A 98,789-nucleotide genomic window follows, 5' to 3' on the forward strand; every position below is an offset into this window, starting at 1 on the left:
CCTGGCTGACGTCCTGGCCGCCCGCCGCACGGCCGTCAGCCCCGAGGCAATCTCGGCGCTGATTCTCGAACTCGTTCGCCGCGGTGGCTGCAGTGCCATCTTCCACTCCTTCGACGAAGGCGACGTGGAGCGGCTGCTGGCTTCGCCGTACGGCATGATCGGGTCCGACGGGGCACTGGTGGCCTTCGGGGTCTCGAGTCCCCACCCACGCGCCTACGGGACCTACCCGCGAGTGCTGGGGCGCTACGTGCGGGAGCGGCGCGTGATCAGCCTCGAGGAAGCCGTGCGTCGCATGACCTCGGCGCCGGCCTCGATGCTCGGGCTGGCGGACCGCGGGCGCCTCCAACCGGGGGCGGTGGCGGATCTGGTGGTCTTCGACCCGGCCACCGTGGCCGACCGGGCCACCTTCGAAGCGCCCCACCAGTATCCAGTGGGGATTCCCCACGTGTTCGTCAGCGGCGTGGCCGTCGTGCGGAATGGGGAGGTGACCGGCGCGCGTCCCGGCGTGGTGCTGCGGGGACGCGGCCGGGCTGCGCCCTAGACAGCGCGGAGCGCCCGGGGAATGTTCCGGGGCATGGACGGACTCGTCGCCTACTTCACCACCATTCCCAGCAGCCACCGCTCACTGATCCTCGCGGGGGGCATTGCGTTCTTCTGGCTCTGGGAACTGGCGGCCCCGCTCGACCGGCGGCCCTACGCCAAGGGGGGTCACGCGCTGGTGAACGTCTTCTTCACCGGCACGACGATCATCGTCAACTTCGCGCTCGCGTTTCTGCTGCTGCGCACGTCGGCATGGGCGGACGCGGCCGGTGTGGGGCTGCTGCCGTGGCTCGCCGCCCTGCCACTCGCCATGCAGGCTCTCATCGGGCTCCTCGTCCTCGATCTCGTGGGGGCGTGGCTGCCGCACTTCGTCGAGCACAAGACGCCGCTGCTCTGGCGTCTCCATCTCGTCCACCACTCGGACCGCCACGTTGACACGACGACCGCCAACCGCCACCACCCCGGCGAGAGCGTCGTCCGCTTCGTGTTCACGCTGCTCGCCGTGGCCGTCACCGGCGCCCCCATGTGGCTCGTGTTCCTCTACCAGAGCCTGAGCGTGGTGCTCAGCCAGTTCAACCACGCGAACATCGCCCTCCCCGCGGCGCTCGACCGGGCCCTGTCGTGGGTCGTCGTCTCGCCCGACATGCACAAGGTTCACCACCACTACGTGCTGCCGCACACGGACGCCAACTACGGCAACGTCTTCGCGGTGTGGGACCGGCTCTTCGGCACGTTCATGACGATCGACCGGTCGCGCCTCGTCTACGGCATCGATACCCATTTTGACGAGCGCGAGCACACCACCGCCGGGGCCTTGCTCACGATGCCGCTGCGCAAAGGCACCCGGCGCCTCGTGGACATGCCCCCGCGCGTCTCTCGCGAAGCCCCGTAGCCGCGCACCGCTCGCGGCTCGGGGCATCGTGGCGGTGGGTTCCGGCCGCCCCCCCTGGTTTCCCGGCGCCCCACGGCACCATGACCACCCCGGCGGTGTCGTAACAGACGGGGCTGACGAGCGTAGACTGCAGGTGACCATGATGACGCCGCATCGATCGGGGAACGACCGCCGTGACTGATTTTCTGGAGCGCCTCCAGCGCGCCTTGGACCCCGGGTTTCACATCGACCGGGAACTCGGTGGCGCCGGCATGTCGCGGGTATTCGTGGCGACCGAACGGGCCCTCAACCGGACGGTGGTCGTGAAGGTGCTGCCGCCGGAGCTCGCGGCGGGCATGAATGTGGAACGCTTCCGCCGCGAGATCCAGCTGGCAGCGCAGTTGCAGCACCCGCATATCGTGCCGCTCATTGCCGCGGGCGATGACCACGGGTTGCTCTGGTTTTCCATGCCCTACATCGAGGGGGAGTCGCTTCGTGGCACCCTCACCCGTCACGGGCGGCTCTCGCCCCGCGACGTGGTGCGCATCCTGCACGATGTGGTCGACGCCCTCGCCTATGCCCATGGACGTGGCGTGGTGCACCGGGACATCAAGCCCGACAACATCCTCACGTCGGGTATGCACGCACTGGTCACCGATTTCGGGGTCGCCAAGGCGCTGAGCGCCTCGGTGCCGGTGCACAGCGGCACGAGCACCGGCATGGCGATCGGCACGCCGGCCTACATGGCGCCTGAGCAGCTGGCGGCGGACCCGGCCGCCGACCATCGCGTGGACCTGTACGCCGTGGGGCTGCTGGCCTACGAGCTGCTCACCGGCAAGAGCCCGTTCAGCGGGGCCTCACCACAGGCCACCTTGGCGGCCCAACTGACGGTCATGCCGGAGCCACCGCATCGTACGGTGAGCGACATCCCCGAGCCGCTGTCTGAGCTCATCATGCACTGTCTCGCCAAGGATGCGGCCAAGCGCCCCCAGACGGCGCAGGCGCTCCTCGCCACCCTCGAGGCGCTTCCGCCCATGTCGGGACATTCACTCGGCGTGCGCGGGCCCTCCAGTGTCTTTGCCGGGCCCCGACGTGCCCGCGCGCTTGGCGCGGCGGGCGCCGTGGCCGTGCTTGGCGCACTGCTCTGGGCCGTCGTGCCCGACCGCCCGCCTCCACGTGGCGTGGCGGACTCGCTGGAGGCACGTGACGCCGGTCCGGGTGGCCGCACCGGGACGCCCCTCACCGCACCGGCCGAGCCGACGGCCGGTGCGCAGACCGACTCCAGCGCGGCGCCTCGCCTCGCCGATGAAGCCCCCATGGAGGCGGTGACGCCGTTCGTGATCACACGGGCCGAATCGCTGGCGATTGCCGCGGCGGTAACCCGGCGCCAGCGCAGCGCGGAGACCCGCGGCGCGACGCCAACGGCACCGGCCGCCGACAGCACCCGGATCGATCGCACGCTGCTGCTCGCCGAGGTGGGTCGCATCTTCGCCGACTCCATGACCCGTGCGATCAGGGCGATGGAGGTCACGCTGGCCAACGCGCCGCGCTTCGTGCGGCCGGAGATGTCGCCGGCCGACGCGGGGAGTGGCGTACCGTCGTTGGCGTTCGACGCCCGCAGCGCCTCGCGGCCGAACATGCCCGTCGCGCCACTCATGGCGCCACCTGCCGACGGCCGCCTGCGCATCGTGGTGGCCGCCTTTACCAATGCCACGGGCAGGCGTGACGTGAGCGCGCTGGCACGGAGCGCGGCCAGCGAACTGCGCGAGGCCATCCCGGCGGATCGGTTCGAGGTGGTACCGGCTGACGTGACCGAACGGGCCACCCGCACGCTCCCCGACAAGATGTCGGTGGGCTGGGCGCTGCGCGCCGATTATGTCGTGAGCGGATGGGTCATCGCCCGCGGCGATTCGGTGGCGATGGTGACGATGCTGACCGATGTCCGCACGGGACGCTTCACGCGGGCGACCGAAGGCGTGACCACGGCCGAAGCCGGTACCGCGAAACCGGTGGATGCGGCGAAGAAGCAGATGAGTGCGTGGCTGGACACGGCCGCCACCCTCGCCGCCCGTCGGCGCGCGCCGGAGACGGTGAGGCGTGAGCACTGAGCGGGAGAATGGAGTGGCCCGAGGCTGAGAATCGAGCCGGGATCGCGGTGAGAGTTGAGAGAGCCTACGGGTGGTCCGGCTTGGCGAGCACGTGTTTGCGGAAGCCGAAGGTCATGCGACGGACTTCGATGACTTCGTCGATCAGGGGTTCGTCATGGGCCGCGATGATGTCGAGGGCGCGAGCGAGTCGAAGTTGCAGCTCGACCTCATTGCAGGAGCCGATGGCGGTGTTGCAGAGGGCGGCGACCTTGGCGGGCGACGGATGGCCGGTGCCTTCGGCGAGGTTGAGCGCAATCGAGTTCACGGCACGCAGCAGCTGATTGCGCATACCGGGCGACAACCGCGCCATGGCGTCCTGTGCCTGATCGGCCATGCGATGCACGTCGACCGAGAGAGCGAACGCGCGCTGCACGACCTTGAGCGAGAGTGGGTTGTGGGTCATCCGCCAGGATAGGCGCACGCGGCCAACGAGGTGTCACCCGAATCCCTCGCGTTGTATCACGCCAACGCACCCGCGTCGTCCCCCTCGACGCTCACCGCGAGCCCGCTCAATTCTCACCGCGATCCGGGCTCGACTCTCGGGCTCACCATCTCAACTCGCATTCTCACTTCTCGGATCTCACGTCTCATGGGGCAGGAACGACACAGGGGGCGGACCTTTCGGCCCGCCCCCTGTGTCATTCCTGCTCTCACTCGTCCGGCATGGTGAATGCCGACGGTTCGAAGCTCGGCAGCAGCGCATCGAAGTTGGGTTCGATCGCTTCCGGCAGCGGCTCCGGCTCGGGGAGGGCATCGCTCTCGACGTCCACTTCCTGGTAGCGGTACATGCCCGTACCGGCCGGGATGAGGTGACCGATGATGATGTTCTCCTTGAGCCCCAGCAGGTCATCGCGCGAGCCACGAATGGCCGCGTCGGTGAGGACGCGCGTGGTCTCCTGGAAGGAGGCCGCGGACACGAACGACTGCGTGGTGAGCGAGGCCTTCGTGATGCCAAGCAGCAGGGGCTCCGCCGTGGCCGGCGTGATCTTCCGCTTCTTGGCGTCCTCGTTCGTCTCCCGGAAGACCGCGCGATCGACATGCTCGCCCTCGAGCATCTCGGTGTCGCCCGAATCCACGATGCGCACCTTCTGCAGCATCTGCTTGACGATCACGCCGATGTGCTTGTCGTTGATCTTCACGCCCTGCAGGCGGTAGACCTCCTGGACTTCGTTCAGGAGGTACTCCTGCACCGCGCGCGGCCCCTTGATGCGCAGAATGTCGTGCGGGTTGACCGGGCCCTCGCTGATGCGGTCACCGGCGCGCACACGGTCGCCCTCGTGCACGCGCAGGTGCTTGCCGGACGGCACTTCGTACACCTGCTCCGCCTGGCTTTCGTCCACCTGCCACACGCCGCGGTCGATGACGGCCGGGCGCACGAACACCTCGCGCTTGCCGCGCTTGATCTCGCCGAACCGCACGAACCCGTCCACCTCGGAGATCGTCGCCGGGTCCTTCGGCCGGCGCGCCTCGAACAGCTCGGCCACGCGCGGCAGACCACCGGTGATGTCGCGGGTCTTGTATGCCTCGCGGCTGATCTTGGCCAGAATGGTGCCGGCCTTGATCTCCTCGCCATCCTCGATCGTGATCACGGCGCCCACGGGCAGGATGAAGTCGCGCACGCGCTTCTCCTTGCCGCCCTTGTTCTGCCAGATCTCGATGTGCGGGTGCAGCTTCTTCTCGCGGTCTTCGATCACGACGCGCTGACGGAGACCCGTGAGTTCGTCGAGTTCCTCGGCCAGCGATTCGTCTTCCACGAGGTCCACGAAGCGCACCGTTCCCTCGACATCCGCGATGATCGGATTCGAGTACGGGTCCCACGTGAACACCGTGTCTTCCTTCTTCACGGCCTGGCCGTCCTCGACCATGAGGTACGCGCCGAGCGGTACCTGGAGGCGCGCCTCGATGGCCGCGTTCTTGTCGGCCGACGCCTTGATGATGAGCTCGCCTTCGTACGACGTCACGACCTTCTGGCCGTCCGGGTTCACGACGGTCACGAGACGGTCGCCGAACTCGATGACACCGGCCTTCTTGGTCTTGCGCGCCGTCTGTTCGGCGATACGCGCGGCGGTGCCACCGACGTGGAAGGTCCGCAGCGTGAGCTGCGTGCCCGGCTCACCGATGGACTGCGCGGCGATGATGCCCACCGCCTCGCCCAGATCCACCATCTGCATGGTGGCCAGGTTTCGGCCGTAGCACATGCGGCAGAGGCCGCGCTTGGCTTCGCAGGTGAGCACGGAACGGATCTTCACCGTTTCGATGCCCGCGTCTTCGATGCCCTGCGCCGTTTCCTCCGAAATGAGCGAGCCCGCCTCGACCAGCAGACGCGGACGGCCGGCCTCATCGCGCTCCATCGGATCGTACACATCCTCGGCCGCCACGTTGCCGACGAGACGCTCGGCGAGCGGCTCGATCACGTCTTCGCCTTCCTTCAGCGCCGCCGTGTCGATGCCCAGGATGGTGCCGCAATCCTCTTCGGCAATCGTCATGTCCTGCGCGACGTCCACCAGACGACGCGTGAGGTACCCGGCGTCGGCCGTCTTGAGCGCCGTGTCCGCGAGCCCCTTGCGCGCCCCGTGCGTGGACGAGAAGTACTCGAGCACCGACAGCCCTTCACGGAAGTTCGACTTGATCGGATTTTCGATGATTTCGCCGATACCACCCGTGAGCTTCTTCTGCGGCTTCGCCATGAGGCCGCGCATACCGGCCAGCTGGCGGATCTGGTCGCGGCTACCGCGGGAGCCGGAGTCGAACATCATGAACACCGGATTGAAGCCGCCCTGCGACTCGCGCATGGTCTTCACCATGGCGTCGGCAATGTCGGTGTTCGCGTGCGTCCACGTGTCGATGACCTTGTTGTAGCGTTCACCGTTCGTGATGTTGCCCGTCGCGTAGGCGCGCTGGAAGCGCTCCACGCGCTCCGACGCCTCGGTGAGCAGGACCTGCTTCTCCTTGGGGATGTGCAGGTCTTCGATGCCGATGGAGACGCCGCCGCGCGTCGCGTTGCGGAAGCCGAACTCCTTGAGACGGTCGAGCATGGCCACCGTCTCCGCGAGCCCCGCCGAGCGGTAGCTCTCGAACACCAGTTCGCCGAGCGCCTTCTTCTTCATGTCCTTGTTCAGGAACGGCAGTGCCTTCGGGACGATGCCGTTGAACATGACACGTCCGGCGGTGGTGCCGATCCATTCCGAGCCCGACTCGGTTTCCAGGCGCCAGCGGATGGGCGTCTGGTAGTTGGCACGGCCGTTGGCGATCGCCATTTCCACTTCCGACGCGCTCGCGTAGGCCGGCAGCGTCTTCACGAAATTGGGATCTTCCTTCTTCTTGTCGAAATCGGCCGAGGGCGCCTTGGTGGCCACGTAGCAGCCCAGCACGATGTCCTGCGACGGCTCGGCCACCGGACGACCGTCCGACGGCTTGAGGATGTTGTTCGAGGAGAGCATGAGCACGCGCGCCTCGATCTGCGCCTCGAACGAGAGCGGCACGTGCACGGCCATCTGGTCACCGTCGAAGTCGGCGTTGAACGCCGTCGTCACGAGCGGGTGAATGCGAATGGCCTTGCCTTCCACCAGCACCGGCTCGAACGCCTGGATGCCCAGACGGTGGAGCGTGGGCGCGCGGTTGAGCAGCACGGGGTGGTCCTTGATGATGCCTTCCAGCACCTCGTACACCATCGCGTTCTCGCGCTCCACGATCTTCTTGGCGCGCTTCACCGTCTCCGCTTCGCCACTCTCCACCAGCTTGTGGATGATGAACGGCTTGAAGAGCTCGAGCGCCATGGCCTTCGGCAGGCCGCACTGGTGCAGCTTGAGCTCCGGCCCCACGACGATGACCGAACGGCCCGAGTAGTCCACGCGCTTGCCGAGCAGGTTCTGACGGAACCGGCCCTGCTTGCCCTTGAGCATGTCGGAGAGCGACTTGAGCGGGCGCTTGCCGCGGCCACGGATGGCCTTCGAGCGGCGCCCGTTGTCGAACAGGGCGTCGACGGCTTCCTGCAGCATGCGCTTCTCGTTGCGCAGAATGACTTCCGGCGCGCGGTGCGAGATGAGCTTCTGCAGGCGGTTGTTGCGATTGATGACGCGGCGGTACAGGTCGTTCAGGTCCGACGTCGCGAAGCGGCCGCCATCGAGCGGCACGAGCGGACGGAGGTCGGGCGGGATGACCGGGATGACGTCGAGGATCATCCACTCCGGACGATTGCGGATTTCGCCGCCCTCGCCCGACGTGCGGAAGGCATCGACGATCTTGAGACGCTTGAGCATCTGCTTCTTGCGATGCTGGCTCGTCTCGCCCACCACGGAGCCCCGCAGCTCCTCGGCCGTCTTGTCGACGTCGAGGCGCTTGAGCAGTTCCCGCACGGCCGGCGCGCCGATATCGCACTGGAATACCGTGTCGCCCTCGGCCTTGGCCTTCTGGCGCAGCGTGAGGTACTCGTCCTCGTCGAGCAGCTGGCGCTCACGCACCTCCTGATTGCCCGGCTCGATGACGATGTAGTTGCTGTAGTAGATCACCTTCTCGAGGTCACGCAGCGTGACGTCGAGCAGGTTGCCCATGGGGCTCGGCAGGGTCTTGAAGAACCAGATGTGCGCAACCGGCACGGCCAGTTCGATGTGGCCCATGCGCTCGCGCCGCACCTTGCTGAGCGTGACTTCCACGCCGCAGCGGTCGCAGATCACGCCGCGGTAGCGGATGCGCTTGTACTTGCCGCAATGGCATTCCCAGTCCTTCACGGGACCGAAGATGCGCTCGCAGAACAGGCCGTCCTTCTCGGGCTTGAAGGAGCGGTAGTTGATGGTTTCGGGCTTGGTGACTTCGCCCCACGACCACCAGGTGCGCAAGCCGGCCATCTCCAGCCGCTCGCGCTCCTTGGGGTCCTTCGGGCCGCGGATCTCTTCCGGAGAAGCGATGCGGACCGACATGTAGTCGAACGCCGACGCGCGGGCCTCGCGCGAGCTGCGGAAATCGATCATGCGTTACTCCTCCCCGCCGTTACTGTTGCCGCCGGCATCGATCAGCTCCACGCCGGTGCCATCGCTGGCCCCGAGCGTCACCTTGATGCCAAGCGCCTGGAGTTCCTTCACGAGCACGTTGAACGACTCCGGGATGCCCGGTTCGGGCAGGTTCTGCCCCTTCACGATCGCCTCGTAGACCCGGCTGCGGCCGTTCACGTCGTCGGACTTGACCGTGAGGATTTCCTGCAGCGTGTGCGCCGCGCCGTACGCCTCCAGCGCCCACACTTCCATTTCGCCGAAACGCTGACCACCGAACTGCGCCTTGCCCGCGAGCGGCTGCTGCGTGACGAGGGAGTACGGTCCGATGGAGCGGGCATGAATCTTGTCGTCCACGAGGTGCGACAGCTTCAGCATGTAGATCTCCCCCACCGTGACCGGCGAGGTGAAGAACTCCCCGGTGCGTCCGTCGCGCAGCTTGGCCTTGCCCGTGGGCGTGAGGCCGGCCAGACGGATGAGCTCCGCCGCGGCCGCGTCCACATCGCTGTCTCCGGCCAGCAGCGCCGCCAGCGCGGGCTGCCCGATGCGGCGCAGCGTGTCGGCCGGCGACAGCGCGGCCTCGGCCTCCAGGCTGGCAATGGCCGCCGCGGCCGACGCCGCCGTGGCATCGCCCGGCAGCTCGTCACCGGCCCGGTGCACGGCGATCGCCGCCTGCACCGCCGCCGTTTCGCGCTCCGCCAGCGTGCGCGCCGCCGCCGTCACGAAGCCCTTCACCTTGCTGAACAGCGCCTTCGTCTCGGGGCTCATCCCCTTGGCGTTGAGGTCGTTCAGGTTGGCGTCGGCCAGCAGCTCCACCTTGTCCGGCAGACGGCGGTCCGGCTTGATGTCGGCCAGCAGCGCCTTCACTTCGGCCGGCGTGGCGTCGCTCGCCGCCGCGCCCAGCACCAGCGTTTCACGCGCCCACCGCAGCCCGGCCAGCTTCAGCAGCAGGCCGATTTCGCGCTCGTTCGCGCCTTCGAACACCGGCGTCTTCGCGTAGAAGTTGAGCAGCTTCGCGGCCCACCCCAGTGGGTCTCCAGGATCTGCCCCACGTTCATGCGCGACGGCACGCCCAGCGGGTTGAGCACGATGTCCACCGGACGACCGTTCGGCAGGAACGGCATGTCTTCCTCGGGGACGATGCGGGCCACGATACCCTTGTTGCCGTGACGGCCAGCCATCTTGTCACCCACCGAGATCTTGCGCTTCTCGGCCAGGTAGACCTTCACCAGCTGGATCACGCCCGGCGGCAGTTCGTCGGGCTGCAGGATGCGGTCGATGCGCTCCTCCGCCCGCTCCTCGATGCGGCTCTTCTCCTCGTTCGCGGCGTCGATGATCTCGCGCACGCGCTCGTTGGCCGCCTTCTTCTCCACCCGGAACGTCTTGAGGTCGAGCGTCGCGAAGCGGAGGCCGGCCAGCATCTCCGCGGTGAGCACGGTCCCGGCCGGGATCGCCTCTTCCACGGTGCCCGCCTTCAGCGCCAGCTGGATCGTTTCGCCCGTCAGGAGCGTGGCCAACTCGGCGTCGCGCACCTCGTTGACGCGGATCTTCTCCTCGCCCTCGAGGCGGCGCACTTCACCGATGCGCTCACCGCGGTCCTTCTCCACCACCTGATCTTCGACACGCGAGAAGATCTTGACGTCGATCACGGTGCCTTCCATGCCGGGCGGCACCTTGAGCGAGCTGTCCTTCACGTCCTTCGCCTTCTCACCGAAGATGGCCGTGAGCAGCTTCTCTTCCGGCGACAGCTCGGTCTCGCCCTTCGGCGTGATCTTGCCGACGAGGATGTCGCCGGGCTTCACCTGCGCGCCGATCCGCACGATGCCGCGCTCGTCGAGGTCGACCAGCGACTCCTCGGCGACGTTCGGAATTTCGCGCGTGATCTCTTCCTGCCCGCGCTTCGTGTCGCGCACGTGCAGTTCGAGCTCCTGGATATGGATCGACGAGAACACGTCGAACTTGACCAGGCGCTCGGAGAGCACGATGGCGTCTTCGAAGTTGTGGCCGTACCAGGGCATGAAGGCCACGGTGACGTTGCGGCCGAGCGCCAGCTGCCCCATTTCGGTGGCGGCGCCATCGGCGAGCACCTCGCCCTTCGCGACCTGCTGCCCCATCGTGACCAGCGGGCGCTGGTTGATGGCGGTGTCCTGGTTGGTACGCCAGTACTTCTTGAGCTTGTAGCGATCGAGCTGGCCCAGCCGCGCCAGCGGCCGGTCGGTGTCGACGGCGCCGGCGATGAGCCCCGCGTCGACGATGATCTCATCGGCGGTGACGCTCGTGACGATGCCCGCCCGGCGCGCGATGATCACCGCGCCCGAGTCCACCGCCACCGTGGCCTCGAGCCCCGTGCCCACCAGCGGCGTGGCCGGATTGAGCAGCGGGACGGCCTGGCGCTGCATGTTCGAGCCCATGAGCGCGCGGTTGGCGTCGTCGTGCTCGAGGAACGGGATGAGCGCCGCGGCAATGGACACCAGCTGCTCCGGCGCCACGTCCATGTAGTCGATGTCCGTGGGCGGCACGAGCGGCAGGTCGCCGCGCTTGCGCGACAGCACCAGCCCGTCGACGAAGGTGCCGTCGGGATTGAGCTTCGAGTTGGCCTGCGCGATGATCGCGTCTTCCTCGCGGTTCGCGTCGAGCCACACGATCTCGCCCGTCACGCGCCCATCCTTCACGATGCGGTACGGGGTCTCGATGAAGCCGAGATCGTTCACGCGGGCGAAGCAGGCGAGCGACGTGATGAGGCCGATGTTCGGGCCTTCCGGCGTCTCGATGGGGCACATGCGCCCGTACTGCGAATAGTGCACGTCACGGACTTCGAAGCCGGCGCGCTCGCGCGTGAGGCCGCCCGGTCCGAGCGCCGACAGACGCCGCTTGTGCGTCAGTTCGGCGAGCGGGTTGGTCTGGTCCATGAACTGCGACAGCTGCGACGACCCGAAGAACGCCTGGATGACCGCCGACACCGTGCGGGCGTTGACGAGGTCATCGAGCGAGATCTTCTCGGGGTCGGTGTTGATCGACATGCGCTCCTTGACCAGGCGCGCCATGCGCGAGAGGCCCACGGAGAACTGGTTCGCGATCAGCTCACCCACCGAGCGGATGCGGCGGTTGCCCAGCTGGTCGATGTCGTCCACATCACCGCGGCCCTCGTGCAGCTCGACGAGCTGGCGCATGATCTCCACGAAGTCGTCCTTGGTGAGGACCGTGGTGCTCATGGGCGTGTTCAGGCGCAGGCGCTGGTTGATCTTGTAGCGGCCCACGCGCCCGAGGTCGTAGCGCTTGGGCGAGAAGAACAGGCGCTCGAGCGCCTGCTTGGCCGTTTCGCGGTTGGGCGCGTCACCCGGGCGGAGCAGCGCGTAGATCTGCTTGAGCGCCTCCTCCTCGTGCTTGGTCGGATCCTTCGCCAGCGTGTTCTTGATGAGCGTCGACTCGGCGCGACCGGAGGCGACGAACACGAACACCTTCACGATGTCCGCCTTGCGGATCTTCTTGATGACGGCGTCGGTGAGGGCCGTGTCCTTGTCGGCCACGACCTCGCCGGTGTCGGCGTCGATCACGTCGCGGGCCAGGGTGCGGCGCACGTCGCGCTCGCCCCGGTCGATCGCGTCCTGTTCGTCGCGCAGGTCGATCTGGGTGTACGAGGCGAACACCTTGATCTTCTTCACGCCCTGACGCACGAGCCGATTGAGCACCTCTTCGGTGAGCTCATCGCCTTCGCGCACGAGCAGCGCCGCCTCGTTGCGCTCACGTTCGGCCTTGGCCTTCTTGGTCTTCGGCTTCGGCGCATCCTCGGCCGTGACCTCGCCCTCGAGCGTGATGTCCTCGGCAATGATGGCACCGAGCACCTCACGAATGTCGTTGCGCGTTTCGCGCTTCTTGGTGAGGTCGAGCTCGCGCTCGGCGAAGAAGAGCCGCAGGATGTCGCGGTTCTCCCCGTAGCCGAAGGCCCGGAGCAACGCCGTGGCGGGGAACTTCTTCTTCTTGTCGATGTGGACGTAGATCACGTCGTGGATGTCCACGGTGAACTCGACCCACGAACCGCGGAACGGAATGATCCGCGACGACAGCAGCCGCTGGCCGTTGGGGTGCGTGCTCTCCTCGAACACCACGCCCGGCGAGCGATGGAGCTGCGAGACGATGACGCGCTCCGCGCCATTGATGACGAAGGTGCCGAGCTCGGTGAGGAGCGGCAGTTCGCCAAGATAGACTTCCTTTTCGATGATGTTCCGGGGACGCTTGCCGTCGCCGGTATCCTCGAAAATGACGAGCTGGAGGGTGGCCTTGAGTGGGGCCGAGTACGTCATGTCGCGCTCAATGCATTCGGCGACCGTGTACTTGGGCTCACCCAGCGAGTACCGCACGAATTCCAGCGAGAAGTTCTCGTGGACATCCGTGATCGGGAACAGGTCCTTGAAGACGCGCTCGAGGCCGACGTCCTCGCGCTCCTGCTGCGCGGCATCCAGTTGCAGCAGCGACTCGAAGGCGCGCGTCTGGATGTCCAGCAGGTGGGGCATGTCCATGCCCGTCTCGAGCTTCGCGAACGAGATCTGGTTCATCATATCCTTAAGGGGCTCACCCTCTGGCGGGGCACGCGATCCCGGGGAGGCCGGTCGGCCGCCCGGGGGCGCAAAGCGCTCCGTCCCCGACGGCTCCGGTCACTTTTTCGTGACCGGAGCCCCCGGGGCGGAGCGTTACAACGGCGGAACTACAGGGTGTCGACGTAAACCGGTGGCTGGAGGGCCGACGGATTACTTGACTTCGACGCCAGCGCCTTCGGCCTCGAGCTTGGCCTTGATCTGCGCGGCTTCGTCCTTCGACACATTCTCCTTCAGCGTCTTGGGCGCACCGTCGACCAGGTCCTTCGCTTCCTTCAGGCCCAGGCCGGTGAGCTCGCGCACCACCTTGATGACCTGGATCTTCTTCGCGCCGGCTTCCTTGAGGATGACGGTGAACTCGGTCTGCTCTTCTGCCGCCGGAGCCGCCGCCGCCGCGCCGCCGCCGCCGCCCGCCGCCACCGCGGCGATGGTGACGTTGAACTTCGTCTTGAACGCTTCGATGAGTTCGGAGAGCTCGATGACGCTCATCGCGCCGATCGCGTCGAGAATCTCGTCCTTGCTCAGGGTCGTGTTAGCCATGGTAAAACGTTCTCCGTGAATGTCCCCCAGGGGTCCTGGGGCGTGTAATCAGGCGTACGCCTGGGGAACTCAGTTGGAGCCTTCGAGCTGCGCCTTACGGGCGTCGAGGGCGAGGGCGAACATCATCGGGATGCTGTTGAGGTAGCCGGCGAAGATCGAGAGCGCCTCCTCGCGGTTCGGCAGCGAGGCCAGCTTCTTGACCATCGCCTCGTCGACCGCGTTGCCCTCGTAGATGCCACCCTTCACGGCGGGCTTCTGGTCGTTCTCCTTCGCAAAGTCGGAGAGAACCTTGGCTGCCGTGATGGCATCCTTTGCCACCACCACCCCCGTCGGGCCCTTCAGGCGCTGCGCCACCAGTCCGCTTTCGTTCACGGCCCGGAGCGCCAGCGTGTTCTTGATCACGACGTAATCCACCCCGGCCTTGCGCAGCCGGCGACGGAGTTCCGTCATGCGCTTCACGTTCAGCCCCGTGAAGTCGGTGTAGTAGAGCGCCTGCGCGCCTTCCATCGACGCCTTCAGGCTGTCCACCAGGATCTGCTTCTCGGCCTTCTTGGCCTTCGGCTTGGCTTTCATGGTCGCGTCTCCCTCTTACCGGAACGGCGTGGTGTCGACGGTGACGCCAGGACCCATGGAGCTCGAGATCGCGACGTTGCGGATGTACACACCCTTCGCCGCCGCCGGCTTGGCGCGCACGATGGTGTCCAGCAGCGCGGAGAAGTTGGACTCGAGCTGCTCAGGGGTGAACGACACCTTGCCGATCGGGGCGTGCACGTTCCCCCCCTTGTCGACGCGGAACTCGATCTTGCCACCCTTCGACTCGCGCACCGCCTTCGCCACGTCGAACGTGACCGTGCCGGCCTTCGGATTCGGCATCAGGCCACGCGGCCCGAGCACGCGACCCAGCTGGCCCAGCTGGCCCATCTGGTCAGGCGTCGCGATCAGGACGTCGAAGTCGAGCCAGCCGTCCTTGATCTTCTGCAGAAACTCGGTGCCCACGTAGTCGGCCCCCGCGTCCTGCGCTTCCTGCACCTTGGCCCCGGCGGCAATGACGAGCACGCGCATCGTCTTGCCCGTACCGGCCGGCAACACGACGGTGCCACGCACCACCTGATCGGCGTGACGCGGATCGACGCCGAGACGGATCGCCACTTCGACGGTCTCGTCGAACTTGGCGAACGCCATGTCCTTCACCAGCGCGATCGCCTGCTTCGAATCGTACGCCTTGGCCTGATCGCGACGCTCACTCGCGGCGCGGAACTTCTTGCCATGCATCTTCATGCGCTCAATCCTTCACCGTGATGCCCATGGACCGCGCCGCCCCGGCGATCATCGCCACGGCGCTCTCCATGCTCTCACAGTTCAGGTCGGGCATCTTCGTGGTCGCAATCTTCTCGAGCTGCGCCCGCGTGATCGTGCCCACCTTGACCTTGTTCGGCTGACCCGAGCCCTTGTCCACGCCGAGCTCCTTCTTGATGAGCTCCGCCGCCGGCGGAGTCTTCAGAATGAAGGTGAACGACTTGTCCGCGTAGATCGTGACCTCGACGGGGATGATCATGTCCCCGCCCTGCGTGCGAGCGTTGAACTCCTTGCAGAACCCCATGATGTTGATACCCTGGGGACCGAGGGCCGTACCTACCGGGGGCGCCGGGTTCGCTTTGCCTGCAGGAATCTGCAGCTTGACGAATCCAGTGACCTTCTTGGCCATGCGACTTCCTCATCGCGAGTTCCGCCGCGGGACCATCCCGCAACGGTCTAGCTGCCACGTTGTTTGGCGCCGAGTGGTGGCGGCGTCCTGCCGGAAGCTCAGTACCCGCGCAACTGCAGGTAATCCAGCTCCACGCTCGTCGGCCGACCGAACAGGCTCACCGACACCCGCACCTTGCCCTTGTCCGGCAGGATTTCCTCGACCGTCCCGTTGAAGTCCGCGAACGGCCCCTCCGTGATGGCCACCGCCTGCCCCACGAGGAACGGAATCTCCTCGCGCACCGGGCTCTCGTCGGCCGGATCCGCCTGCCCCAGCAGCCGACGCACTTCGTCGTCGCGCAACGGCATGGGATCGCGATCCTTGCCCACGAACTTGATGACGCCCTGGATGGCGTTGATCTCGTGCAGCGTATCCTGCGACGCCACCATCTCCACGAGCACGTACCCCGGGAAGATCTTCCGCTCCACCGCCACCTTCTTGCCGTTCTTGATTTCCACGACTTCCTGCGTCGGCACGAGCGCCTGACGAATCAGGCGATCCTCGGGCTGCGCCGGATCCATGTCGATCTTGCGCTGGATCAGGCGCTGCACCTTGTTCTCGTGGCCGGACGTCGTCTGAATGGCGTACCAGCGGTGCTCGAGCATCGACACGGACATGGGCATCACGTCAGCGACCGAACAGCATGGACGGCAGGCGCACGAGCGCAAACTGCAGCGCCACGTCCACCAAACCGATGAGCGCTCCGAGAATCAGCACGAAAACGATGATCTGGACGGTGGCCGACTGCAGCTGCGGGCGGTCCGGCCACGTCACCTTCTTCATCTCGGCGATCACGTCATGATAGAACGTGACCAGCCGCGTGCCGAGTCCCGGACGGGAAACCTCGACGGGTGCCGTCATGGCTTACTTGGTTTCCTTGTGGAGCTGATGCTTGTTGCAGCGCGGGCAGTACTTCTTCCACTCCACGCGTTCCGGATGAAGACGCTTGTTCTTCATCGTGAAGTAGTTGCGGTTCTTACACTCGGTGCACCCGAGGATGATCTTCTCGCGCGGCATATCCCGGCTCCGTCACAGCTCTTCGAAAATTCCCGATAGTTCGGACCCACCTCCGGCTTTCACCGAAGTGGGGTGAGCCTTGCAACGTAGTAGCGCAAGACGCCCCCCGCAAGTCACGCGCCCAAGCTCTCCACACCACTGGCCCCGACTCCGCAAGTGCCCGTGGATTCGCGCCTTACCAGCCCGTCCGCACCCCCAAACGGGGCCCGAACTGCCGGTCAAGTGCCAGCCGGGCGCACCCCGCACCCGCGCACCACGCTGCCCCCAAACGCCACCGCCCCCCTCGTGCGCGGCACGAGGGGGGCGGTGACGTGGTCCAACGAGAGCTCACGACCGGGATCGAACCGGTGACCTCATCCTTACCAAGGATGTGCTCTGCCGACTGAGCTACGTGAGCGTCCTGCACCGGCAACCACAGAGCGGGAGACGGGGCTCGAACCCGCGACATCAAGCTTGGAAGGCTTGCGCTCTACCAGCTGAGCTACTCCCGCGTGCACACACTGCTACCCGCCACTGCGCCGGCGGTCCTGCCATGGTGGGGGAAGGATTCGAACCTTCGAAGGCTTGCGCCGTCAGATTTACAGTCTGATCTCGTTGGCCACTTGAGTACCCCACCCAAGTTCCGCCGGCCGCCGCGCGAGTGCCGCGAAAGCTGACGAGGGGGCTCGAACCCCTGACCTGCTGATTACAAATCAGCTGCTCTACCAACTGAGCTACGTCAGCAGAAAGGACCCGAACTCCCGGAGACCCCAATGCTAATGGGGCACGGTGCCGCGCGGTAGCTCCCCTGCCCCACTCGCCACAACCTCAGCCGCGTCGCCAGCGTGTCCCGCCCGGCCCGTCCTCAATGAGGATGCCCCGCGCCGTGAGCTCGGCGCGCACCTGGTCGGCAGCGGCAAAATCACGGCGCTCCCGGGCCGCGCGCCGGGCGGCAAGGCGCTCCTCCACCCACGCCGCCAGCTCGCTCTCCGTATCCTGCTCCGGGACAAGATCGAGGACCGAATCCATGAGACGGAACGCCGCCCGTGCCCGTTCCAGCGCCGCCCCGTCGGTGCCCCCGGCATCGAGCTCCCGGTTGGCCTCGGTGATGAAGGTGAACAGCGCCGCCATGGCCTCGGGGGCGTTGAGGTCGTCGAACAGGGCGTCGAGAAACGCCTTCTCCGCCCGCGTGGCCGCCGCGGCGAGCGCCGGCGTGGCGCCGGTCGCCTCGGCCAGACGCCTGGCAAAGGCCCCAATGCGGTTCACCGCCGCCCGCGACTGCTCGAGCGAGTCCTCGCCCAGATTGAGCTGCTTGCGGTAGTGTGCGCTGAACACGAAGTGCCGGTAGGCGGTGCCGCTGATCCCCTGCTCCCGCAACTCCACCACGTTGGCCACGTTGCCGACCCGCTTGGCCATCTTGGCGCCATCGGTGAGCAGGAACTCCCCGTGGCACCAGCAGCGCGCGAACGGCTTGCCGGTGGCCGCCTCGCTCTGCGCGATTTCGTCCTCGTGATGCGGGAAGATGAGGTCGATCCCCCCGGCGTGGAGATCGAATGTCTCGCCGAGGTACTTCATGGCCATCGCCGAGCACTCGAGGTGCCAGCCGGGACGGCCGCGCCCCCAGGGCGAGTCCCAGGCGGCCCCGGTGGCCTCATCCTCGGGCTTGGCCGCCTTCCAGAGCGCGAAGTCCTGGGCGTTTTCCTTGGCGTATTCGTCCTGCGCCACCCGTGCGCCGCTCTTCACCTCGCGCTTGTCAAGCTGCGAAAGCTTCCCGTAATCGGGGAACTGGTCGATGGCGAAATACACCGACCCGTCGTCGGCCACGTAGGCCACGCCGTTGGCCACCAACCGCTCGACCAGCGCGATCATTTCCGGGAGGTGCTCCGTGGCCTTGGGATACCGCTCGGCATCCTCGATCCGCAGGTATCGGCGGTCGGTGTGGAAGAGCTCGGTATAGGGTTCAGTGACCTCGAGAATGTGCTGGCCATTCGCCTGCGCCTTGCGGATGATCTTGTCATCCACGTCGGTGAGGTTCATGACCTGCTCCACGTGCCAGCCGGCCAACCGGAACACCCGCCGCAGCAGGTCTTCGAAGAGAAACGTGCGAAAATTGCCGAGGTGGGCCGCGTTGTAGACCGTGGGTCCGCACGTGTACATGCGCACCGTCTGTCCATCGGCGGGCGCGAACGGCTCGACGCGGCGCGTGAGCGTGTTGTACAGGCGGAACTCGGGCATTGGCGCAGGTGGCGGAGGCAGGAACCTTGAAACGCGCGGGATCTCCACGCAAAGTAACGCGTTGAATGTAGGGGGCCTGTCACCCCCTCGGCTCCCCACCCTCGTCCGGTACCGACCATGCGTGCAGCGTCGTCCTCGTCACCGCGTTCATTCCGCGTCCGCTACGCCGCCGTCCTCGCGGCCCTGATCGCCGTGGGCGTTTCGGCGCGCAGCAGCCGGGCCGCCCAGGTCCTGGTCGTGCAGCCCCCCTCCCAGCCGGCGGTACCCGCCGCACCGGCCACCGACTCGTCGGCCGGGCAGACTTCCGCCCCGGACAGCGCCGCGGCCGACGCGCTGGTGGTGTCGGATTCACTGGCGCCCGCGATGACCGATGCCAGTCAGCCCGTAGCCCTGAAGGCCGCGGCTCCGGCGCCAGCCGCGCCCGCCGCCTGGCCGGTGGACCCCGTGACGGGGCAGACGCTCATCAACGGGCGCCCGGTCGTGGGCCGCGTCTTCATCATGAAGAAGACCGACGGCACGGTGAAGTATCCCAACGTGGCGGACGTGATCGCGCACGAAGCGCTCGCGCCGCTGCCGCCCGTGGTGGGCTCCAGCTACACGCCGGCTCCCATCACCAACCAGCGCCGCATGCGTGGCATCATGATTCAGAGCACGCTGTGGGACATCGACGCCAAGCGCAGCGCCGTGCGCCACCGCTACTACCCGGCCAGCACCCCGGCCAATCAGCTGGGGCAGTAAGGCCAGCCGGCCGCACCACACGCCACTCGACCGGCGCGCCCGGGGCTGCGGCCTCGGGCGCGTTGCCGTGATGCGGCCTCCACTGATCCATCATTCCCACCGTGGCAGGTCGAACAGGCGCCCGTGGTGCAGCCGCATCACCCGGCTCCCCTCCCCGGGCAAGCGGTACCCGTGCGGCGTTGGTTCATGCAGGGCCCCGCGAGGCCGTTCAACGGCAGGATCGTCGCCGTGTGGTACGTGCCAGGGCACCAGCACCAGGGCGTCTCCGGCCGCGCGTGCGCGCTGCGCCCACTCCCGCCACTGCTGACGCGTACCGTCGACTTCGGGTTGCCGCCGTGTGGCGCGCAGCAGGTACACAACGGGGCGGCCCGGCGATGCCGCCGCCTCCCGCGGCGCACTGCGCCATCCCTCCTGCACCGCCTGCATCGTGTCGAGACTGATGCGGCAGCGCCGAATGCGCACGCCCGCGCCGACATGACGTTCACCCGTGAGGTGCGCGCCCGCGGCCAGTGCGCCGTGTCCCCGCAGCGCCGCCAGCAGCACGGTGGCGCTGGACGGGTCGCGATGGTGCACCACGATGCAGTCGCCCTGCCGCACGCTGACGTGCACCCGATCGAGTAGCCGCACGCTGGCGCGGCACCGCGGGGGAAGCCCCGCCTGCCATTCGGCGGAGGCGTTGACCAACGACAGCAACGGGCGCGATGAAGAGCTCATGCGTCACGATGCACCATGCACGCGCGGGCTGTGTCATCGGAATCGTGCACACCGGACCGTGGCGACGCAGCGCCACCCACGGGTACCATGGCACCGCGGCGTCCCCGTGCCTACGGAGACGCCGCGGTGCCACCCGGTGACACGATCACCCGACCGATTCAGCGTCCCGGGTTCGTCTGTCCGAGCCGCTCGATTTCGGCGATCAGATCGGCCTCGGCGGTCCTCGCGTCGGATGCCGCCGCGGGAGATGTGGAGGCAGGGAGCTGCGCCGGCGGCGCGGCCGGCGCGGCCGCTTCCGTGGGCCCCGCCCCAAGCTGACGCGACGGTGCCGGGGCACCGGCGCTCAGCATGCCCATGCGCTGCTTCAGCGCCGACAGCTGCAAGTCGGCCGACACGCCGCCGGACGCGCGCTCGAGCTGCTTGAACTCGCCGGCGAGGCGATCACCGCTGAACTCCTCGTCGATTTCCTGCGCGGCCTGCAGCTGACGCTCGTTGGCCGTGATCTTCTCCTCCATGCGCGCAAACGCTTCGAACGCGGAGTTCTCCGACAGCCCCGACATCGTTTGCGAGATGCGCGCCTGGGCCTCGGCACGCCGCTGGCGCGCGAGCAGCAGGTTCTTCTTGCGCTTCGCTTCCTCGATCTTGTCGTTGAGATCGCGCAGCGACTGCTTGAGCTTCTCGGTCTCCTGCTTGTGCGCCTCCCAGGTGGCCGCCAGCTGCTGCCCGTGCTCCAGGTGCTCCTGACCGCGCATGAGCGCCTGCTTGGCCAGGTCGTCGCGCCCTTCCTGCACCGCGAGCATGGCGCGCTTCTCCCAGTCGTCGGCCAACTTGAACTCGGCTTCCGCCTGATCCTTGAGGCGCTTCTCGTCGGCGATGGCGGCGGCGACCTGCTGCTTGGCCTTCGCCAACTGATTGCGCATGTCGACGATGATCTGGTTCAGCATCTTCTCGGGGTTTTCCGCCGAGGAGATGAGGTCGTTCAGGTTCGACTTGATCAGCGTCGAAAGACGATCGAAGATACCCATGGATCAGCGAGCCTCGCGGAAGGCGGCCAGCTCACGCAAATGTCCGGTGAGCGAAAGTGTCATGCTTTCGAACGACGCCAGAAACTCCTCGAAATCGAGGTGCGCGAGCTCGAGCGCCTCGGTGAGCACCACGGCATCGCCATCGATGCCGTACGCGCCATGCAACAGGTCGGTGGCGTTCAGCTCCAGGAGGCGACGGTTGAGCGCGGCCGATTCGGCGGCGTCTGCCGGCAGGGGCATCACCTTCACGCGCAGCAGCACCACCGGCGGATTGTGGGTGACAACGACATCGAAATCGAGCGCACCGCCCGGCTTCACCACCCAGAGTCCCGGTTCGACTTCCTGATACGTGGCGCCGTCGGCATTGAGCCGGTCGAGGAACGCCTCGATGTCCTCACGCGTGACCATGATCGATTCCCTTGAGGTTCGGTTGCTGAGCCGTACGGGAGCAGGCGCGGTTTCGTTTCGACACGATCCGCGCCGTCAGCGGAAGATACGCCGAAGACGGGTCAGGGACAGCGGCCGACATAGATCGCGCCCTGCCGCCCCTCGGTGACGACCAGCAGGCGGCCGTCGGCGAGCCAGGTGAGCCCCTCGGCCGTGTCCTCGCGAATGGGAAGGGCACATCGGGCCACCAGGGCGCCGGGACGTCCGGTAGCCGGATCGGCGTCGAACACATGCACCGCGCCATACGAGAGCAGGGCCAGGCGTCTCCGGCCGTCGACCAGCGGCGCCGACAGGCTGGCGTCCGTCACCCAGTCGTGCGCGGTGCCACGTTCGGGGATGAGCGGCAGCGAGTCCACCACCGCCGCCGTATACACGCCCCCCTGCTCCCACGCCGCCCGCGGCACATGGTACACACGCACCGGGCGCCACGCGCCGCCGGCGCCTCGTGCGGGGCGCTTGGTGACCAGCCACAGGCCGCCGTCCGCTCCGGCGTACATCGCCTCCACGTCGTACGAACCATCGGCATAGCGCACATCGAGTGATCGCCGCACGCGCACCGTACTCGCGGTGGTCCGTGGCTCCGCGAGCTGGTACAGCGTCAGCGTTCCACGAATGGCCGCGTTGTCGCCGACGTCGCCAATGGTGACGCACTGTCCCTCACTGCATGGTCCGGTGGCCAGCGCTTCCCAGTCCCGGTTCCTGACGCCCTTCACATCCACCCGCCCGAGGGCGCGCCCCGTGCTGTCGAAGGCGAACAACGTTTCGTCGTTCCCGCTGTCGTTCTGGCTCCAGAAAACGCCGGGCTCACCCACCGATACCACCGCGCCAGACGCCTCTTCCAGCGCGTCGTCAGCGAAGCGTCCACTGCGGTGGGTCTCGCGCAGCACCACATCACCCTGGCGCACCCAGCGCAGCTGACCGCCTCCCACGGGATCGCACCCCGCCATGAGAAGGCCGGTCAGCAGCAGACTGGCGCGCCCTGCAACGGCGGCAGCAACGGCCGCCGCAGCGGTGGCCCCGCCCAGCGGGCGCGACCGCTCACCCACCGCTGCGCTTCAGCTCGTACAGGCGCTCACGCGCCAGCCGGCGTCCGGTCGGGGTGGCCGCCAGCCCGCCACCGGCGGTCTCGCGGTACCGCACGTCCATGCTCGCGCCGATCTCCCCCATCGTGTCGATCACTTCGTCGGCCGGGATCGCGAATTCGATGCCCGCCATGGCCATTTCAATGGCCGCGAGGGCAATGGCCGCGCCGGTGGCGTTCCGGAAGACGCAGGGCAATTCCACCAGACCGCCGAGCGGATCACAGACCAGCCCGAGGGTGCCCTGCTGCGCCAGGGCCGTCGCGTGCCCCACCTGCCGCGGCGTGCCGCCCAGCATTTCCACGGCCGCGCCGGCGGCCATACCGGCCGCGGCCCCGGTCTCGGCCTGACAACCGCCTTCCGCCCCCGACAGCGAGGCCCGTTCCGCCACCACGGCGCCAATGAGACCGGCAGTGGCCAGGGCATCGACCACGCGTTCCTCATCGATCCCCTGGGCAACTGCCAGTCCCGTGAGCACGGCGGGAAGCACCCCGGCCCCGCCCGCGGTGGGCGCCGCCACGATCACCCCCATGGCCGCGTTCACCTCCTGCACCGCCAGCGCCCGCGCCAGCACATCGCGGAAGGCCGTGCCCGCCAGTGGCCCGGCCGGCCCCGTCCGCAGCTTGGCGGCATCGCCACCCACGAGTTCCGACGCACTGCGCAGATCCCCCACCAGACCGCGGTCCACGGCGCCACGCATCACCTGCAGCGCGCGCCGCAGCGCATCCCGGATCTCCGCCACGGGGCGCCCCTGATCCTGCGCTTCGGCCTCGAGCGCGACGGCAGCCAGGGTGGTCTGCCGCGCTTCCGCTTCGCGGATCGCGTCCGCCAGACTCTTGAACATCAGCGTGCTCCGGCACGCAGCGGCGCGGTCATGCGCTCACCTTGTCGAGGCGGAAGGCCCACGTCACCCACGGCAGCGCCCGAATGGCATCGCGCACGGCCTCGCGAGGTTGGTCATCCACCTCGATGACCATGAACGCGTCACCTCCCCGCTGTTTCCGCGACAGCTTGAGCGTGGCGATGTTCACATCGGCCTCGGCGAGAATGCCGGCGATGCGAGCCACCGAGCCCTTCACGTCGTGCGCCACCAGGACGATCGTGTGCAGGTTGCCCGAGACCTCCACCGGGTACCCGTCAATTTCCGTGACCAGCACCCGGCCCGCGCCGAGGGAGGCGCCGACCATGACCGACCGGCGCCCCCCGCGCGCCAGCGCAATGCGCACGGTGTTGGGGTGCGCATCGTCACCGAGCGACGTCTTTTCAAAACGATACTGCAGGCCCTCGCGCTCCATGATTTCGAGTGCCGTGCGCAGCCGCTCGTCGTCGGGGCGAAAGCCCATCAGTCCCCCCACCAGCGCCTTGTCGGTGCCGTGTCCCTCGCCGGTGCGGGCAAAGCTGCCGTGCAACTCGATGTGCGCCGTATCGGGCGTGCCGCCCACGAGGCAGCGCGCGAGCAGCCCCAGGCGACAGGCGCCGGCGGTGTGACTGGAGCTTGGCCCGACCATGACGGGGCCGATGATGTCGAGAAGGGATACCATGAATGGGCAATGTAGCGACCGTGAGCGATGTCGCGACGCCGCCGCGGCCTCTGCCTCAGACGCGCAGCATGGGGGCAAGGTAGCGGCCGGTGTGACTGTGCGGCACGCGCGCGACCTCCTCCGGCGTGCCCTGCGCCACGATGGTTCCCCCCCGCACGCCACCTTCGGGTCCCAGGTCCACCAGCCAATCGGCGGTCTTGATGACATCGAGGTTGTGTTCGATCACCAGCACCGTGTTGCCGCGGTCCACCAGCTTGTGCAGCACGTCGAGCAGGACCCGCACGTCCTCGAAGTGCAACCCGGTGGTGGGCTCGTCGAGGATGTACAGGGTGCGGCCCGTGTCCCGCTTCGACAGTTCCGTGGCGAGCTTCACGCGCTGCGCTTCGCCGCCGGAGAGCGTCGTGGCGCTTTGCCCGAGATGGATGTACCCGAGTCCCACGTCGCGCAGCGTTTCGAGCTTCTGCACGATGCGCGGCTGGTTCTCGAACACGCCGCATGCCTCCTCCACGGTGAGGTCGAGCACCTCGGCAATGCTCAACCCGCGGAAGCGCACCTCGAGCGTTTCGCGATTGAAGCGCTTCCCCTTGCACACGTCGCACGGCACGAACACATCGGGGAGGAAGTGCATCTCGATCTTCACGAGTCCGTCACCCTGACACGCCTCGCAACGCCCACCCTTCACGTTGAAGGAGAATCGGCCCGGGCCGTAGCCGCGGATCTTGGCTTCGGGCAACTCGGCGAACAACTCACGCACCGGCGTGAAGACGCCCGTGTAGGTGGCCGGATTCGAGCGCGGCGTGCGGCCGATGGGGCTCTGGTCGATGTCGATGATCTTGTCGAGATGATCGAGTCCCGTGATGCGCGTATGGAGCCCCGGCAGCACCCGGGCCCGGAAGAAGTGGCGGGAGAGCGCCTTCTGCAGAATGTCGGTCACCAGCGTGGACTTCCCCGACCCGGACACGCCGGTGACGGCCACGAAGCAACCGAGGGGGAACTCCGCCGTGACATCCTTGAGATTGTTCTCCCGTGCGCCGTGCACCGTGAGCGTGCGCGCGGCATCACGCGGCCGACGGGCCACCGGCACCTCAATGCGGCGGGTTCCACGCAGATAGGCGCCCGTGATCGACGCCGGCGTGTTCAGCACATCCTGCACCGAACCGGCGGCAATGACCTCGCCCCCGTGCTTGCCCGCACCGGGGCCGAGGTCGATGAGGTAGTCGGCCTCGCGAATGGTCTCCTCGTCGTGCTCGACCACGATGACCGTGTTGCCGAGGTCCCGCAGCTGCTTGAGTGTGCCCAGCAGCCGCCCGTTGTCGCGCTGGTGCAGCCCGATACTCGGCTCGTCGAGGATGTACAGCACGCCCACCAGCCGGGACCCGATCTGCGTGGCCAGGCGAATGCGCTGCGCTTCGCCGCCGGACAGGGACTCGGCACTGCGGTTGAGCGTGAGGTAGTCGAGTCCCACGTCCACGAGAAAGCGCAGCCGTTCGCGGACCTCCTTGAGAATGGGACCGGCAATGCCGGGATCGAGGCCGGGATGTCCGGCGCTGCGCACCGGCACGCGGTCGAAGAACGCCAGGGCATCGGCCACGCTGAGCTGCACCACATCACCCAGGTTGCTGCCGTGCACCGTCACCGCGAGGGACTCCGGGCGCAGCCGCTTGCCGGCGCACGCGGGGCACGGTGCCGCCACCATGTAGGCATCGAGCTCGAGACGCACGCCATCCGAGCTGCTTTCGTCGTAGCGCCGCTGCACGTGGGTAACGATCCCTTCCCACGAGGTTTCCGGCGCCTTGGCTGCCGTCTTTGCCGCCGTGCCCTTCACCGCCTTCTTGACCGCCTTGCGCGCGCGCACCGGGGCGTCGCCCATCCCGTACAGCAGTTGCGTGCGCACCGACGCCGGAATCTTCCCCCACGGGGCGTTGAGGTCGAACCCGAGCAGCTTGGCCAGCCCCGGCAGGATGACCTTGCGCAAGTAGCCGTCGGGTTCGCCCCACGGGAGAATGACCCCTTCGAGCATGGAAATGCTCGGATCACCGAGAATGAGCTCCTCGCTCACGCTGCGGGTAGTCCCGAGGCCGCTGCAGGTTTCGCAGGCGCCGAAGGGCGAGTTGAAGGAGAAATGGCGAGGCTCCAGCTCGGGCATGGAGATGCCGCAGGTGGGGCATCCGTAGCGCTCGGAGAACATCTCCGTGTGGGGAGCCCCGCCGTCGTAGCGCACCACCTCCACCAGTCCTTCCGCCAGACGCAGCGCGGTTTCCACCGAATCGGTGATGCGCCCCCGGTCTTCGGTGCGCACGACCAGCCGATCGACGACCACGGCGATCGAGTGATTGAGCCGGCGGTTGAGCTTGGGCGGATCGGCGAGCTCGATGAGTTCCCCGTCCACGACGGCGCGAACGAACCCCTGCTTGCGTGCCCCTTCGAACAGCTCGCGGAATTCGCCCTTGCGCTCCTGCACGAGGGGCGCGCGAATCTCGAGTCGCGTCCCGTCCGGCCACGCGAGCACCTGCTCGGCAATCTGCGTGGGACTCTGTCGCTGCACGGCCCGGCCGCAGCTGGGGCAGTGCGGTGTCCCGGTGCGTGCGTACAGCAGGCGCAGGTAGTCGTAGATCTCGGTGACCGTCCCCACCGTGGAGCGCGGATTGTGTCCGGCCGACTTCTGCTCGATGGAGATGGCCGGCGACAACCCCTCGATGGCGTCCACGTCGGGCTTCTCCATGAGCCCGAGGAACTGCCGCGCGTAGGCCGACAGCGACTCCACGTACCGCCGCTGCCCTTCGGCGTAGATCGTGTCGAAGGCGAGCGAGGACTTTCCGGAGCCGGACAATCCGGTGACGACCGTCAGCTGGTCGCGCGGGATCGTGACGCTGATGTTGCGCAGATTGTGCTCGCGCGCCCCACGAACCACGAGGGCGTCGGTTACGGGCGCCACGGGCGGATTCGCAGAGGGGATCGTCGGGTCAGGCATCGCCGTGGAAGCTGCGAGAAGCCCGCGGGGGACACAACCCCGCCGGGTTGGTGCCCCCTGGCGGCCCTCGATCGTCTATTTCGCATGATCGAGATCTCCTCACTCTCCAAGCAGTACGGCACCTTCACCGCCGTACGCTCCCTGGACCTCGTGGTCCCCGCCGGCGAGCTGTTCGGCTTTCTGGGACCAAACGGCGCCGGCAAGACGACCACGATGCGCATGATCGCCGGCATCCTGCAGCCCAGCGCCGGTGCCATCCGGATTGCCGGACACGATCTGCTGGCCACCCCCATGCAGGCCAAACGCGCCCTGGGGTTCATTCCGGACCGGCCGTTCATCTACGAGAAGCTCACCGGCATCGAGTTCCTGCGGTTCAGCGCCGGACTCTACGGCGAAGCGGGCCCCGACGTGGATCGTCGCGGCCACGAGCTGCTCGCCCTGTTCGACCTGGAGCCGTGGCGGGACGAGTTGGTGGAAAGCTACAGCCACGGCATGCGGCAGAAGCTCATCATCGCCAGTGCCTTCGTGCACCGCCCGGCCGTGATCGTCGTGGACGAACCGATGGTCGGGCTCGACCCGAAGTCGTCGAAGATCCTCAAGGACCTGTTCCGTGAGTACACCCGCCGCGGCCACACGGTGATGATGAGCACCCACACCCTCGAGATTGCGGAGGGCATGTGCGATCGCATCGGCATCATGCAGCGGGGTGAGCTGGTGGCGTGCGGGACCATGGAGGAGCTGCGCGCCTCGTCGGGACATGACGATGCCCTCGAGGATATTTTCCTGCGACTCACGGGCGACCGTGTGGCCCGGGAACTGGTGGAGGTGCTGGATGCCTGAGGCGGGGATGCCCCCCGTGGCCGGCACCATGGATGGGGGCGCGTGGTCGCTGCTGCGTCCCAAGTGGCAGATGGCGCGCAATCGGACGCGCCACCACCAGCAGGGTGACCTGCGGCGCATCGTCGTGGTGGGGTCCGTTGCGCTGCTCTTCTGGAGCGCGACCTTCGCGCTCGCACTGCGCCTGCTCCGCTATTTCCGCAGCGCCGAAGACATTGGTGCGCTGCTGGCGGCCAAGCTCCTGGCCATGATCCTGCTCTCCTTCGGCTCCATCCTGTTGCTCTCGAACACGATCGCGGCGCTCTCGAACTTCTTTCTGGCCCGCGACCTCGACCAACTGGCGGCGGCGCCGGTGCGCAGTGGATCGTTGTACCGGGCGCGCCTGGCCGAGACGGCATTGCACTCGAGCTGGATGGTGGCCCTGCTGCTGGTCCCGCTGGTGGGTGCATACGGGGTGGCCTATCGCGGGGGGCTCGACTTCGTGCTCTTCGCCCTCGCGGTGTTCGTCCCGTTCCTGCTCATTCCCGCCGCGCTCGGCTCGGCGGTGACGTTGCTGCTGGTGAATGTCTTTCCGGCCCGCCGCACACGGGACCTGCTCAGCGTGATCGCGGCCATGGCCGTGGCGGGACTCGTCCTGCTCTTCCGCGCGGCGCGCCCCGAGCAGCTCGCGCGTCCCGAAGGCTTCGCCAACTTCATGCAGTTCGTGGCCGCCCTCGACACCCCGTCGTCGCCGTGGCTTCCCAGCGAGTGGGTGAGCGAGGCGGTGGTGAAGTACCTCGAAGGGAAGGCGGCGTGGCAACCGCTGCTGCGCCTCTGGGCGACGGCCGCCGTGCTGGTGGGGGTGGGGCATGTGCTGTATGCGCGCGGCTGGCGCCGCGCGTACAGCATGGCGCAGGAAGGGGCGACCAAGCGCGGCACGGCACGCAGTGCCCGTCCGTGGCTCGATCGTGCGCTCACCTTCCTCGGCCCACTGCGTCGTGAGCTGGTCCTCAAGGAATTGCGGGTCTTCGCCCGCGACAGCACCCAATGGTCGCAGCTCGTGCTGCTGGCGGTGCTGCTGGTGGTCTACGTGGCCAACGTGCGCTACCTGCCGCTCAACGGCGAAGGCGTGACGGTGCTGCTGCGCAACCTCATCCCCTTCCTCAACCTGGCGCTGGCCGGTTTCGTCCTGGCGTCGATCGCCGCGCGCTTCGTGTTCCCGAGCGTCTCGCTCGAAGGGCGCGCCCTGTGGTTGCTGCGCTCGAGTCCGCTCCCCGTGGGCGAACTGTTGTGGGCCAAGTTCTGGGTGGGAGCCGTGCCGCTGCTGGTGTTGGCGCTGGTACTGGTGGGTGCCACCAATGTCATGCTGCGCGTCACGCCGTTCGTGCATCTGGTGTCGCTGGTGTCCATCACGGCGCTGGTGTTCCCGCTCACCGCACTGGCGCTGGGGTACGGCACGTTCTATCCGCGCTTCGACAGCGAAAACGCCGCCCAGATTCCCACCTCTTTCGGCGGTCTGCTGTTCATGATCACCGCCATCGGCCTCATTGGTGTGGTGGCGTTCCTCGCCGGACGTCCGGCGGCCCGCTGGGTCGTCGCCGAGCATTTCGGCCGCCTGCGCGATCCGCTCGATCTGGTGGTCCCATTTGCCATGGGCGTGCTGGTGTGTGCGGCGGCAACCGCGTTGCCGTTGCTGCTGGCACGGCAGCGCCTCGAGGCGCTCGAACGGGGATGACCGGCGGCACCCGTGGGGGTGAAGGGGCGCTGGCGATCCTTTAGCTTTGCGCCTCATGACTCCGCGCGCCGCCGGCCCATCGTTCGTTCCCCCGCCCCCTGAAACGGCCACCGCCTTTCGGCGGCGGTTGCATGCCTGGTTCCGCACCCACGCGCGCGACTTGCCCTGGCGGCAGACCCGCGACCCGTACCGCATCCTGATTTCGGAGCTCATGCTCCAACAGACGCAGGTATCACGGGTGCTGGACTTCTACCGGCGGTTCCTCGGGCGCTTTCCCGACCTGCCCACGCTCGCGCGGGCCCGTTCGCACTCGGTCATGGAGTACTGGGCAGGACTCGGGTACTACGCCCGGGCGCGCCATCTCCACCTGCTCGCGCGCCACGTCACGGCCACGCGCGATGGCGTCATTCCCAGTGAGCCTGAGCAACTGCGCGCGTTGCCCGGCGTGGGCGCATACACGGCGGGGGCCGTGGCGTCGTTCGCGTACGAGAAGCGTGCGGCGCTCGTGGATACGAACGTCGCCCGGGTCCTGCACCGGGTCTTCGCGCCGGAGCTCAACCCCAAGAGCGGGGCCGGGCTCAAACGACTCTGGCACCTCGCTGAACAGCTGCTCCCGCGCACGGGGAAGCAGTGCTGGACACACAATCAGGCGCTCATGGAGCTGGGGGCCCTCGTCTGTTCGGCGCGTGCCCCCAAGTGCGGGGTGTGCCCGGTGCGTGGCCTGTGTGCCAGCGTCGATCGCCTGCCACGATCAGGGCCGAAGCGCGCCTCCAGCACGTCATGCCGCAACACGCCCGCAGCCCGCGGCCCCGCGCGTACTCGGGCGGCGATCGGCAGATGATCCACTGCGAGGTCGACGGGGTGCGGGCACGCACGGCGCCGCTGCACGATCGCGCTGCACACGCGAGCGCCGAAGCGCTGGGCCAGGCGTGGTTCGGCCCCAACTTCAGCGAGTCGTGCTTCGACGCCTGGGCTGCGCAGTGCGCCAACATCCTGTTCGTCGCCGAGTTTCTGACAACCGGCGAATTCCTCGGCTACGCCGATCAGCTGTTCCTCGCGCCGGGCACGGCCGCCGCCCTGCGCGCCGGCCACATGGACGAAACCCACTTTACCACGCACGATGTGCTGGGCGATGAGGCCGTGGCGCAACTCCCGGCGGGCAGTGCGGTGACCCTGTACCTGGCGGGCATGTGCGTAACGCACCCCGGCACACGGCACGGTCGTGCCGCCGCGAAGGCGCTGCGCGGCTGCCGGCGCGCGCTGCTGGCCCACTGGCGCTCCCGCGGGTTGACCATTCACCTGCTGCTCGCCGCAGCCACCGAGGCGGGGCGCAAGATTGCCACGCGCGCCGGCGGTGTGCTCATTGGCACCGGCGACGCGCGCGCGGATGGCTACGACTTGTACGAACTGCCCGATCTGCCCGACTGGTAACCGGTCGCCGTCAGGCAGCCGTGAGGCAACTGTCAGGCCGCGGCGAGCTGCGTGCCGCAACCGCTGCAGAAGCGCGAGCCAACCAGATCGATTGTCGTGCCGCACGCGCCACACTTTTCCGGCAGATAGCGCCCGCAGCTGGAACAGTACGTGGCATCCGGCTCCGGCCGCGGTCCGCACACGCCACAGCGGCGCACACCGGCGCGGGCGCGGGCAATGGCCGCTTCCACCGGATCGGGCGCGCCGTCGAGGACGGCCAGCGCCGGCGCCGGCGTAGTCACGTTGCCCCCACCCGCCGCCGCCTCCGCCGCTCGCAACTCCGCCAGCGCTTCGCGGGTGTAGCGCTGTTTCATGTCCGCGTAATCGCTCTCGCTCAGCTTCCCCGTTTCGCGATCGAATTCGATTTCGCGCAGCGCGTCCACGGCGGTGTTGACCGGTTCGTCGTCGTCTCGGCGCCGCTTGGGCGCCGGCTTCGCGGTGTCCGTCGCATCCATGGCCCCCAGCAGTGGTGACAGCACGAGGGTGAGGGCGGCGAGCGCCAGTCCGGTGCCCACCACCAACGGCAGGGCGCCTTCGGGCAGGGCCATTACCGCTCCTCCCGCAAGGCCGCCTGCAGCCTGGCCAGCTCCTCGGGAGTGGCATCGAGATTTTCGCCGCCGGTCGCTGCCGGCGTGTGCGCGGGACGTGCCGACTCGGCCCGCTTCGCATTCATGCGCCAGCTGCGCAGCAGCACACCAATGCCCACGCCCCCTATGGCCACCGCCGCAAACGGGGCAAACCACGCGACGAGGCTGAACCCTTCCTTGCGCGGCGCGTTCAGGATGAAGTCACCGTAGGTGCCGGTGAGCGCCTCCATGATCTCGGCGCCGCTGTAGCCACCGTCCACCAGACGCTGGATGTCCCCATGCACCGCCGGCGAAATGCCGCAGGAGAAGTCGGTGGTGCGGCAGGTGTAGATGTCGAGGGTGCACGGACACGGGCAGGCCAGTTCACGCTCGAAGGCTTCGACCTGCTTTGCATCCATGGTGGGCTTCGCGCCGGGCTTGGGAGGACGCGACACCGGCTTGTAGCTGTCCGACGTCATCTCCTCGCCGCCCGGGGCCGCGGCGGCGGGCTGCTGCGCCGACGCGCGACGGGATACGAGCGCCGTTCCGGCGGCTACCGCGCCCGCCCGCAGGAGGAACGCCCGGCGTGACTGCCCGCGGCGGGAGGTGAGCGGATTGCGGGACTCCATCACGCCCCCGCACCCACCGGCTCGAGCTCGCGCCCCATGGGGATCTGCGCCACGTACCCGCCTTCGCGTTCCGCCTTCTGCGCCTGCGGCCACATCACGATGAGCCCACCGAAGGCCATGACGATGCCGCCGAACCACACCCACCACACGAGCGGGTTGAAGTTGATGTGCACCGCGGCAGTGTCCCGATCCACGGCACCCGTGAACACCAGGTACACGTCCTGCTTGGGCGACTCGAGAATCCCCACCTCGGTGGACGGCTCGAAGGTGGGCTCCCCGCGCGAATTCACATGCTGACGCTTCTCGCTGGAGAGCAACCCCATGCGCTTGCCATCACGGGTGACATCGAACGTCACGGCCGTCACACGCCGATTGAGTTGCTCGAAGAACGAGATGCCCTGACTCGTGAACACCCAGTCGTGACCATAGGCGTCGGTCATCTTCACCGACTCGCCGGTCTTGAGCGTGGCCGTGATGTCCTTCTTGAACATGAGGCCGGCGAAGGCGCAGAAGAGCACCACCACGCCGAAGTGCACGATGTAGCCGCCGTAGCGGCGGCGATTGCGACCAATGAGTCGGAAGAACGCCGCGAAGAAGCCCTCGCTGTACATGCGGCGCCGCGCCCCCACCCCCTTCACGAATTCCTGGATGATGGTGCCGAACACGAACCCGGCCAGCAGGTAGGACACCAGCGCATACGGGTCGCGCATCCCCAGCGCGAGCAGGGCCACGCAGACCACCACGCCCGCGATCAGGGGCGCCGTGAACTGCCGCTGCAGATTGGCCACGGAGGCCCGGCGCCAGGCAATGAGGGGACCGATGCCGGTCAGCGCGAGCAGCAGCAAGCCGAGGGGACCGTTGACTGCGTTGAAGAACGGCGGCCCCACCGTGATCTTGTCGCCCTTCACCCACTCGGAAAGAATGGGGAAGAGCGTGCCCCAGAGCGTGGCGAAGCAGATGCCCACCAACACCAGGTTGTTGTACAGGAAGGCGGCCTCGCGGCTCACCATGCTCTCCAGCTCGGCCTTGGCCTGCAGATCGTTGAGGCGGGTGCTCACCAGGTACACCGTGACCGCCGTGGCCGCGATGAGGAAGCCCAGGAACCAGTTGCCAATCGGGGAGCGCGCAAAGGCGTGCACGCTTTCAATGACCCCCGACCGGGTGATGAACGTGCCCAGAATGGTGAGCAGGAAGCTCAGCACCACCAACGTCACGTTCCACTTGCGCAGCATGCCGCGTTTTTCCTGGATCATGATGCTGTGCAGGAACGCCGTCACGGTGAGCCACGGCAGGAACGACGAGTTCTCCACCGCGTCCCACGCCCAATACCCGGCCCAGCCCAGCTCCACGTAGGCCCACCACATGCCCAGCACGATGCCGATGGTGAGGAAGAACCAGGACACCAGGGCCCAGCGACGCACGGCGCCCAGCCACTGCGCATCGAGCTGCCGCGTGACGAGCGCTCCAATGGCGAAGGCAAAGGGCACCGCCGTGCCGACGTAGCCGAGGTAGAGCATGGGCGGGTGTGCCGCCATGCCGGGGTTCTGCAGCTGCGGATTCATGCCGCGGCCGTCGGCCGGCACCCAGTCCAGGCGCTCGAACGGATTCTCCGCGAACGCCATGGTCATGAGGAAGAAGAGCGACACGACACCCAAGGTCCCGGTCACGTACGGCATCATCGCCCGGTTCCTGTCGCGGTTGGTGAACACCGCGATGGCCGCGTACATCGTCATGATGAGCGTCCAGAACAGCAGCGACCCCTCCTGTCCGGCCCAGAAGGCCGTGAACAGGTACACCTTGGGCAGATTCGCGCTGGTGAACGACGCGACGAACTTGAGCGAGAAATCGTGCGTGAAGAGCGCGGTCCACAGGCCGACCGAGGCCAGGACGACGAAGCCGAACGTGGCGTACATGGCCCGTTCGCCACTCTTGATCAGATCGGGGCGCGCCTGCATGCCGCCCGCAAAGGAGACCGTGGTCGTCCAGGTCGCCATCAGCAGGGCGATCCAGAGCGACAGCTCACCAACAAGAATCATGACGCCTCGCGCGGTGCGCGGAGGCCGGGCGCCGACTCGCGCCCGGCGCGTGAGTTGCCACTACGGTGTGACGGGGCGCGGCACGGACGGCCGCGCACGACGAACGCCGTGTTACGCCTTGGGGACGTTGTCGGGGTGTTTGGCGCCCGGCGGATACTGCCCCGGCTGCCCCGGCGCGTTCTCGTAGCGCGACGCGCACTTGGCCAGCAGCGTCGTGGCCTGGAACACCCCGTTGGCGTCAAGACGCCCCTCCACCACGATATCCACGCCGTCGGTGAAGGTGTCGGGGGCCACGCCGCGATAGTGCACCGGGTACGTCTTCGTGCCGTCGGTCATGATGAACGTCAGCTCGCGGCCACCCGGATCACGCTTGATGGTACCGTCCACCACGCGGGCGCCGATCTTCACGCCGTTCTTGGAGAAGCGCGGGTTGACGGCCACCTTCGCCGCCAGTTCACCCGGCGTGAGGTAATACGTGGCCGTCTCGTCGATCGAGCTGGCCATGAGATAGGAGGCAGTGCCAAGCACCAGCACGCCGCCGAGCAGGAACTTGTTGCGAGCTTTCACGGGGTCGCCGTCCTGTAAGGTCGGGAGGGTAGGGCTGGAAGATACTACGTCGGCCGAGAAAGGGCACTCTTCCCGACAGGATTTATCGGCATGCTACCGGGGGTCACGGGCCCACCCCAGCGCAGCCCGGACGGCGCGGCGCCACCCTTCATACGCGGCAGCGGCCGCGGCCGTTCCGCCCGTCGAGGGCGAAAAGCGGGTGAACTGCCGGCTGGCGAGGAATTCGCTCCCGTTGGCCCAGACGCCGGCCGCCAGGCCGGCCAGACCAGCCGCTCCCAGGGCCGTCGTTTCGACCATGTCCGGGCGGTCGACCGGCACCCCCAGCACGTCGGCCTGGAATTGCATGAGCCAATCGTTGGTGGTCGCGCCGCCGTCCACCCGCAGCTTGTCGAACGGCACCTGCCCGTGGGTGCGCATGTCCCCCAGCACGTCGCGGGTGGCGAAGGCCATGGCCTCGAGCGCCGCGCGCGCGAAATGCGCCACGCCGGTTCCGCGGGTAATGCCCACGATGGTGCCGCGGGCGTTGGGCTCCCAGTCCGGTGCGCCGAGTCCCACGAGCGCGGGCACGAAGTACACCCCCTCGTTGGACGCCAGCGATCGGGCGAGCGCCTCCGTCTCCCGGCTCGTGGCGATGATCCCCAGCCCGTCGCGCAACCACTGCACGGCGGCGCCGGCAATGAAGATCGAGGCCTCGAGGGCATACACCGGCTGCCCGCGCTCGTCACAGGCGATGGTCGTGAGCAGGCCGGAGCCCGCCACCGGTTGGTGCGTGCCGGTGTTCAGCAGCAAGAAGGCGCCCGTGCCGTAGGTGTTCTTGCCGTCGCCCGCCCCCCAGCCGCCCTGTCCGAAGAGCGCGGCCTGCTGATCGCCGGCGATGCCGGTAATGGGCAGCGACACGCCAAGCGTGGCCACCGTGGTGCGCCCCACCTCCCCGCTCGACGGCACCACCGTGGGCAGCAGGGCGGGTGCCACGCCGAACAGTGCACACAGTTCCCCGCTCCACGCACGCCGGTGGATGTCGTACAGCATGGTGCGCGACGCATTCGTGTGGTCGGTGGCATGGACCGCCCCGCCGGTCAGGTGCCACACCAGCCAGCTGTCGATCGTCCCCGCACACAGCTCGCCGCGATCGGCACGGGCGCGGTGATCGCCCTGCGCCAGCAACCACTCCAGCTTCGTCCCGCTGAAATAGGGATCGGTCACCAGCCCCGTGAGTGCGCCGATGCGCGCCTGATGCGGCTCGAGCTCGGCGCACCGCGCAGCGGTGCGACGGTCCTGCCACACGATGGCGCGGTGCACGGCACGACCCGTGGCCCGTTCCCAGAGCACGATGGTTTCGCGCTGGTTGGTGATCCCCACGCACACCGGCGCCTCGGCGCCCGCCTGCCGCGCCGCCGCCATGGCGTCGCGGGCCGCATCGAGCGTGCGCTCGAGGATTTCGTGCGCGTCGTGCTCCACCCATCCCGGGGCCGGGTAGTGCTGCGTGATTTCGCGGTAGGCGCGGCCCACGACACGCCCATCGCGGGCGATGACGAGACAGGTGGTGCCGGTGGTACCCTGATCGATGGCGAGGACGGACATGGGTCGCTCAGACGAAGGGAGGGGTGATGAGACCGCGGTCGGTGAGATAGCCGGTGACAAGGTGGCGCGGCGTGACGTCGAAGGCGGGGTTCCACGCCGGTACGCCGGGCGGCAGCTCGCCCAGTTCATCGCGGCTGCGGTGTTCGATGACGATGTCGGGTCCCGTTGCCGTGGCCGGATCGATCGTACTCCACGGCGCCGCCACGTAGAACGGCACCGCATGGGCGCGCGCCGCGAGCGCCACCCCGTACGTGCCCACCTTGTTCGCCACATCCCCGTTGGCCGTGATGCGATCGGCGCCGACGATCACCACATCCACCTGCCGTTGCGCCAGCAGCGAGGCGGCCGCGCCATCCGGCAACACCGTGACGTGAATGCCGGCACGGGACAGCTCCCAGGCGGTGAGCCGCGCGCCCTGGCGGAGGGGACGGGTTTCGTTGGCATACACCGTTACCAGGCGACCGGCCGCATGGGCCGCGTAGATCGGCGCGAGGGCCGTACCGGTTCCCGCGGTGGCCAGCGCCCCCGCATTGCAATGGGTGAGGATGCGCGCACCATCCGGCACCAGCGGCAGCCCGTGCCGCCCGATGGCGGCGCACATCTGCACATCCTCCTGGCGGATCACCTCGGCCTCCACGCGCAGCGTCTCCAGCAGCTGCTCGTCGCCCGTCTCGGCCGCCAACCGCAGCAACCGGTGCACGGCCCAGGCCAGATTGACCGCCGTGGGCCGGGCCTCGACGAGACGCGACGCGTATTCCGGCAACAGGGCACGGGCGGTACTTCCCCGCCCCTCGCTGTCGGCGGCCAGCGCAACCGCCAGACCAATGGCGGCCGCCACGCCAATGGCGGGGGCCCCACGCACTGCCAAGGTGCGGATGGCGTCGATGATGTCGGGCAGTGCCACGAGGTCGCGGATCACCTCGCGGGCGGGAAGGTAGCGCTGGTCGAGGATGCGGAGCGCGCCGGTATCGGGGGACCAGCCCACGGAGGGGATATGCATTGGAGAGTAAGGTAATGCCGGCGGCAGCCGGCGGGTCGCTAGCTTTATCCTGCTCCCACGTCCCTGCCCCGAGCCCGCGCGCCCATGTACGAGTACCTCATCTTCGACGTTGCCGACCGCATTGCCACCATCACGGTGAACCGGCCGGACAAGCTGAACGCACTCAACGACGCCACCATTGCCGAACTCGGTCGCGCGATCGACGAGGCGAATGCCCGCGCCGACGTGGCGGCGGTGCTGCTCACCGGGGCGGGCCGGTCTTTCATTGCCGGCGCCGACATTTCGGAGCTGGAGAGTCAGTCGCCGCTCGAGGCGCAGCGACGCGCCCGTGCCGGGCAGGCGATCTTCCGCCGCTTCGAAACCAGTCCCAAGCCCACGGTGGCGGCCATCAACGGGTTCGCGCTGGGCGGGGGCTGCGAACTCGCCATGGCGTGTCACGTGCGCCTCGCCAGCGACAAGGCCAAGCTGGGCCAGCCGGAGGTCAAGCTCGGGATCGTGCCCGGCTACGGTGGCACGCAGCGGCTGCCGCGCCTTGTGGGGCGTGGCGCCGCGCACCGGTTGCTGCTCACGGGTGACATGATCGATGCCGCCGAGGCGCTGCGCCTCGGCCTCGTGGATCAGGTGGTCGCGCCGGAGGCGTTGCTGGACACCGCGCGCGCGCTGCTCACCACCATGGCCGCCAATGCCCCACTCGCGCTGGCCGGGTGCATCGAAGCGGTGGACCGCGGCCTCGGAGTCACGCTCGAGGAGGGGTGCACCATCGAGAGCGACTTCTTCGGGCTGCTCTCGGCGACTGCCGACATGAAGGAAGGAATGCGGGCGTTTCTCGAAAAGCGCGCGGCCACCTTCACTGGCCGCTGAACACCCGCCGCGCGCCGGCCCTCCCCCCGTGCTTCAGCACCTGACCGCGCGCGACTATCGCAACTTCGCGCGCCTCGACGTGGCGGTTCCCCCCGCCGGCTTCGTGATCGTGGGGGAAAACGGGCACGGCAAGTCCAACCTGCTGGAAGCCGCGGCGTATCTGGGGCTGCTCCGCTCCTTTCGTGGCGCGCGGGATGCCGATGTGGTGCGCTTTGGCGCGGCGGCTTTTCACGTACGGGCCACGCTGGCGGCACCGGCGGCGTGGACCACCGTGAGCGTGGGCTACGAACGCGCCACCAAGCGGAAGCGCGCCACCCTCGACGGCGTGGAGCAGCCGCGGCTCACCAACGCGCTGGGGGCGTTGCCGGCGGTGGCCTTCTCGCCCGATGACGTGACGCTGGTGACCGGCGCCCCGGGTGACCGCCGGCGCTACCTCGACGTGATGCTCGCCCTCTCGTCACCGGCGTACCTGCAGGCGCTGCAGCAGTACCGGGCCGCGCTGCTGCGACGCAATGCCACGCTGCGCGCGGCGCAGCGGGATGGCGGGCGAGGCGATTACGCGGCCCAGGTGCAGCTCTGGGAGCCAGCGCTCGCGGAATACGGGGGATTCATTGCGGCGGCGCGTCACCGGTTCGTGCAGGAGCAGGGGGCGCGCTATGCACAGCTGTGCACCGCCATTGGTGAGCGGGAGCCGGCGCTGTTGCGCTGCGTCGCGGCAGGCGGCGACAACACCGACGCGCTCTGCACCAGCAGCCAGGCGCAGTCGGTCGCCCTCACGCGCGCCTTGGCACAGCAGCGCGCCAGCGAACTGCGGCGTGGCATGACGCTGGCGGGTCCGCACCGCGACGAGCTGCTGCTGCAGCTGGGGGCGCGCGACCTGCGCACCTTCGGATCGGCCGGGCAACAGCGGAGCGCGGCCATTGCGCTGCGCCTGCTGGAGCTCGCCACGCTGCGCGCGGCGCTGGGCCATGCCCCGCTGTTGCTGCTCGACGATCCCTTCGCCGAGCTCGATCTGCGCCGTGCGGGGCGCGTGCTGGAGTTGCTGGAAGACGCCGGGGCGGCGCAGGTGCTGCTGGCCGTGCCGCGGGCCGAGGACATTCCGGCGGCCTACACCCGGCTTGAACAGCGCACGATGCGCGACGGCGTGCTCACATGACGCCCCTCCGGCGCAACGCATGAGCGAACACAAGCGATCGCCGTCGAAGCTTGGCGACGTGGTGGCGTCGGTGCTCAAGCATGCCGGGCTGACCGATCGCGTGGCGCAGGCGGCGGTGATTCCCGAGTGGCCCGCCCTGGTGGGCGCGCAGATCGCCGGCGTGACCGAGCCGCTGCTGCTGCAGCAGGACGGCACGCTGGTGGTGATGGTGAAGACCCACGCGTGGATGCAGGAACTCACGCTGCTCGAGCCGCAGCTGTTGACGCGGCTCAATGCCGACCCGTCGCGTCCGCCGATCGTGAAGTTGCGCTGGATGCTGCGCCGGTAAGGCCGGGTTCCTGTGCCGAGCCCCCGGCGTCCCGCCCCCTTCCGGCAGGGATGGGGCGCGGGGAGCGGGAGGCGGGGAGCGGGAGGCGGACCGCCCGTCCGCAAGTCTTTATTTGACAACAACTTAGAAACCCATCGGGCAGTTGCTTCCACCCCCCGGTGTGGGTATATTCAAAGGTTGTGTTTCCGGGCCAGTCTTCGCCCTTCAAACCCTCCGGTAGCTTCCCGCATCATGGCCAACACCAGCGCAGAGTCCGAGAAGGAATACGGCGCAGAATCCATCACCGTACTCAAGGGACTCGAAGCGGTCCGCAAGCGCCCCGGCATGTACATCGGCTCGACGTCGGCGCGCGGTCTGCACCATCTCGTGTACGAGGTCGTGGACAACTCGATCGACGAAGCGATGGCGGGCCATGCCAAGCGCATCTTCGTCACGATCCACGAGGACAATTCCATTACCGTCGAGGACGACGGCCGCGGCATTCCCGTGGACGTGCATCCTGTCGAGAAGATGCCGGGCGTGGAAATCGCCCTGACCGTGCTGCACGCCGGCGGCAAGTTCGAGAAGGATGCCTACGCCGTATCGGGCGGTCTCCACGGCGTGGGCGTGTCGGTGGTGAACGCGCTCTCCGACAACCTCAAGGTGTGGGTGAAGCGGGAGGGGAAGGAGCACTACATGGACTTCGCGCGCGGCACGACCACCACGAAGCTCAAGGTGCTGCGCACGGTGCCGGCGAAGGAAACGGGCACCAAGGTCTGGTTCAAGCCCGACGCGACGATCTTCCAGGAAACCACGCGCTACGACTGGACCACGCTGGCCAGCCGCCTCCGGGAGCTGTCGTATCTCAACAAGGGCATCCAGATCACGCTGCGCGACGAGCGCCCCGACGAGAGCCGTGACGGGCAGGCGCGCGAGGAGCTGTTCTGGGCCAATGGCGGCCTCCGGGATATGGTCACGTTCCTCAACGGCAACAAGAAGCCGCTGCACCAGGATGTCGTGTACCTCGACACCATGCGCGACGGCATCGCCATCGAGGTCGCGCTGCAGTACAACGACAGCTACGCCGACACCACCTTCTCCTTCGTCAACAACATCAACACGCACGAAGGCGGCACGCACCTCACCGGCTTCAAGAGCGCGCTCACCTCGGTCATCAACAAGTACATCGAGCGGTCGAGCAACCTCAACAAGAAGGACAAGGAAATCCGCCTGTCCGGCGACGACGTGCGCGAGGGCATCACCGCGGTGCTCTCGGTGAAGGTGCGCGAGCCGCAGTTCGAGGGGCAGACCAAGACCAAGCTGGGCAACTCGGAGGCCGAGGGCGCCGTGCGCAGCGTGGTCAACGAGCTGCTCTCGCAGTATCTCGACGAGCATCCCAAGACGGCCAACGCCATCATCGACAAGGCCATCTCGGCCGCCCGGGCCCGCGAGGCGGCGCGCAAGGCGCGCGACCTCACGCGCAAGAAGTCGGCACTCGATGTGGCCGCGCTTCCCGGCAAGCTGGCCGACTGCTCGCTCTCGGACCCGGCGCTCTGCGAGATGTATCTGGTGGAGGGCGACTCGGCCGGCGGGTCGGCCAAGCAGGGGCGCAAGCGGGATTTCCAGGCGATCCTGCCGCTGCGGGGCAAGATCATCAACGTGGAGAAGGCGCGCTTCGACAAGGTGCTCTCCAACGAGGAAATCCGCACCATCATCACGGCGATCGGCACCGGCATCAAGGAAGAGTTCGACATCGCGAAGTGCCGGTACCACAAGATCATCATCATGACCGACGCCGACGTGGACGGCGCGCACATCCGCACGCTGCTGCTCACGTTCTTCTTCCGGCAGATGCCCGAGCTCATCGACGCCGGGTTCATGTACATCGCGCAACCGCCGCTGTATCGCGTGGCCAAGGGCAAGGAAGAGTTCTACGCCTATTCCGAGAAGGAGCGCGACGCGTATGCCGAGCGCCTCGGCGGTCCGGAAGGGCGCGGCAACATCATGATTCAGCGCTACAAGGGGTTGGGCGAAATGAACCCCGAGCAGCTCTGGAAGACGACCATGGACCCGGAAACGCGCACCATGCTGCAGGTCACCATGGAAGACGCCGTCCTGGCCGACCAGACGTTCCAGACGCTCATGGGCGACGAAGTCGAGCCGCGCCGTCTGTTCATCGAAACCAACGCGCGGTTCGTGAGCAATCTCGACATCTGACCCCTCGGTCCCGATGCGCTTCGAACGGCCCGCGCCCCTCGCGCGGGCCGTTCGCGTTTCCCCTCATCGCACGAAGGGATCGCTGAAGCGCGGGTCGGTGAGAAAGGTCCGGTCGGTCAGCGTCTTGAGGAACGCCACCAGCGCGTCGCGTTCCGTCACGGTGAGGTTGAGCCGCTGCGGCTGTCCGCCGGGCGTCCGCAGCCGCGGGTCGAGTGCGGGATTGGCCCGTACCCCCCGATCGTAGAAGTCCACCACCTGCTCGAGCGTCTGGAACCGCCCGTCGTGCATGTAGGGCGGTCGCACTTCCACGTTGCGCAGCGACGGCGCCTTGAAGCGGCCATTGCCGGCGCCGGCGTCGGTGATCGTGGCGTCGAGCCCGGTGTTGTGCACGGCGTCGCTGATGTGCGCCGTGGTCCCGTGACAGCGCGCGCACCCCGCCCGCCCGATGTACAGCTGCTGCCCCAGCAACTCCTGCGCGGTGAGGAGGTCAGCGCCGTTGGGCCCCCCGTTGGCGCCCACGGCGCGGTCGAACCTGGCGTTCGTGCTCACCAAGGCGCGCACGAACTGGGCGAGCGCGCGCGCCACCCGGTCGGTCGTGATCTCCCGCGTCCCGAACGCCGCCTCGAACAGCGCCGGATAGTACGCGGCGCGCGCCAGCTTGGCCGGAAGCTCATCGAGCCGTTCGCCCATCTCCGTGGGGTCCGCGATGGGCTGCAACACCTGCGCCTCCAGCGTGGCCGCACGCTCATCCCAGAAGAAGCGTCCGCTGGTGTAGAAGCGCGCATTGCTGAGCCCCATGCTGTGCCGGGTCGTGAGCCCACCGTCGAAGCCGCGGCTCAACCGCGCCGTGTCGGAGAAGGCGAACTCCTGCCGGTGGCAGGAGGCGCAGGACACGCGACTGTTCACCGACAGGCGGCGATCGTAGAACAGCACGCGACCCAGGGTGGCGCCGGCATCCGTCGTGACATTCGATGCCGGCGTGTTGTCGGCCGCGATGGCGGGGGGACCGCCGCTGGGCCCCGTGAAATGCCGCGGCAGCGGAAGGCGCGCATCGCTGTAGGCGAGCAACGCGGACGGGAGTACCGGGGCGACAATCACGTCGGTGCTGGGCGCGAGGCCCGTGGGGCTAGCGACGGGGGCGTCGCCACATCCCGATGCCGCGACGCTGAGCAGGAGGAGCGGCAGGATCGGTCGCATGAGCAGTTTGGCTGGTGGAAGCAACCACAGGGCACGGGGGATCACCCGTCCCACGGTCTGTCCTCAGGGACACGCGCCACCCCCCTCACCCTACGTGTGTTCCGCCCGCTGCAGCAGCGCCGTGGCGTCGGCAATCGACTCCGTGGTCCCCGCGAGGGCGAGGACATCCCCCGCCTGCAGGCGTTCGCTCCCGACGGGGAGCAGAACCTGCTCCGTACCGCGCGTGATGGCCAGGATGACCGCACCGGTTTGCGACCGCAGCTGCAGCTCGCGCAGCGTGCGACCCACCGAGGCGTCACCGTCACGGACGACGTAGGGGACCGGGTCGCCCAACCCGGGCAGGACGCGATGGACCGTGGACAGATCGCGCGGCGCGGCGTTGGGGGTGGCCGCCGTTGCAGCAGCTGGCGATGCCGACGCAAACCCCTTGGACAGGGCGGACAACAGCACCTGCGCACCCGCCCGCGTATGCCCGTACAGATCCGCCGTACGCCGCCAGAACACCACGGTGAGCCAGCCAACGACTACCGCCAGGACCGCCGCCCCGCGACCCAGCGGCACGAAGGGCTCGGTCACGACCACCACCACCAGCCCACTGACCGTCACGAGCGCCAGCTGCAGCGTGGCCATGAGGACGCGTCGCGGCGATTCGGCGTAGTCCAGACGATTGGCGACCGACTGCGGCAGTGCGCGGAAGGCGAGCAGCGACGACAGGGCGCCGGCAACGCGCACGATGCCAACGACGAGCGGAGCGGCCAGCAGCACGGCGATCGTGTACAGCGCCGCACTGGCCCACAGAGGGGGGAGCGACCGCGCGGCGAACTCCGCCAGGAGCCGCGGCTTTGCGAACACCGTGCCAATCACCACCCCCGTCAGCAGCGCCGTGTCGAGCACGAGCAGGCGGATCTTGCGGCGTACCAGCGGCGCGGTCGCTGCTGCAGCGGGGGTGCGACGCAGCGACGCGATCCACGTGCCATACAGCCCGACGAACGTCTGCAGCGGGCGCGGCAACCGCCGGTCCACGAACGTCGCCACCGCCCCCGAGGCTCGAATGGCGATGGGCGTCGTGAGCGTGGTGATGGCCGATACCGCGACCGCCACGGGATAGAGGAACGCACCCACCACCCCCGCCGTCGTCCCCACGGCGGCAATGATGAAGGCGAACTCGCCGATCTGCGTGAGGCTCATGCCGGCCTGGGTGCTGGTGCGCACGTCGTTGCCCGAAAGAAACGCCCCCACACTCACGGCCAGCAGCTTGCCGGTCATGACCACCAGCGACAGGACCACGACGGCCACCCAGTGCTCCGCCACCAATCGCGGATCGATCATCATGCCCACGGCCACGAAGAACACGGCGCCGAACATGTCGCGCACGCCCATGACGAGGTGCTCCACGCGTGATCCTTCGCCCGACTCCGCGACCAGGGACCCCGCAATGAACGCCCCCAACGCCACCGAATAACCGGCGTCGAGCGCCAGCAGGGCACCGCCAAAGCAGAGCCCAAGGCTCACCACCAGCGTGGTCTCCGGCCGATCCAGCGCCACCACCATGCGTACGAGGCGCGGCACCACGGCCAGCCCCACGCCGATGAACAGCGCCAGGAACAGCACCAGCGTGCCGGCGGTGGCCGCGACCGCCCCGGCCGACAGGCCGGCCCCCGACGCAATGGTGGTGAGCATCGCAATGAGCAGGATCGCGATGAGATCCTCGATGATGAGGATGCCATACACCAACTCGGTGAAGCGGCCCTTCACCCCCTGCTCGGCAAAGGCCTTGACGATGATGGTCGTGGACGAGATGGCCACAATGGCGCCGCCGAAGACGCTCTCCAGTGGGGTCCAGCCGAGCAGCTGGCCCGTGACATACCCGAAGCCGAACATGGCACTCGTATCGACGAGCGCAATCAGCCCCACCGTGGGCGCGACGGCCGCCAACTTGCGCAAGCTGAACTCGAGCCCCAGCCCGAACATGAGCAGGATCACGCCCAGCTCCGACAGGGTCGTGACCATGCTGCGGTCGGCGAAGAGCGGCACGCCGACATACGGCCCGATGATCATGCCGGCCACCAGGTAGCCAAACACGACCGGCTGGCGGATGCGCTGGAATACCACCGTGGTCAGCGCCGCCACGCACAGGACCAGCGTCAGATTCGCCAGGAAGGCGTGGGCATTGGCCATATCGGAAGAGAAGCGAGGTGCCGGTCGTTCACCATCGTCGGTCGCCCGCGCGAAACGACGAAGGCCGCCGGCACCTGCCGGCGGCCTTCCCCACCATGACCGGGCGCGCGGTTACGGCGTGGTGTACTGCCCCTTCGCCTGACGGCTCAACTGACTCGAGAAGTTGAGCACCACGGTGATCAGTGCCCCGAACAGGAAGGTGAACGCCACGTAGCAGATGGTCGTGACCGTCGGCTCCATGCCGCCCGTGGGGCTGGGCGTGGAGATGTACATGAGCAACCCGTACAGGCCCAGCAGCGGCAGGGCCGCCGCCGCGGCCACCAGACTGAGCAGCTTGTTCGTGGACGGAGCGACTTTCGCAGGCATCACGAGATCGGACAGGGGTGCGGGGCACCGGTGAACGGGGCGCGGCCACGCGGCCGCCAACGTGCCAAACCTAGACACTTCCGGGGTCAACGGGGAGTGGGGGAAGTGGGTTCCTACTCCTCCGGATCCCACCGCTCGACGCCGGCGGCGGTCACCCGATGGCTGATGAGCGGCAGCGGGGGGTCCGCCTCATCCGCCAGGCGGATGGACTCGTCGAGTGCCCGGCGACCGGCAGCCACGCCGGCGGCATCGCGGGCGAAGATGGTGGCCAATGGCTCCCCGGCGCGCACCACATCGCCTGGGCGGGCCGTCATCACGAACCCCACGGAGGGATCCACCTGATCCTCCACGCGGGTCCGTCCCCCCCCGAGCGCCGTGATGCCGCGGCCGATCGCGCGGGGCTCCACCTGGGCCACCACCCCGGCCCGATCAGCCAGATACAGTTCGCATTCGGCCGCCTGCGGCAACAGCCCGGGGTCGTCCACGACCGCCGGATTGCCCCCCTGCGCTTCGATGATCTCCTGGAACTTGCGGGCCGCGCGGCCGCTGGAGATGGCCACCTCCATGCGCCGACGGGCCTCATTGCGGTTCGACGCCGCACCACCCAGTACCAGCATCTCGGCACCAAGGGCATACGTGACGTCCATGAGATCGGCCGGTCCGTCGCCACGCAGTGCCGCAATGGACTCCTCCACTTCCAGCGCGTTGCCACAGGCGCGTCCCAGCGGGCGGTCCATCGCGGTGAGCAATGCCACGACCGGGCAGCCATGATCCGTGCCGAGCTCGATCATGGTGCGCGCCAGGGTGATCCCACGATCGAGCTCGGGAAGGAACGCCCCCGATCCGTACTTCACATCCAGCACGAGCCCGGTAAGCCCTTCGGCGAGCTTCTTGGACATGATGCTGGCCGAAATGAGGGGAATGCTTTCCACCGTGGCCGTCGCATCCCGCAGCGCATACAGTTTGCGATCGGCCGGCGCGATCTCCCGGGTCTGGCCAATGAGGGCGCACCCGATGGCCTCCAGCTGGCGCGTGGCGCGCTCGAGCGACAGATCCGTGCGAAACCCGGGGATCGCCTCGAGCTTGTCGAGGGTTCCACCGGTATGGCCGAGCCCCCGCCCCGACATCATGGGCACGGCCACCCCGCACACCGCCACCAGTGGCGCGAGGACCAGCGACACCTTGTCTCCCACGCCGCCGGTGGAATGCTTGTCCACCCGTCCGACCGTGAGGTGGTCCAGCTGCAGCACGGCGCCACTCTCGAGCATGGCGTCGGTGAGGGCCCCGATCTCGGTGCGATCGAGCCCGACGAAGTAGATGGCCATGGCCAGGGCGGCCATCTGGTAGTCGGGCACTTCGCCCGCCGCGTAGTGTTTCATGAGGGAGCGCCACTCGGCCGCCTCAATCCGTCCGCCGTTCCGCTTCCGCTCGATCAGAGTTCGTGCTTCCATACGTCATGCCAACCTACACCACCCTGTCCGCGACCGCACGACTGTGGCGCGCCGTTTCCCGTAGGCAATGCATTGGCGCGCTGGTGGCGGTCGGGGCGGTGGCCCTGCTTCCCTGGCGCCCGGTTGCGGCCCAGTTGCCGGCGGCGGCCGCCGCGTCGTCGGCGCGTGAGCCGACCACCTATGCAGAGCTGTGGCAGGCGGCCGCGGTGGCGGTGGACCAGGGGGAGTTCGAACGCAATGAACCCCTGCGCACCGCACTCTACGCCAAGGCCACCGACTATGCGCGCCGTGCCGTGGCGCTCAACCCCGGTGACGCCGAAGGCCACTTCCACCTGTCGCGGGCCCTCGGGCGCACGGCGCTCGCGCTCGGTCCGCGCGAACGGGTGAAGTTGGGCATCGAAGTGCGGGAGCAGGCGCTGGCGGCGCTCAAGCTGGCACCGCGTCACCCGGGCGCGCTGCACGTCATGGGTGTGTGGAACGCCGAAATCATGCGCCTCAACGGGATTGCCCGCACGGTGGCCAAGGCCTTCCTTGGCGGGCGGATCTTCTCGACGGCGTCGTGGAGCGAAGCCGTGCGCTATCTCGAGCTGGCGGTGCAGGTGGAGCCGGAGCGGCTCGTGCACCGGCTTGACCTCGCACGCATCTATCGCGACCTCGACCGCACGGAGGACGCGCGCGCCGCGTACCGGGCGGCGGTCGCCAGTGCCGATTTCGACCCGAACGACCGCGTGTATCGGCAGCAGGCCACCGAAGAGCTGCGGCGGCTCAAGTAAACGGGGAGAAGGGGGCTTGCCCCTTCTCCCCATCCGTTACCCGCGCACCCGGTCCTGCAGATCGCGCGCCATCTCGCGGCTGCGCCGCACACCGCGACGGGCCAGTCGGCGCGCCAGGTAATCGGCATCGTCGCGCAGATCGGTGACCGCCTCGTTCCCGCGCATATACAGCCGTCGCGCACCCCGGCGCAGGTGGCGCCGCGTATCCTCGCCGCTGGCCGGTGCCATGAGCAGCGCCATGCCGGCGCCAAGCGCTGCCCCCAGCAGCAGCCCCAGCCCGAAGGCGCGGCCGTCGGTGCGCCCGGCGGCGGGCGCTGGTCCCAGCACCTCACGCCCCTCCACGTCCACATCCATCTCCACATCCAAGTCCACGTCGTCCCGTGCTTCCTGATCGACGTCGTGCGTATCCTTGCGATGGACCATCTCTCCCCCCGCGTGTGGGCTCTGGCCAACCAGTGAACACCGGCATCATTACCCTCGGGCGACGGGGCCGCCAGCGGTAGATTCCTGACATGTCAGCCGTCGAATCCGCCACGTCCGAGCGCGCCGAAGCGCTGCGAGCACTGCTCACCCGCGCCCAGCACGAGTACTACGTCCTCGACCGTCCCGCTCTCTCCGACCAGGAGTACGACCAGCTCTTCCGTGAGCTGCAGGCCATCGAAAACGCGTACCCGGCGCTGCGCACGGACGACTCGCCCACACAACGGGTCGGCGCGCCCATCCAGTCGGGGTTCCCGTCGCACCGGCATCTCGTGCGCATGATGTCGCTCGACAACGCGTTCGACCAGGCCGAGCTGGAGGCGTGGGAGCAGTCCATCGAACGGGTGGTGGGCGCCGCCGTACACGAGAGCGGTTACACCGTCGAACTGAAGATCGACGGTGCCGCCGTGGCGCTGACCTATCGCGACGGCCTCCTCGTGACGGCCGCCACGCGCGGCGATGGCACCGAGGGGGAGGACGTGACGCGCAACGTGCGCACCATTCGTGGCGTGCCGTTGCGTCTCATGGGCAGCGGACACCCACCGCTCATGGAAATCCGCGGCGAGGTGTACTTGCCGTTTGCCGGCTTCGAACGGATGAACGAGGCGCGGGTGGCCGCCGGCGAGCCGGTGTACGTGAACCCGCGCAACGCGGCGGCCGGCTCCATGCGACAGCTCGACCCCGCCATTACTGCCCAGCGACCGCTGCGCTTTTTCGGGTATGCCGCCGTACTGCCCGACGGCAGCGTCCCCGCCAGCAGCCAGTGGGCGCTGCTGGAGACGCTGGGGGCGTGGGGAGTCCCGGTGGCACCCCATCGCGCCCGTTGCCGCACGATCGCCGAGGTGGCCACATGGGCGAACACGGTGGAGCACGAAACGCGCGCGGCGCTTGGCTTCGCCATCGATGGCGGGGTGGTGAAGGTGAATGACGTGGCGCTGCAGGACGAACTCGGGGTGCGCAACGATCGCACGCCGCGCTGGGCGGTGGCGCGCAAGTTCGCCCCGGACATGGCGGTCACCCGTCTGGCGCGCATCGACGTGAACGTGGGGCGCACGGGCGTCCTCACCCCCTTTGCCGTGCTGGAGCCCGTGGAAGTGGGCGGCGCCACGGTGACGTTCGCGTCGCTCCACAACGCCGACCAGATCGCCGCCAAGGATCTCCGCGAGGGCGACTGGGTGCAGGTGGTGCGGGCGGGGGATGTGATTCCCTACGTGCTGGGGCCGGTGCCGGAACGACGCGACGGCCACGAGCGCCCGTGGCACATGCCTGCGGCATGCCCTCGCTGCGACGCCCCCGTCGTGCGCGACGGGGAGGATGTGGCCAGCTACTGCACCAACGTCGCCTGCCCCGGGCGCCAACTCGAAGGGCTCGTGCACTTCGCCTCCAAGGACGCGATGGACATTGACGGCCTGTCGTACGCGCGCATTCAGCAGCTCCTGGCCGCCGGATACGTGCGCGACGCCGCCGACCTGTTCGCGGTGACGGTGGAGCAGTTGGTGGGGCTCGAGCGGTTCGGTCGCAAAAGCGCGGAGAACCTGGTGGCCGCCATTGCCGCCGCCAAGCAGCAGCCGCTGTCGCGATTGCTTTTCGGGCTGGGGATCCGGCATGTCGGGGCACAGGCGGCGCAGCTGCTGGCGCGGCAGTACGGCAGCCTGGACGCCATGATGGCGGCTTCGGCGGCGCAGTTGGGCGAGGTGCGCGGGGTGGGACACATCATCGCCGACAGCGTGGCGTCCTACTTTGCCGATCCGAACGTGGTGGCGCTGCTGAACAAGCTGCGTGCGCACGGCCTGCTCCTGGACGAACCCAACGCCATCCAGGCCGACGGGCCGCTCACCGGGGCCACGGTCGTGCTGACCGGGACCCTGCCCTCGCTGTCGCGGGGGGAGGCCACCGCCCTGGTGGAAAAGGCCGGGGGGCGCGTCACGAGCAGCGTTTCCAGGAAGACCACCTTCGTCGTGGCGGGGGACGAGGCCGGGAGCAAGCTCGACAAGGCCCGCGAGCTGGGGGTCGAGGTTATCGACGAGGCCGAGCTTCGGCGGCGCACGTCCGCCGCCAGCACGGACCGTCACGCCGTGGACGACTTGACGTGACGAACCGAGTCAGCGAGCGTCACGGGAACATGAGCCCAGTCTCCAGCTTCCAGCCCCGCACCGTTTCGCTGCCGGTGGAGTTCTTCGCCGGCCTGCGCCAGTCCGCCCTGGCCGCGCACGGCGACGCCACGGTGCTTCCGGTCGACGCCATTCGCGATGCCGGGTATGCCGCCGGCAAGGCGCTGTACGATCACTTTGCCATCTGGTTGGCCGAGCAGGGGGAGTCACACCCCGACCGGCTGGCCGATGAGCGGTTCCCGTGGCTTCTGGAGGCGTACTTTCACGGCATCGGCTGGGGTCGGGTGGAGCTGCAGTCGCTGAGTGAGGCCGTGATGGCGCTCGATGTGTGCGATTGGGGCGAAGCGCCGCGGAGCGCCGGCGGGTGCCTGGTCTCCACAGGACTGTTTGCCGGGTTCTTTGGGCGGTTGGCAGGGGCGCCGGTCAGCGTCCTCGAGGTGGAGAGTCCGACGGCAGGTGCCGGACGTACCCGTTTCCTGCTGGGCTCCATCGACGTGATGGGCTATGTGTGGGAAGCCATGGAGCGGGGCATCCCGTACGACCGGGCGGCGGCGAGCGCCTAGCCGGTCGTGGCGGGCGCCGACATGCGCCCGCTGCCCCGCCATTACACGACCGGCGAGGGGATGAGGCCGGTGTACTTGGGGTTGGGCTGCAATTCGCCGTCCAGAAACACTTCCCGATCCCACGGCAGCACGATCATCGCCTGTGTGGCGAAGGCGTGGTAATCGGGGGTGTAGCTGCCGGTGAGAATGCTCACCGCCGTCCGGACTTCGCGAGCACCGGCATGCACGATGGCCCCAACGGCCAGGCGCAAGGTGGCGCCGGAATCGCAGGTTTCGTCCACCACCAGCACCCGCTTGCCACGTACATCTGCAGGCGCGGCCCCGAAGACCGCCGGCGTCTCGCGCACCTCGTCGGCGTGATGCCGCCGCGAGATGAGGATGGAGTGGAACGGCAGATCGAGAATCGCCGCCACCGCGGCGCCCGGCACCACCCCCGCCGTGGCGATGCCGACGATGACGTCGGGCATCCAGTCGCGCGCCACCCGGACGGCCAGCGCCCGGGACAGTTCGCCGAACAGTGGCCAATCGACAATGAGCACGCCCTTCGAGGGATCGGGGGCATACGGCTGCGGCACAGGCATTCCACGGCTCCGCTGAGGGTCAGGGGGAGTGTAGTGCTCCCGGGGACGACGCGCCATGCGGACATCCCCGACGGACGCGAGGGTGAGGCGCGGCGTCTTGTAGGGGGGCGGTCGTACCGATAGGTTTGCGACAGTGGTCCGTGGGCTGCCGCCGGTGTTCCGGCGAACCATATCGCAGCATTCCTTTCCCCTCACGATTCCCCGCGCGCGCATGACTTGGTGGCGCCGCCTCGTGGGCGGCTCGTCCGAACGTGATTCGAAGCAGCCGGACTTCCTGGCGGAAGCGCTCGATCTCGAGTCGCGCGGCGATTACGCCAACGCGCTGACGTCGTATCGCCTCGCCCTGCGCGAGCGGCCCGACGATCCGCGCGTGCTGCAGAACATCGCCATCGCGTTTTCCAAGACGAGCCAGCCGGAAGAGGCCATTCGCACGTATCGCCGCGCCCTGCAGATCGATCCCGATCTGGCGGGAGCGCATTACGGACTGGCGTTCCTGCTGCTCAAGCGGGGCGACACGGCACACGCCGGTCTGCATCTCGAGGGTTTTCTGCGAACAACACGGGCCGACGATCCGGCGGCGGCGAAGTTCCGCGCACACGCCGAGCGCACGCTGGCCGAGTTGAGCGGGCAGGAGCAGGCCACCGACGCGGGCGACGACGGCGACGACGCATACGATCCGCGCACCGAGGGCTGACGGTGGGTCGCGTGCTGTCCATCGTGAGCCAGAAGGGTGGCGTGGGAAAGACGACCACGGCAGTGAACCTGGCCGTGGCCTTCGCCCGTCGTGGCCTCAAGACGCTGCTCGTGGATGCCGATCCGCAGGGCGCCGTGCGGTACGGCGTGGGGCTGCGGCGCGGCCATCCCACCGTGGGGTTCGATGACTACGTGCGGGGCGAGCGCGCCCTGCGTGAAGTCATCCTGCCCACGGCGCTCCCCTGGCTGCGGGTCATTCTTGCGGGCAGCGTGAGCGATTCGGCCGACCACCGGGACTTCCAGAAGCTGGTGGGAGAAACCAGCATGCTCGCGGACCTGCTCACCCTGGCTCGGGAGCGGTGCCATGTCGTGGTCGTGGACACGCCGCCCGGGCTGGGGGCCATTACGCGCCGGGTGCTGGCCTCGAGCCAGCATGTGGTGGTGCCCCTGCAATGCGAGCCACTGGCCCTGCAGACCACACCGCAGATCCTCCGCGCCATTCAGGACATGGTCGCGGAGAATGCCGAGCTCACGTTGGAGGGAATTCTCCTGACGATGTACGAGCAGGGGAACCCGGCCAGTGAGCGCGTCGTACACTACGTGCGTGAGCATCTGCCTCAGCATCTCGTGTTCGAAACGCCCGTGCCGCGAACGCCGGCCACGGCCGATGCCTTTGCCGCCGGGCAACCGGTGGTGTTGCGTGCCCCCGCCGATGCGGCGAGCCAGGCGTACGTGAACATCGCCACGCGCCTCGCCGAACGGTTCGTGTGACGCGTCTCCTGCTGCTGGGCGGAACGGCTGCGGCCGTGTTCGTCGCGGTCGGCTGCGCCGATGTCGGCACCGCGCCCGATATCCCGACCAGCATCGAACTGCCGCCGTTTCCGTTTCCGTCGGTGGTGGTGGGTGATACGCTGCGCAACGAGGCCGGCGTGGCCACGCCCGTGCGGGCCGTCGTGCGTAATGCCGCCGGCGACGTGATCGACGGCGCACGGGCCACCTATGTGTACGCAGACTTCCTGCGCGACAGCGCCTTCACGGTCGACACCGCCACCGGAATCATCGTGGCCCGCCGGGTGGTGGCGGCGGGGCGCATCGCGGCGCGTATTGGCACCTCGCTGCAGGTCCTCCGGCCGCTCATTGCCACGCTGCGCCCCGATTCGGTGGCGCCGGCCGGTGCCGTCGATCCGCTCATCGTATCGCTCCTCCCGGACACCGGGCGCGCGCGGGCGGAGGGGAACACCTCGGGCGACCTGCCGGTGCTGGTGCGCAACAACTCCAGTCCCACCCCCGGTGGGGTGAACGGCTGGCTGGTGCGCTTCCGCCTGGTGCGCCCCGCCAACCCGGCCAACGACACCTCGCAGGCCGTCTTTCTGGTCGACAACCAGCTGCGGCCCTCCACGGTCGACACCACCAGCCCCGATGGGCGGGCCGGGCGCCGGGTCCGGGTGCGCGCGGCGCGCTTCCCGGCGCCGCAGGGCAACGCGCGCGTCACCGACACCGTGGTCGTGGAAGCCACGGTGCGCTACCGCGGGCAACTCGTCACCGGCACGCCGCTCCTCCTCAGCGTGCCCATCATCCGGCCGGCCTCGCAATAGCGGGCGGGGCGGTACCCTCCCGTCCGTCGTGGCACGGGGCCAATTTTCCCGGGCCTACCTTGGGCGGCGTGTGACCGGCGTCATTCCACCCGGCACCCACCCGACCTCAGTCCAGCTGGAGATGGCGATGACTTCGTTCAGCGCATCCGCAGTACCCTCCCTGAACAACACCCTCGCCGGTATCCCGTCGCCGCTCACGGCGGCGGTCGGGGGGCCACGCCCCGCCCCCGGTACGATCAACGCGCTCTTCTTCGATGCCGTGGAGCGATTCGATCGGGCGGACGCCCTGCTGTACAAGGTGAAGGGCGTGTGGGAGCCCACGAGTCATGCCGGCATCCTCACGCGGGTGCGCCACATCGCGCTGGGGCTGGCCCGGCTGGGCATCGTCGCGCAGGACCGTGTGGGGCTGCTGTCGGAGAACCGCCCCGAGTGGTTGCTGGCCGACTACGCCTGCCTCTGCAGCTCCGTCACCGATGTGCCCATCTACCCCACACTGCCGGCCGAGCAGATTCCCTACCTGCTGAACGACTCGGGCGCGCGCGCCCTCTTCGTCTCCACCCCCGAACAGGCACGCAAGGTGGCGAGCGTGCGCGCGCAGGCGCCGGGTGTGGAGTGGATCATCGGTTTCGCCGCCGGCAAGGATGACGGCTGCGACTACACGCTCGCTGAACTGGAGGCGCTCGGCGCGGCAGACGACAGTCGGGAGCGCGCCACGCTGTTCAAGGAGCAGGCGCTTGCCGTGACGCCCGACCAGCTCGTCACCCTCATCTACACGTCGGGCACCACAGGCAATCCCAAGGGCGTCATGCTCACGCAGGACAACCTGTCCTCGAACGTGATGGCCACGAAGGCCACGATGCCCGTGAGCACCGCCGATACGGCGCTCAGCTTCCTGCCGTTGAGCCACATCTTCGAGCGCACGGGCGATTACTTCCTTTTCGCCAACGGCGTCCGGATCGCGTACGCCGAAAGCATCGACACCGTGCCGGTGAACATGAGCGAGGTGAAGCCGTCGCTCATGATGTCCGTGCCGCGTCTGTACGAAAAGATCTACGCGCGTGTCCTCGAGAACGCCGTCTCCACCGGTGGGCTCAAGAAGCAGATCTTCTTCTGGGCCAAGCGGGTGGGTGAACGCTGGGCCGACGAGAAGCTGGCGGGGCGGGAGCCGGCGGGGCTGCTCGGCTTCCAGTACCGGCTCGCCGACAGGCTGGTCTTCTCGAAGCTGCGCGAGCGCACGGGCGGCAACATCCGCTACTTCATTTCCGGCGGCGCACCGCTGTCCCCCGAGATCGCCAAGTTCTTCTACTCGGCGGGGCTGATCATTCTCGAAGGGTACGGCCTCACGGAAACGTCGCCGGTGATCTCCGCGAACAACCTGCGGGACTACCGGCTCGGCACGGTGGGCAAGCCCATTGCCGGGGTGGAAGTGCGCATCGCGAAGGACGGGGAGATCCTCACACGCGGCCCCCACGTCATGCGCGGCTACTACAACAACGAGCAGGCCACGCGGGAGTGCCTCACCGACGACGGCTGGTTCCACACGGGCGACATCGGCGTGCTCGAGGACGGCTTCCTGCGCATTACCGACCGCAAGAAGGACATCATCGTGACGGCCGGTGGCAAGAACATCGCGCCGCAGCCGATCGAGAACATGCTGAAGACCAACAAGTACGTCTCGCAGGCGGTCATGCTGGGTGACAAGCGCAAGTTCCCGGTGGTGCTCATCGTGCCCGACTGGGATCCGCTGGAGAAGTGGGCGGCGCGCAATCAGATCGTGTGGACGTCGCGCGCCGAGCTCATGAACATGCCCACCATCCAGGCGAAGGTGGAGAAGGAAGTGCAGGAACAGCTGAAGGGGCTGGCGAGCTACGAGATGCCCAAGAAGGTGAAGCTCATCGAGCACGACTTCAGCATCGAGCGCGGCGAGCTCACCCCCACCCTGAAGGTGAAGCGGCGCGTCATCGACCAGACATACAAGGCGCAGATCGACGAGCTGTACGCCGGCGCGGACTGACCCGCACGGCGTCGGCGCCGCTCAGCCAACGTCGTCCGGCGCGCGCCGGCGGAGCTCCACCAGTCCGCTGGCGCGCGTGGTCACTTCGGCCACCAGCTCGTGCGCGTCGCGGGCCACCACCTGCACGCCGGCCGGAAGCAGCGCGGTGGCGGGTGCGACGAGACGACCGCCCCGTCGCACCGCGCGCACCACGCTGTCGAGCATCGGCCCGTCGCTGTGCGCACCATCGAGCGCGGCGCCCGCCAGCGTTTCGACGCCAAGTGGGACCCGTCCGCGCACTTCGAGCGCGCCCACCAGCGTCACGGGCCGTGGCGCCGTCCGGCGGGCGTTGAGCCACAGCTGCGGCACCGGCACGAGCTCGGCCAGCGCGGCGCCGGCGTCGGCATAGGCGCCGGCGAGCAGCACCGGCTGCTGGCCCTCGGTGACCCCGAGCATGGCGGCCAGACGCATGGCCTCGAGTTCCACCGCCGGAGGTGGTCCGACGGGCGGGTCGAAGCGCGCGACACCCTCGTGAATGACGAACTCCGCGCCGCAGACGGGGCAGGCCAGGTCGGCATCGCGCAGGTCCGCGCCCTCGGCGTGGTGCACCATGGCGACCAGCCACGACTCGTCGTGCGGACGCGGGCACCGCAGCGCATCGAGCAGATCTCTCAGCATGCCGAAAGCTAACGGCCACCGCGCACGCGGTGTGTGTGCCGTCAGGCCCGACTGAGGCGCAGCTCGTCGACGTTCACGTGCGGAGGGCGCGTCACGGCCCACAGCACGGCATCGGCCACGTCGGCCGCGTGCAGCATGCTGGCGCGCGACGGCACCCCCGGCGTATGGTCGGGGTCGACCGGATCCCAGATGGGCGTGTCGGTGGCGGCGGGCGAGATGAGCGTGGTGCGAATGCCCGAGCCGACGCACTCCTCGCGCAGCACTTCGTGCAGGGCACGCGCGCCGAACTTGCTGGCGGAATAGGCGCCGTTCCCGCCGAAGATGCGGCGATCGGCGACCGACCCGATGGTGACCACGTGTCCGCTGCGCTGCGTGCGCATGCCGGGCAGCAGCGCGTGCAGCAGCCGGTATGGCGCCGTGAGGTTGGCGGTCAGCGTCTGCTCGAACGTGGACGGCGACGTGTCGGCGATGGGGGCCAGGGGAAAGATCCCTGCGTTGCTGACGAGGATGTCCACCGACCCGCCGGCGGCGGCCAACACGGCGGTGACGGTGTGCGACAGGGCGGGCGCGTCCGCCAGGTCACAGACGTGCGCCTCGGCGCCTCCGCCCAGCTCGAGCGCGAGGGACGCGAGGGCGTCCCGGGAGCGGGCCAGCAGAAACAGCCGTGCCCCCGCCGAGGCGAGGGCACGGGACACGGCACGACCGATGCCGCGCGACGCCCCGGTGACCAGCGCCGTTCGGCCGCTCAGGGGCGCATGCGCGTGCATGGCGCTCAGTACGTGGTGGGCGAGTGGGCGAGCCGCAGAAACTCGCTGCGGGTCTTCGAATCGTCGCGAAACAGCCCCCGCATGCTGGACGTGATCGTCCGCGAGCTCTGCTTCTCCACACCGCGCATCATCATGCACAGATGCACCGCCTCGATGACGACACCGACACCCTTGGGCTGCAGCACCGCTTCCAGCGCGTCGGCGATCTGCTCCCCGAGGCGCTCCTGCACCTGCAGGCGGCGCGCGAACACCTCCACCACGCGCGGCAGCTTCGACAGCCCCACGATCTTGCCGTTGGGGATGTAGGCAATGTGCACCTTGCCGAAGAAGGGCAGCATGTGGTGCTCGCACATCGAGTACATCTCGATGTCACGCACCATGACCATGTTCTCGTGATCCTCCGCGAACAGGGCGTCGCCGATCACTTCCGATGCCGTCTGGCCGTAGCCGCGCGTGAGCCACATCTGCGCCTTGGCCACCCGGCTCGGCGTCTTGAGCAGCCCCTCGCGATCGGGGTCCTCCCCGATCAGCTCGAGCTGACGACGCACCATCGTTTCGTACTCGGCGAGGTTGCCGTCCGCGGTGAAGTCGTCGGGATCGACGATGTTCACCGCCGCACGCCCCGAGGACACCCCTGCCACAGGTCGGATCACGTCCTTATTCCCCTTCGTAGTCGACATAGTTGTTCTCGGTTTCCCAGAGCCGCAGTCGAACCAGCCGGGCGGGCGCGATCGCCGGAGCGAGCACCCGCCACATGGCCACCACCACGTTTTCGGTGGTCGGATTGATTCCCTGCATGTAGGGGACGTCGATGTTGAAGTTGCGATGGTCGGTCTCGTCGATCACGTGCCGATCCACCACGTCCCGCAGCTGCCCCAGGTCGATCACGTAACCGGTACGCTCGTCCACGGGCCCCCGCACCGACACTTCCAACTCGTAGTTGTGGCCGTGCCAGTTGGGGTTGTTGCACTTGCCGAAGAGCCGGCTGTTCTCGGCGTCGGAGAGCGCAGGATTGTGAACTCGATGCGCCGCGTTGAAGCGGAGGCGGCGCGTCACGGTGACGATGGGCATATGGAATGAAGCCGGCCGAAGGGGAAATGGTTCCGTCGGCTCCCCCGCAAAGCGAAGGCCCCGCCACAAGGACGGGGCCTGCGCAACAACACGGGAACGAAGAAGGTGATCTTGAAGCCCAAAGAAAACCATAAGACTCTCACCGCGCTGTCGCCTTCCCCGCACTGGGGCATGACGTTCACCCGTCTGTTGAATCCCTTCTCAGGACTTATCGGCTCAAGAAGTAAAGCCTCTCCGCCCCCGCAACCATGAACACGACGCGTATTGTAGAGTACGGTCACGGAACGCGCAATTGCGCCATGGAGTAGATTGCGTCATGGACCTCACTCTGCTTGCCGGAATCGTGATGCTCGTCGTCTGGGGCGGGCTGACCGTCGCCACCGAGGCGCCTGGCTGGATCCACCTGCTGCTGACCGCCGGGGTGTTTCTCGTCATCTGGCGCATCGTCGTGCGCGACACACCCAGCGGCCCCGGCACGTCGCGGTAGCCGCACCACGCCGGCTCCGCGCGGCGGGCGCGTGGTGCCGTCAGATCTCCCAATTCGACAGGACCATGCCCTCGGTGGGCGGCACTTCGGACCACCCGAAGACGCTCATCCGCAGGTCCGTCCAGCGCACGCGCGCGCCAAGCGCCACCAGCGTGCGATAGGCGTCGGGATAGTCACCCTGCAGGCGGATGGCGAGACGACGCGTACCGGAGCGCCGCGCCAGATCGGCCAGCGCCCCCAGCAACGCCGGCAGCTCGGCGCGTCGCGCGAGCACGAGCTTGAGCACGCGCAGTTCGTCACGTGAGCGTCCCTCCACCAGCGGCGCCGAGTGGCAGAGGGCAAACCCCGACGGATCGTGCGGCGGGCCGAGCAGCACCGTGTCCCCCAGCCCCAGCCGGTCGGTCAGCTCGAGTTCGCGGGTGAAGTCGTAGCCCGGCATCACGCGCGTGGTGAGCGCAAGACACGCCGCCATCGCGGCCACCTTGTCGCTCTCCGACAGCTGCGACAACAGGCGCGGCGCCTTGGGACCGGCTGCCGCATCGAGCGTCACCGTGATGGTGAGATGCGACGGCACGAAGCCGAGCGTGGAGTAGAAGCCGATGTTGTCCATCGTTCTCGGCATCGTTTCGAGGCCGATGACACGGGCCTGCTGCAGTCGGAGCCAACGCATACCGGCCTGCACCACCACCTTGCCCAGTCCCACGCCCTGCTGGTCGGGGCGGACACAGAGCGGCCCCATCCATCCTTCCGTGCCCGAGTGGTGCGCCATGTTGAAGGCCACGATGCGTCCCTGCCCGTCCCGCCAGCAGAGTGCCCCGTCGCCGGCGTCCTCGATGGCATAGCGCCAGATGGCCGGATTGAGCGGCGGCACCCGCACGCCCGTCATTCCGTCCTTGCGATAGCGCTCGGTGAATGCCTCGGTGAAGATCTGGTTCAGCGCGGGGATGTCCGCCAGCGTCGCCACGAACGGTCCGTCAACCGGTCGGGTACCGCGGAACGATCGTGTCGACACGGTCATCGGCTCACCCCTCGCCCCAGGGCGCGGGCGCCGCACCGGCGGCGACCTCCGCCTCCGGCGAGAGCGACGCGCCCGCCAACGCCGTCGTGGCGTCGGTGACCACGCTGCAGCCGCGCGTTTCATCGAAACGCACCAGCAACAGGCGATCGAGTCCCTCGCGCACCTGTTCGATGTGCGTGATCACGATGACCTGTTCGAATCGATCGTGCAGCCGCCGCAGCAATTCCACCACGTTGCTCCGTCGGGTTTCATCGAGCGAACCGAATACCTCGTCGAGAATGAGCAGCGAGAACGACTGCCCGGCCCGCTCGGCGATCATCTGCGAGATGGCCAGACGCAGTACCAGGTTGCACAGGTCTTCCTCGCCACCCGAGATCACCGGCTTCGGCACCCCGTCCTCGAGCACGAGCAGTCGATACTCCTCGTCGAACTCCAGCTGCGTGTACCGCCCGTCGGTGAGGTCGTCGAGGAACCGGCTCGCGATGTCCGCCAGCTCGGGGCGCAGCTGGTGATTCAGGTCGCTGCGCAGGTCGGTGAAGGCCCGGTCGAGTTCATCGTGCACCCGCTTTTCCGTTTCCAGCGCCTCGAGGCTGGTCTGCAGGCGGGCCAGCTCCCGTCGCGCCTGCTCCGCCGTCTCCAGGGCGGTGCGCGCCCGCTCGGCTTCACCGCTCGCAGCCACCGCTTCCAGTTCGGCGCGCTGCGCCTCGGTGGCCGCGGCCTCGTAGGCCGCCCGCACCGTGCCATAGGTGGCATCATCCATGCCCAGCGCCGCCAATTGCGTTTCCACCGTCATCAGGCGCTCGCGCGCCGCGTCGCGCGCGGCCAGCACACGCGCCCGCTCGGTCCGCATCACGAGTTCACGCTCGAGGAGTCCGCTCACCCGTGCCATGCGCGTGTCGATCTCCTGCAGCCGCTGCACATCGGCGCGCAGCTGCTCGTGCCGATGCGCGTCGTAGCCGGACGGCAGCGCCGCCAGCTGCGACGTGGCATCCTCCAGGCGGCGCGTCAGCTGCGCCCGCTGCTCCGCCACCATGGCGGCCTCTCCCATCGCCGCCTGTATGCGCGCCAACCGGCGCTCGGCGACAGCGACTTCCTGCTGCTGGCCGCGCCGTCCCTCCTCGAGGCCGTCAATGCTCGCCGGGACGGCCGAGAGCTGCTCGGCGCGCTGCCGAAAATACTGGCCATCGACACGGACCGTCTCCAGCTGCTCGTTGAGCTGCTCCAGTACCGAGGCGAAGTTTGCCCCCAGCGGCTGGCCGCAGGTGGGACAGGGACTTTCCTCTCCCAACCCTTCGAGGCGCTCCCGTTGCTGCGACAGCTCCGCGTACTGCGTGCGCAGCGCCTCGAGACGCGTTTCCGCCTCCTGCCGATCACGCGCCCAGGCGGTGCGCTCGGCATCGAGCGCCTGCTCCGCCTGCGCCAGCGCCGCGCGCAACGCCAGCACCTGCGTCGTGGTCTCCACCTCCAGTGCGGGCGCCGATTCGAGCCGCGCGGCGCGATCGATGAGCTTGGCCTCTTCTTCCGCGTAGGCGGCAACCCGTTCGAGCAGCGCCTGCCGGCGGGCCCCGGCAGCGGCAAGCGCTTCCTGCGCCGACAGCGCCTCGCGCACACCGGCCAGTCGATTCGCCTCTGCGCGCAGGGGCACGAGCTCGTCGTGCGCGCGCGCCACCGCGTCCAGTTCCCGATCGAGTCGTTCGAGTTCGCGCGACAGCGATACCGCCTCGCTCTCGGCCACGCGCAGTTCGGACGCCAGCTGCAGCCGTCGCTCGCGCTGCGACTGCGCATCCTGCCAGCGGGGCACGAGTCCCTGCAGCCGCGCGGCCGCGTCCCGCTGTGCCGCGTCCGCTTCGGCCGATCGCGTGCGCGCCACGGCGAGACGCGCTTCCGCATCGGCCACGGCGCGCCAGATGGCGTCGGGGTCGGCCATGCCCTGCTTGAGCCCGTTGATCTCCGCCAGCACCGCGCGCCGACGCTCGCGCGCGAACTCCTGGGCGCCAGTGATGCGATCGTATCCCAGCACGCGCGACAGGAATCGCGCCCGCTCGGCCGCCCCCAGCGCGGCCATCACATCCAGCTCCTTCTGCCCCGTGAAGTACGTGTGGAAGAACTCCGCGCGCGTCATGCCCAGGCGGCGCTGGAGCAGCTCCGTGGCCCCGGTGATGGTATTCGCGATGGGGGCTTCCCCAGCGTCGAGGTAGACCTCGGCGTTGGAAAGCCCCCGCAGGACGCGGTACCGGTGGCCGGCCAGCTCGAATACGAGCTCCACCTTCACCGGGGCGCGCGGCCCAGCGCGCGAGAAGCGGATGCCGTCACGCGTGCCGCGGGCCGCCGGGTTGCCATAGAGGGCCCACGCAATGGCCTCGAGCACGGTGGACTTGCCCGATCCATTCGGCCCCACGATGCCGGTCAGCCCGCGATCGAAATCCAGGCGCGTGTCGGCATGCTGGCGGAAGTTCTGGAGGCGCAGCGAAATGAGTCGCATGCTCAGCCGTCCATCACCGGGAGCGCCGCCACGGCCGCTTCCTCCGCGAGGTGCAGATAGCGCAGTCCGAGCGCCACGAACTGATCGCGGTCCACGTCGGCCGGGAGCGGTCGCTCGCGCAGTCGTTCCCCCACGATCTCCGGCAGTGTCGCGCGGCGGCTTCCGCCGCCGCCGGCGCCGCCTCCCGAGCGACGGGGCAACGGGTCGGGGCGTCGCGTGTCGAGGTGGAAGTGCATCGCCCGCCGGCGGTACTCGCGCAGCGCCCCGTGGTCCAGCTCGCGGGCCACGTGGCGGGCCACGTGGCGCACCGTCACCCGCACGATGCGATGGTCGATCCCCCCCGGCGCACTCTCCACCCGCGCCCGAATGGCCGCATCGATCTCGCCCGCCCCCATGCCGCTGGCATCGATCGGTTCAAGATCGAGCAGCGGGCGGGCCGGCGTGACCGGATGGAAATGATGGGCACCGTGCGTCAGGTCGTGCTCGATGAAGCCCTTGCCGGGAATGCGGCGCTCGCGCTCCTCGCGCAGCTCGCCCCACGGGTTGGTGCTGGTGTATTCGAGGGAGCCGCTGTAGTACGCCCGCGGCGCGACTTCGCGGTACACGTGGTAGTGACCAAGCGCCACGTAGCTCCACCGGTCGGCGTGCAGCGCCTCCGGCGGAATCTCGATGGCGGCCCGTTCGGCGTTCGCGGCCTGCACCGGCAGCAGCCCCGCCACCTCGCCGTGCAGCAGCAGCACGGTGTGCCGGAAGCCCTCGGGCGGCAGCAGCGGTGGTCGCTCAACGCCGGGTACGTCCGGTACGGCCAGGACGGCAAGCGACTGCTCCGGAAAGGTGAACAGCTCCGCGCGCGCATCGGCGACGTGCACACCGATCTCCCGGAAGAGCCGCAGAATGCACCCCGTTTCGGCCGTGCGCGGTGCGTCGTGGTTGCCCGCCACCATGATCACGGGCGTTTCGGGCAATCGCTCCCGCAGCTGCATGAGGGCACGAAAGGCGTGCAGGATGGCGGGATTGGACGGCCGCACGGTGTGGAACACATCGCCACCGATGACGACCAGATCGGGTGCCACCTCGATGATCTGCGTGATGGCCCGCTGTACGGTGGCGGCGACGTCGTCCTCGCGCTGGTTGGTGCCCGACGCGGTGAGCCGTTGGTACTGGCGGAAGCCGAGATGGAGATCGGCGAGGTGGACGAGACGCATCCCCCAAACTAACGGTGCGTCTCGCCGGCGCGGGTGGTGGCAGGGCGCGTATCGCCGCGCGGCCGGCGCCCCGGTCCGCTCAGCGCACCCGGACCTGCTGTTCGATACGAATGTCCAGCAACATCGGCCGACCGGCGCCGGCGGGCCCGGGGGCCACCTCCGACTGCACGTCCATGACGGTCCGCGCATCGGTAATCCAGGCGCGACGGCGGTCCACGACCATGGTGCCCCGCAGAGTACCGGCCGTGATGACGCGTGTGCCTGGAGGCAGCTCGCGCGCCGCACCATCACGCCGCAGCACGCCCACGATGGCGATGTAGGCGTGGCGGCCACCACGGGACAGCGAGTCGAGCCGGAGGCGCGCCTGCACCACGCCACTGGCCCGATAGGAGCCAAGTGGCAGCGACGGCAGCAGCATGTCCCGCTGCCACTCGCTGCCCACCCGGACCGGCCCCGCGGGGAGGAGTCCCGGCACCGAGGCCAGCGTGGCGCCGAGCGTGGCGTCAGCCGACGCCGGGTCCTGCAGCCGCATGGCTCCGTCGGGGGTGACCGTGACACGGACGTGCCAACTGTCCCCCTGGACGGGCAGGCGCACCGGCCGCACCGCGTCGCCGGTGGCGCCGGTCCACATCGCAATGGAATCGGTCGTGGCCAGCAGCGTCGTCCCGGTGAGATCGCTCGCTGCCACCAGCGAGTGGGCAAACAGGTGCACGTGGGACACGCGCGTGTTGGCGCGCCCGGCGCGAGGGCCGTAGTCGGGTGCGGGTGAGGCGCCGCGCTTGCCCTGCAGGACGGGGGGAACCGTGGACTGGGTCCCCTCCACACGGCGGCCACTCACGTGCACCGCCTGTTCGACCAGAAGCTGCAGGGTGTCACCGACACGGGGACGCACCAGCAGCTGCACGCCCCCCGTGCTCGCCCGCTGCGCGGCGGCTGGCGCGGGCACCGTACTGGCTGCCAACAGCAGGATGCCGGCGACGGTGCTTCCCCACCCGTGTCCGGTTTTCACCGGCCGCACCGTTGCGCGACGGCGCCGGTCGAGGTCAGATGTCCCACCGCCGCCCATACCCGCGTGACGCCACCAGAGATCGTTGCCGAAGACCTTGTGCACCACGGTTCATACCCCGGGCGCCGCGCGATGCTCCCCGACCAATGGACTTCCGGCCCTTGGCGTACGAAACTGCCTGCGTGCCCAACCTGTTGCCTATCCTCCGGCGCCTGCGCGCCGTGCCCACCGGCGCCGTGGCCATGTGCGCGCTGTCACTTGCCGCCTGCGACGCCGTGAAGGGCAAGCTGTACCCCGAGGTCGTCGACCGTGGATGGCAGAGCGACAGTACGCTGTTGGCCGCTTCCCCTGCGGTGCTCATGCGTGTGGTGCGGAGCAAGGAGGGCGCGCGGGCCGTGCCGCTCGCCACGATTGACGGCACGGGGGTGCACACCCTCTCGCTCACCCCACGGGGATGGCGCGCACTGGATGTGCAGATGCTGCACGAGGGACGGCGGTTCGTGCCGTACCGGGGCAGTGAGCCGCTGGGGACCATCGTGTCGCGTCGCGGCATGTGGGAAGGGCCAACGCTCGACTCGCTGCCGGGGTGCAGCCAGATGCTGCCGGCGGCCGCCGTGTCAGTGCCCGACGGGGTCGAGTTGCTCACCTCCGGAAGCACGGCCCTGCCGGGACGCTCGAGCGGGCTGGCCAACGGCGAGCTGGAACGGGTGCTGAGCGTGGTCTCCACGCTCGTGGCGCCCTCGGCCGGTGTGCCGATGTCCAAGATGTCGCGCTATCGGCGTACCGTGCAGGTCGTGGGGACGGGGGCCACCGCGAGTCCCACGATCGTGGTGACGTACAGCGACCCTCAGGAACTCCCCGCGGGGGCGTCGCGCATGGCGGAGCGCCCGCGGCAGCTGGTGCTGGTGCTCGACAAGGGGGCGTACGGCTACCGGCCTTCGCTCACGCTGGCCGATGTCTCGTCGGCGCGCCTCGCACCGCGACGCCGGTTTCTGGGCGCGCTCGACACCAATGGCGATGGGCGCGCCGAGCTGTTCTTCGGACTCGGTGAAAACATCGAACGCGGCGAGCTGGCCACATTCAGCTATCGGTTCAGCGGCGATGCCTGGATTGCGGACTGGGAGTACCGGCGGACGCGCTGCATGGGCTGAGGCGCGCGGGCGTGGGCGGCCGCTACTCGACGCCGATATCCCAGGCCTGCTCGAGGTCACGTGTGCTGTACTGGCGGAACGCCGTCAGCGTTTGCGTGCGCTGAATGCCCGGCACCTTGGCGAATTCCTGGGTGACCACCGTCGCGATCTGCTCGAGGTCGGGCACCCGGACGATGGCCACGAGGTCCCAGGCGCCCGAGACCGAATAGACCTCCGCCACCCCGTCAATGGCCGTGAGCGCCGTGGCACAGGCGGGGATGCTGCGCGGGTCGGCCTGCACGAGCACGATCGTGGTAATCATCGGCATGGCTCCGGGAGTCAGGTGGTGAGGCAGGTGGCGATGCGCGTTACGCCTTCGACCGCCACGGCCTCGGTCGTGGCGTAGCTGGCACGAATCCAATTGGGCGTCCCGAACGCGCTACCGGGCACGATCGCCACCTGCTGTTCCTCAAGCACGGCGGCGGCAAAGGCGGCACCCGGATCGGCAGCGCCGCGAAATCCGTCGACGTGCAGATACAGGTAGAAGGCGCCGGCGGGATGCACGTAGCGCACGCCCGGAAATGCCCCCAGGGCGCGCAGCACCGCGTCGCGCCGCTGCCGGAAGGCTCGCACCATTTCGTGCACCGCGGCATCGGCCTGTTCGCGCTCGGCGAGCGCCGCCAGCGCGGCGTGCTGCGACACGGCAGCCGCGTTGGAGGTGGTATGCCCCTGAAAGGCACTCATCGCCTTGGAGAGCGGGGCGGGAGCAATGGTCCAGCCAATGCGCCAGCCGGTCATGGCGTACGCCTTGGCCACGCCATTCACGATGATGAGATTCTCGCGCGTCGGGGCGATGTCCAGTGCCGAGACGGCATCACCCTCGTAGGCGATGCGCCGGTAGATCTCGTCGGCAACGACCCACCACCCGCGGTCGCGCGCCAACTCCAGAATGGCCGCCAGTTCGTCGCGCGAATAGACGGCACCGGTGGGATTGTTGGGGGAGTTGAGCATCACCCCTTTCGTCCGCGGGGTGGCCGCCGCCTCGAGCATCGCGGCCGTGACCTTGAGCGAGTTGGCCGGATCGCCGAGCACGGGAACAGCGGCCGCGCGCGCCAGCTCGACCATTTCGAAATAGCTCGTCCACGAGGGAATCGGGATGAGGACGTCGTCACCGGGGCCGAAGCAGCACACCACGGCGTTGTAGAGCGACTGCTTGGAGCCGTTGGAGACGACGACCTCGGCGGGCGTCACCGGCTGCTGCTGCACCTGGATGCGATTGGCATCGGCCGCAATGGCTTCGCGGAGCGGCAGGATCCCTTCGGTGTTGGTGTACCGCGTGGCCCCCGCCTCGATCGCGCGCGCGGCCGCCTGTCGAATGAACGCCGGCGTGTCGAAGTCCGGCTCCCCGGCACCGAGGTCGATGACGGGCACGCCCTGCGCCTTGAGGGCGCGCGCCTTGGCGGCGACGGCGAGGGTGGCGGACTCCTTCAGTCGGGCGATGTTCGGGGACGGCTGAAACGACAGCGGCATGTCGGACGGATCCGGAGTGGAATTGGGGCGGACACCGACTATCTTTCGAGGTTCGGACTCGAGCGTCTCGAGGCAATTAAGCGCGCTCCGGGAGCACGCGCCACGTGGGACCACTGCGCCAACCGGGCGCACGACACCGGCAGTTGGGCTGCCGGGCTGACTAACAACTGATGGGGTGGGTGTGAGCGAGCAGGAACGGGAAGACTCGTCGCCAGGGGCGACGCGGAGCCAGCACATCGTGCTTGAGGGCCCCGCAGATTTGCGGACGATGACCGCGGCCATTCGCCCCGGTGTGGAGCGCAGCCGGCAGGGCGGCGCCGTCGGCGCCCCGGTGTGCCTCATCATCACCCCCACCATCGAACAGGCCATGGCGGCCGCCGATCAGGCACGCCGTCTGCTGGCCGATCCGGCGGTGCGTGTGGTCCCGGTCACCGGGGCCGTTCGCGCCCGCCGTGTGCTGGGGCTTGCCCCGGTGGCTGTGGTCACCGGCACCCCCGCCGATCTGCTCACGCTGCGTCGCGACGCGGCGCTGGGCGTAGACCAGCTGCAGACGGTCGTCATTGTGGGCCTCGACGAAATGCTTGCCGCCAACGGCGCCGACACGTTGCAGGCCCTGCTGGGTGACACGCCGGAGAACGTGAGCCGCGTAGCCACGCTCGAACGCGAAACCGAAGCCGGCGACGCGTTCCTCGAGGCGCAGTTGCGACGCGCGCGCCGCATGACGCCGCTCCTCGTGGGTGACACCCCCCTCGCGGTCACTCCGCGGTTCATCCTCACGGCGCCGTCCGGGCGCGTCGATGCCCTGCGTCTGGTCCTCGACGAAACCGACCCGCCGTCGCTCGTCGTCATCGCCGCCACCGACACCGGCGTTGCCGACGCCACGGCGGCGCTGGAGCGCCTCGGTCTTGTCGTCGACGGATTGTCGGTACAGGTCACCCGGCAGCCCACGGCGCAGCACGTGGCGCTGGCGGTGCTGTGGGAGGCGCCGGCCACCTTCGAGGCCCTGGTCGAGTCACTGGCCATGCGACCGGTCGATGCCGTGGCCCTGCTGCTGCCCGATGAACTGCCGGCGTTCCGCCGCATGACGCAGAGCCTCGCGGAGGCGTGGACGCCGGCGCCCCGCAAGGCCGCTGCCGAGGACCGTGTCCAGCAGCTGCGCCACGCCCTGCGCACGACCCTGGGCAACGGCCACGCGTCCGCAAGCGAGCTCGCACTGCTCGCCCCGCTGCTCGAGTCGCACGACGCCCTCGAGATTGCCTGCGCGGCGCTGCGCCTCTACGAGGGCGCGCGACGCGAGGTGGCCAACGTGCGCGCCAAGGCGGCAGCCGCCGGCGCCAAGTCGACGGCGCGTGAGACGCCCCGTGAGAGCGGACGCGCCGGCGATGCGCCGGCGGCGCCGGCCGGACGCCAGCGGGTGTTCCTTGCCGCCGGCACGCGCGACAACGTGCGGGTGGGGGATATCGTAGGCGCCATCGCGAACGAGGCAGGGGTGCCGGGGGAGAAGATCGGTCAGGTCGACCTCTTCGAGTCGCACGCGACCGTGGAGCTTGACGCGGCGGACGCCGCGACGGTCGTGGCCGCGCTGGGGAGCGCCACGCTGCGTGGCCGTCGCCTGAGTGCACGCATCGACGAGCGCCGCGGGGGCGAGCGTCACGAGCGCGGTGGCTTCGGCGGCCGCGGCCCGCGCCGCGACATCGGTGGTGACCGTGGGGCGCCGCGCCGCGACGGCGGCGGCGAGCGTGGGCCGCGCCGCGACGGCGGCGAGCGTGGGCCGCGCCGTGACTTCGGCGCTGAGCGTGGTCCCCGTCGCGAAGGCGGCGGTGATCGCGGCCCGCGCCGCGACTTCGGTGGCGAGCGCCCCGCCCGCGGCGGCGATCGTGGTGAGCGTGGTCCGCGTCGGGAGTTCGGCGGTGAACGCGGGGCCGACCGCGGCCCGCGCGGCGGCGCCGGCGGTGGCTTCGGTGGTGGATTCGGCGGAGGTCGCCCGCCCCGCGCCGCCGATGAGCGACGCAGCTGGGGGGACCGCCCCGTGGGGGAGCGCACCGAAGGACGGAATGAATGGACCGAACGCGCCGAGCGCATGAAGCACGCGAAGCGCGAGCGGCCGACACGGCCGTCGACCGATCGGGGCGACGAGGCGTAACCCGTGAGTGGCGGCTTTCAGGCATCCGGTGGATGGATGGAGGTCATCGCCGGCTCGATGTTCAGCGGCAAGACCGAAGAGCTGCTGCGTCGGGTCCGGCGTGCCACAATTGCCCGCAAGCGCGTCCAGGTGTTCAAGTCGCACCTGGACGACCGCTACGCCGGGCTGTGGGCCGTATCGAGTCACGACCGGCGCACCTTCGATGCCACGCCGGTCGATTCCTCGTCGCAGATCCTGCTCCGTCTCGATCCCATGGCGCAGGTGGTCGCGATCGACGAGGTGCAATTCCTCGACACCGGCATCGTGAACGTGGTGTCGGGGCTGGCCGATCGCGGACGCCGGGTCATCATGGCGGGCATCGACACCGACTTTCGCGGGGAACCCTTTGGCCCCATGCCGCAGCTCATGGCCATGTCCGAAGTCGTGGACAAGCTGCACGCCATCTGCGTGCTGTGCGGGTCGCCGGCCAGCCGCACGCAGCGCCTGCTGGCCGGAAAACCGGCGCCGTACGATTCGCCGACCATCATGGTGGGGGCCGCGGATGCCTACGAGGCCCGCTGCCGGGCGTGCCATCAGGTTCCGCGGCGCGACGAGGCACAACCGTCCCTGCTGTAGGGGCTCGCACCGTCGGGAGCGTGGCGGTCGGGAGGCGGGCAGAGGACGGTGGCGTGGGCGGGGGGCGGCGGCCCGGACGGGGGGCGGTGTGACGCGTGGCGCGGGGTGGGCGTCCTTCCCGCGACACCGATAGCTCTTCTCTCCACTTTCCCCGGACGGATCGTCGCATGGGTGTAATCGCGACGTTGCTCGCGCACGAACCCCGACTCGCACGGCTGCGAAGCGCCGCGCGGGACCGGTATCGGTTCGTGCCATGCGAAGATTGGACCTCCCTCACGCGCGCCTGTGAGCGAGGGCCCATCAATGTGGTCGTCTTCGACCTGTACGTTGACGGTCGCGCCGACTTCGAACGCGTGCGCCAGTTGCGCATCCGAGTGCCACGTGCGGCACTGGTTGCCTACGTGGACCTGACGCGGGAGCGGGCGAAGGACATGTTCGACGCCGGACGCTGCGGCATCGATGTGCTCATCGTGGCCGAAGAAACCGACACACCGCAACTGCTGGCCGCGCTGCTCGACCAGGCCGAGGCGCGCAGCGTCTCGAGTCTGCTCAAGCCGCACCTCGCCGGCCTGCGCAGCGTGGTGCGCGACGCCGTGATGCTGTCGGTGACGCGTGCGCACGAGCGGCTCACCCCGGACAGCCTCGCGCGGCTCATCGCCGTCTCGCGCCGGCTGCTCTCCAAGCGTCTCGAGGGCGCGCAACTGCCGCCGCCACACCAGCTGCTGACCTGGGGTCGGCTCATCGTGGCGGCCAGCATGCTCGAGGATGGCTCGCGCAGCGCCGACGGCGTGGCCAGTGCGCTCGACTTCCCGTCCGGTTCGGCGTTCCGCAACACCTGCCAGCGCTATCTCGGCTGTACGCCACACCAGATCCGCCTGCGCGGCGGGGCGGGCTGGGTGATCCAGGAATTGCTGGTGAACCGCGAGAAGCGGCGGCAGATCGCGGATCACGAGGATGACATGCGGGACTCGGCGGCGGCGTGAACGGCGGAGGGGTTCCGGTGGTCGGCAAACGGTGCTGAACAGCAGACCGCATTCGGCAGGAACCACAGCACGCAGACAGGAGTGATGCGGAAGAACAACACGGCGGCGTGCGCGATGCGCCGCCGCCGATGTCCCAACCGCGAAGGAAATCGGGCGCCCTGCGAAGCAGTGGCGCCCGTTTCGTTCTTCCACATCCCTGCCGTCTGCCCACTGTCGTTCCTGCCGTCTGCCGCCTGCCGGTGGTCGCCCACGCGATCTGTCCCTACGTTTCCCCCATGCTCCACGTCGCCCTCACCGGCAACATCGCCTCCGGCAAGTCCACCGTGGCCGCCCTGCTCGCCGCGCACGGCGCCACGATCATCGACGCCGACGAACTGGCCCGGGCTGCGGTGGCCCCCGGCACCCCGGGACTCGACGCGGTGGTGGAGCGGTTCGGCACCGACGTGCTGGCGCCCGACGGTTCGCTCGACCGCGCCGCCCTGCGCGCGCGGGTGTTCCGGGACCCGGTGTGCCGCGACGCGCTCAACGCCATCGTGCATCCGGCCGTGCGACGGTTGCGTGAGGAAGCGGTAGCCGCCGCGCACGCCCGCGGGGACCGCATCGTGGTGTCGGATATTCCGCTGCTCTTCGAGGTGGGGCTTGAACACGCCTTCGATGCGGTCATCCTCGTGGAGGCGCCCGAGCCCGTTCGCCGTGCCCGCATCGTGCGCGATCGTGGCCTCGGCGCCGAGGAGGCGCAGGCCATGATCGATGCGCAGTGGCCATCGGCACGCAAGCGGACCGGGGCCACCTGGGTCATCGACAACAGCGGCGACCGCGACGCGTTGGCCGCCGATGTTCAGGCGCTGTGGACGCAGATCGAGGCCCGCGCCGCGCAACCGAAGGCAAACCCGTAGCAGGCGACCGCTTCCCCTTCCCGGCCCCGGGGCGGATACTTCCCGGGTTCGGTTCTTCCTTCCCATCCGGAGCCTTTCGTGTCGAATATCCCCGCCGACCTGCGCTATACCAAGGAGCATGAATACGTCCGTGCCACATCGGAATCCGACGTGGTGTACATCGGCATCACCGACTATGCGCAGGGTGAGCTGGGCGACATCGTGTACGTGGAGCTGCCCAAGGTGGGCGCCACGTACGGGTCGCACGACGTGTTCGGCACGGTCGAGGCGGTGAAGGCCGTGTCGGAGCTCTTCATGCCGGTGGCCGGGGAAGTGCTCGAGGTAAATGGGCGTCTCGACGGCGAGCCCGCGCTCATCAACACCGACCCGTACGGTGATGGCTGGATGATCAAGGTGCGCATGGCCGCCGGCGGCGATGCGGGGCTCATGTCCCCCGACGCGTACCGCGCACAGCTCGGCGAATAACCGCCCCGCAGAACGACCCGAGGGCCCCGGTGCATGGCGCACCGGGGCCCTCGGGCGTTGCGGGCGACGGACCGCCCGCGGCGTCGCTTACGCCGACACCGGCGCCGGCGCGTACTCCTCGATGGGTGGGCAGGCGCACACCAGATTGCGGTCGCCGAAGGCGCTCTCCACGCGGCGCACGGTCGGCCAGAACTTGCGATCACGCGTCCAGGCCGTGGGGTAGGCCGCCTGCTGACGCGTGTACGGATGCGTCCACGCATCCGCCGTGCAGTGCGTGGCCGTGTGCGGCGCATTCTTGAGCACGTTGTCCTCACGATCGGCCTCACCGCGCTCGATGGCCGCGATCTCCTCGCGCATGCCGATCATGGCCTCGATGAAGCGATCGAGTTCCGCCTTGCTTTCGCTTTCCGTGGGCTCGACCATGAGCGTGCCGGCCACCGGGAAGGAGAGCGTGGGCGCATGGAAGCCATAGTCCATGAGCCGCTTGGCGAGATCCTCCGCCTCGATCCCGGCCGCGCCCTTGAGCCCCCGCGTATCGAGAATGCACTCGTGCGCCACGAGGCCGTTCTGCCCGCGGTAGAGCACGGGGTAGTGTCCCTCGAGCTGCTTGGCGATGTAGTTGGCGTTGAGGATGGCCACCTTGGTGGCGTACGCCAGCCCTTCGCCACCCATCATCTTGATGTAGACGTACGAGATGGGGAGAATGCTCGCGCTTCCCCACGGCGCCGCCGACACCGGGCCGATGGCCGTGCTCACGTCGTGTGAGGCGATCACGGGATGGGTCGGGAGGAACGGAACCAGCTGCGCCGCCACGCCAATGGGCCCCATGCCGGGGCCGCCGCCGCCGTGCGGGATGCAGAAGGTCTTGTGCAGGTTGAGGTGACACACGTCGGCCCCCAGATCCCCCGGCCGCGACACGCCGACCATGGCGTTCATGTTCGCGCCGTCCATGTACACCTGGCCACCGTGCTCGTGAATGATGGCCGTGATCTCCTTGATGCGCGCCTCGAACACGCCGTGCGTGCTCGGGTAGGTCACCATGAGCGCGCCCAGATTGGCGGCGTGCTGTTCGGCCTTGGCGCGCAGATCATCCACGTCGATGTTGCCGTCGGCATCGGTCTTCACCACGACGACGCCGAAACCCGCCATGACGGCCGAGGCCGGGTTCGTGCCGTGCGCCGACTGCGGAATGAGACACACCGTGCGGTGCGCCTCGCCACGCGCCGCGTGATAGGCGCGAATGACGAGGAGCCCTGCGTACTCGCCCTGCGAGCCCGCATTGGGCTGCAGCGAGACCCCCGCGAACCCGGTCACCTCGGCGAGGTCGTGCTCGAGCTCACGGAACAGCTGCGCATATCCCTCGGCCTGGGTGCGCGGCGCGAACGGGTGCAACTGCCCGAACTCGGGCCACGTGACCGGAATCATCTCGGCGGTGGCGTTGAGCTTCATGGTGCACGACCCCAGCGGGATCATGCCGTGCACGAGAGAAAAATCTCTGGCCTGCAGCGCGTACATGTACCGCAGCATTTCGGTTTCGCTGTGGTACCGGTGGAACGTGGGGTGCGTGAGGAACGGCGACACGCGGCGGAACCGCTCGTCGTAGCGCGTGTCCACATCGGCGGCGACGTCGGCGTAGTTGAAGTCCACGGCCGCGCCCGAGTTGAACACCTGCCAGAGGTCGGCGATGTCCTGCTCCGTCGTGGTCTCGTCGACCGACACGGTCATGGTACCGGGCTCCAGCACGCGCAGGTTGAGGCGATACGCCTCGGCCGCGGCGAGGATGTCCTGCTGCCCGTGCGCCCCGACCTCGACGCGGATGGTGTCGAAGTACTGCTCGTGCGTGATGGCGAAGCCAAGCCGCTCGAGACCCGCCGCCAGGGCGCCCGCGCGCGCGTGCACCCGCTCGGCGATCTGCGTGAGGCCGGCCGGGCCGTGATACACGGCGTACATGCCGGCCATGACCGAGAGCAGCACCTGCGCCGTGCACACGTTGCTGGTGGCCTTCTCGCGGCGGATGTGCTGCTCGCGCGTCTGCAGCGCCATGCGCAGCGCGGGCGCGCCCTCCACGTCACGCGACAGCCCGATGATGCGCCCGGGCAGCAGCCGCTTGTACTCATCGCGCGTGGCGAAGAACGCGGCGTGCGGGCCGCCGTAGCCCATGGGCACGCCGAACCGCTGTGAGTTGCCGACCACGATGTCGGCCCCCCACTCACCGGGTGGCGTCAGCAGGCAGAGCGCCAGGAGGTCGCTCGCCACGATGGCCATGCCCCCCACCGCGTGCACCTGTTCCGTGAGCGCGCGGTAGTCGACGATCGCGCCGTCGGTGCCGGGATACTGCAGCAGCACGCCGAAGACGCGCTCGTCGACGGCGAACTCGCGCGCGTCACCCACCGTGACGGTCACCCCGCGTGCCGCGGCCCGCGCGGCCACCACGGCAATCGTCTGCGGATGGCAGTCGGCGGCCACCAGCAGCACGTTCTTGGTCGCGCTCCCCTTGGCGGCGAAGGCCAGCGCCATGGCCTCGGCTGCCGCCGTGCCCTCGTCGAGCAGCGAGGCGTTGGCAATCTCCAGCCCGGTGAGATCGATCACCATGGTCTGGTAGTTGAGCAGCGCTTCGAGCCGCCCCTGAGCGATCTCGGCCTGGTAGGGCGTGTACGCCGTGTACCAGGCCGGATTCTCCATGATGTTGCGCAGGATCACATTGGGCGTGTGCGTGCCATGGTAGCCCATGCCGATGAACGAGCGGTACACCTGGTTCCGGGCCGCGATCTGCCGCAACGCCGCCAGGACCTCCGCTTCCGAGCGCTCCGGCCCGGTGTTCAACGTGCCGCGAAAGCGGATCTGCTCCGGGACCACCGCGTCGATGAAGGCGTCGAGCGAGTCGTAGCCGAGCGCGGCGAGCATCTGCTGCTGTTCGGACCGACTGGGACCGACGTGACGCGGAATGAACGAATCGACCGCGGCGACCGCGGGCGAGATGGTGCGGGGGACCATGACCATCCTCGGGAGAAATCGGGCAACGCCACTCGGAGCCGGTCCGTGGTGGCGACGGAGTACGAACGGGAGCGGGGCGCGGCACCGGCGTGGCGCCGATGTCTGCGCGATATCCCTCAGCCTCGGTAATTTAACGCCGATGCGCAGCGACCGAACGTCGGCCGCGCCCGATCGTTCCCGGGCGCTGGTACAGGGAAGCGAGTCCAGACCGGAGGCCCGGCTGCCCCGCCACTGGGAGTGGTGGGAGGACGGCCAGCATGACGGCGTGACCAACATGGCCACCGACGACGCGCTGCTGGCCACGGTGCGGGCGGGCGTGGGCAGCTGGCGATGGTACGGGTGGGCGCAGCCGACCGTCTCGTTCGGCCGCAACGAGCGGGTGGTGGGGCGCATTACCCCCACCTGGCTGGCCGATGCGGGGCTGGCCGCCGTACGGCGGCCAACCGGTGGTCGGGCGCTGCTCCATGCGCGGGAACTCACGTACAGCGTGACGATGCCGTGGCCGCAGCCGCTCTCCTGGCGCTTGGCGTATGACGCCATCAACACCGTGCTGCTCGATGCCCTGCGGACCCTTGGACTGCCGGTGGAGCGCTCTGCCGGGGGCGTCCCGGTCACGCCCGACGGGCCCGTGTGTTTCGACCAGCCCGCGGCCGGCGAACTGAGCGTCGCGGGGGGCAAACTCGTGGGCAGCGCCGTCTGGCGCCATGGCGATGGCTACCTCCAGCATGGCAGCATCCTGCTGGAAGACGTGCAGGCACGACTCGCGCCGGTCAGCGGCAGCGACGGGCCACCGCCGGCCGCCGCCGCGCTGCGCCCCCTCCTCCCCGACCACGACGATGACACGCTGCGCCAGCGCACCTATGCCGCCACCCGTGAACGGCTGCAACATGTGGGTGACGTCACGCCGTTCGTCGTGTCCGACGCATGGACGGCACGGCTGGCCTCGCACCGTTCCCGGTTCGCCGATCCGGCATGGCTCTGGCGCCGGTAGCGGGCGCCGCCCATCCTACTCCCGGCGCTTCCTCCGTCCGCTCTCACCTGCCGTGATGCCCCTCTCGTTCCATCTCCCTCGCGCGCAACGACGGCGACTGTTGCTGGTTGCTGCGGCCTGCGCCCTCACCGGGCCGACCGCCTGCACCGGAGATCGTCAGTCCGACGCGACCGCCACCAACGACGTGGGCGGCACGCTCGTCGTGGCCGTCCCTGCCGAGCCGAGCACGCTGTTTCCGCCGCAGGTGAGTGGTACCCAGGGGGGGGCCGTCGTCAGCGCGCTCTTCGACCGACTGGCGGACATTGGGCCCGCGCTCGAGACCTACGGTGACGCGGGCTTCCAGCCACGACTGGCCAGATCGTGGAGCTGGGCGGCCGACTCCCTCTCCATTGCCTTTGCGCTCGACAGCGCGGCCCGCTGGCACGACGGCGCTCCCGTGCGCGCCGCCGACGTGGTGTACACGTACCGCGCCTACACCAGTGACAGCGTTGGCGCCGAGCTGCGCTCCATGCTGGGCAACATCGACTCGGTGACCGCCCGTGATGTCCGCACGGCCGTATTCTGGTTCAAGCGTCGCCTGCCTCAGCAGTTCTACGAGGCCACGTACCCCCTGTACATCCTGCCGTCGCACCTGCTCGATACCATCCCCATGGCGCAGGTGGGGCGCGCTGCATTCGCGCGCCACCCGGTGGGCACGGGCCGATTCCGCTTCGTGCGGTGGGATGCCGGACAGCGCATCGAGGTAGTGGCCGACACGGCCAATGCCCGTGGACGGGCCAAGCTCGACCGCGTCATCTGGAGTTTCACGCCGGACATCGGGGCGGCCACCGTGCGCCTGTTCGCCGGCGAGGCCGACTTCCTCGAGATGGTGCGCAGCGAGAACCTCGCGCAATTGGCCCAAACACCGGCGTTGCGCCTGGTGGTGAACCCCGCCTTCGCGTACACCTTCCTCGGGTTCAACCAGCGCGATCCGGCCGACACCACGCGCCCGCATCCGGTCTTCGGTGATTCCCTCGTGCGCCGCGCCCTCGCCATGGGGGTCGATCGCGAGCGCATGGTGCGCAACGTCTTCGACTCACTCGGCGTCGTGTCGCTGGGTCCGGCGCCCCGGGTGCTCATGCCCGATACCGCCGCCATTCGCCAGATCCCGTACGATCCCGCCGGCGCGCGCGCGCTCCTCGACTCGGCGGGGTGGCGTGACACCAACGGCGACGGCGTACGGGAGCGCAACGGCCGGTCGCTGGCCTTCGAGATGCTGGTGCCGAACATCAGTGTCACCCGGCAGCGCTTCGCGGTGCTGCTGCAGGAGCAGTTCCGGGCCATCGGCGTCAAGGCCGCACCGCTGCAACTGGAGGTGAACACGTTCATGGAGCGCACCGCGGCGCTGGGCTACGACGCCTCGCTGAGCGGCTGGGCCACCAGCCCCGGGCTCGTAGGCATTCGCCAGACCTGGATGTCGACGGGGGCGAGCAACGAGGTGCGCTATCGCAACCGGACGTTCGATGCGCTGGCCGACAGTGCGCTGTCGAGCTTCGATCCGGTGCGCAGTCGCGCGTACTGGACCCGGGCCTTTCAACTGGCCGTGAACGACGTGCCGGCGATCTGGCTGTTCGAGCAGCGCGTGCCGGTGGTGATGCACCGGCGGCTCATCGTGCCGCCGCTGCGCGCCGACGGGTGGTATGCCGACCTTGCCGAGTGGCGGGTCGATCCGGCGCAACGTCTCGATCGCGACCGCATCGGCCTGCGCGCCCCGGGAGGCGCGCGCTGACCACCGGCCGGATGCGCCTGGGCGCGCGCATGCTGCAGGGGGCCATGGCCACGTTCGCGGCGGCGACGTTCGCCTTCGTGTGCCTGCAACTGGCGCCGGGCGATCCGCTGACGGCGCTGGGCGAAGGGGTCCCGGCCGCCGTGCGCGCCGAGCTGCGCGAGATCTACGGGTACGACGCCCCGCTCGGCGTGCAGTATCTGCGGTGGCTGGCGGCCCTCGTCCAGGGCGACCTGGGATGGTCCACACTCCAGCAGCGCCCCGCGCGCGATGTCGTGCTGGACGCGCTGCCCAACAGCCTCATGCTCGTCGGCCCGGGGCTGCTGCTTGCCCTGCTCGCGGCGTCGGTCGTTGGCGTGTGGCAAGGCATCCATGCGCAGCGCCCACTCGATCGCGTACTCACGATCGTCGTGTTCGTGCTGTACGGCCTGCCGGAGTTCACCGTGGCGCTGTTCCTGCTGCTGTTGTTCAGCGTCATCTGGCCGGTGCTGCCGAGCGGCGGTCTCGTGAGCGACCTCCACGCCTACCTGCCGGCCGGTGAACGGCTGCTCGATCGGCTGCGGCATCTGATCCTGCCGACGTTCGTGGTGGCGCTGATCGACGCGGCCACGCTGACGCGCATTCAACGCCAGAGCATGCGCGACGTGCTGCACGAACCCTTCGTGCGCACGGCGTTTGCCGCCGGCCTGTCGAGGAGGCGCGTGTATCGGCAGGCGTGGCGCGCATCGGTGCCACCGGTGCTCACCGTTTTCGGCATCCTCGTGCCCATCAACCTGCTGGGCGTGGTGTTCGTGGAGCAGGTGTTCTCGTGGCCCGGGCTTGGCCTCACCCTGCTCAACGCCATCAACGCGCGCGACTATCACGTGGTGGCGGGGTGCGTACTCGTGCAGGGGCTCGTCATTGCGCTCACCACGACCGCCGTCGACCTGCTGCGCGGCGTGGCCGACCCGCGCGTGGCGACCGCTGCGCGGCCCCCCGCGGCCGACGTGCGCCCCGGCGCGGCGACCTCATGATGCCGCCTGCGGCCGTTGCCGGCGCCGCGTCGCGCCCCCTGCGCGCGGGGATGTGGCTGCTGGCCTTGCTGGCGGGCGTGGCGCTGGTGGCCCCATGGCTCGCCCCGTACGACCCCAACCTGCCGCTCGACCTGCTGGCCCTCAAGAGCCGTGCGCCGTCGCTGGCACACCCGTTCGGGACCGATCCCTACTCGCGTGATGTGCTCAGCCGCGTCCTCGCCGGCACCCGGGTCTCGCTGGGATTCGCGCTCAGCGCCGTCGCCATCGCGCTCAGCGTGGGCACCGCGTACGGGGCCGCCATGGCGTTCGCGTCGGTGCGGGTCGGCACGCTGCTGGCGCGCCTGCTCGACGTGGCCTTTTCCGTGCCCCGACTGCTCGTGCTGCTGGGTGTGCTCGGTGCGGTCGGGCCCATGGGTCTGGTGGCCCTCGTGCTGCTCACGGGACTCACCGGATGGTATGCGGTGGCGCGTCTGGTGCACGACGAGTTGCGCTCCCTGCGCGCACGGGAGTTCACGCTCGCCGCTGAAGCCACCGGCGTACCGACGCGGCGCCTGGTGCAGCGGCATCTGCTGCCGCATCTCGCCCCCATGCTGCTCACCCTGGCCGCGCTCAACATTGCCGGGACGATCGGCATCGAGGCGGGGTTGAGCTTTCTGGGGCTTGGCGTTCAGCCGCCCACGGCCAGCTGGGGCAACATCATTCGCGACGGCGCGGGACTCATGCACTCACAGTGGTGGCTCACCGTCTTCCCGGCCGTGTGCATGTTGCTCCCCGTCCTGCTCTGCAACGCGATGGGTGACGCCTTGCGCGACCGCTTCGCGCCGGTCCAGTTTGCCGGGAGCGCCCCCGGTTCGGCCGTCCTGCCCGGGTCGTCGCGCATTCCCTCCACACGTGCCCCGTGACCTCTCCCTCCACCGACCCCACGCGCGACGAGGCGCTGCTCGAGGTGCAGTCGCTGCAGGTGGCGTTTCCGGGCGCGACCGGTGCCGTGCGTGCGGTCGACGGTGTGTCGTTCACCGTGGCCGCGGGCGAGACGGTGTGCCTGGTGGGTGAGTCGGGGTGTGGCAAGTCGCTCACGGCCCTGTCGTTGTTGCGGCTCGTGCCGCCGCCGGGGCGCATCGAGCCGGGCACGCAGATTCGCTTCAATGGGCGCGACCTGCTGCTGCTCGAGGAACGTGCGTTGCGCCGGGTGCGTGGCCGCCAGATGGCCATGATCTTTCAGGAGCCCTCCACGGCGCTGAACCCCGTGCTGACGGTCGGTGAGCAGATTGCCGAAGTGGTGCAGGTGCACACCGGCTGCCGCCGCGCCGAGGCGTGGTCGCGCACGGTCGACATGCTGACCCAGGTGGGCATCGCCGACGCGGCCGCGCGGGCCCGGCAGTATCCGCATGAGCTGTCGGGGGGCATGCGCCAGCGTGTCATGATCGCCATGGCGCTGGTCCTCTCGCCGCAACTGGTGATCGCCGACGAGCCCACCACGGCGCTCGACGTCACCATTCAGGCGCAGATTCTGGAGCTGCTGCGCGATCTGCGCGCGCGCACCGGCATGGCGTTGCTGCTCATCACGCATGATCTGGGCGTGGTGGCGGAGATGGCCTCACGGGTGATCGTCATGTATGCGGGGCGCGTCGTGGAAGAGGCACCGGTGGCGGCGCTGTTCGCGTCACCGCAGATGCCCTATACCGAAGGCTTGCTTGCGGCGATGCCTCGGCTCGACGCGGTATCGGGCGAGCGGCTCACCACCATTCCCGGCGCGGTCCCGTCGCCCGACGCCGTGCCCGGCGGGTGTGCCTTCCGCGACCGCTGCGCGCACGCCTGGGACCGCTGCGCACGGGAAGAACCGGTGCTGTACCAGGTGGGGCCGGCGCATCGCGCGCGCTGTCACCTGGTGCAGGAGCCCGACCGTCGCCGGCACGCCCTGCCGGTGGCCGAGGCGACGCGCCCGTGAGCGCCACGCATTCTGCGCCGGCGGCAACGCCAGGGTCCGCGCCCGCCGGCGCGCCGCTGCTGACGGTGCGCGGACTCACGAAGCACTTCCCCATCCGACGTGGCCTCCTGCAGCGCGTCGTGGGCGCCGTGCAGGCGGTGGACGAGGTGTCGTTCGAGGTCCATCGGGGGGAAACGCTGGCGCTGGTGGGCGAATCGGGGTGCGGCAAGACCACGACCGGGCGCGCGCTGCTGCGCCTCGTGGAGCCGACGCGCGGCGCGGTGCACTTCAACGGCACCGATGTCCTCGCGCTGCAGGGCGAGTCGCTGCGGCGCATGCGGCGCCACATGCAGATCGTTTTCCAGGATCCCTACAGTTCCCTCAATCCGCGCCTGACAGTGGGCGAGGCCATTCGCGAGGGGCTCCTCGTGCACGCGCTGGCCGAAGGGGCCGAGGCCGATCGCCGCGTGGCGCGCCTGCTCGACGAAGTGGGGCTGCGCGCCGAGCATGCGGCACGCTACCCACACGAGTTCTCCGGCGGCCAGCGTCAGCGCGTGGGCATCGCGCGCGCCCTGGCGGTGGAGCCCTCGTTCATCGTCTGTGACGAACCGGTCTCGGCGCTCGACGTAAGCGTGCAGGCCCAGGTGGTGAACCTGCTGCGCGACCTGCAGCGTGATCGCGGGCTGTCGTATCTGTTCATTGCGCACGATCTGGCGGTGGTGTCGCACATGGCCGATCGCGTGGCCGTGATGTACCTCGGCCGCATCGTGGAACTCGCGCCGCGCGCGGCGCTCTTCGCTACACCGCGCATGCCGTACACGCAGGCGTTGCTGTCGGCGGTGCCGATCCCCGAGCCCGGTGCCGTCCGCCGGCGCCTGCTGCTTCCGGGCGAGCCGCCGTCACCGGCGGACCCGCCGTCCGGATGCGTGTTTCATCCCCGCTGTCCGCATCCGCGCAAGGATGAGGCCTGTACCCGCATCGTGCCGCCCCTGGAGGAAAAGGCCCCCGGCCATTTCGTGGCGTGCATCAAGGAACCATCCACTTCAGTCCCCTCGCCGTGAGCACCGCCGTCACCACCGATCGTTCGTTTTTCGGCCATCCGAAGGGATTGGGCCTGCTCTTCACCACGGAGATGTGGGAGCGCTTCTCGTACTACGGGCTGCGCCCCCTGCTCGTGCTCTTCATGGCGGCCGCCCTGAACGAGGGCGGGTTCGGCCTCGAGCGCACGCAGGCATCGGCCATCGTGGGCATCTACGCGGCCAGCGTCTACCTCGCGTCACTCCCCGGCGGGTGGATTGCCGATCGCTGGCTGGGATTGCGGCGCGCCATTCTCATCGGCGCCGTACTGATCACCGGCGGGCACCTGGCCATCGGCGTGTCGGGATTTGCCGGCGCCCGCCTCGGTACCGTGTTCTTCTTCCTGGGGCTCGTGCTGATCGTGCTGGGCACGGGGCTGCTCAAGCCCAACATCTCCGCGATCGTGGGTGACCTGTATCCGGAAGGGGGCGCACGGCGCGACGCCGGGTTTTCGATCTTCTACATGGGCATCAACACCGGGGCCTTCGTGGGGCAGCTCGTCACCGGCTACCTCGGTGAGCGCGTGAGCTGGCACTGGGGCTTTGGCGCGGCCGGCGTGGGCATGGCGCTCGGCCTCCTGAGCTTCTGGCTGTTCGGCAAGACGCTGCTGGGGACGATCGGTGAGGACATCGTGCGCCACCCCGACGCCGCCGCGCAGGCGAAGCAGGAGTCGCTGGTGCGCACCAGTACCTACGGGGGGCTGGCGCTGCTCGCCATCGTCTTTGCCCTCGCCGCCAGCGGTGTCGTGACGCTCGATCCGCAGCAGATCGGCGGGGGGATGACGTTCGTGCTGGTCGGCATCGCGGTGGCGTTCTTCGGCTACATCTTTGCGTTCGGCGGCCTCACCGGTGACGAAAAGAAGCGCAGCGCGGTGATTTTCGTGCTGTTCGTCTTCGCCGCGATCTTCTGGGCGGCATTCGAGCAGGCGCCCACGTCGCTGCAGCTGTTTGCCAACGACTTCACCGATCGTGCGCTGTTCGGGTTCGACATTCCGGCCACGTGGTTCCAGTCGGTGAACTCGCTGTTCATCATCATCTTCTCCCCCCTCTTCGCCGCCCTCTGGGTGGGGTTGGCCAAGCGGAACATCGATCTGTCGAGCCCCACCAAGTTCGCCCTGGGGCTCGCCTTCGCCGGTCTCGGCTTTCTGCTCATGGTGTTCGCCGCCAACAAGGTGGTGGCCAGCGGTGGTTCCGTGCTCGTCTCGCCCTGGTGGCTCATCATGAGCTACCTGTTCCAGACGATCGGGGAGCTGTTCCTCAGCCCCGTGGGGCTGTCGTCCATGACGAAGCTGTCGCCGCGGCGCTATGTGGGACAGATGATGGGCATCTGGTTCCTCGCCACGTCGGTGGGCAACCTCGTGGCTGGGCTGGTGGGCGGGCACGTGGATCCCAACAAGCTCGAGCAAACCCCCGCGGTGTTCAGCGGCACCGCCATTGCCCTGTTCGCAAGCACCGCCATCCTGCTGGCGATGGTCGTGCCCATACGCCGCATGATGTCCTCCGTGAAGTAGAGATTGGCATGGCGGCCCACAACGCGCGGGGAACAACGCGCGTGGAACAACGCGCGATCGACGACGCGTTGGCGGAGACGCACTGGCGGGGACGCGTTGGCACGGACGCGTTGGCACGAACGCGAAGGGACGCCGGCGACCACGCAGGGAACAACGCTGGGGAACAACGGGGGGCGACCTGGCTTCGCCTCGGTCGCCCCGCGTGGGTGCCCGCGTGGGTGCCCGCGTGGGTGCCCGCGTGGGTGCCCGCGTGGGTGCCCGCGTCGTTGCCCGCGTCGGTGCCCGCGCCCCTTCGCGTTCGTGCCAACGCGTCCGTGCCAGCGCGTCCCTGCCAACGCGTTGGTGCCAACGCGTCGTCGATCGCGCGTCCCTGCCAACGCGTGGGTGCCAACGCGTGGGTGCCACCGCGTGGGTGCCACCGCGTGGGTGCCACCGCGTGGGTGCCACCGCGTGGGTGCCACCGCGTCGTCGATCGCGCGTCCCTGCCAACGCGTTGGTCCCTCCGCGCGACCCGTTACGGCCAGGTGAACAGCGACGTCGGCGCGGTCCTTTCGCGGCTGCGTTCCACATCCGGCGTGTCGCGCCAGAACGTGCGGCTGCGATCGAGGCCGGTCAGCCGCACCTCGACGCGCTTGCGGGGATCGTTGCTCACCGGCACCGCCACGTCGAGCCGCCACAGTCTGCGGGAACGGGGCGGCACCGCGGCCAGCAGGGAAATGCCCACGGCGCCGCGCCACGGCGTATCCACGGCGTAGGGCACCGACCGCTCCGCCCACAGCCGCCCCGCCTCGGCGAAACCGGCAAGGCCCACGTCCGCCACATTGAGCCGTGTGGGAACCACCAGCCGCTGCTCGGCGCGAAAAACCAGCCGCCGCGCCCCCGGATCGGTGGACAGGCGATGCCCCAGCAGTCCGCCTTCGCGGTCGGCCAGCGAGAGCTGCAGTGGCGCCTGCATGCGCCGACCGGTGGCCCATTCGGCTTGCAGCACGGTGGTCTGTCGCACCGCGGGACGGAAATACCACGCCGCCCGTCCGCTGCCGATCACATTCTCCCACTGCCTGCGGTCGAGGCTGTAGCGCGCTTCGGTGATCCCCTGCGCGGCCGCGAACCACTGCTCACCGCCCCAGCCGAGGTAGATGTTGGTGGCCAGAAACCGGTCGCGATCCACCGCCGGTCCCACCGGAATGGAGTGCCCGGCCGCCACGCCCGCCTGCACCCCCACCCGGATGTCCTGCGCGCCGGTGAGGGCGTCGAAGCCCTGCACGCGCACGAACCGGAGGGCGCGAAAGCCCAGCAGCACGTTGGCGCGCATCACGTTCTGGCGCAGAAACGGCGGAACGGGCGTCCCCAGCGTATCGGGGAACACGCCCTCGTTGGTCAGCAGCAGCGATCCCGAATCGGTACGCTCCTCCTCGCGAGTGAGCAGCAGCCCGAGCAGCTTGAGGCGACCCACCGGCCCCACGCGCACGAGGCCGCCCACATTGCCGAACGCGCGGCGCACGTTCACCGCATTCATGGGCAGCTCGCCGCGCAGAAAGCGCAGCGGCTCACGGGTGCCACCCACCGAGCCGATCCACGCCAGACGCTGCAGGTCAGTGTAGAACGGGCGCACCACCTGCATCTGCATGCGCTGCCCGAACAGCTCGCGCCGGGCCTCGAGGCGCAGTTCATCTCGCCCGCCAAGGAACTGATAGTCGGTGTACTGCACCCCCAGCACGTCGTTGTACGCCAGCCCGTCGCGCCACTCCACGGCGGCCTGGGTGGCATTGCCGGCCAGGTTGGTCTCGCCCAGCCCAATGCCGCGGAAGATGGGCGACGAACCACGAATGAGGGGTTCGAAGATCAGACTGAAGTCGTCGCGCGTCTCCACCTCCAGCCGCACCCCCCCCTGTTCGTCGTCGTACGCGCGAATGCGGGCGTCCACCAGATACGGCTGCGCACGCAGGATGCGCTCCGACTCGGCGCGCTTGATCTGATTGCACGGCTCACCGACCTTGAGCAGCAGGAATCGGCGCACCACATCGTCGCGGGTGTTGACGTGCAGCGCGCGCACGGTGCGGCGCACCCACTCCAGGTCACGCGGCAGGCGGTCGGTGAAGGGCGGCTGGGTAATGACCACGATGTCGCTGATCACCTGACCGGAGCATCCGGTTACCGGCAACCGTCCCTGACTGGATACGGGCGCCTGGCGCACGCTGTCGGTTCGCGTGACCTGCTGCGCCTCGAGCGTCGGAACCACGAAGGACAGCGCGAACACGGCGCGGCGCCATCGCCGCCCCCGTTGCCTCAGCATGCCGTCAACGTCCGAACTGCTTCTTGAGCTCGGCCAGACGGGCTTCCGCATCGGCCTCCCGCTCCACGCGGGAGCGGCGTACCGGGGCGCCCGACTCCAGAGGATCCACGGTCGCGCCAGCGGCCTCATGGGTGAACAGCGCCTGCACTTCGCGGGCGGCCGCGGCGTCGGGGCTCTCCCCCCCCGGGGCCACCCCGGAGAGGACCTGGCGCAGGTCGGCGCTCATGGCCTCGTATTCCCGCTCGGCGAGGGCCAGCTCCTGTTGCTGCACCATGCGCTTCGATTCCAGTACGGCCACCCGCTCCGCATGTTGTGCCGCGAACCGCTCGGCGATGGCCACGGTTTCCTGATCACCGATATCGGCGGCGAGCGACTGCCGCCGGCGCACCGTGGCCAGTTCGCCCTCCTCGACGCGGAGTCGCTGCTCGGTCGTGGCCAGCGCCGCGCGCATGTCGTTGATGGCGAGCTTGGCGTGCACCATGGCCTCACGCATCCCCTGCCCCATCCGACGGCGTTCGTCGGGATCGAGGCGGGAGGAGAGGGCACGGAGGGAATCGCGGAGCTCGTCGAACATGCGCGTAAGCTAGGCGACGAAGCGGTCAGCCGCGATACGTCCCGGCGTGCCGTGCGCGCGACATGTCGCGCGTCGCCGCCCCGACGACCGCTCCGGTGACCGCCTGGTCGCGACCGCTGGAAGTCAGCTTTCCGGACGCACGTCCCGCGGAAAGAGGTCGCGCACCTGCCGCATGAGCCGTTCCGGGGTGTGCACGTGCGGGAACAACAGGCGATCACTGACCTGATTGAGCGCCACCCGGACGACCCCGAATTGCTCGGCCGCTGTGGCGAGCACCGGCCCCAACCCGTGCTCGTGCGCCAGCCGATGGTCGGCCGCCAGTCGGAAGCCCCGCTGTCCCATGGACTCGAAGTAGCGCAGGTCGGGGCCGCCCCGGCGCCAGCGCCGCTGTTCGATGTGGTCCGGGAACAGGCCACTCAGCCACAGGGCATAGTTCCCCAGGTGCGCACGGGCCAGGAACGCCCGCGGCGCATCGGCCGCGTCGAGCTCGTCGGCGATCGCCGCCAGAGTATCGTAGGTCGCATCATCATGCGCACCGAGCTGCCGCGCCCGCTGCCGCAGGCCGAAGTGGAGCAGGATGGACGCGACATAGTCGGCCAGCGGCCGGTCGTCGGCGCCCGTGTCTCGCATGGCGTGGCGCACCATCACGTAGCTGAAGAGCGGCAGCGAAGCGGCGGCCGCGTCGGGCTCGCGGCGGAGCGCCGGCGGCAACACCGGGTCGTCGAGCACGGCGTCCAGCCCCTCGTCGGCGAGCCGATGCGCGACCTGTTCGGCAGGGACGCCGCGCGCGCGCGCGACGAGACGCACGGCCAGCTGGGCATCGGCGCGCTGCAGGCGGGCGCGGGTGTTCGCGAGAATCATGCACGAGTCTCCGGGAGCGTGGTTCTTCGTGGCGCGCATCATGCCCCGCTGCAGCCGGCCGGATACCGCGTCCCGCCGCACCGGAGCCCCTTCCCTGTTATTATCGGACGCAGACCAGTACGCCAGTGTTTCGGCGGCTTTCCGCCGTGCACCCGCCCGTTCGTCCCTCGCATCCGACCCGTGCTCTACCTCGCCATCCCTGCGCACAACGAAGTGGCCACCATTGGCGTGCTGCTCTGGCGGCTCCGCACGGTGCTGGCCGAGTTTCCGCGCGAGTACGAGGTGGTGGTGTACGACGATGCCAGCACCGACGACACGGCCGCGGTGGCCGAGCAATACGAGCGCGCCATGCCCGTGTCGGTGCTGCGCGGGCGGAGTCGGCTGGGCTACGCGGGCGCGGTGGACGCCCTGTTGCGGCACGTGGCCACCCTGACGCGTTATCCGCGGCGGGATGCGGTGCTGCTGCTCCAGGGAGACTTCACGGATCCGCCGGTCATTGTGCCGGAATTCGCCCGCCGCTTCGAAGGCGGCGCGGATCTCGTGGTGGGGGAACGCCTCACGGTGGCCGACGCGCCGACTGCGGTGAAGCGGCTGTTCAAGTACGGCCACTGGGCCATGCGTCCCTTCGTGAAGGTGAGCGGCGTGGCCGACCTCACGGCGTCGATGCGGCTGGTCCGCATTTCGGCGCTGCGCGAGGCCATTCGTGTGGCGGGCTCGTCACCGCTCGTGAGCGGCGACAGCTGGACAGCCAACGCCGACCTGCTGCTGCGTCTCGCGCCGCACGCGCGGCGGGTGGAGTCGGTCCCCATGGAACCCACCTTCGGTGTGCGCATGCGCGACACGCGCCGCGCGGCCATGGCCGACACCATGAGCGCGCTCAAGTGGGCCTGGGCATCGCGCGGCCGGCGCGCCGTCGTGGGTTCCTCACCGGCGGAGACCGGTCCCGATGAGCGGCGCCCCCCCCGGCAGGGCGGCAAGCGCCGCGACGAGCCGGAACTCTCCGTGGAGCGCATCCGGGAAAAGGTGCGTGAGCGGGACGGGTCGAGCGGCATCGACGGGGAAGCGCCGGACGTGCGACGGGGCCGGCGCGATCGCGGCGAACGTGCCGAGCGGGGTGAGCGAACGGCGCGGGCCGAACGGCCCGGGCGCGGCGACCGGGTCCGGGAGGCGCGTGAACCGCGGGACGTTCGTGAGCCACGCGAGCCACGCGAGCCGCGTGAGTCGCGTGAGTCGCGTGAGTCACGTGAACCGCGGGACGTTCGTGAGCCGCGTGAGCCGCGTGAGCCGCGTGAGCCGCGTGAGTCGCGTGAGTCGCGTGAGTCACGTGAACCGCGTGAGCGTACCCGCTCGGCCCGTGCGGGCCGCACCGCCGAGGGGCGAACTGGCGCGCCACGGGAGGCGGACGCGACGCGGCCCGCCCGCAAGCGCGAGGAGCCGCGTTCGCCGTACGCCGATCCCACGGGTTCGCTCGACGATCCCTTCGCCGCTCCGGTCCGGCGCGAGGCGCCGGGGGCCAATGACCCGGGCGAAACGCCGTCGCCGCAGGCGGTGCCCCCCGCCTTCGGCGCCGCTCGCCCGCCTGCCGACGCCACGCCGGACGAGACGGTCAGCGATGAGCCGGCCGTGCTCCGGAACAGCGATGCCGCGGGTCCGAAGGCCGCGCCACAGCCGGGCGGCGTTGACGAGCCGGGCGACGTGGATGGTGAGGGCGACAGCGACAGCGATAGCGATAGCGACAGCGACCGCGAAAGCGACGGTGACGGCGAGACCGAGCGTGACGCCGATGGCCAGCCGCGGCGCAAGCGGCGCCGGAACCGTCGCTCACGGCGGGGGCGTCGTCGCAAGAACGGCGAGGTTGCCGGCGAAGGCGAGGAGGGGGGCAACGGCGACGAACATGCCCCAACGGGCGATGAAGCCGGGTCCGTGAACGGCCTCGAGTCGTCGAGGTCGGACGAAACGGTGCGATTCTCCCCTGGTGACCATATCGACGGCGAGCCGGTCGCCCCTCGGCGCCAGCGCCGGCGTGCCGCCCCGGTGGAGGGAGACGAAGCCGGGGCCCACTCCACGGACGGCTTCGACGAGGGGGACGACGCGGACGAGGGCGACGACGAAGTCGCCGGCGTGGAGAGCATGTCGGAAGGGGCCCCGCGTCCGCGGCGGCGGGGACGACGCGGTCGCCGCGGCGGCGCCCGACGGTCGCGCGGTCGCAAGGACGGTGGCGACGGCAAGGGCAGCCGCCCCCCTGGCGACGACGACGGGGGCGATCGCGCCGCCGGCGGGAGCGATTGAGCGAGCCACCGGCACGTACGGGCCACACACACCACGGGGCGACCAGCCACACGGCCGGTCGCCCCGTTCTCATGCTACCGGGAATGCGGGGCCCGCGGCCCCCCGGTCAGCTGCGGATGGCCCGCTCGATGCGTTCCGCGGTTGCCGGGCTGACCAGCCGCAGCAGGAAATACACGACCGCCCCGAGCAGCAGCACCTTGAGGGCCAACCCGACCAGCCAGAAGAGCAACGACACCAGCGGCCCCAGCAGCCCGAAAACGAGCTTGAGGGCGACCAGGCCGGCCAGAGCGACGAAACCGACAGTGAACAAGGTGCGGAGCATGCACGCCTCAGGGCGGTTGAAGGATACCTGTTGCTTTACGATCACCCGCGGTTTCCGGTTTCGATCAGTCGCAATTTCCAGCTATTTTGGCTTAGACAGTTATGCGAGTGTTTCCGGAAACGGTGCACCGGACTAGCTTCCCCCGTTCACGTCCCGGGACCACCCCCGGGCAACACCGTGCCGCAAATGGCTGAGCAGCTGGTACAGATCATGGGGCGCCACCGCCGCGATCCGCTCCCCGAGCGGAAGCCGCAGTGGCTCAAGGTCAAGGCGCCGGGCGGAGAGAACTATATCCGCCTCAAGCACATGATGAAGGAGCTCAAGCTCCATTCCGTGTGCGAGGAGGCGCATTGCCCCAACATTGGCGAGTGCTGGCAGCACGGCACCGCCACCTTCATGATCCTGGGCAGCGTCTGCACCCGCAACTGCGCCTACTGCGCGGTGGCGCACGGCAAGCCGCCCGAGTACGACATCGAGGAGCCGCGCCGGGTGGGGGAAGCCATTGCCCGGCTGGGATTGCGCCACGCGGTCATCACCTCGGTGGATCGCGACGACCTCCCCGACTTCGGCGCCTACATCTTCGCCGAAACCATCCGGCAGATTCACCAGCGCCTCCCCGACTGCTCGGTGGAGGTGCTCGTGCCGGACTTCCAGGGGAACGTGGACGCCATCCGCACGGTCCTCGAGGCCCGGCCGGAGATCTACAACCACAACACCGAAACGGTGCCGCGCCTGTTCAAGAAGGCGCGTCCGGGTGGCCGCTACGAGCGGGTGCTCGAGATCTTCCGCACCGCCAAGCGTCTGGCCCCCGACATCCCCACCAAGACCGGCATCATCCTCGGCCTGGGCGAGACCAACGAGGAAGTCGTGGAGGTCATGAAGGACCTGCGCGCGGTCGACGTGGACATCCTCACCCTCGGCCAGTACCTGCGCCCCTCCGACGGGCACATCGCCCTCGACCGGTACGTCACGCCGCAGGAATTCCGCGACCTGTACGAGGTGGGCATGCGCCTCGGCTTCAAGCATGTCGAGAGCGGGCCGCTGGTGCGCTCCAGTTATCACGCCTGGGAGCAGGTCCAGGCGGCATCACTCGCCTGACACCGTCCCTCCCACTCAACACTCCCCACTGTAGTTGAGATGCCTCCCAAGAAGAAATCCGACACCCAGGTGACCGTGAAGACGGACAGCACCGCCGCGCTGCACAAGGAGCTGCTCTACAGCATGCTCCTGCAGCGCCGCTTCGAGGAACGATGTGCCGAGATGTACGCGATCGGCCGGATCGGTGGCTTCTGCCATCTGTACATCGGACAGGAAGCGGTCTCCACCGGGTTCATTTCCCTGCTCCGCCCCGACGACTACATCATCACCACCTACCGCGATCACGGGCAGGCGCTGGCGCGCGGCATGACGCCGCGGGCCGTCATGTCGGAGCTCTTCGGGCGGCAGGACGGATGTGCGAAGGGCAAGGGCGGCTCGATGCACATGTTCGACCGGCAGCTGGGGTTCCTTGGCGGTCACGGCATCGTGGGCGGCCATGTCCCCATTGCCAGCGGCGTGGGCTTCGCCATCCGTTATCGCGGCGGCGATCAGGTCATTGCCTGCTTCATGGGCGAGTCGGTGGTGAACACGGGGGCCTTCCACGAGGCGCTCAACATGGCGGCGCTCTGGAAGCTGCCCTGCATCTTCATCATCGAGAACAACCGCTACGGCATGGGCACGGCGCTCGAGCGCGCGTCCTCGATTCACGACATCTACAAGCGCGGCGCGTCCTACGACATGCCGCGGGACGTGGTGGACGGACAGGATGTGCTCGCCGTGCGCAAGGCCGCCGCCGACGCCATCGATCGGGCGCGCAAGGAAAGCATGCCCACACTGCTCGAAGTGCGCACCTACCGCTTCATGGGGCACTCCATGTCCGACGCGGTGAGCGGCACCTACCGCACCAAGGAAGAGCTCGAGCAGTACCTCAAGCGCGATCCCATTGCCCTGCACCGCCAGCGCATGGAAGACGCCGGCGAGATCTCGGCGGCCGACGTCGCCGCCATGGACGACGAGATCAAGACGCTCGTCCAGGACAGCATCGACTTCGCGGAAGCGAGCCCGGAGTTGCCGCTCGAGGCGCTCATGGAAGACATCCTCGTCGAAACCACGAGCTGAGAGCGCCACGACCATGCCCGTAATCACGTATCGCGACGCCCTCAATCAGGCGTTGCGCGAAGAGATGCACCGTGACGACCGCGTCTTCCTCATGGGCGAGGAAGTCGCCGTGTACCAGGGTGCCTACAAGGTGTCCAAGGGACTGCTGCAGGAATTCGGCGAGATGCGCGTGGTGGACACGCCCATCACCGAACTCGGCTTCGCCGGGGTGGGCGTGGGCGCCGCCATGTGCGGCCTGCGCCCCATCATCGAATTCATGACGTGGAACTTCGCCCTGCTCGCCATCGACCAGGTGGTCAACGTCGCCGCGAAGATGCTGTACATGTCGGGCGGCCAGTTCCCCATGCCCATGGTGTTCCGCGGGCCCAACGGCGCCGCACTGCAGCTGGCGGCGCAGCACTCGCAGGCGTTCGAGTCGTGGCTGGCGCACATCCCGGGGCTCAAGGTGGTGGCGCCCGGCACGCCGTACGATGCGAAGGGGCTGCTCAAGGCGGCCATCCGCGACGACAACCCGGTGTGTTTCCTCGAAGGCGAGATGCTGTACAACACGAAGGGGGAGGTGCCCGACGAGGAGTACGTCATTCCGCTGGGCAAGGCCGACCTCAAGCGCGAAGGCGAGCACTGCACGCTCATCACGCACGGCAAGATGGTGCTCGTGGCCATGCAGGCCGCCGATCAGCTGGCCAAGGAAGGGATCCGCTGCGATGTGGTGGATCTGCGCACCATTCGCCCCATGGACGTGGATGCCATTGCCGAATCGGTGCGCAAGACGAACCGCGCCGTGGTCGTCGAGGAAGGATGGGAGCTGTGCGGCGTGGGCGCGCAGGTGGTCGATTACGTGCAGCGCTACTGCTTCGATCATCTCGATGCGCCGGTGCTGCGCGTGCACCAGGCCGATGCGCCCATGCCCTACACCAAGAGTCTCGAGAAGGCCGCCAAGCCCGACGTGCCCAAGACGATCGCGGCGGTGAAACAGGTACTCTACCTCGACTGATCGTTCACCCTACAGGCGACCATATGGCGACCAAAGTGATGATGGAGGCGCTCTCTCCCACCATGGAAGAGGGGCGTCTCGTGAAGTGGGTGAAGAACGTCGGCGACGCCGTGAAGAACGGCGAGACGCTGGCCGAGGTGGAGACCGACAAGGCGATCATGGAACTCGTCGCGCGCGGCGACGGCATCCTGCGCGCGCGCCTCATCGAGGAGGGCGCCACGAGTCCGGTGGGCGTGACGATCGGGGTCATTGCCGCCGCCGACGAGGACATCTCGGCGCTGGCCGGTGGCCCCCCCGCCGTGGCGCCCACGGAGGCGCCGTCGGAACAGCCCAAGGCCGTGCCCGCCAGCGCCATGCCGGCACCGCCGGTGGAAGCAATGGAGCACGCGCATCCGCCCGCCGGCACCGCGGAGCACACGCCCGCTCCAGTGCCCGGTGGCCCGGTGCGCAGCTCGCCCCTGGCGCGGCGCATCGCGGCCGAGAAGGGGCTCAATCTCCAAGCCATCAGCGGTACCGGCCCCGGCGGCCGCGTCATCAAGCGCGACATCGAAGCGGCAGCCACGGCAGCACCGGCCGTGGCACCGGCAGGCGTCGCGGCCGCTCCGCGCCCCAGCATCTCCGCGGCTCCGAGCGCCGTACAGACGGCGCTGCAGATCGACGGCGAGTTCAAGGACGTCGCGCTGACGCAGATGCGCAAGACGATCGCGCGCCGTCTCGGCGAGAGCATCGGCCCCATCCCCACGTTCTTCCTCACGTCGGAGATCGACATGACGAACGTGGGCACGCTGCGCGAGCAGATGACGGCGGCGGGCGACCAGTTCAAGGTCTCGGTGAACGACATCGTCATCAAGGCGGTCGCCATTGCCCTCACGCGCCATCCGGAAGTCAACGCGCACTGGATGGGCGACAGCATCCGCTACTTCAGCGCGGCGCACGTGGGCATGGCGGTCGCGACGGACGACGGACTCATCGTGCCCGTCATTCGCGACGCGCACCGCAAGGGGCTGGGGACCATCGGCAAGGAAGCGCGCGATCTCGCCAAGAAGGCGCGCGAGCGCAAGCTCACCCCGGCCGAGTACAGCGGCGGCACCTTCAGTGTGTCCAACCTGGGGATGTTCGGCATCGACCAGTTCACCGCCATCATCAACCCGCCCGAGGCCGCCATCCTCGCGGTGGGCGCCACCGAAACCAAGCCGGTGTGGGAGAACGGCCAGTTCGTGCCGCGGCAGAAGATGCGTGTCACCATGAGCTGCGATCACCGCATCATCGACGGCGCCGTGGGGGCGAAGTTCCTGCAGACCCTGCGGCAGCTGCTGGAAGCGCCCATGATGATGCTGTTCTAGTTCGCCCTCGCTGTTCACGGCGGCGGATAGCACCGTGAACTGATGCGGGGAGAACACGAGAAAAGGGGAAAGGGAGCATGCCTCCTTTTCCCCTTTTCTCATGTTCTCCACCGGTCAGTTCAGTGTGGGCGCCTTGGGCCGGAAGCTGGTTCCGGTTGTCACACCGCAGGCCGGGCGCGTGGCGTCGGCGCACCCGGGTCGTCTGAGATCGGACCCCGGCTCAGACGAACAATGCGCAATCTGCTTCGGCGCCACGGCGCCACCCTTCTTGCGGCCTACCTGCTGGCGGGATGCAGCGGTTCGAGCGATACCGCTGCCCCGCCAACGTCACCGCCCCCGATCTCCCCGGCCCCGGTGGCCCCGGGGATCGTGAACATCGCCAGCAGCGGCCTCCCCGCCGGAGCGGCGGCCGACGTGCAGATGGTGGGCCCACTCCCCGGCGCCTCGTTCTCGCGCAGCGCCAGCGCCGGGACCAGCTGGAGCGATGTCCCCGCCGGGCGCTACATGGTGACCGTGCGCCCGGTGCGCACCCCCCTGGGACGCTGGAGCGGGGCCCCGGACAGCTTCGAACTCACGGTCCCGTCGGCCGTGCCGGTGTCGCTGGCGGCGGTTTATCGTCCCGCGCCGTCACTGCTCGCACTGACCGTGACCGGACTCCCGGGCACCACGGCGGCCGCCATCACGGTGACCGCGCCCGGTGGCACCCCAACCGCCGCCCCGCAGGGCACCACGTTCGCCGCGACCCAACGCACGGATGTCCCCACGGAGGCGGAACGCTGGCAGGTGGCCGCGGCGCCGGTGTTGGCCGAGGGGGCGCGATTCGCCCCCGCCCGAGTCACCTTCGACAGCACCGTGAGCTTCGGCGATACCGCCCGTGTGGCCATTGGCTACACCGTGGCCACCGGCAGCCTCGCGGTGGCAGTGACCGGGCTGCCCGCCGGCGTGGCGGCGGCGGTACGCGTGCTGGGGCCTGGCAGCGACAGCACCCTGCGCACCCTCACCGCCACGACCACTCTCATTGGACTCGAACCCGGGCGCTACCGGGTGGTCAGCGCGCCGGTGGGGAATCAGGGCCTCACCTTCCGGCCGGCAGCGGATACGCTTGCGGTGGACGTCGTGGCGTCGCTCACGGCCGCGCCGGCCCCGGTGGTGTACGCCGCCCAGGTGGGGCGCCTGGCGCTCCAGGTAACGGGATTGCCCGAGGGCGCCGCGGCCGCCATTCGCCTGGTCGGCAACGGCGTGGACCGCAGCGTCGCCGGCACGGCCACCGTGGATTCCCTGCCTGCCGGCAGCTACACCATCACCTCCGTCCCCATCCTGGCCGGTGGTGATCGCTGGGCCCCCACGCCGGCTTCACAGCCGCTGGCCATTGTCACCGGTGGCACGGCCACCGCCACGGTGTCGTATGCCCTGGCGTCGGGCACCCTCGCCGTCTCCTTCGTGGGGTTGCCGGCGGGCCTTGCCGGAGATGTGCGGGTGACCGGGCCAGGAGGCTTTGCCCGTACCCTCACCGCCTCCGACACGGTGCGCGGACTCGAGCCCGGTCGCTACACCCTCACCCCCCGCGCCGTGCGCGGCGCCGCCGGGGCCTTCGGCGTGCCGCTGGGCAGTGTCAACATTGATGTGGCGGCAGGGGCCGCCCCCGCGACCGCGACCATGAACTGGGTGCTCGTGCCCACCGTGGTGGACGTGCCGGTGAGCGGCCTGCCCGCGGGCATCGCCGCCGCCATCCAACTGATCGATCCGTCCGGAGAAGCCTACTCGGCCACCAGTACCAGGCGCATTCTCCCTGCAATGCCCGGACGCTGGCGCCAAACTGCATCGATTGTGACCATTGGAATCGCCGTTTTCACGCCGACGCCAGCCTCGCGCGACACCACCGTACTGGCCGGCGACACGCTGGTCCTGGGCGTGACCTACACACGCACCACCGGCGCCCTTGCCGTGGCGGTACTGGGGCTGCCAACCGGCACCAATGCCAACGTCACCGTGAGCGGGCCCAACGGCTTCACGCGCACCCTCACGGCAACCACCACGTTGGGTCTGCTCCCCCCCGGCGTGTACACGGTCACGGCGGCACCGGTGAGCGCGGGCGCCGCAAGCTACACGCCCACGCCGGCCACCCAGAGCGTCACCGTCACCGCCACCGCCGTGGCGGCCGGTGCCACGGTGTCCTACGCGCTGCCGGGCGGCAGCATCGCGATTGCGGCCAGCGGCCTCCCCGCCGGCAGCACGCCGGTGTTCACCCTCTCCGGACCGGGGGGCCCGCGCACGCAGAATGGCGCCGGCACCGTAAGCGGCCTCGCCCCGGGAAGCTGGACGGTGAGCGCGGCCACGGTGAGCAACGCCGGCACCACGTTCACGCCCTCACCTGCCAGCAGCACGGTAACCGTGGCCACCGGCGGCACGGCCACCGCGTCCTTTGCCTACAGCGCGGGCGGCGCGGGCACCAACTACACCATCAGCGCGGTGTACCTCACCCAGGCCATCCAGAAGCTCGACAACTCGGTCGCGCTGGTGGCCAACCGCAATGCTCTGCTGCGGGTCTTCGTCACCGCCACTGCGGCCAACAGTGCGCGCCCCGATGTGCGCGTGCGCCTCTACGACGGCCCCACGCTGGTGAGCACCACCACGCTCACGGCCCCGGAATCGGCCGTACGCACCACCATTGCCGAGGGGACCCTCGCGTCCACGTGGAACCTGCCGGTGCCGGGCACCAGCGTGCGTCCCGGTCTGCGCGTGCTCGTCGATCTCGATCCTGCGCAGGCCATTCCCGATGCCAACCGCAACGACAACGTGTGGCCGGCCACAGGGGAGCCGCGGCCGATCACGGTGAACACGGTCCCCACCTTTTCGGTACGCTTCATTCCGGTGATCACCGGGAACGATACCGGCCGGGTCACCACGGCCAACCGGGAAAGCTTCCTCGTCACCACGCGCCGCCTGTTCCCCCTGCAGGAGGTCGTGAGCGAGGTGCGCGCGCCGTTCACGAGCAGCGCGGATACGCTGCAGAGCAATGACGCCAACGGACGCTGGCTCACGGTGCTGAGCGAGATGAACGCGCTGCGCACCACCGACGGGGCGCCGGCAAGCACGTACTACTACGGGGTCGTGCGCGTGCGCTACACGAGTGGCGTGGCGGGCTACGGCTACGTGCCGGGGCGGGCGGCCATTGGCTGGGATTACCTGCCCAGCGGCGACAACGTGGCGGCGCACGAATGGGGGCACAATTTCTCCCGCAATCACGCGCCGTGCGGCACGAGTGGCGACCCGAACTACCCGTACGCGGGCGGTGTCATTGGCGGATTCGGGTGGAACCCCTCCACGAATACCATCGTGTCCAACACGGCCACCGACATCATGAGCTACTGCAGCACCAACTGGATCAGCGATTACAACTGGACTGCCGTGATGAACCACCGCGGTACCGCCGGGTTCGCGGCACCGGCGCAGGCGGCGGTGAAGGGGGACGGCCTGCTGGTGTGGGGACGGGTGATCGACGGACGCATCGAGCTGGAACCGGCGTTCCGTGTGCAGGCGCCCATCACCCCCGCCGCGCGCAATGCCTCGCACCAGGTGGAGCTGCTCGACGACGGGGGCGCCGTGTTGGGCAGCCTGCCGTTCGAGAGCTCGGTGGTGGACCATGTGGAGCCCGGCCATGAACAGCGGCACTTCGCGGTGGTGCTGCCGTGGTCGGCATCGCTGGAGGAGCGGCTGGCGGCGGTGCGGGTGCGTGATGCGCGCCTGCCGCTGCGAACGGCGCTGCAGCGGGCCGTGGTGCCGCGGGCGGCGGCGGCCGTCAGTGGCGGCGATCCGGTGGCGACGCTCGATCGTACGGCGCGCCGGGTGCGCGTGCGCTGGGATAACGCGAGCTATCGCATGGCCATGGTTCGTGACGCGTCAACCGGCGAACTGATGGGCTTCGTGCGGCGCCCCGGTGCCGAGGTGGCCACGGGTGGCCGGGCAACGGAGGTGGTGTTCTCCGACGGGGTGCGGAGCGTGGTGCGGCGGTAAGGCGCACGCTGCACCCCGGTCAGGGTCGGGGTCGGGGTCGGGGTCGGGGGAAAACGCGGACGCACGGAGATCACCGAGGAGGTCGAGGGCACCGCGCCCTGC

Annotated in this window: 82 protein-coding genes, 4 tRNA genes and 2 pseudogenes; 39 read left to right on the forward strand and 49 right to left on the reverse strand. The window is 69.0% G+C overall.

The annotated features are described in order from the left end of the window. The 3 genes from LW840_RS12930 to LW840_RS12940 all read left to right on the forward strand — a co-directional run. A partial coding sequence (locus LW840_RS12930; RefSeq protein ID WP_291277112.1) for an amidohydrolase family protein occupies nt 1-541 on the forward strand: 541 nt, incomplete at its 5' end. Between the two features lie 33 nt (nt 542-574). Further along, nucleotides 575-1,432 (forward strand): sterol desaturase family protein, encoded by an 858-nt coding sequence (locus LW840_RS12935; protein ID WP_291266620.1) that lies wholly within the window; start codon nt 575-577, stop codon nt 1,430-1,432. Nucleotides 1,433-1,605: 173 nt separating this feature from the next. Then, the gene (locus LW840_RS12940) at nt 1,606-3,519 is read left to right on the forward strand and encodes a serine/threonine-protein kinase (protein WP_291277113.1); all 1,914 of its coding nucleotides are present in this window, start codon (nt 1,606-1,608) and stop codon (nt 3,517-3,519) included. Between the two features lie 64 nt (nt 3,520-3,583). Here LW840_RS12940 and LW840_RS12945 read toward each other — a convergent pair whose 3' ends face one another. The 15 genes and pseudogenes from LW840_RS12945 to cysS form a co-directional block, all read right to left on the reverse strand. Further along, on the reverse strand, nt 3,584-3,961 hold the full coding sequence (locus tag LW840_RS12945) for a four helix bundle protein (protein WP_291277114.1): 378 nt from the start codon (nt 3,959-3,961) through the stop codon (nt 3,584-3,586). Nucleotides 3,962-4,208: 247 nt separating this feature from the next. Then, a complete protein-coding gene (rpoC, locus tag LW840_RS12950; protein WP_291277115.1) occupies nt 4,209-8,525 on the reverse strand; it encodes a DNA-directed RNA polymerase subunit beta' in 4,317 nt (1,438 codons plus the stop codon). A 3-nt stretch (nt 8,526-8,528) separates the two neighbouring features. Then, nucleotides 8,529-13,096: pseudogene (gene rpoB / locus LW840_RS12960) on the reverse strand (DNA-directed RNA polymerase subunit beta). Between the two features lie 192 nt (nt 13,097-13,288). Beyond that, nucleotides 13,289-13,675 carry a 50S ribosomal protein L7/L12 gene (gene rplL, locus LW840_RS12965; RefSeq protein ID WP_291263642.1) on the reverse strand — a complete coding sequence of 129 codons (387 nt, stop codon included), beginning with the start codon at nt 13,673-13,675 and terminating at the stop codon, nt 13,289-13,291. A gap of 69 nt (nt 13,676-13,744) precedes the next feature. Further along, complete coding sequence (rplJ, locus tag LW840_RS12970; RefSeq protein ID WP_291263641.1) at nt 13,745-14,248, reverse strand: 50S ribosomal protein L10; 504 nt, start codon at nt 14,246-14,248, stop codon at nt 13,745-13,747. 15 nt (nt 14,249-14,263) lie between these two features. Then, nucleotides 14,264-14,953 (reverse strand): 50S ribosomal protein L1, encoded by a 690-nt coding sequence (gene rplA / locus LW840_RS12975; RefSeq protein ID WP_291263640.1) that lies wholly within the window; start codon nt 14,951-14,953, stop codon nt 14,264-14,266. A gap of 4 nt (nt 14,954-14,957) precedes the next feature. After that, nucleotides 14,958-15,380: a 50S ribosomal protein L11 gene (gene rplK, locus LW840_RS12980; RefSeq protein ID WP_291263639.1), complete on the reverse strand. Its 423-nt coding sequence runs from the start codon at nt 15,378-15,380 to the stop codon at nt 14,958-14,960. Between the two features lie 98 nt (nt 15,381-15,478). Continuing rightward, nucleotides 15,479-16,036, reverse strand: a complete 558-nt coding sequence (gene nusG / locus LW840_RS12985) for a transcription termination/antitermination protein NusG (RefSeq protein ID WP_291263638.1) — start codon at nt 16,034-16,036, stop codon at nt 15,479-15,481. Between the two features lie 10 nt (nt 16,037-16,046). Further along, the gene (gene secE / locus LW840_RS12990; RefSeq protein WP_291263637.1) at nt 16,047-16,280 is read right to left on the reverse strand and encodes a preprotein translocase subunit SecE; all 234 of its coding nucleotides are present in this window, start codon (nt 16,278-16,280) and stop codon (nt 16,047-16,049) included. A gap of 3 nt (nt 16,281-16,283) precedes the next feature. After that, nucleotides 16,284-16,436: a 50S ribosomal protein L33 gene (gene rpmG, locus LW840_RS12995; RefSeq protein ID WP_291164129.1), complete on the reverse strand. Its 153-nt coding sequence runs from the start codon at nt 16,434-16,436 to the stop codon at nt 16,284-16,286. A gap of 324 nt (nt 16,437-16,760) precedes the next feature. After that, nucleotides 16,761-16,833: transfer RNA gene (locus LW840_RS13000), tRNA-Thr, on the reverse strand. Between the two features lie 21 nt (nt 16,834-16,854). Continuing rightward, nucleotides 16,855-16,927, reverse strand: a tRNA-Gly gene (locus LW840_RS13005). A 42-nt stretch (nt 16,928-16,969) separates the two neighbouring features. After that, nucleotides 16,970-17,052, reverse strand: a tRNA-Tyr gene (locus LW840_RS13010). Nucleotides 17,053-17,086: 34 nt separating this feature from the next. Beyond that, nucleotides 17,087-17,159, reverse strand: a tRNA-Thr gene (locus LW840_RS13015). 84 nt (nt 17,160-17,243) lie between these two features. Then, complete coding sequence (gene cysS / locus LW840_RS13020; protein ID WP_291263380.1) at nt 17,244-18,650, reverse strand: cysteine--tRNA ligase; 1,407 nt, start codon at nt 18,648-18,650, stop codon at nt 17,244-17,246. A gap of 117 nt (nt 18,651-18,767) precedes the next feature. Here cysS and LW840_RS13025 point away from each other — a divergent pair, with 117 nt between their 5' ends. Next, nucleotides 18,768-19,388 (forward strand): hypothetical protein, encoded by a 621-nt coding sequence (locus tag LW840_RS13025; protein ID WP_291277118.1) that lies wholly within the window; start codon nt 18,768-18,770, stop codon nt 19,386-19,388. A 90-nt stretch (nt 19,389-19,478) separates the two neighbouring features. Here LW840_RS13025 and LW840_RS13030 read toward each other — a convergent pair whose 3' ends face one another. From LW840_RS13030 to uvrA, 7 genes are all read right to left on the reverse strand, one after another. Next, the gene (locus LW840_RS13030; RefSeq protein WP_291277119.1) at nt 19,479-20,102 is read right to left on the reverse strand and encodes a hypothetical protein; all 624 of its coding nucleotides are present in this window, start codon (nt 20,100-20,102) and stop codon (nt 19,479-19,481) included. Between the two features lie 158 nt (nt 20,103-20,260). Next, nucleotides 20,261-21,127 carry a PspA/IM30 family protein gene (locus LW840_RS13035; protein WP_291263383.1) on the reverse strand — a complete coding sequence of 289 codons (867 nt, stop codon included), beginning with the start codon at nt 21,125-21,127 and terminating at the stop codon, nt 20,261-20,263. A gap of 3 nt (nt 21,128-21,130) precedes the next feature. Further along, on the reverse strand, nt 21,131-21,535 hold the full coding sequence (locus LW840_RS13040; RefSeq protein ID WP_291263384.1) for a YbjN domain-containing protein: 405 nt from the start codon (nt 21,533-21,535) through the stop codon (nt 21,131-21,133). Between the two features lie 101 nt (nt 21,536-21,636). Continuing rightward, entirely contained in the window at nt 21,637-22,620 is a 984-nt protein-coding gene (locus LW840_RS13045) for a hypothetical protein (RefSeq protein WP_291273149.1), read from the reverse strand. Further along, nucleotides 22,613-23,497, reverse strand: a complete 885-nt coding sequence (gene sdaAA / locus LW840_RS13050; protein WP_291277120.1) for an L-serine ammonia-lyase, iron-sulfur-dependent, subunit alpha — start codon at nt 23,495-23,497, stop codon at nt 22,613-22,615. Before sdaAA ends, LW840_RS13045 begins: the two co-directional genes overlap by 8 nt. 28 nt (nt 23,498-23,525) lie before the next feature. Beyond that, nucleotides 23,526-24,194 (reverse strand): L-serine ammonia-lyase, iron-sulfur-dependent subunit beta, encoded by a 669-nt coding sequence (sdaAB, locus tag LW840_RS13055; protein ID WP_291263387.1) that lies wholly within the window; start codon nt 24,192-24,194, stop codon nt 23,526-23,528. Between the two features lie 55 nt (nt 24,195-24,249). Further along, the gene (gene uvrA / locus LW840_RS13060; RefSeq protein ID WP_291266690.1) at nt 24,250-27,165 is read right to left on the reverse strand and encodes an excinuclease ABC subunit UvrA; all 2,916 of its coding nucleotides are present in this window, start codon (nt 27,163-27,165) and stop codon (nt 24,250-24,252) included. A gap of 84 nt (nt 27,166-27,249) precedes the next feature. On the opposite strand from uvrA, the gene LW840_RS13065 reads away from it, so the two are divergent. Genes LW840_RS13065 through LW840_RS13080 form a run of 4 tightly spaced genes read left to right on the forward strand, consistent with a single transcriptional unit; the run spans nt 27,250 to nt 31,147 of the window. Next, nucleotides 27,250-28,005: an ABC transporter ATP-binding protein gene (locus LW840_RS13065; protein ID WP_291263389.1), complete on the forward strand. Its 756-nt coding sequence runs from the start codon at nt 27,250-27,252 to the stop codon at nt 28,003-28,005. Then, complete coding sequence (locus tag LW840_RS13070) at nt 27,998-29,716, forward strand: hypothetical protein (RefSeq protein ID WP_291269062.1); 1,719 nt, start codon at nt 27,998-28,000, stop codon at nt 29,714-29,716. Before LW840_RS13065 ends, LW840_RS13070 begins: the two co-directional genes overlap by 8 nt. 55 nt (nt 29,717-29,771) lie before the next feature. Further along, entirely contained in the window at nt 29,772-30,557 is a 786-nt protein-coding gene (locus LW840_RS13075; protein ID WP_291266689.1) for an A/G-specific adenine glycosylase, read from the forward strand. Beyond that, a complete protein-coding gene (locus LW840_RS13080; RefSeq protein ID WP_291277121.1) occupies nt 30,554-31,147 on the forward strand; it encodes a hypothetical protein in 594 nt (197 codons plus the stop codon). Before LW840_RS13075 ends, LW840_RS13080 begins: the two co-directional genes overlap by 4 nt. Before the next feature lie 32 nt (nt 31,148-31,179). Here LW840_RS13080 and LW840_RS13085 read toward each other — a convergent pair whose 3' ends face one another. From LW840_RS13085 to mtnA, 6 genes are all read right to left on the reverse strand, one after another. Continuing rightward, complete coding sequence (locus tag LW840_RS13085; protein ID WP_291263393.1) at nt 31,180-31,734, reverse strand: zinc ribbon domain-containing protein; 555 nt, start codon at nt 31,732-31,734, stop codon at nt 31,180-31,182. Beyond that, the gene (locus LW840_RS13090; protein WP_291263396.1) at nt 31,734-32,381 is read right to left on the reverse strand and encodes a cytochrome c-type biogenesis protein CcmH; all 648 of its coding nucleotides are present in this window, start codon (nt 32,379-32,381) and stop codon (nt 31,734-31,736) included. Before LW840_RS13090 ends, LW840_RS13085 begins: the two co-directional genes overlap by 1 nt. Then, complete coding sequence (locus LW840_RS13095; protein ID WP_291277122.1) at nt 32,381-34,417, reverse strand: heme lyase CcmF/NrfE family subunit; 2,037 nt, start codon at nt 34,415-34,417, stop codon at nt 32,381-32,383. The genes LW840_RS13090 and LW840_RS13095 overlap by 1 nt, the downstream gene beginning before the upstream one ends. A gap of 111 nt (nt 34,418-34,528) precedes the next feature. Then, a complete protein-coding gene (locus tag LW840_RS13100) occupies nt 34,529-34,984 on the reverse strand; it encodes a cytochrome c maturation protein CcmE (protein ID WP_291266686.1) in 456 nt (151 codons plus the stop codon). A 93-nt stretch (nt 34,985-35,077) separates the two neighbouring features. Beyond that, nucleotides 35,078-36,565, reverse strand: a complete 1,488-nt coding sequence (glpK, locus tag LW840_RS13105) for a glycerol kinase GlpK (RefSeq protein WP_291277123.1) — start codon at nt 36,563-36,565, stop codon at nt 35,078-35,080. Nucleotides 36,566-36,572: 7 nt separating this feature from the next. Continuing rightward, nucleotides 36,573-37,565, reverse strand: coding sequence for an S-methyl-5-thioribose-1-phosphate isomerase (mtnA, locus tag LW840_RS13110; protein WP_291266684.1), 993 nt, complete (start codon nt 37,563-37,565; stop codon nt 36,573-36,575). Between the two features lie 84 nt (nt 37,566-37,649). Here mtnA and LW840_RS13115 point away from each other — a divergent pair, with 84 nt between their 5' ends. The 4 genes from LW840_RS13115 to gyrB all read left to right on the forward strand — a co-directional run bounded on the left by LW840_RS13115 (nt 37,650) and on the right by gyrB (nt 42,106). Beyond that, nucleotides 37,650-38,426 carry an enoyl-CoA hydratase-related protein gene (locus LW840_RS13115; protein ID WP_291277124.1) on the forward strand — a complete coding sequence of 259 codons (777 nt, stop codon included), beginning with the start codon at nt 37,650-37,652 and terminating at the stop codon, nt 38,424-38,426. A gap of 28 nt (nt 38,427-38,454) precedes the next feature. Then, nucleotides 38,455-39,582, forward strand: coding sequence for a DNA replication and repair protein RecF (gene recF / locus LW840_RS13120; RefSeq protein WP_291266683.1), 1,128 nt, complete (start codon nt 38,455-38,457; stop codon nt 39,580-39,582). Between the two features lie 19 nt (nt 39,583-39,601). Next, nucleotides 39,602-39,910: a DUF721 domain-containing protein gene (locus LW840_RS13125; RefSeq protein WP_291262659.1), complete on the forward strand. Its 309-nt coding sequence runs from the start codon at nt 39,602-39,604 to the stop codon at nt 39,908-39,910. Between the two features lie 231 nt (nt 39,911-40,141). Next, a complete protein-coding gene (gyrB, locus tag LW840_RS13130; protein ID WP_291277125.1) occupies nt 40,142-42,106 on the forward strand; it encodes a DNA topoisomerase (ATP-hydrolyzing) subunit B in 1,965 nt (654 codons plus the stop codon). 63 nt (nt 42,107-42,169) lie between these two features. Here the strand turns inward: gyrB and LW840_RS13135 are convergent, their stop codons facing one another. From LW840_RS13135 to LW840_RS13150, 4 genes are all read right to left on the reverse strand, one after another. Continuing rightward, nucleotides 42,170-43,303 carry a cytochrome c peroxidase gene (locus LW840_RS13135; protein WP_291277126.1) on the reverse strand — a complete coding sequence of 378 codons (1,134 nt, stop codon included), beginning with the start codon at nt 43,301-43,303 and terminating at the stop codon, nt 42,170-42,172. 90 nt (nt 43,304-43,393) lie between these two features. Then, nucleotides 43,394-45,481, reverse strand: a complete 2,088-nt coding sequence (locus LW840_RS13140) for a cation:proton antiporter (RefSeq protein WP_291266681.1) — start codon at nt 45,479-45,481, stop codon at nt 43,394-43,396. 111 nt (nt 45,482-45,592) lie between these two features. Beyond that, a complete protein-coding gene (locus LW840_RS13145; RefSeq protein ID WP_291262195.1) occupies nt 45,593-45,847 on the reverse strand; it encodes a hypothetical protein in 255 nt (84 codons plus the stop codon). A gap of 113 nt (nt 45,848-45,960) precedes the next feature. Continuing rightward, the gene (locus tag LW840_RS13150; protein WP_291262194.1) at nt 45,961-47,298 is read right to left on the reverse strand and encodes a thymidine phosphorylase; all 1,338 of its coding nucleotides are present in this window, start codon (nt 47,296-47,298) and stop codon (nt 45,961-45,963) included. A gap of 5 nt (nt 47,299-47,303) precedes the next feature. Here LW840_RS13150 and LW840_RS13155 point away from each other — a divergent pair, with 5 nt between their 5' ends. Continuing rightward, nucleotides 47,304-48,071, forward strand: coding sequence for a hypothetical protein (locus LW840_RS13155; protein ID WP_291266680.1), 768 nt, complete (start codon nt 47,304-47,306; stop codon nt 48,069-48,071). A 36-nt stretch (nt 48,072-48,107) separates the two neighbouring features. Here LW840_RS13155 and LW840_RS13160 read toward each other — a convergent pair whose 3' ends face one another. Continuing rightward, nucleotides 48,108-48,494 carry a YtxH domain-containing protein gene (locus tag LW840_RS13160; protein WP_291262192.1) on the reverse strand — a complete coding sequence of 129 codons (387 nt, stop codon included), beginning with the start codon at nt 48,492-48,494 and terminating at the stop codon, nt 48,108-48,110. 89 nt (nt 48,495-48,583) lie between these two features. Between LW840_RS13160 and ligA the strand changes: the two genes are divergently transcribed. Together ligA and LW840_RS13170 are read left to right on the forward strand one after the other, a co-directional pair. Continuing rightward, complete coding sequence (gene ligA / locus LW840_RS13165) at nt 48,584-50,644, forward strand: NAD-dependent DNA ligase LigA (RefSeq protein WP_291277127.1); 2,061 nt, start codon at nt 48,584-48,586, stop codon at nt 50,642-50,644. 29 nt (nt 50,645-50,673) lie between these two features. Next, a complete protein-coding gene (locus LW840_RS13170) occupies nt 50,674-51,225 on the forward strand; it encodes a hypothetical protein (RefSeq protein WP_291262190.1) in 552 nt (183 codons plus the stop codon). Nucleotides 51,226-51,266: 41 nt separating this feature from the next. On the opposite strand, the gene LW840_RS13175 is transcribed toward LW840_RS13170, so the two are convergent. Continuing rightward, a complete protein-coding gene (locus tag LW840_RS13175) occupies nt 51,267-51,806 on the reverse strand; it encodes a phosphoribosyltransferase family protein (RefSeq protein ID WP_291262189.1) in 540 nt (179 codons plus the stop codon). 211 nt (nt 51,807-52,017) lie between these two features. On the opposite strand from LW840_RS13175, the gene LW840_RS13180 reads away from it, so the two are divergent. From LW840_RS13180 to LW840_RS13195, 4 genes are all read left to right on the forward strand, one after another. Then, nucleotides 52,018-52,500, forward strand: a complete 483-nt coding sequence (locus tag LW840_RS13180) for a tetratricopeptide repeat protein (protein ID WP_291262188.1) — start codon at nt 52,018-52,020, stop codon at nt 52,498-52,500. Nucleotides 52,501-52,511: 11 nt separating this feature from the next. Beyond that, on the forward strand, nt 52,512-53,270 hold the full coding sequence (locus tag LW840_RS13185; RefSeq protein WP_291262187.1) for a ParA family protein: 759 nt from the start codon (nt 52,512-52,514) through the stop codon (nt 53,268-53,270). Continuing rightward, on the forward strand, nt 53,267-54,094 hold the full coding sequence (locus LW840_RS13190) for a hypothetical protein (RefSeq protein WP_291277128.1): 828 nt from the start codon (nt 53,267-53,269) through the stop codon (nt 54,092-54,094). The genes LW840_RS13185 and LW840_RS13190 overlap by 4 nt, the downstream gene beginning before the upstream one ends. 121 nt (nt 54,095-54,215) lie before the next feature. Next, a complete protein-coding gene (locus LW840_RS13195; RefSeq protein ID WP_291277129.1) occupies nt 54,216-56,108 on the forward strand; it encodes a long-chain fatty acid--CoA ligase in 1,893 nt (630 codons plus the stop codon). Nucleotides 56,109-56,129: 21 nt separating this feature from the next. Here LW840_RS13195 and LW840_RS13200 read toward each other — a convergent pair whose 3' ends face one another. The 4 genes from LW840_RS13200 to LW840_RS13215 are packed head-to-tail and all read right to left on the reverse strand — an operon-like array spanning nt 56,130 to nt 58,603. Next, nucleotides 56,130-56,765: a hypothetical protein gene (locus LW840_RS13200; protein ID WP_291277130.1), complete on the reverse strand. Its 636-nt coding sequence runs from the start codon at nt 56,763-56,765 to the stop codon at nt 56,130-56,132. 41 nt (nt 56,766-56,806) lie between these two features. Further along, nucleotides 56,807-57,532, reverse strand: coding sequence for an SDR family oxidoreductase (locus LW840_RS13205; RefSeq protein ID WP_291277131.1), 726 nt, complete (start codon nt 57,530-57,532; stop codon nt 56,807-56,809). 5 nt (nt 57,533-57,537) lie between these two features. Further along, entirely contained in the window at nt 57,538-58,212 is a 675-nt protein-coding gene (folE, locus tag LW840_RS13210) for a GTP cyclohydrolase I FolE (protein ID WP_343213635.1), read from the reverse strand. Further along, the gene (locus tag LW840_RS13215) at nt 58,190-58,603 is read right to left on the reverse strand and encodes a 6-carboxytetrahydropterin synthase (protein ID WP_291262181.1); all 414 of its coding nucleotides are present in this window, start codon (nt 58,601-58,603) and stop codon (nt 58,190-58,192) included. Before LW840_RS13215 ends, folE begins: the two co-directional genes overlap by 23 nt. A 316-nt stretch (nt 58,604-58,919) precedes the next feature. On the opposite strand from LW840_RS13215, the gene LW840_RS13220 reads away from it, so the two are divergent. Next, nucleotides 58,920-59,090 carry a hypothetical protein gene (locus tag LW840_RS13220; RefSeq protein WP_291262180.1) on the forward strand — a complete coding sequence of 57 codons (171 nt, stop codon included), beginning with the start codon at nt 58,920-58,922 and terminating at the stop codon, nt 59,088-59,090. Between the two features lie 40 nt (nt 59,091-59,130). On the opposite strand, the gene LW840_RS13225 is transcribed toward LW840_RS13220, so the two are convergent. From LW840_RS13225 to LW840_RS13240, 4 genes are all read right to left on the reverse strand, one after another. Continuing rightward, entirely contained in the window at nt 59,131-60,102 is a 972-nt protein-coding gene (locus LW840_RS13225) for a GNAT family N-acetyltransferase (protein ID WP_291262179.1), read from the reverse strand. Between the two features lie 10 nt (nt 60,103-60,112). Continuing rightward, entirely contained in the window at nt 60,113-62,590 is a 2,478-nt protein-coding gene (locus tag LW840_RS13230) for an SMC family ATPase (RefSeq protein ID WP_291266674.1), read from the reverse strand. Between the two features lie 2 nt (nt 62,591-62,592). After that, a complete protein-coding gene (locus tag LW840_RS13235) occupies nt 62,593-63,795 on the reverse strand; it encodes a DNA repair exonuclease (RefSeq protein ID WP_291277132.1) in 1,203 nt (400 codons plus the stop codon). Nucleotides 63,796-63,874: 79 nt separating this feature from the next. After that, the gene (locus tag LW840_RS13240; protein ID WP_291277133.1) at nt 63,875-64,906 is read right to left on the reverse strand and encodes a hypothetical protein; all 1,032 of its coding nucleotides are present in this window, start codon (nt 64,904-64,906) and stop codon (nt 63,875-63,877) included. Nucleotides 64,907-64,983: 77 nt separating this feature from the next. Here LW840_RS13240 and LW840_RS13245 point away from each other — a divergent pair, with 77 nt between their 5' ends. Then, the gene (locus tag LW840_RS13245) at nt 64,984-65,952 is read left to right on the forward strand and encodes a hypothetical protein (protein WP_291269050.1); all 969 of its coding nucleotides are present in this window, start codon (nt 64,984-64,986) and stop codon (nt 65,950-65,952) included. A gap of 22 nt (nt 65,953-65,974) precedes the next feature. Here the strand turns inward: LW840_RS13245 and LW840_RS13250 are convergent, their stop codons facing one another. After that, on the reverse strand, nt 65,975-66,259 hold the full coding sequence (locus LW840_RS13250; protein ID WP_291262174.1) for an Lrp/AsnC ligand binding domain-containing protein: 285 nt from the start codon (nt 66,257-66,259) through the stop codon (nt 65,975-65,977). 11 nt (nt 66,260-66,270) lie between these two features. Continuing rightward, nucleotides 66,271-67,461, reverse strand: coding sequence for a pyridoxal phosphate-dependent aminotransferase (locus LW840_RS13255; RefSeq protein WP_291277134.1), 1,191 nt, complete (start codon nt 67,459-67,461; stop codon nt 66,271-66,273). Between the two features lie 268 nt (nt 67,462-67,729). On the opposite strand from LW840_RS13255, the gene LW840_RS13260 reads away from it, so the two are divergent. The 5 genes from LW840_RS13260 to gcvH all read left to right on the forward strand — a co-directional run bounded on the left by LW840_RS13260 (nt 67,730) and on the right by gcvH (nt 72,563). After that, nucleotides 67,730-69,604, forward strand: a complete 1,875-nt coding sequence (locus LW840_RS13260) for a DbpA RNA binding domain-containing protein (protein ID WP_291277135.1) — start codon at nt 67,730-67,732, stop codon at nt 69,602-69,604. A gap of 3 nt (nt 69,605-69,607) precedes the next feature. Further along, on the forward strand, nt 69,608-70,219 hold the full coding sequence (locus tag LW840_RS13265; protein ID WP_291262171.1) for a thymidine kinase: 612 nt from the start codon (nt 69,608-69,610) through the stop codon (nt 70,217-70,219). Nucleotides 70,220-70,467: 248 nt separating this feature from the next. After that, entirely contained in the window at nt 70,468-71,202 is a 735-nt protein-coding gene (locus LW840_RS13270) for a helix-turn-helix domain-containing protein (RefSeq protein WP_291277136.1), read from the forward strand. 275 nt (nt 71,203-71,477) lie between these two features. Further along, nucleotides 71,478-72,098 (forward strand): dephospho-CoA kinase, encoded by a 621-nt coding sequence (gene coaE / locus LW840_RS13275; RefSeq protein WP_291266667.1) that lies wholly within the window; start codon nt 71,478-71,480, stop codon nt 72,096-72,098. 78 nt (nt 72,099-72,176) lie between these two features. After that, nucleotides 72,177-72,563, forward strand: coding sequence for a glycine cleavage system protein GcvH (gene gcvH, locus LW840_RS13280; protein WP_291262168.1), 387 nt, complete (start codon nt 72,177-72,179; stop codon nt 72,561-72,563). Nucleotides 72,564-72,650: 87 nt separating this feature from the next. On the opposite strand, the gene gcvP is transcribed toward gcvH, so the two are convergent. Then, nucleotides 72,651-75,563 carry an aminomethyl-transferring glycine dehydrogenase gene (gene gcvP, locus LW840_RS13285; RefSeq protein WP_298206719.1) on the reverse strand — a complete coding sequence of 971 codons (2,913 nt, stop codon included), beginning with the start codon at nt 75,561-75,563 and terminating at the stop codon, nt 72,651-72,653. A 133-nt stretch (nt 75,564-75,696) separates the two neighbouring features. Between gcvP and LW840_RS13290 the strand changes: the two genes are divergently transcribed. The 7 genes from LW840_RS13290 to LW840_RS13320 are packed head-to-tail and all read left to right on the forward strand — an operon-like array spanning nt 75,697 to nt 83,840. Beyond that, nucleotides 75,697-76,548, forward strand: coding sequence for a hypothetical protein (locus tag LW840_RS13290; RefSeq protein ID WP_291266665.1), 852 nt, complete (start codon nt 75,697-75,699; stop codon nt 76,546-76,548). Between the two features lie 55 nt (nt 76,549-76,603). Beyond that, the gene (locus LW840_RS13295) at nt 76,604-78,316 is read left to right on the forward strand and encodes a peptide ABC transporter substrate-binding protein (RefSeq protein ID WP_291266664.1); all 1,713 of its coding nucleotides are present in this window, start codon (nt 76,604-76,606) and stop codon (nt 78,314-78,316) included. Between the two features lie 11 nt (nt 78,317-78,327). Next, nucleotides 78,328-79,326, forward strand: coding sequence for an ABC transporter permease (locus tag LW840_RS13300; protein ID WP_291266663.1), 999 nt, complete (start codon nt 78,328-78,330; stop codon nt 79,324-79,326). Continuing rightward, nucleotides 79,323-80,228 (forward strand): ABC transporter permease, encoded by a 906-nt coding sequence (locus LW840_RS13305; protein WP_291277138.1) that lies wholly within the window; start codon nt 79,323-79,325, stop codon nt 80,226-80,228. Before LW840_RS13300 ends, LW840_RS13305 begins: the two co-directional genes overlap by 4 nt. Next, on the forward strand, nt 80,225-81,274 hold the full coding sequence (locus LW840_RS13310; RefSeq protein ID WP_291266661.1) for an ABC transporter ATP-binding protein: 1,050 nt from the start codon (nt 80,225-80,227) through the stop codon (nt 81,272-81,274). The genes LW840_RS13305 and LW840_RS13310 overlap by 4 nt, the downstream gene beginning before the upstream one ends. Next, complete coding sequence (locus LW840_RS13315; protein WP_291277139.1) at nt 81,271-82,314, forward strand: ABC transporter ATP-binding protein; 1,044 nt, start codon at nt 81,271-81,273, stop codon at nt 82,312-82,314. The genes LW840_RS13310 and LW840_RS13315 overlap by 4 nt, the downstream gene beginning before the upstream one ends. Continuing rightward, nucleotides 82,311-83,840, forward strand: coding sequence for a peptide MFS transporter (locus tag LW840_RS13320; protein WP_291270087.1), 1,530 nt, complete (start codon nt 82,311-82,313; stop codon nt 83,838-83,840). Before LW840_RS13315 ends, LW840_RS13320 begins: the two co-directional genes overlap by 4 nt. A 514-nt stretch (nt 83,841-84,354) precedes the next feature. Here the strand turns inward: LW840_RS13320 and LW840_RS13325 are convergent. From LW840_RS13325 to LW840_RS13335, 3 genes are all read right to left on the reverse strand, one after another. After that, a complete protein-coding gene (locus tag LW840_RS13325) occupies nt 84,355-86,133 on the reverse strand; it encodes a hypothetical protein (RefSeq protein WP_291277140.1) in 1,779 nt (592 codons plus the stop codon). Between the two features lie 4 nt (nt 86,134-86,137). Continuing rightward, a complete protein-coding gene (locus tag LW840_RS13330) occupies nt 86,138-86,707 on the reverse strand; it encodes a hypothetical protein (protein ID WP_291273157.1) in 570 nt (189 codons plus the stop codon). A 123-nt stretch (nt 86,708-86,830) separates the two neighbouring features. Beyond that, on the reverse strand, nt 86,831-87,568 hold the full coding sequence (locus tag LW840_RS13335; RefSeq protein WP_291277141.1) for a hypothetical protein: 738 nt from the start codon (nt 87,566-87,568) through the stop codon (nt 86,831-86,833). Nucleotides 87,569-87,748: 180 nt separating this feature from the next. On the opposite strand from LW840_RS13335, the gene LW840_RS13340 reads away from it, so the two are divergent. Then, nucleotides 87,749-89,857, forward strand: coding sequence for a glycosyltransferase (locus LW840_RS13340; protein WP_291267674.1), 2,109 nt, complete (start codon nt 87,749-87,751; stop codon nt 89,855-89,857). 106 nt (nt 89,858-89,963) lie between these two features. Here the strand turns inward: LW840_RS13340 and LW840_RS13345 are convergent, their stop codons facing one another. Continuing rightward, nucleotides 89,964-90,179: a hypothetical protein gene (locus LW840_RS13345; protein ID WP_291262155.1), complete on the reverse strand. Its 216-nt coding sequence runs from the start codon at nt 90,177-90,179 to the stop codon at nt 89,964-89,966. 186 nt (nt 90,180-90,365) lie between these two features. On the opposite strand from LW840_RS13345, the gene lipA reads away from it, so the two are divergent. The 5 genes and pseudogenes from lipA (at nt 90,366) to LW840_RS13370 (ending at nt 98,687) form a co-directional block, all read left to right on the forward strand. Further along, a complete protein-coding gene (gene lipA, locus LW840_RS13350) occupies nt 90,366-91,277 on the forward strand; it encodes a lipoyl synthase (protein ID WP_291262154.1) in 912 nt (303 codons plus the stop codon). Nucleotides 91,278-91,316: 39 nt separating this feature from the next. Then, a complete protein-coding gene (pdhA, locus tag LW840_RS13355; protein WP_291267673.1) occupies nt 91,317-92,336 on the forward strand; it encodes a pyruvate dehydrogenase (acetyl-transferring) E1 component subunit alpha in 1,020 nt (339 codons plus the stop codon). Then, nucleotides 92,305-93,330: pseudogene (locus LW840_RS13360) on the forward strand (pyruvate dehydrogenase complex E1 component subunit beta); the annotation flags it as partial. The gene pdhA and the pseudogene LW840_RS13360, both read left to right, overlap by 32 nt. A 23-nt stretch (nt 93,331-93,353) precedes the next feature. Continuing rightward, a complete protein-coding gene (locus LW840_RS13365; RefSeq protein WP_291262152.1) occupies nt 93,354-94,673 on the forward strand; it encodes a pyruvate dehydrogenase complex dihydrolipoamide acetyltransferase in 1,320 nt (439 codons plus the stop codon). A 231-nt stretch (nt 94,674-94,904) separates the two neighbouring features. Next, nucleotides 94,905-98,687, forward strand: a complete 3,783-nt coding sequence (locus LW840_RS13370) for a hypothetical protein (protein WP_291277142.1) — start codon at nt 94,905-94,907, stop codon at nt 98,685-98,687. Nucleotides 98,688-98,789 lie beyond the last annotated feature (102 nt).

This window comes from Gemmatimonas sp. (assembly GCF_021298855.1).
Classification (GTDB): domain Bacteria; phylum Gemmatimonadota; class Gemmatimonadetes; order Gemmatimonadales; family Gemmatimonadaceae; genus Gemmatimonas.

Coding starts and splice junctions, on each gene's coding strand:
- LW840_RS12935 (WP_291266620.1), top strand. CDS start 575: ATGGACGGACTCGTCGCCTACTTCACCACCATTCCCAGCAGCCACCGC.
- LW840_RS12945 (WP_291277114.1), bottom strand. CDS start 3,961: ATGACCCACAACCCACTCTCGCTCAAGGTCGTGCAGCGCGCGTTCGCT.
- rpoC (WP_291277115.1), bottom strand. CDS start 8,525: ATGATCGATTTCCGCAGCTCGCGCGAGGCCCGCGCGTCGGCGTTCGAC.
- rplL (WP_291263642.1), bottom strand. CDS start 13,675: ATGGCTAACACGACCCTGAGCAAGGACGAGATTCTCGACGCGATCGGC.
- rplJ (WP_291263641.1), bottom strand. CDS start 14,248: ATGAAAGCCAAGCCGAAGGCCAAGAAGGCCGAGAAGCAGATCCTGGTG.
- rplA (WP_291263640.1), bottom strand. CDS start 14,953: ATGAAGATGCATGGCAAGAAGTTCCGCGCCGCGAGTGAGCGTCGCGAT.
- rplK (WP_291263639.1), bottom strand. CDS start 15,380: ATGGCCAAGAAGGTCACTGGATTCGTCAAGCTGCAGATTCCTGCAGGC.
- nusG (WP_291263638.1), bottom strand. CDS start 16,036: ATGTCCGTGTCGATGCTCGAGCACCGCTGGTACGCCATTCAGACGACG.
- secE (WP_291263637.1), bottom strand. CDS start 16,280: ATGACGGCACCCGTCGAGGTTTCCCGTCCGGGACTCGGCACGCGGCTG.
- rpmG (WP_291164129.1), bottom strand. CDS start 16,436: ATGCCGCGCGAGAAGATCATCCTCGGGTGCACCGAGTGTAAGAACCGC.
- cysS (WP_291263380.1), bottom strand. CDS start 18,650: ATGCCCGAGTTCCGCCTGTACAACACGCTCACGCGCCGCGTCGAGCCG.
- LW840_RS13025 (WP_291277118.1), top strand. CDS start 18,768: ATGCGTGCAGCGTCGTCCTCGTCACCGCGTTCATTCCGCGTCCGCTAC.
- LW840_RS13030 (WP_291277119.1), bottom strand. CDS start 20,102: ATGAGCTCTTCATCGCGCCCGTTGCTGTCGTTGGTCAACGCCTCCGCC.
- LW840_RS13035 (WP_291263383.1), bottom strand. CDS start 21,127: ATGGGTATCTTCGATCGTCTTTCGACGCTGATCAAGTCGAACCTGAAC.
- LW840_RS13040 (WP_291263384.1), bottom strand. CDS start 21,535: ATGGTCACGCGTGAGGACATCGAGGCGTTCCTCGACCGGCTCAATGCC.
- sdaAA (WP_291277120.1), bottom strand. CDS start 23,497: ATGTTCAAGAGTCTGGCGGACGCGATCCGCGAAGCGGAAGCGCGGCAG.
- sdaAB (WP_291263387.1), bottom strand. CDS start 24,194: ATGGTATCCCTTCTCGACATCATCGGCCCCGTCATGGTCGGGCCAAGC.
- uvrA (WP_291266690.1), bottom strand. CDS start 27,165: ATGCCTGACCCGACGATCCCCTCTGCGAATCCGCCCGTGGCGCCCGTA.
- LW840_RS13065 (WP_291263389.1), top strand. CDS start 27,250: ATGATCGAGATCTCCTCACTCTCCAAGCAGTACGGCACCTTCACCGCC.
- LW840_RS13070 (WP_291269062.1), top strand. CDS start 27,998: ATGCCTGAGGCGGGGATGCCCCCCGTGGCCGGCACCATGGATGGGGGC.
- LW840_RS13075 (WP_291266689.1), top strand. CDS start 29,772: ATGACTCCGCGCGCCGCCGGCCCATCGTTCGTTCCCCCGCCCCCTGAA.
- LW840_RS13080 (WP_291277121.1), top strand. CDS start 30,554: ATGATCCACTGCGAGGTCGACGGGGTGCGGGCACGCACGGCGCCGCTG.
- LW840_RS13085 (WP_291263393.1), bottom strand. CDS start 31,734: ATGGCCCTGCCCGAAGGCGCCCTGCCGTTGGTGGTGGGCACCGGACTG.
- LW840_RS13090 (WP_291263396.1), bottom strand. CDS start 32,381: ATGGAGTCCCGCAATCCGCTCACCTCCCGCCGCGGGCAGTCACGCCGG.
- LW840_RS13095 (WP_291277122.1), bottom strand. CDS start 34,417: ATGATTCTTGTTGGTGAGCTGTCGCTCTGGATCGCCCTGCTGATGGCG.
- glpK (WP_291277123.1), bottom strand. CDS start 36,565: ATGTCCGTCCTCGCCATCGATCAGGGTACCACCGGCACCACCTGTCTC.
- mtnA (WP_291266684.1), bottom strand. CDS start 37,565: ATGCATATCCCCTCCGTGGGCTGGTCCCCCGATACCGGCGCGCTCCGC.
- LW840_RS13115 (WP_291277124.1), top strand. CDS start 37,650: ATGTACGAGTACCTCATCTTCGACGTTGCCGACCGCATTGCCACCATC.
- LW840_RS13125 (WP_291262659.1), top strand. CDS start 39,602: ATGAGCGAACACAAGCGATCGCCGTCGAAGCTTGGCGACGTGGTGGCG.
- gyrB (WP_291277125.1), top strand. CDS start 40,142: ATGGCCAACACCAGCGCAGAGTCCGAGAAGGAATACGGCGCAGAATCC.
- LW840_RS13135 (WP_291277126.1), bottom strand. CDS start 43,303: ATGCGACCGATCCTGCCGCTCCTCCTGCTCAGCGTCGCGGCATCGGGA.
- LW840_RS13140 (WP_291266681.1), bottom strand. CDS start 45,481: ATGGCCAATGCCCACGCCTTCCTGGCGAATCTGACGCTGGTCCTGTGC.
- LW840_RS13145 (WP_291262195.1), bottom strand. CDS start 45,847: ATGCCTGCGAAAGTCGCTCCGTCCACGAACAAGCTGCTCAGTCTGGTG.
- LW840_RS13150 (WP_291262194.1), bottom strand. CDS start 47,298: ATGGAAGCACGAACTCTGATCGAGCGGAAGCGGAACGGCGGACGGATT.
- LW840_RS13155 (WP_291266680.1), top strand. CDS start 47,304: ATGCCAACCTACACCACCCTGTCCGCGACCGCACGACTGTGGCGCGCC.
- LW840_RS13160 (WP_291262192.1), bottom strand. CDS start 48,494: ATGGTCCATCGCAAGGATACGCACGACGTCGATCAGGAAGCACGGGAC.
- ligA (WP_291277127.1), top strand. CDS start 48,584: ATGTCAGCCGTCGAATCCGCCACGTCCGAGCGCGCCGAAGCGCTGCGA.
- LW840_RS13170 (WP_291262190.1), top strand. CDS start 50,674: ATGAGCCCAGTCTCCAGCTTCCAGCCCCGCACCGTTTCGCTGCCGGTG.
- LW840_RS13175 (WP_291262189.1), bottom strand. CDS start 51,806: ATGCCTGTGCCGCAGCCGTATGCCCCCGATCCCTCGAAGGGCGTGCTC.
- LW840_RS13180 (WP_291262188.1), top strand. CDS start 52,018: ATGACTTGGTGGCGCCGCCTCGTGGGCGGCTCGTCCGAACGTGATTCG.
- LW840_RS13195 (WP_291277129.1), top strand. CDS start 54,216: ATGGCGATGACTTCGTTCAGCGCATCCGCAGTACCCTCCCTGAACAAC.
- LW840_RS13200 (WP_291277130.1), bottom strand. CDS start 56,765: ATGCTGAGAGATCTGCTCGATGCGCTGCGGTGCCCGCGTCCGCACGAC.
- LW840_RS13205 (WP_291277131.1), bottom strand. CDS start 57,532: ATGCACGCGCATGCGCCCCTGAGCGGCCGAACGGCGCTGGTCACCGGG.
- folE (WP_343213635.1), bottom strand. CDS start 58,212: ATGTCGACTACGAAGGGGAATAAGGACGTGATCCGACCTGTGGCAGGG.
- LW840_RS13215 (WP_291262181.1), bottom strand. CDS start 58,603: ATGCCCATCGTCACCGTGACGCGCCGCCTCCGCTTCAACGCGGCGCAT.
- LW840_RS13220 (WP_291262180.1), top strand. CDS start 58,920: ATGGACCTCACTCTGCTTGCCGGAATCGTGATGCTCGTCGTCTGGGGC.
- LW840_RS13230 (WP_291266674.1), bottom strand. CDS start 62,590: ATGCGACTCATTTCGCTGCGCCTCCAGAACTTCCGCCAGCATGCCGAC.
- LW840_RS13235 (WP_291277132.1), bottom strand. CDS start 63,795: ATGCGTCTCGTCCACCTCGCCGATCTCCATCTCGGCTTCCGCCAGTAC.
- LW840_RS13250 (WP_291262174.1), bottom strand. CDS start 66,259: ATGCCGATGATTACCACGATCGTGCTCGTGCAGGCCGACCCGCGCAGC.
- LW840_RS13255 (WP_291277134.1), bottom strand. CDS start 67,461: ATGCCGCTGTCGTTTCAGCCGTCCCCGAACATCGCCCGACTGAAGGAG.
- LW840_RS13260 (WP_291277135.1), top strand. CDS start 67,730: ATGACCGCGGCCATTCGCCCCGGTGTGGAGCGCAGCCGGCAGGGCGGC.
- coaE (WP_291266667.1), top strand. CDS start 71,478: ATGCTCCACGTCGCCCTCACCGGCAACATCGCCTCCGGCAAGTCCACC.
- gcvP (WP_298206719.1), bottom strand. CDS start 75,563: ATGGTCATGGTCCCCCGCACCATCTCGCCCGCGGTCGCCGCGGTCGAT.
- LW840_RS13290 (WP_291266665.1), top strand. CDS start 75,697: ATGCGCAGCGACCGAACGTCGGCCGCGCCCGATCGTTCCCGGGCGCTG.
- LW840_RS13295 (WP_291266664.1), top strand. CDS start 76,604: ATGCCCCTCTCGTTCCATCTCCCTCGCGCGCAACGACGGCGACTGTTG.
- LW840_RS13300 (WP_291266663.1), top strand. CDS start 78,328: ATGCGCCTGGGCGCGCGCATGCTGCAGGGGGCCATGGCCACGTTCGCG.
- LW840_RS13305 (WP_291277138.1), top strand. CDS start 79,323: ATGATGCCGCCTGCGGCCGTTGCCGGCGCCGCGTCGCGCCCCCTGCGC.
- LW840_RS13325 (WP_291277140.1), bottom strand. CDS start 86,133: ATGCTGAGGCAACGGGGGCGGCGATGGCGCCGCGCCGTGTTCGCGCTG.
- LW840_RS13330 (WP_291273157.1), bottom strand. CDS start 86,707: ATGTTCGACGAGCTCCGCGATTCCCTCCGTGCCCTCTCCTCCCGCCTC.
- LW840_RS13335 (WP_291277141.1), bottom strand. CDS start 87,568: ATGATTCTCGCGAACACCCGCGCCCGCCTGCAGCGCGCCGATGCCCAG.
- LW840_RS13345 (WP_291262155.1), bottom strand. CDS start 90,179: ATGCTCCGCACCTTGTTCACTGTCGGTTTCGTCGCTCTGGCCGGCCTG.
- lipA (WP_291262154.1), top strand. CDS start 90,366: ATGGCTGAGCAGCTGGTACAGATCATGGGGCGCCACCGCCGCGATCCG.
- pdhA (WP_291267673.1), top strand. CDS start 91,317: ATGCCTCCCAAGAAGAAATCCGACACCCAGGTGACCGTGAAGACGGAC.
- LW840_RS13365 (WP_291262152.1), top strand. CDS start 93,354: ATGGCGACCAAAGTGATGATGGAGGCGCTCTCTCCCACCATGGAAGAG.
- LW840_RS13370 (WP_291277142.1), top strand. CDS start 94,905: ATGCGCAATCTGCTTCGGCGCCACGGCGCCACCCTTCTTGCGGCCTAC.